Raw genomic sequence first — 115343 nt, forward strand, 5'->3', positions numbered from 1 at the left:
ATTTTTTGAAACGGTAGTTCACTTGCAAATCAATTAGTGAACGTGCAGTTACCATTCCATCAGCAAAAGTTGATTCCCATAGGAACGCATCATTCCATCTGTAATTGATATTGAATCCGAAGTTATCAAAAAGATCGTTGTTTCCAAAAGATGCTTTTACTTTATGCTCTGGCGTGTTGAAATTTGTTTCAAAATCTGGATCACTTGCTTGATCAAAATCAAGTTTCGCATACGTATAGTTGATTCCGAAGTCAAAATCGCCAAATACTTTCGTGTTGACTCCAATAGCCACACCATACGAGTTGATGTCTGCATTTGAGTTAGAGTATAACTGGAATGGTGTAAAGTCGCCATTTGCTGCTGCAATTACGGCTAATGGTGTCTCTTCTCCACCTACTGGCGTTAAATCGATTTGATCAGATAAATTTACATTACCATAGTTAGGTACAATTACGGTTCTGTTTGCAATGAAATCTTTGTAAGCATTGTAATACGCACTTACATCTACGGCAATATTGTCATATACAATTCCACGGTATCCTACTTCAAACGCAGATACTTGTTCTGGTTTTACAAATTCTACATTTGCACGCTCTAACACTGAAACATCACCTGTTGCTCCAAATCTTTGAAATGAAGCTAATGTAAAGGAGTTGTTGTATGCATCATTTCCTGAAAGCGTTACGGTTCTGTCTAAACCAAATGCTTCTAACGCTGCTGGGAAGTTGTTTGTGATTGGTCGTGTTGTGTAACGATCTAAGTTATCTGGAGCAGATCCTACCAAGATAGCATTTCCAACATCTAAACCAATGTACTGATCTTGTGTAGTTGGATTACGGAAACCTGTTTGGAAAGAAGCTCTAAAGTTGTGTTTTTTAGCTTCGTCTGGCGAAAATACTAAGGACAATCTTGGCGAGAAGTTTCCATCAAAGTTTTGTGCTTTGTCATAACGAATAGAACCTGTAAACTTCATTTTATCTTCCATGAATTTCTTTTGTACTTGTAAGTACGCTCCGTATTCATCGTAACGAATAGGACCATCAACATCTGTAAAGATAGTTCCTTGAGAATCTAGTACATATTCACGGAATGATCCACCAACTTGAATGTCAGCCACATCAATTAAGTGTGAGAAATTATAGTTTACATCAGCATGATATAGTTTTGTATTATCAATAAATCGAGAACCTGTTAGTAAGTCTCCATCTGCGGTTACAGAATTTAATGCATTTTTAAATCCTGGTGTTCCAGGCACTAAACGACCAGTATCTGCAACGCCTCTTGCAAATGCATGTGCAATTGTTGGATCACCTGGCGTTACTCCAGGAACACCTCCTGTAATAGCTCCTAAATATCCTGTAGCATATTCGGTAAACCATTGCTGATCTGATTTCCATCTTCTGTTTACGTTGATCGCTGTAAAACGTGTATCATACGAATCACCCGCTTTTTCAGCAGTTACATATCCTCTGATAAAGAAATTGTTGTTTCTAATTTCTAATTTATGCTGTTGCATGAAGAAGTTTTTGATAGAATATCTGTTGGCTCCTTGATAGATTGTATTTCCTCGACCAATTTTTGAATTCCAAATTACAGTAAAGTCGTTTGCCCAAGGCTTGTAATGTAAGGCTAAATCTGCTTTTACACTTTCTGCATCATAATCCATTAAGTCACGCTCTTCATATCCTGTTCTAGAGATTCTTTCAGAACCAAAAGTTCCTGTTGGCGTTCCTGCTATCGCATCAAAATCTAACGTAGTATCAACCTCATCTCCGTAGATATTTAATCCATTATATCCTGGATTTGATCTATCACCTGTAAGAGCGTCACCGGTGGCAGCATCATAATTTGTATAGTCGGTAGCAAACCACTCTGTACCGTTTAGGAAAGAGAAAGATGCTTTTACTGCTAATTTATCGCTAAATGCATGTGCCGCTCTAAACCCAAAGTCAACAAAAATATTGTCTCCTGCATTGCTAGAAGAAGTCATTCCTGATTTTGCATAAAATGTAATTCCTTGGTGTTCGTATGGATCTTTACTACGCATAAACATGATACCGTTGAAGGCATTTGCTCCATATAAAGCAGAAGATGCTCCTGGTAGTAATTCTACCGTATCTACATCTAATTCAGACATTCCTAATAAATTTCCAAGAGCGAAGTTTAGGGCTGGAGAAGAGTTATCCATTCCGTCTACCAATTGCATAAATCTAGTATTGGCAAATGTTGCAAAACCTCTAGTGTTTACCGATTTGAACGTTAAACTGTTTGTGTTAATATCGACACCTTTTAAGTTTTCTAAGGCATCGTAGTACGTTGGAGCAGACGAGTTTCTAATAGCTCTTGCATCCATACGTTCTATCGTTACAGGGGATTCTCTAATCCGTTCTGGCGTTCTAGAAGCTGAAATAACGATTTCGTCCAATTCTGATCCTTCATTCAGGACAATAGTAACGTCTTCGTTGTTTTTGGTAATTTCTACGGTGGCATCTTGAAAACCGATGCTACTCGCTGTAATTTTAAAAGGTGGCTCTTGATCGACTTTTAATTTAAATTTTCCGTCAAAATCAGTACTTGTTCCTGTAGAAGCTCCTACTACAACAATGTTTACACCGGGGATTGGCATGTTATTGCCGTCCACAACTTTTCCACTAACATTGGTTTGCGCAAATAACCCTGCACAAACCAACATAGCTAAAATTGATAGATATGCTCTCATAAGTCTTTTGGTTTAGTTATTATGAGAACAATATACGCTTTTTTACGATATTCATAAAAAAAGCGATCATATTTTAAAGTTATTCTACTGTGACGGATTTTGCTAGGTTTCGCGGCTGATCCACGTTGCAATCGCGCATAACCGCAATATAATATGACAGTAATTGTAAAGGAATTGTTGTTAAAAGCGGCGTAAGCAACTCTAAAGTTTCAGGAATTTCAATTACGTAATCTGCAATTTTCTTGATGCTTTTATCACCCTGCATTACAACTGCAATAATTTTTCCTTTTCTTGATTTTATTTCTTGAATGTTACTAACCACTTTTTCGTAGTGTCCTTTTCGAGTAGCAATGACAACTACTGGCATTTGCTCATCAATTAATGCAATAGGTCCGTGCTTCATTTCTGCTGCTGGATAACCTTCTGCATGAATATAGGATATTTCTTTAAGTTTTAACGCGCCTTCTAACGCTACTGGGAAGTTATACCCACGACCTAAATATAAGAAGTTGGTAGCATCTTTGTAGATGTTAGAGATGGTTTTTACATGATTATCAGATTTAAGTGTTTTTTCCACTTTGGCAGGAATAGCGTCCATTTCTGATAAGTAGGTATGAAACTCTGATGTTGAGATGGTTCCTTTTTTCTGCGCTAATTTTAATGCAATCAACGTCAATACCGTAATTTGTGTGGTAAATGCTTTGGTAGAAGCGACTCCAATTTCTGGGCCTGCGTGTGTGTACGCACCTGCATGTGTTTCTCTTGAAATTGAGGAACCTACCACATTACAAACTCCAAATACAAAAGCACCTTTACTTTTTGCCAATTTGATAGCTGCCATAGTATCTGCCGTTTCTCCAGATTGAGAAATTGCAATAACCACATCATTTTCAGTAATCACAGGATTTCTGTATCTAAACTCTGAAGCATATTCTACTTCAACAGGAATTCTTGTTAGGTTTTCAAACACATATTCTGCTACTAAACCTGCGTGCCATGATGTTCCGCAAGCAACAATGATAATTCTGTTTGCATTTAAAAACTTTTCAATGTTATCATCAACTCCAGCCATTCTAATAATGCCTTCATTTGCCAACATTCTTCCTCTGAAGGTATCCAAAATTGCTCTTGGTTGTTCGTATATTTCTTTGAGCATGAAGTGGTCGTATCCACCTTTTTCAATTTGCTCTAAGTTGAGTTGTAATTCTTGAACGTACGGATCTACTAAAGAATCGTCTTTTATTTTACGAACTTTTACTTTTTTACCTCTACGCACAATTGCCATTTCTTCATCTTCCAAATAAATCGCATTGTTGGTATATTCAATAAAAGGAGTGGCATCAGAAGCAATGAAAAATTCTTCGTCTCCAATTCCAATGACTAACGGACTTCCCAAGCGTGCTACTACTATTTCGTCTGGTTTTTTTTGATCAAACACCGCAATTGCATACGCTCCAACGACTTGATTTAATGCGATTTGCACTGCTTTTCCAAGCTTTACATCTTCATTTTTCTTTACATCTTCAATCAAATTTACCAATACTTCTGTATCCGTATCTGAATGAAATGTATAGCCCCTATTGATTAATTCTTGCTTTAATGGCTCGTAATTTTCAATGATTCCGTTGTGAATGATTACCAATTCACCCGAATTTGAATAATGAGGATGTGAATTTATATCGTTTGGTTCTCCATGAGTTGCCCAACGCGTATGTCCGATAGCTAACGATCCATCTATTGAAATTTCTTCTTTGACACGATTTTCTAAATCAACTACTTTTCCTTTGGTTTTGGATAGCTTGATGTTTTTACCATCGTATATTGCGACACCTGCACTGTCATAGCCTCTGTACTCCAGTCTTTTTAATCCTTTCAGCACCACAGGATATGCTTCTCTGTGACCTATATAACCTACGATTCCGCACATAGTTTCTTCTTAATTATTGATATTAATTGCTTTCTGGTATTGTGTAAAAAATTTCCAGCCTTAATCTTTTGTCTTCTGGTACCGCTGGCGTGCTTCCATACAATACGGTTCCAAACGGATGCATGACAGAGATAATTGGGACAAATTCCTCTTCTGTTGTACTTGTTTTTATTTCAGCCGGACCTATAAAGTTTAAGTCTATATGGGATGATACCACCAATCCGAGTTTCACATTGGATGAATCTTTTCGAATAAGGTTGTTCATATGTTCTGTAACCCTAATTTTGTATTGTGTTGCTTCTCCTTCATCATCACGTTCCAAGATACCACCGTATATTCCTTTTGATAATGATGGAGATGCAGCATTTACAGTTTCATCTTCAAAATAATCAAACAACGGGAAATTGTCAGTCATATTGTATAAATAAATACGTTGTGGATCTTCCGCACCTTCAACCTGTTCGTTATTATTTACATAAAACACTAAATTAGCATCGTTGATCAACCAACCGTTTTCTCTAATTTCTTCCAACTGATCAGCAACACCATTGTTATCATTATCAGGGCCGAAAAGCTCAATGACTGCCATAGAACCTTCGCCACCTTTTAAATACAAGTTATCTTCCGTTGCTGTTACATCCTGTGTAAATGTAGGCGTGCTAAATGAATTTATGATATTTGCGGATGATAAGCTTAGGTTAAATTTCGCTTTTTCAGTTTCAACCGTATCGTCAGAATCGTCTGTATTTCCTTGCGTATCAACTTTCTGATAGGTATAGTTAACTTCAATAGTAGCATTTTGAAGATCTAATAATTGTAATGCTTCCGTGTTTTCAGTAGTAATATGAATACCTCTAAATAAGTCTTCTGCCCTAAATACATTATTATTGGATAGCTTTATGCTTCCTTCATTGTCCACAATTCTCTCCTGAAAGAAAGCTGCGTCTAACGGCACACGAATTCGTGGCGATAATGTTTCTTCTATCACTGGATCGCCATTTTCGTCTAAAACTGCTGCTCCGTTAACATCGGTTTCTTCTATCTCTATTTGATTAAGATTTATTTGGAAAGCCGTATTTTCATAAAGTGTTTGTCCAACACGGTTTGAAAAATCTTCATCCGAATAATAAATTTGTGGCAAACCATCTTCATCAATGGCTCTTAAAAAATACGTGAGTTCTTGAACGCGTAATGTAAAAGTCTGTTCTAGATTTCCGTAAAGAGAATCTACCTCAACTTCCGTTTCTCCGTCGTCATTAATGGTGCTTGTACTGAAGTATGGAATGTTCAACCAAACTTCCGTCACCGTTTCCATTTCCTCTGTATCTGTTAAATCTTCGTCCTCTTCTGCTTGACTAAAATCACCAAACTCAGGATCGCCTGCAAATAAACTTGCTTGTATCGTTAAGCTTGAAAACGTAGTTCCATATACAGGATCTACATTTTTACCCAATTGATACACGGGTAATGCGTTTGCTTGCACTGCTCCAATACGTTTGTTGTATGCACGTACTTCGGAATCTGCAAACAAATCTGTTGTAAAATTATTATTTTCAATAATTTCGTCTCCAACAGTTCTAAACTCATCATCACAAGCTACAAAGCCTAGTACCAATAAAAGTACAACTAAGCCACCTGTAAGTGTCTTTTTAAATTTGTTCATAAGTGTAATTTGTTAACCTTAATTTAAAACTTTTGTGTTGTAAAAATCTGTGTAGGCATCTGCAAATTCTTCTCTGTTTTTATATTCAAGAACTGGCTTTTCAAGACCGGTGAGATATTCTTGAACATCCGCAGGAATTTCCTCAGATGCAATTACTACGGCATCCGAATGATCCACAGCAACTTTTAGAAGGTTAGAGTAGTTTGGTTCAGCAAGTATTTCTACAGCGCCATCTCCAATATTATCAAATTTGATTTTATTGAGCATTTCTGCATCTAAAGTTCCGTCAAATTCTTGTTTGTAAACAGAAGTAACAATTTTACTATCTGTAAACAATGGTTCGTCTTTGTAATATTTACGTAAGTATAAAGGCAATAAAGAAGCCATCCAACCGTGAACGTGAATGATGTCTGGTGCCCAATTTAATTTCTTTACAGTTTCAATCACACCTTTTGCAAAGAAAATAGCGCGTTCGTCATTGTCTGGAAAAAGATTTCCTTCTTCATCTGTAAACGTAGCTTTGCGTTTAAAGTATTCTTCATTGTCAATAAAATATACTTGTATTCTTTCTTTAGGTATAGAAGCTACCTTGATAATCAATGGCATATCCATATCATTGATTACTAAATTCATTCCCGATAAACGAATTACTTCATGCAATTGATGTCTTCTCTCATTAATATTTCCAAAACGTGGCATAAATATCCTAATTTGCCCACCTTTGCTATTAACCATTTTTGGTGCTTCAAACGACATGGAGGAGATTTCAGTCTCTGGCAAATATGGTACTACTTCAGATGAAACGTATAAGACTCTTTTATTATTCATAAAAATACTTTTCCTTTAATAATTCAGCGTAAAACATGCAAAATTACAAAAATTATGCAGATTAACAGTAATATATTAAGTTTGCAAGCTGTTAATTTTTTCAAAATGACTACATTCTACACCCAAAATACACTAAAAAATTATGTCCAAACAGAGAAATCTGCTGGAAAAACTATTGGATTTGTTCCCACAATGGGCGCATTGCACAAAGGACATTTATCCTTGGTAAGGAACGCTATGACTGATAATGATATTGTATGTGTAAGTGTTTTTGTGAATCCTACGCAGTTTGACAACGCCACCGATTTAGAAAAATATCCACGTACCTTAGAAGCCGATGTAGAATTATTAAAAACTTTAGGAAAAAACATTTTTATATACGCTCCTAGCATAAAAGACATCTACGAAACGGACGTTGAAGCAGAAAAATTTAGTTTTGACGGTTTGGAGTTTGAAATGGAAGGAAAATTCAGAACAGGACATTTTGACGGTGTTGGCACCATTGTAAAAAGACTGCTTGAAATTGTGACGCCACACAAAGCGTATTTCGGCGAAAAAGATTTTCAACAATTAATGATCATCAAAAAACTCGTTTCCAAATACAAGATTCCTGTAGAAATTATTGGTTGCAGCATATTCCGTGAAGCTTCTGGCTTGGCAATGAGTTCTCGAAATGAACGTCTTTCTGACGAAGCAAGAAAAGAAAGCGCTTTCATCTACAAAACGCTTTTAGAAGCCCAAAAAAAGTTTGGCACAAAAAGTGCTATGAAAGTAAAGGAATGGGTTCAGAAACAGTTCAATAAGCATCCGTTACTTACACTGGAGTATGTTGAAATTGCCAACATCAAAAACTTGAAAACTGTCAAACGCAAATCTAAAAACGAAACGTATCGCATCTTCATTGCTGCTTTTATTGAAGACATTCGACTAATAGACAATGTAGCATTGAATTAAAAACTTTAAAATCATTAACTTTGCCCCATGCAAATACACGTAGTAAAATCAAAAATACATAGAGTAAAAGTCACAGGAGCTGATTTAAACTATATTGGAAGCATCACTATTGATGAAGACCTTATGGACGCTGCAAATATTATTCAAGGAGAAAAAGTTCAAATTGTAAATAATAACAATGGCGAACGCCTTGAAACCTATGCAATTCCAGGTCCTAGAGGAAGTGGAGAAATTACCCTAAATGGCGCAGCAGCACGAAAAGTAGCCAAAGGAGATGTCCTTATTTTAATTACCTATGCCATGATGGACATTGAAAAGGCGAAAAAATTTAAACCTGCATTAGTATTCCCAAACGAAGCTGACAACACACTTACCTAATTGAAAATAAAAACATCTAAAATATTAAAAATACTACTCCCATTACTATTGGGAGTTTTTTTAGTTTGGTATTCTTTGTCCAAAACACCACTAGAAGAACTGATAGAACATTTTAAAAAAGCAGATTATACGTGGGTGTTTTTGGGTGTTTTCTGTGGAATATTAAGTCACCTTTCTCGAGCCTATCGCTGGCGATTTATGCTAGAACCTTTAGGCTACAAACCGAAATATGGAAACAGCATCATGGCAGTTTTTGTGGCGTATTTGGCAAACTTAGGCATTCCACGATCAGGAGAAGCTTTGCGCGCATTAACACTGACAAACTATGAGGACATTCCGTTTGAAAAAGGATTTGGAACCATTGTCGCCGAACGTGTTGCCGACTTAATTGTATTGCTGTTCGTCATTGGAATTACACTTTTTATGCAGTTTGATTTTATCTGGGATTTACTCATGAAAAAACTCGATCCCACAAAAATCACATTACTGCTCATTGCTGCAATTGTTGGCGGAATAACTTTGATCATTTTTATCAGAAGAGCCAAAAAAGGCATCGCACTCAAAATAAAAAACTTTATCATTGGCGTGTTTGAAGGTGCTACAAGCATTCTAAAAATGAAACGCAAATGGGCATTTATATTCCACACGCTCTTTATTTGGGCAATGTACATCCTAATGTTTTATATCACCATGCTTTCGGTAGAAGATTTACACGGCAACGTTCCTTTAGGTGCTGTTTTAATAGCGTTCATCGCAGGAAGTTTCAGTATTGCTGTCACCAATGGCGGAACAGGTGCATATCCGTTGGCAATTGCAGCAGCTTTTTCACTATTTTACATAGAACGAACTCCTAGTGAAGCATTCGGTTGGATCATGTGGGCTTCGCAAACCTTGATGATTATAATTTTAGGCGGATTATCTTTTCTGTATTTGCCTATTTTTAATCGCAAAAAAAATCTTTAACTTGTGAACCCAAACCAACCTATCCACAACATGAAAAAGTATCTCATGCTATGTTTTGCGTTTGTATGTTTTTCCACCATCCATGCGCAAACTACTCTTGAAAAAATAAAATCCAAAAAACTAAATGAAACCCGCGATGTACAATTGTATGTTCCAGAAGATTATTCTGACGACAAAGTATATCCAATTATTGTAGTGTTAGATGCACATTATCTGTTTGAAAGTGTCGTTGCCAACTCAAAATATTACAGCTATTGGGACGAAATGCCAGAATGTATTGTGGTTGGTATCAATCAAAACAAAACAGAAGATCGAGCAAATGAATGCGCCTACAATGATGCTAGTGGCTTGCCAGAAAAAAAAGCATCTCAATTTTTTGAATTTATCGGAATGGAATTAATTCCGTTCATCGAAAAAAATTACAATACTGCTAATTTTAAAATGGTGGTGGGACATGATCTCACAGCAAATTTTATAAATTATTACTTGTTCAAAGAAGTGCCATTGTTTGATGCGTATATCAATCTCAGTCCCTATTTTGCTCCAAAAATGGAAGATCGAATCGTGAAACGCTTGGAAGAATTTGAAACGAAAAAATTCTACTACTTAGCCACTTCTGATGAAGACACTAAAAAAGAAGCCAAACGAATCAGAGGTTTCAACGAATCGCTCAAAACGCTCAAAACGCTCAAAAACGAAAACATTTTTTACTATTACGATGACTTTACAGAAGCCAATCACAACTCGTTAGCGGTTCAGGCAATTCCAAGAGCAATGAGTAAAATATTTACAATCTATCGTCCGATAAGCGTTAAAGAATACAAAGAAAAAATCGTCACGCTAAAAACATCTCCATACTTGTATTTAATGGACAAATACAAAACAATTAAAGACCTTTTCGGATTTGAAAAGCGCGTGACTGTAAACGATTTTATGGCAATTTATGCGGCTGTTCGAAAAGCAAAAAACAATGAAGATTTAGAACTTTTAGCCAAACTAGGCAAAAAAGAATATCCTGATACTGCACTATTTCATTTTTTTATGGGCGAATATTATGAAAAAATTGGAAAGCCAAAAAAAGCATTACGCATGTATCAAAATGGTTTTAGTATGAGTCCAATAGATTTCATCACGAAAGATTTAATGCTCGACAAAGCAGACAAACTTAAACAAGACTTCGGTTGGTAATATGGCAAAAGTAAAAACGACCTTTTTCTGTCAAAACTGTGGCACACAATTTTCAAAATGGCAAGGACAATGTTCTTCCTGCAAACAATGGAATACGATTGTGGAAGAAGTCATTCAAAAAGAAGTAAAAGCCAATTGGCAACAACAAGAAAAAGGGCGTACTACACGTGTTGCAAAACCAACATTGGTTCACGAAATAAGTTCGGCTACTGAAAAACGCTTACCAACGACCGATCAAGAACTGGACAGAGTTCTTGGTGGCGGCATTGTACCTGGATCGTTAATTTTGCTCGGTGGCGAACCTGGCATTGGAAAAAGCACCTTGTTGCTTCAAATTTCCTTAAAATTGCCCTATAAAACCTTGTATGTTTCTGGTGAGGAAAGTCAGAAACAAATAAAAATGCGTGCCGAACGCATCAGTCAAAAAAGCTCCAATTGTTTTGTGTTGACCGAAACCAAAACACAAAATATCTTCAAGCAAATTGCAGAAGTCAAACCTGATATTGTCGTCATTGATTCCATTCAAACCTTACATTCAGACTATATTGAATCGTCTGCGGGAAGCATTTCACAAATCCGAGAATGTACTACGGAATTGATCAAATTTGCCAAAGAAAGTGGCATTCCTGTATTTTTGATCGGACACATTACAAAAGATGGAAATATTGCGGGACCTAAAATTTTGGAACACATGGTCGATACGGTTTTACAGTTTGAAGGCGATCGAAATCATGTCTATCGAATTTTACGTTCACTAAAAAATCGTTTCGGTTCTACCTCCGAATTGGGAATTTACGAAATGCTCTCCGATGGTTTGCGCGAAGTCAGCAATCCGTCCGAAATCCTCATTTCACAAAATGCTGATGAACTCAGCGGAACCGCCATTGCAGCTACTTTGGAAGGTGCACGACCGTTAATGATCGAAATTCAAGCGTTGGTGAGTACAGCTGTATACGGAACGCCGCAAAGAAGCACCACAGGCTACAATGCCAAACGTTTGAATATGTTGTTGGCCGTGTTGGAAAAACGCGCAGGTTTTAAATTGGCCGCAAAAGATGTTTTTCTAAATATTACAGGCGGAATCAGTATTGATGACACTGCGATTGATTTAGCCGTGATTGCTGCCATTCTTTCTAGCAATGAAGATGAAGAAATTTCGAAAACCAATTGTTTTGCTGCGGAAATCGGATTGGCAGGGGAAATTCGTCCCGTCAATCGAATTGATCAACGTATTTTAGAAGCTGAAAAACTAGGGTTTACCACATTTTTTGCTTCCAAACACAATAAAATCTCCTTGAAAAACACCAAAATAAACATCGTACTCATCTCAAGAATTGAAGATTTGGTAGCAAACTTATTTTAGAAAAATACTGCATTAAAGCTATTGCGAGTCTGAGACTCGCAATAACGTTTGAAATTTTAATTATACTTTGGAATTCTAAGCAGCAGGATTTGGAATTTCATTATGAATTTCGTTGATCGCATCCAAAATTTCTTGTGACAATACTACATCAATACTGGCAATATTTTCTTTAAGTTGCTCCATTTTACTGGCTCCAATAATATTTCCTGTCACAAATGGTTGTTGGTTGATAAACGCTAAGGACATTTGCGCCAAACTCAAACCGTGTTTTTGTGCTAAATCGTAATATTTTTGCGTAGCTTTTGTTGCTTCTTCGCCGCTGTAACGTGCAAATCTTGGAAATAACGTTAAACGTGCATCTTTGGGCAATTTTCCACCCAAGTATTTTCCTGAAAGTACACCAAAAGCCATCGGAGAATACGCCAACAAGCCAACGCCTTCTTGCATCGCGATCTCGGACAAGCCAGAATCAAAACTTCTGCATAATAACGAATATGCATTTTGAATCGTGACCATACGTGGCAATCCTTTTTTGGATTCTTCCAAATAGCGCATGGTTCCCCACGGTGTTTCATTGGAGATTCCTACTTGACGAATTTTCCCTTCTTTGATCAATTCGTCCAAAGTAGCTAAACTTTCATGAAAATTGTATTCCCACGGATCATTTGGATTGTGATTGTAAATTCGTTCTCCAAATGTGTTTGTAGTTCGCTCCGGCCAATGCAATTGGTATAAATCTATATAATCGGTTTGTAAGCGTTGCAAACTTTTTTCTACCGCATCTTTAATAGCTGCTGGTTTGAAACCTGTTGTACGAATGTGCGCTGTATAATCACCTGGACCAGCAATTTTTGTTGCCAACACCACTTTATCACGATTTCCTGATTTTTTAAACCAAGTTCCGATAATGCGTTCTGTTTCTGCGTAGGTTTCTGCGGTTGCGGGCACAGGATACAATTCGGCAGTGTCAAAAAAGTTCACACCTTGTGCAAAAGCGTAATCCATTTGTTCATGACCTTCGGCTTCGGTGTTTTGATTTCCCCAAGTCATGGTTCCTAAGCAGATTTTGCTGACTTCAATATCCGTATGTGGAATTTTTGAGTATTTCATTTTCTTTTTTTTGTTTTTTGTTTCACAGCGCTTCTCGATACAAAATTTCTTTGAAATTTCACTCGAAGTGACGTTTGGTTGTTATTTTTCTTTTTCGGTTTTTTTAATTTTCTTTTTTTGTTTGATGTGCATTAAGGATTGAGCTATTGTTGGAGCTCTTTTGTAAAGTGGATTCCTGCCTACGCAGGAATGACAGTTTACAAAAAGCGACTAGCGAAAGCCTGACCTCCATTTTTCTTGGAGGAAATGCCCAAATTATTATTTTCATTTTACCATATTGACTTCCGATAGATTTCCGCCTTCATCTCGACTGCGCTCGATGTGACACGCGAAATGCAAAATTAAGCTTCTATTTCGACCAAAATTGGACAGTGATCAGAGTGTTTTGCTTCGGGTAAAATGGTAGCTCTTGTAATATTGTCTTTTAACGGTTCGCTCACCATGTTGTAATCAATACGCCAGCCTTTGTTGTTGTTTCGAGCGTTTGCGCGATAACTCCACCAACTATAGTGATGCGGTTCTTTGTTTAAGTGACGAAACGAATCAATGAATCCGCTGTCGATAAAACTTCCAATCCACGCGCGTTCTTCGGGTAAAAACCCTGAAACACCTTTCATTTTTGGGTTGTGAATGTCTATTTCTTCATGGCAAATATTGTAATCGCCACACACGACTAAGTTTGGAATTTCGTTGCGCAAATTCGTCAAATATTCTTTGATTTCGTCCATGTATTGAAATTTGAAGCTGAGTCGCGCATCGTTAGTTCCCGATGGCAAATACATGCTCATGATGGAAATGTTATCATAATCGACACGCAAGTTGCGTCCTTCAAAATCCATCGTTTCAATGCCCGTTCCGTATTCCACATGATTGGGTTCTTCTTTACACAAAATTGCCACGCCGCTGTAGCCTTTTTTTTGTGCGCTAAACCAATAATGATAGTTGTAACCAGCTTCTTCAAAAGCTTCCAAATCGAGTTGTTCTTTTTGTGCTTTTGTTTCTTGAATACAAACTACATCAGGATTGGCTTGTTGCAGCCATTCGAGGAATCCTTTTTTGATAGCAGCACGAATTCCGTTTACGTTGTAAGAGATAATTTTCACACTTGTATTTCTTTATTTTATGAAGTTGAAAATTCGTCAAATCGCATCAAGTTCGGTTTCTCTTAACAGTAAACAATCACTTGTGTGAGATTCTGGATCAAGTCCAAAATGACGCCTCTTCAGACTTTTTATTGTATTTGTACTATTCTTTGTGATAAGAAGCAAGGAAAAAACTATTCCTCTTCGTTATCAGTGAGTCTTCGTTCTAGTTCGGCTTGAAATTCTTCCATGACAGGTTTTACCGTACTTTCTGGAAGATCCGCAATGCGAATGTACATTAAACCATCAACCGCATTATTGAACAACGGATCTACGTTGAACGCAATGACTTTTGCATTTTGCTTTACATATTTTTTGATCAGTACTGGCATACGCAAACTTCCTGGTTCTATTTCGTCAATGATTTTATCGAACTTGTTTAAATCAGCTTCCGTTTCATCGAAAATAAAGTCTTTGTCAGCATCTTTCAGTTTGACTTTGAATTCTTTTTTAGGGTGAATGTATTGCGCAATGTATGGATCGTAGTAATGCGATTTCATAAACTCAATCATCAATGATTTGGAGAAGTTTGAAAACTTGTTACTGATACTTACGCCACCAATAAGATATTTGTGTTCTGGATGACGCAAGGTTGTGTGTACAATTCCTTTCCACAATAAAAATAATGGCATTGGTTTTTGCTGATATTCTTTGATGATGAATGCGCGTCCCATTTCAATGGATTGACTCATCATTTTGTGTAATTCTGGTTCAAAACGGAATAAGTCTTGCAGATAAAAACCATCAATACCGTAGTTTGCATAAATCTGACTTCCTAAGCCCATTCGGTATGCACCTGCAAGTTTTTTTGCTACGCTATCCCACAAAAACATGTGATGATAGTAGTAGTCAAATTTATCTAAATCAATCGCTTTGTTGGTTCCTTCCCCAATTTCACGAAACGTAATTTCACGAAGTCTTCCCATTTCGCGTAATACATTCGGTATTTCGGAAGCTTCTGCTAAAAATACTTGATAGTTTTTACTCGTGAGCAAATGGTGTTTTTTAGATAGACTTTCAACTTCTTTTTGAATGACTTCCGCAGAAACTGGCGTAATAATTTGCTTTGGTGATTTTGGAATTTTTAAAGATGTTGGTACTTTACTCAACAAGTTTTGCTTTTCATACGTGTTGGATAACATGTATGTTTTTTTGCGAAGAAACTCTGTAAAATCTGCCAAGCTCTCATGTTCATTTTGTGCTTTTACGGAAATTGGCTTTCCAATTCGCACTTTAATGACTCTATTTTTTTGAGTTAATAGTTCTGATGGCAATTTTGCTGTTCTGAACGTGTCACTAATTCTTGCAAGTCTGTAAAAGAAGCGACTATTTTTTGCGTGAAAGTAGATTGGTACGACAGGAACTTTGGCTTTTTGCACCAATTTCATGGCAGCTTCTTCCCAAGGTTTGTCTACAATTAATTTCCCGTCTTTATAGGTTGAAACTTCTCCTGCTGGAAAAATACCTAATGGTTTTCCTTCGCGCAAGTGCATGATAGATTGTTTGAAACCTGCCAAACTTGATTTGACGCCTTTGTGATCTTCAAAAGGATTCACAGGCATTACGTAGGGTTTTAATGGATCTACGCGATGTAATAGGAAATTTGCAATGATTTTGTAGTCTGGCCGTTGCTCTACCATAAGTTTTAGCAACAAAATTCCGTCAATTCCACCAAGTGGATGATTGGAAATGGTTACATACGCACCATCTTTGGGAAGACGTTTCAAATCTTCCTCTGGAATTTCAAATTTAATCTTATACTCATCTAATAGCGCATTTAGAAATTCTAAATCATCAAGATGTTTATGTTTGTCATAAATTTTGTTCACATCAGATATGCGCAATACTTTCATCAAAACCCAACCTACGAAGGTTCCGATAAAGCCATATTTATCTAATTTGACAGCTTTTGCAACTTCTTTAGCAGTTACCAATCCCATATATTTACTTTAAGGCGAATTACAAATATAGGAAAACAACCTTAATTAAAGTCATTTATTTCACAACTAGCTGAATCGTTTGATCGGCGCGCTGTTCTAACAGAATTTCTTTGTCTTTCTGTAAACCCTCAATCGCTGATTCTGTAAAGTGTCGGATGGTATACAACGACACATTTTCATGATGTGTAACTTTGAATTTTGAACGCAGCGTTTTGAGCAATTTTTCTAATTTATTAAACTTATTATCCACACATACCGAAAAACTAATGGCAGAGTTTTGAATTACGTCTACTTTCATCTTGCAATCGTGTAGTAATTTGAAGATTTCACTGATGTTATTTTCTACAATAAAAGAGAAATCTAACGACGAAAGTGATATCAATACTTGATTCTTTTTCACGATAAAACACGGAACATTTGGGTTAATTCCCGAACCTTTTGCCACCGCAGTTCCATCTACTTTTGGGTTTAGGAACGACTTTACAAACAACGGGATTTCCTTGCGTTGTAAAGGTTGTAATGTTTTTGGATGAATGACCGATGCGCCGTAAAATGCCAACTCAATTGCTTCCCGATAAGAAATATTGTGTAACAATTGCGCATTTTCAAAATAACGCGGATCGGCATTTAACACACCAGGAACATCTTTCCAAATGGTAACACTTTCTGCATTTAAACAATACGCAAAAATGGCCGCTGTGTAATCGGAACCTTCACGACCGAGCGTTGTGGTAAAGTTATTGGGATCGCTTCCTATAAATCCTTGTGTAATGTTGAGCTTATTGCGATTTACTTTCTGCTTGATGTTTTCCTGCGTCGCTTCCCAATTGACTTTCGCATCACGGTAATTTGTATCGGTTTTGATCATTTCGCGCGTATCAAGCCAAGTATTTTCAATGGAAATACTGTTTAAATACGCACTCACGATGGTGGTGGAAATTAATTCTCCAAACGACACCAATTGATCGTACACATAGTTGTAATCTGGCGATTTGTTTCGTCCTAAAAAGCCTTGCATTTCTTCAAAAAACCGGGTTACTTTTCCAAAAATCGGATGCTGTTCGTTTGGAAATAAATCCAACAGAATTTCATTGTGATATTTGGCAATTTCTTGAATAGACGCTTGTAATTCTTTGCTTTCTTCAATGTAGTTTTTGATGACCACTTCAATAGCGTTTGTAGTTTTTCCCATTGCAGAAACTACGATAAGTGTATTGTCATAACCAACTTGTTGCAAGACATTGACCAAGTTTTTAACACCATTCGCATCTTTTACAGACGCTCCACCAAATTTGAATATTTTCATAACAAAATTTTATTTTGTTGTTCCCGCGCAGGCGGGAATCAGTTTTATTTTTTAGATCAATTATATTTTCAAAGTACTTCTCGATACAAAATTTTATACTAAAATTTCACTAGAAGTGACGAGTTGTATTCATAATTACTGAATTTTCAAATTAAACAGCACACTACAAAAGAAACAGATTGCTTCGGCTATCGCCTCGCAAAGACGTTTCAAACATCTCAATACTCAATACTAACATCTCACATCTTACTTTCCAAATACTTTCCAATACCGCGTTCATCCAATTGTACCACATGCCAATCGCGCATAACGTTTGCTCCGATGTGTTCGTAAAAATCAATCGCTGGCGTGTTCCAATCTAGCACTTCCCAACTAATGCGTTTAACGCCCAATTCGTTGCCAAATTTAATGACTTCCCGTAACAAATTGCCACCAATTCCTTTGCCGCGCGCTTTTTCGCTTACAATTAAATCTTCTAAATGCAATACTTCGCCTTTCCAAGTAGAATAGCGCATGTACACCAGCGCAATTCCTAGTACTTCTTCAGCGGTTTCTGCTACAAAACAATGAAATTTAGGATGTGCTTCAAAACCATCTTTTCGTAAATCGTCGGGCGTAATGATGACAGCATCAGCTTCTTTTTCAAAGATTGCCAACTCATTAATCAGTCGGAAAATAGCAGCTACATCTGTAGCAACGGCTTTTCGGATGGAATAGTTCATATATTTTAAAATTTACACAAAGGTAACAAGGGAAATATTATAATTTTTACGAAAACGTTATAGTTTTACAAAATTACCGATATTTGTGATCTAAGAAACAAAGTATACAACATGGCGAAAAAAAATCAAACTTTAGGAGAGTTTATTATTGAAAATCAAGCTGAATTCAAATATTCTTCTGGAGAGCTTTCCCGATTGATCAATTCCATACGACTTGCGGCAAAAGTGGTGAATCATGAAGTGAATAAGGCTGGATTGGTAGATATTATCGGCGCGGCTGGTGACACCAATATTCAAGGTGAAGACCAGCAAAAGCTAGATGTATACGCCAATGAAAAGTTTATTCAAACCATGAGCAACCGAAATATTGTTTGTGGAATTGGCTCGGAAGAGAACGATGATTTTATCGCAATTAATAGTTTGGACGAGAACAATCAAAATAAATATGTCGTACTGATTGATCCCCTAGATGGTTCTTCTAATATAGATGTAAATGTTTCTGTGGGAACTATTTTTTCGGTATACCGAAGAGTGACTCCTGTGGGAACACCTGTTACGATTGATGATTTTCTACAAGAAGGAAATAAGCAAGTGGCGGCAGGGTATGTCATCTACGGAACGTCTACCATGTTGGTATACACCACGGGGCACGGTGTCAATGGTTTTACCTTAAATCCTGCGATTGGAACGTTTTATTTATCGCATCCAAACATGCAATTTCCAGAAACGGGACGCATTTATTCTATCAATGAAGGGAATTATGCACATTTCCCGCAAGGTGTGAAAGATTATATTAAATATTGTCAAAAGGAAGAAGAAGATCGTCCGTATACGTCGCGTTACATTGGTTCGCTGGTCTCAGATTTTCATAGAAACTTGATCAAAGGCGGTATTTATATATATCCACAAACTTCGAAAGCACCTGACGGAAAACTACGATTGTTGTACGAGTGCAATCCGATGGCTTTTTTAGCGGAACAAGCGAACGGCCTAGCTTCCGATGGTTTTCAGCGCATCATGGATGTTAAACCTACAGAGTTGCATCAACGTGTTCCAATTTTTTGTGGCAGTCGTAAAATGGTAGAAAAAGCCAAGCAGTTTATGAAGAACTCGTAGGAAAGTTACTCGCTTTCACAAAATTTGTTACTTTTGTTAAACCTGAGAACACTAAAACACTTCTACATACATGGCTACAAAAGGAGAAAATACCAACGATGCTGATCAAGCAAATCCGAGCATTACAGATCCTTCTACAAAGATTGAAGCAATTAAGAATTTAATTTTTGGAGAAAATATTCAAGAATATAATTCTGAGTTTGACAATATCAAAAATGATATTCTTTCCAAAAAGAAAGCACTTGAAAACTTGATTGAGGAAGTGCGTTCTGAATTGATTCAAAATATTGACAATTTAAGTACAGACTTGAATATTCGTATTACGGAATTGGAAGCGAATATCGAAAATAAGTTAGACGATTTAGACGAGAAAAAAGTAGATCGCAGGCAATTAGGTCAATTACTTATCAATCTTGGAGAAAAGATAGGAAAAGAGTAAACCACCTCATATCTTTTATGTGTATTTATGACGGAAGCTGATAAATTATCGTTATTGAAAGATTTATTACTCACGGATGATCGTGCGTATGCGGAGTCTATACATAAAAAAATTAAAGCGCTCGAAGACATTATTAACGAGCAAAAGAAACTTTCCGACAAGGTTGATCCAATTATTGACGAACGCTTAGAGGAGTTTATTGACGAAATTCCTGAAACACTCGGACCTACCATTACAGAAGCTTTAGCCGAACAGATAAAAAACTCCAAAGATCAAGTGGTGGAAGCGTTGTATCCGATTATGGGTAAAATGATTAAGAAGTATATTTCACAAGAAATTAGCTTACTTACAGAACGCATCAACCAACAATTGGAAGATAGTTTTTCGGCAAATAGTTGGAAGCGAAAATTTAGATCATGGTTTGGCGGCGTGCGTGAAGAAGAATTATTGTTGAGCGAATTGAACAAAATTTCGAAAGTAGAGCAAGTATTGGTCATTGAAAAAAATTCGGGCATGCTCATCGGGCAATATGCAAAAGAAGAAACCATTGACAAAGATATGGTGTCGGGCATGCTGACGGCGATTAAAAGTTTTGTGGAAGATGCTTTTCAGGGAAAAAGTCAAAATCTTGAACTGATTGAGTACGAATTGTATCATATTCATATTCAAAGTTTTGTATCTTTTTACGTGGCAGTTGCTATTTCTGGAGAATATAATCTTATCTTTAAGAACAAAATACAAGATATAATCTTTAATTTTACGGACAACTTCTTAAATTTATTTGATGATTTAAATCAAATTAAAGAAGAAGATATTACTAACGAATTAGAATTCTACTTTAGTACGAATGAAGAAAGCTTCTAAAAAAATAATTCTATTAGGTCACTTTGGTGTCGGAAAATCTTCGTTGATTCGACAATTTGTTGAAAATACATTTTCCACCGATTATAAAGTAACGATTGGAGTTCACATCTTGAAGAAAGAAGTGGAAATTTCACCTGATGAAATGGTTTCACTAATTATTTGGGATTTGGAAGGATACGACGATATTAAAAAAACTAGAGCTTCCTATTTGTTAGGAACACATGGTTTTATTTACGTATTTGATGTAACACGACCTGCGACCTTTGAGAATTTAAAGAACGACATTACCTACCTAACCAACCAATATGCTAATACGCCACTAAAAGTTGTGGGAAATAAAGTAGATTTGGTAACAAAAACATATTTAAAAGAGAACAAAGACATGTTTGGTGTGACGCCTGACTTTTTTACAAGTGCAAAAACAGGTGATAAAGTAAACGACATGTTCATTACACTGGCTAAAGAACTTGTGAAATAATTATGATGTTAGAAACGTACAGAGGAACTTATTTTCATCCTAGAACACAGTTTATAACTATTGACAAATCCGGAAATGTATTGGAAAGCGACAATGTTCTTTTTTCGTTAAAGAAAGGAGATTCACTGAGTTCTGTGAGTGCATTTTTTGAAGGACTTTCCGCGTATTTTGATACAGAGGAAGACAATGATATTAAATTTACATGTATCCATTTAGAAAGAAAAGATCAAAAAGAATATACCTGCGATATTGAGTTTAAAACCTTTGCTGCCGATCAACCTTCGTTAGTGATAATTCACGATTTTTCCGATCATTACAACTACTATCAAGAAGTAGCGCAGAGCCGTAATGAATCGGTGATCAATTCGCAAATTTTAGAGCTACAGAATAAATATCTCAAAGAAAAAGAAGACTTTAAAAATACGTTTATTGCTAATTTTAGTCACGAATTGCGCAATCCGTTAACGGGAATTACTGCCTTTTGTTCGGTGTTGGAAAAAACAGACATGACATTAGCGCAGCAAGATTTTGTAGAGGTCATTAAATCTTCTGGAGATCATTTAAAAAATATGATTGGCGATATTTTAGAAGTTTCTAAAATTGAAGTTGGAAAATTGGCGTTGAATGAAGAATTGTTCAACTTTCACGAACTTATTGAAATGTTGGAGTTTACCTACACCGTAAAAGCCAAGCAAAAAAATATAGCGTTTGAAGTTGATTTTGACGAGAAAATTCCAAAATATATTGAAGCTGATAAAACACGCCTCAAACAAGTTTTTGAAAATTTGATTGAAAATGCATTGAAGTTTACCACTTCTGGCAACGTAATGTTTGCCATCAAAGCCAATCAAAAAAGAGCACGTAAAGTGAATATCAACCTAAGCGTACAAGATACAGGAATTGGAATCCCAGCTGAAAAAATAGATTTAATTTTCAACAGTTTCACACAACTCAACGATTCACAAAAATTCAAAGGAACAGGTTTGGGTTTATCTATTGTTAAAGGTTTGGTGGAATTGATGGAAGGAAAAATGACCGTAGAAAGTGAAGAAGGTGTCGGTTCTACTTTTAAAATTAACATGAATTTAAAATATCCGATCAATCAAGAACAGACCTCTTTAGATAAGAAATCGGAAATTGAAAAGAAAAACTTTTTATCCAAAGAAAAATACAATATACTACTTGCAGAAGATTCAGAATTAGCGCAAATGGCGGTCTTAAAAATTCTAGCGCAAGAAGGGAATTTCTTTTTAGATATTATCACGAATGGCGAAGATGTAATTGAAAGTGTAATTCACAATGAATACGACTTAATTTTGATGGACATTCGCATGCCAGGAACACACGGAGACGAACTCACAAAAATGATTCGTTCACTTCCTGTGCAAAACTGCAAAACCATTCCAATTTTAGCGTTGACAGCTAATTTATACGATACCGACAAAAAACGTTACAAAAAAATGGGCATGACCGACATCATTGAAAAACCATTTGACGAAAGTACGCTGTTAAAGAAGATATATAAGTATTTGAAATAGACCTAAGTTGTCATTCCGCACTTGATGCCGAATCTACTCTTTTATGCTATTTAATAAATTTTTGCCTTTACTGAATTAAGTTCAGCAAAAGCTGCAGGAACGACACATAAAAAAGCCGAACTCATATCAAGTTCGGCTCTCTAATTTATAGTTCGTTTATTAACGATTCATATTTTTGATTTCATCTTTAAAATCGTCTAAATCGACACCTTTGCTAACAAGTAATAACGCTTTGTGTACAATATAGGGTACGTTTTCAGGAGAAAAACCTAACCCAATTCCCAAACGTTCTAAAAGTACCGTTTGTTTTGGTCCTAATTCTTGATCTGCAAATACCATACGCGCCAAATCGAACAAACGACTCAAACGTTCGCTATACATAATTGGTGGATTTATAGGATGCGATCTGTAATCTTTTAAAATCTCTTTATAATCACTCTCAGAGATATCTAAATGATGCGCCATTCTATCTAAAAAAGCTCTTTCTTCATCTGTAATAACACCATCACTCATCGCTACGCGAACAATCGCAGCAAAATGACTTTGATTTCTTTTGCGAAATCCACTTGAATATAAATTTGATATAGACATTTCTTAATATTTTGTCCTGCAAATATAATTATTCTATCGTCTTTTTTACAGTCTGATGCTTTATAATTTTCAACTTCCCAAATCCAAAATAAAATACGGTTGCTCTCCTTCTTTTACAGAAGTTACACCTTCAAAAAAAGTAGCGTCTTGTTCCATCATCTGTCCACAAATTTGATTGTGCACTTGAAAAAGAAATTCTTTCACGGAAAAACCGCTTTTGTTGTGGGTTTGTATGGTAAAATCTTCCTCAAACTGATCTTCGTCACCATTTTCATCTTCTCCCCAAAATTCGTATTGCACAGTGATTTTGGTAGCTTTGCTAAAAATACGATCAACATCAATTTGATGTTCTGGATTCACATCGTCGTTATAGGTAATTAATGCGTTTGAAAAAGTGGCAACATCGTTGTATTTTTCACCCGAAAAATTCCAATAAATATCATCGAGTGCATGTATAGATGTTTCAGCATCCACAGTATCTTTAGGTTGATTTCTTTCTTTATTAAAAGTACCAAAAAGACGTTTAAAAAAGCTCATAACATATTCCGTTTTAAAAATCAAATATAAGAAAATTTCCTACAAATATTTTTCGAATATCATTTCGAATCAAAAAAAGTGATAAGTGAAGTTTTATTCACATGCATAAAATAGTGATAAGTGCTTAAAATATTGGCTTCACTTTCTACCGATTCTTAGGAGTTCTGTATATTTGCATCTAAAATTTTTATTTACGTGAGTAAATCCAAAATCTCGCAGCATTTTTCACAATCTCCCGAACTTGGGAAATTGAGGCAAGCCATTGCCAAAAATCAAGAAAAAATACATGTAAAAGGATTGACAGGTTCCGCTGTTTCGTTTGTGGTTTCTGAAACATTCAAACAAAGCGAGCTGCCTTTTCTTTTTATATTAAATGACAAGGAAGAAGCTGCCTATTACCTGAACGACTTGGAGCAGTTGCTCAACGATAAAGATGTGCTTTTTTATCCCGGAAGCTACCGCAGACCGTATCAAATTGAAGAAACGGACAATGCCAATGTATTGCTTCGCGCGGAGGTGTTAAACCGAATTAATTCACGCAGAAAACCTTCGTTAATTGTAACCTATCCCGATGCGCTGTTTGAAAAAGTAGTCACACGAAAAGAACTGGAAAAAAATACGCTTAAAATTTCGTTGAACGATAAATTATCTATTGATTTTGTCAACGAAACCTTGTTTGAATACAACTTCAATCGCGTTGATTTTGTCACAGAACCTGGCGAATTTTCAGTGCGTGGTGGAATTGTGGATGTATATTCGTTTTCAAATGACGAACCGTACCGAATTGAGTTTTTTGGCGATGATGTAGACAGTTTGCGTACGTTTGATGTGGAAACGCAACTCTCTACCGAGAAGGTGAAAAAGATCAGCATCATTCCGAATGTAGAAAATAAAGCCCTGCAAGAATCACGTGAAAGTTTTTTAAAGTACATTCCAGGAAAAACTATTGTCTTCGCTAAAAATACAGAGTTATTGTTAAGCAGAATGGACAAATTATTTAGCAAAGCTACGGTCGCTTTCGCGGAATTGTCCGAAGACATTAAGCATAACACACCTAAAGAATTATTCTGTACAAAAGAGCTACTACAGCGTCAATTTTTGGACTATACGATGGTGGAATTGACCACAAATCCGATCTTAAAAGCAGACACATTCATCAATTTTAATACGACGCCACAACCATCTTTCAATCGCCAATTTGACTTACTGATTGAAAATTTAGACGAAAACAACGAAAAAGGATATACCAATTATATTACCTGCACGAGTGAACAGCAAGCAAAACGCTTTGACGATATTTTTAAAGATGTATCGCAAAAAGTACATTACCAAACGGTGGTGCTTCCTCTCTATCAAGGTTTTGCTGACCATCAGCAGAAAATTCTTTGTTATGCTGATCATCAAATATTTGAGCGTTATCACAAGTTTCACTTGAAAAATGGCTATGCCAAAAAGCAAGCAATTACACTAAAAGAATTGACCAATTTGGAAGTGGGCGATTATGTCACACATATTGATCACGGAATTGGGAAGTTTGGCGGCTTGAAAAAGATTGATGTTGAAGGAAAAAAGCAAGAAGCGATCAAGTTGATTTATGGCGAACGTGATATTCTGTATTTGAGCATTCACTCTTTACATAAAATTTCAAAGTACAACGGAAAAGACGGAAAACCGCCAAAAATGTACAAATTAGGTTCTGGCGCTTGGAAAAAACTCAAGCAAAAAACCAAAGCACGCGTAAAGCATATTGCGTACAATTTAATTGAATTATATGCAAAACGACGCATGCAAAAAGGAATTCAGTACGGACCAGACACCTATTTGCAACATGAGTTGGAAGCTTCGTTTATTTATGAAGATACACCCGATCAATCGAAAGCGACACAAGATGTAAAAGCAGACATGGAAAGCGAACGTCCGATGGACAGACTCGTTTGTGGTGATGTTGGTTTTGGAAAAACAGAAGTTGCCATTCGTGCAGCGTTTAAAGCAGTGGACAACGGAAAACAAGTCGCTATTTTAGTACCAACGACCATTTTGGCATTTCAACATTTTAAAACCTTTAGCGAACGTTTGGAAGATATGCCAATTACTGTTGATTATTTGAATCGTTTCCGATCCACCAAACAACGAAATACAGTGCTTTCAGGACTTGAAAATGGGAATGTGGATATTGTTATTGGAACGCATCAACTCGTCAATAAAGCAGTTAAATTTAAAGATTTAGGTTTGCTGATTGTGGACGAAGAGCAAAAGTTTGGCGTTGCCGTAAAAGATAAACTCAAAACCATCAAAGAAAATGTGGATACATTGACGTTGACTGCGACACCAATTCCGCGAACTTTACAATTTAGTTTGATGGCTGCGCGCGATTTATCCGTCATTACGACACCGCCGCCAAATCGTTATCCGATTGAATCGCACGTAATTCGTTTTCAAGAAGAAACCATTCGTGATGCAGTGAGTTATGAGATTCAGCGTGGCGGACAGGTATTTTTTATTCACAACCGCATTGAAAATATTAAAGAAGTTGCCGGAATGATTCAGCGTTTGGTACCCGATGCAAAGATTGGTATTGGGCACGGACAAATGGAAGGAAAGAAACTGGAAAAACTCATGCTTGCCTTTATGAACGGTGAGTTTGATGTGTTGGTTTCTACCACGATTGTTGAAAGTGGTTTGGATGTACCAAATGCGAATACGATTTTTATTAATAACGCCAATAATTTTGGATTGAGCGATTTGCATCAGATGCGTGGTCGTGTCGGTCGAAGCAATAAGAAAGCGTTTTGTTATTTCATTACGCCACCAGATTCTGTGATGACGCAAGATGCGCGGAAACGAATTAACGCCTTGGTACAATTTTCTACCTTGGGAAGCGGATTTAATATTGCGATGAAAGATTTGGAAATTCGCGGTGCTGGTGATTTGTTAGGTGGTGAGCAAAGCGGATTTATCAACGAAATTGGTTTTGATACCTATCAAAAAATCTTGAATGAAACCATTGAAGAATTGAAGGAAAACGAGTTTAAAGACTTGTATGAAACGCAGGAAAATAAAAAAGATAAGGTATTCCTCAAAGAAACGCAGATTGATAGTGATTTTGAATTGCTGTTCCCTGATGCTTATATAAATACCGTTTCGGAACGTTTGGTATTGTACAACAAATTGAGCGAACTGAAAACGGAAGCGGAATTGCAAACCTATGAAAAAGAATTGATTGACAGATTTGGTCCGTTGCCTGAACCTGCGGTGGCGTTGTTAAATTCGGTTCGTATCAAATGGATTGCCACACAATTTGGCTTGGAGAAAATCATTATGAAAAAAGGGAAAATGATTGGGTATTTTATTGCTGATCAACAATCGGAATTTTACCAAAGTCCAAATTTTACTAAAATTTTACAATTTGTACAGCAACATCCAAAACTTTGTAAGATGAAAGAAAAACAAACACGTAATGGTTTGCGTTTATTGCTTACTTTTGAACAGATTACCTCAGCGAAGAAAGCGTTGCATGTGTTAGAAAAAATCGTGTAAGGGTTTTGGCGCAGTTATTGAATATAGGGAACTTGTTCATCTTTTTGATTACAGAGAAGATTTGAATGACTTAAAAAAAAGAACATTATGATAAAAAAAATACTTTGTATTCTCTTCTTGATTCCTTTGTGTATGCAAGCACAAAAAGTGATGTCGGGCACATTTTCACCTGCTGAAGATTATAAATGGTTTATTATTTATAAACTAGAAACCACGCATCAAAAATATGTAGGTAATGGAAAAGTTGTGGACGGAAAGATGAGTTATACCTTTGCGTCTTCTGCTGAAAAAGGCATGTATCGTTTGGTGTATGGATTGCCGCAAGACGAGAAGAATTTCGATTTTATCTACAGCGACACAGAAGATATTGCGTTTACTTTGACAGATGAAACGCTGAATTTTACCGCTTCCGAAGAGAATCAATCCTATACTTCTTATTTTTCCAATATGAAAGAGGCGAAGCAATTGATAAATTCTTTTTACATGAATGGGAATACTGACGAAGAAGCATTTTTGAATATTTTCAACACCATTGATACGCTTCAAAAAGAATATGAAAAAGCTACCGAAGGCATGTTGGCGTATCACTTTATAAAAGCGAGTCGCACGTACATTCCAACAAGTTATGAAACCCCAGAAACTATGGTGGCTCATATGAAAACGTATTATTTTGATCCCGTTGATTTTTCCAATTCAGTGTTGCAGAACTCAGATTTTATTGCGGATAAAATGTCCAATTATGTATTTACCGCATTACCATTGAAAGAGTTAACCAAATCAGAGTTAATTACAGAATACAAAAAGAATATTGCGACTATTGCAGAAAAAATAAAAGTTGTTCCGGTGGAATTTCAGAAAACATTACTTTCTGTATTGTGGGAACAAATGGTGTTGGTAGAAAATCAGGAAATTGCCATTTATGTAGGTGACGAATATCTTTTGCCACTTGCCAAACAATTGAATGACACTGCATTGGTTGAAAAATTGGCCATTTATAAACGTTTGGCTTTTGGACAAGTTGCGCCTGAATTTTCATGGGTTAAAGACAACAAAACACACAAATTAAGTGAGTTAGATACCGCAGAAAATTATATTGTGGTATTTTGGAGCAGTATGTGTTCACATTGTTTGACAGAAATGCCAAAACTCAAAACCTTTGTCAATTCGAAGGAAAAAGGAACATTTACTGTTATTGCTATTGGTTTGGAAGACGAACGCGAAAGTTGGGCAAATGAAAGTTCGTTTTATCCAGATTTCATTCATGTGTTGGGCTTACAAAAGTGGGATAATGAAATTGGAAATTTATATGATGTAAGTGCTACGCCTACTTTTTTCATACTCGATAAAGACAAGCGTATCATTGGAAAGCCGTATGATGTAAAGGAATTGAAAGAGTTTTATATGGAAGAATAGATTCTTTTAAAAAAGACATAAAAAAAGCAGAAAAGTGAAGTTACTTTTCTGCTTTTTTATTCAACTAACTATTTACTTTAACAACCTGTTGTTGGTGGTGGATTTCCAATACAACCAACTCGATTATCAGATAACATTTGCCCCAATGAACATGTTGAGTTATCTTGAGAACAACAGTCATCAGTTTCATAAGGTTGGTGCTGAGAAGTTTCCCCCGTATTTGCTTGACAAGGGTTTGATTCTCCTCCATAAACCCTACCTAAATGTAGGTTTGCAATTTTAAATTTTCTTAGTTTTAGTGATTTTTTCTTTTCTCTCATCTTTACTAATTTTTAAATTTTTGAATGTGATCAAATGTAAGCATTCAAGTATAATATCCACTCAAAATCAGTTGCTTGAAAACTACAATTCCGTGAATTATTGTTTTTTTGCATTGTTTTCCCTTACTTTTTTGATGAAATACGAAGGTTTTAATCCTGTCTTTTTTTGAAAAGCTCTGGAAAATCCTTCTGGATTAGAGAACCCAATTTCTTCGGCAATTGCTCTAATTGTATATTTCTGATATTTTGTGTCGGTTTGAATATTTCCAACAAAATATTCAATTCGTAAATCATTAATATAGGTTGTAAAGTTTTTTCTTTTATAGGTATTAATAATTTTGGACAAATACTTAGAGTTTGTATTTGCTATTTTAGCTACATCTTTAAGTGAAATTTGATTGGTGAGATATGCATCACCTTTTTCAAATTTTTCTAATGTTTGCAAAGTTTCTTTTATAATTCCTTTATCTATATCCAAGCTTGGTGTTGGCTGCAAGTTCGCATCTTCAACTCTAATTTCTTCTATTACGGGTTCTTTTAACGTTTCTATAATGGACTGATATCTTTTCTCGTATACACGCTTTAGACGGTAATAATATAAAATCAGTCCAATAGCTAAAAAGCAAATAGCAATACTGATTCTAAGAATCCATTTTTTTTCTTCAGAGACTTCTTTATTTTTTTCTTCTAATTCATCTATAATATCATCTCGCTCAGACATCAATCTAGGCACATCATATTCTTTGGTTATGGTTTTTGATAAGGATCTGTAATTCTTATTAATAATAGTATCAACTTTTAGCAATTGATTTGTGTAGTACAATTGTGACCCTTTATTATTTTTCTCTTTACTATCATTTATTAAGTACACATACGCTGGTGATATTGATGGAAACAAATCATTCGTAGCTGTAAAAACAGTGTCTATTTTTTTAAAAAAATCAAGCCCTTTTTTTTTATTTCCTAATTCATAATAGCTTTTTCCTAAATAGAAGTTTGCTATATTTTTATCTGCTTCATTCAAATTTGGATATGCTTTTTCCAAGCTATCTATAGAAGCTTTATACTTACCTTCCGCATTCAAATTCATTCCTTCATTAGACACAAAAGAGTAGTAATAATATACATTTAAGTCACTGTTTTTGGTCAACTTAATTGCTTGAGAATTTACCTTTTTTGATTCTTCTATTTTTCCTAATTCAAAGGAAACGGACGATAATTGAAATAAAATATTAACATATGTTTCCAAATGCATTTTTTTTCTATTTTCCTCATATGCTTTACATTCTAAAAATAATATTTCGGCTTCTTCATAGAGTCCTAAAATTCGCTTTAACAAACCTATATTATATTTTATACTACGCAGAAATTTAATATGATTCTCACTTTCAGCAGCGTGTTTTGCTTCAATTTGAGCATTTAAAGATTTTACATAATCTTTCTGATAAAAAAACAGACGTCCTTTATGAGTATGTGCTTGCATTGGAAAGAGATTATCTCCTTTAACGTCCTTGGTGTAGAAAATAACAGAGTCTAAATATTGGAGTTTCTCATTGATATCTTTAGCTACTAATGTTTTTAAATAATACGCTCTTCCTGTATTTATATTTAGATTAGACTTTTTTGCTTTTGTCCAGTATTGATTAGAAAGTTCTTCTTTTTGAACTAAACTAATACTCTTATCTCTCATTTTCAATCGTATTGCTTCGAATTCGTCTAAAAGAGTATCTTTTTCTTGTGCCAATGCAATCATACTAATTAGAAAAAAGCATGTGTATATTATTTTTTTCATATAAAGGGAAAGTTTTCTAACAAATATACTAGAAAAGCCCATTGAACAACGTGGTTTACACATTAAGTTTTCCCATAATTCACGGAATTACAGGTACAATTCAAGGAATTGTCATTTGCTTTAATTGACTGATAATCAAATTAAACATTGTTTTGTAGTGTATTCAACAAATAGGTCTTGGATACGTATTTATAAAGATACATTATTAAAACTGAACTATATGAAAAAACAAAAACAGCAAAGCTTATTATTACATAAGCAAGCAATTTCAAAACTAGATCGCTTTGTTATTGGAGGAAGAGCTAATGGATCTGACGTCTGTACTCAAAATCCGCAAACACCTTCACAACAACTTACAGCGTGTAGAAATAATTGTCCTGGCACTTCACAAACTGCTGAACCTACAAATAAAGGATGTTAATTAATACCAATTAAACTATAACATTATGAAAAAAAGAATCTATTTCAAAGTTAAACCTTGAGACAATCATGGGAACAGCAGCAACTGGAGGTTGTACAGATGGTTATGGAATTTTTGGAGCATCCTAAAATTGTACCAAAACTGGATGTACATGCGATTGTTTCAATGCACATGAAGGCGCTTCTTGTAACTTTATCACAAAAGTAGGGCCTGATTGTGAACCTGTTTCTGGTTAGAATGCCTTTTGTTAGAAGGTTGAATTTAAAATATGTGGATTTCAATTCACATATTTTTTCTTGTATGATAATAAAAGTTAGTAATACACAATATAAAGAGAAATTTATGTATTGCATCACGAGTTTCTCTCTATGTATGGGCAAACCGAAATAACTTTTTTGAATGGGTTATTTCACTAAATACCAACCTATGCATATTTAAAATCCCGCTCTGTTAAAGGAGCGGGATTTCTCGTAAAACTAAAATTACGTAAAGAGTGTTAATTTCAAATCTGATAAATCTTTCTTTCTTCAAGAAAGTGCCCTAAGACTTATCTACCTACTAAACAGAAATTGTCAATTCTTCCACGCAAACTTGTAAATATCTTTGTACTGCTTCTGTAAAAGCAGTGAACTTTATATCATAATAGTGTACATAGCACAAAAGCACTTGTACAGATATGTACTCTGAAACGAATGTATCTTCTATGACGATTCTTTAAAAGAATCTATGTATAAGGTAGACGTTAGGGGTAACGAGGGTAGTAATGTATAATTTTTTAAATTGCCTTCAATAATGGCTGACTATTGAAAACATGACTAAATTTACAAAAATATAATACTACATCACAAATTTCTGAATTAAAATTGAGGCGAAACAGCGTATAAATACCTGTTTTTCTATCAATTATCAGCGCATGTAGGATTTTAAATTGTATCTACTAAAGTGATTTCAAGTTTTTAATTACGGTAAAAGCCTTATCTACTTGTTCATCGTTCACTAAAATGGTGAATTCGTTTGTGGTAGAAATAACTTCGTAAATATTAACACCTTCCCAAGAAAGTCTCTGGAAAATGAAATAATAAATACCTGGCACATTTACATTGTCTTTTGGAAGTTTTACCGTGATGGATGATAAATTCTCTTGTTTTTCGAGTAAAATTTCATTCTTAAAGAAGGTTTTTACCAAATCGGCAACTTCGTTACTTACGACAATATTCGATTCGTTCACACCACGCGAAGATGTGTAAAAAACAGTGTTTAAACTTTCTATTTCAGACATAAAGTTTGCTTGACTCTTCAGTAAAGTTTCTGAAACTTTAAACGTATAATCGTTCAAGGAAGAACGCACAGTAATTTCACCAATATTGCGAACAAATTTCAACACACGATGCGTTACACGAAATTCCAATTCCGATGACAATCGCTTTAACGCCATTACAATGGCACCATTTTTTACTTCTTTTCCTAATTGATGCTCTATTTCAGGTTTGATCAATCGTGACAAAGAAGTTAAATTGATAATTCCCTGCGATAAAGCACTTGATAAAAATGGCTTGGTTTTAATATATTCTTCTACAATGGATGAAATCGTCTTCATTTAGTCGATATTTTTAATAAAGTGCAAAAATACGAACCGAAAAACTATTTTCAAAACAATTTGTTATAATTATAACATGTATTTTTAAAAATGATAAAATGCATCTTCTATGTGATTTATTGTGACGTCTTTTTTTTGGAATAAAATTGCGATGATATCAAAGCGAACTTCCACATCCAAGTCGTTTTCATTAATATACTGATCTACCGCTTTGACCAATAACTTTATTTTCTTTTTACTGACAAATTCTTCAGGATTTCCAAAATCGGCAGAAGTTCTCGTTTTTACTTCCACCACTGCAAGTGTGTCCCCTTTTTGTGCGATAATATCCACTTCTGCTTTTTGAAAACGGTAATTGGTTTCTAATATTTTGTAGTGATGTTTTTGCAGATGAGAAACGGCTAATTTTTCACCTTCAATTCCTAATTCGTTATGTTCTGCCATGAGCGTACACTTACTTTTTTCACATAAAATACGTATCTTATTCAGCATAATCAACCATTGCCACATATTTCAATTGAAATTACAACCTAAAAATTACTTGAAATATGCTATCAAACCAAAAAAACCTCCACCAATGAAAGCCAAATATGATCTTATTGGAAAAGGATACAATACTACCCGAAAAGCAGATCCTTTCTTGTTAGACCGATTGCAGTACCATCTCAATCCAATCCACAAAGGTTGGTATTTAGATATTGGCTGCGGCACAGGGAATTATACTTCAAAATTGCATACGAAAGAAACGAAATTTATCGGTGTAGATCCTTCTGAAAAGATGTTGACCGAAGCGCAAAAAAATCATCCAAACATTATATGGAAAAAAGGAACCGCAGAAGATATTCCTATTGAAGATCGCAGCGTGGAAGGAGTTGTAGGCACTTTAACATTGCACCATTGGAATGATTTGGAAAAAGGCTTTGCTGAACTTTTTCGCGTAATGAAAAACTACACCAATATGGTTTTCTTCACCGCAACTCCTCTGCAAATGAAAGGCTATTGGCTGCATCATTATTTTCCAAAAATGATGGAAGCTTCCATGCAACAAATGCCGTCGCTAGAAAAAATTACCAACGCCATGAATGCAGCTGGTTTTACAGATATTTTTACGGAACGCTATTTTGTTCAGCCCGATTTAAAAGATCATTTTTTATACATAGGAAAACACAAACCAACGATGTATTTGGATGCTGCGGTTAGAAATGGAATTTCCTCTTTTTCACATTTGGCGCATCAAGATGAAGTGCAACAAGGATTGGCACAACTGGAAAACGATGTTGCTTCTGGAGAGATTCAAAACGTCATCAAAAAATACGAAAATCGCAATGGTGATTATTTATTTTTACTGAGTCAAAAGGAACGTTAAACAAACAAGAATATTATTTTTTCTTTATTTTTGAAACAAAAAACTTCGCGATGACAGCTACGGAATTTGAACACTTTTTGGGTGATTTAGGACACGGATCTTTATGTGTGTTAGATCGAAACATTGCAAAGTCTGACTATGTTCCGTTAGATTTATCCGTGACGAACAATCAATTGAAAACCGTTGATGTGTCTTCTGCGGAAACATTAGGAACTTATATTAATCGTCATATTGCAATAAAAAAAGGAAAAATAGCATTTGGAGGTTATTTAGAAAAACGCGGTATTTACAACAGAAGCGACTATTTTAACGATCAAAATCCTGAAACCGAACGTACTATTCATCTTGGATTGGATGTATGGATTGAAGCAGAAACACCTATTTATGCTCCGTTAGCAGGTGAAGTACACAGTTTTCAAAACAATACCAATTTTGGTGATTACGGTCCAACGATTATTTTAAAGCACCACATTCAAAACGTTACTTTTTACACATTGTACGGACATTTGAGTGTGGCTTCTATTGAAAATTTACAGATTGGACAACCGTTTCAAAAAGGCGAGAAACTTGCAACTTTGGGCGATGCTGCTGTCAATGGAGATTATGCGCCACATTTACATTTTCAAATTATAAAAGACCTGCAAAATTTTTCAGGAGATTATCCTGGTGTTTCTTCAAAGAAAGACTTGGAATTTTACAAACAAAATTGTCCTGATCCGAATTTGTTATTGCAGTTGTAAAACTGTATTGTGAATCTGATAGAGACTCTGAAAATCATTCCAACGGATTGCCATCAGCGTCCAATTCCAAAAACGGATTGTATGCGATTTCCCAAAGATTTTCATCCAAATCGGCAACATAACCACTGTATCCACCCCAAAAAACTTCTTCGGGTTGCTTTACTATTTTTACGCCTTTGCTGGTTAAATCGGCAAAAACTTCGTCTACTTCTTCTTTCGTGCGTGTGTTGTATGCTAAAGTAAATCCTTTAAATCCGGAACCTTCTGGACTAACGGTTGCATCTTCTGCCAATTTCTCTCTTGGATAGAGTGAAAGTAACACACCATTTAACTGAAAAAACGAAATGTTATCGTTACTCGCATTTGTCAATTTCCACCCAAATTTTTCTTGGTAAAAAGCAGTGGCAGTTTCTAAATTTTCTACGCCTAATCCTATAATCGTTACTCGTGGTTGCATGTTTTTTTATTTAAAAAGTGTGGCTAAATATACAATTCCAAATAACCAACCTACATATAAAATGGTATAACTTAACGCAAATACGATAGATAATAGAAAGTTATGTTCCGTCAGAATACCTTTGGAAAACACCAAGCGTACTGCTCTAAAAAACACCCAGTAGAGCATTGCCAAAATCAGTACTATTGAAAACCATACAACGGTTTCTAAGAGGATTAAAAGTAGTATTAACAACACTGAAACCAACAACCAAATTAACAAAGAATTAAGGATTTGGACAATACCTTCTCCAACTTCAAAAGTAGACATATTGCCTACTTGAAGCTGTTTTCCTAAACTATTCTTGAATTCGAAACCTTTTAACTTTGGAAAATCATCTTTGAGGTCAATGCCTTTGTACAATCCGTAACTGAGAAATAGAAACAATGTAGCCGCAATAATTCCTAAGGACATGTAAAAATTAGTTGTAATGCTACGGTTGTAGTGAATTCCCGAAAAATACACCGTTAATGCGGTTACGACAACTACTATCAATGACACGATAAAAACAGATTTTCCTTTGAGGTATGTTTGGTTAGGTTTCATAAGAGAAATGAAAACTAAAACTTAATTATTTCTACCCTATAATCATCTAATTTATATTCCAATTCGTAGTCCAGAAGTTCTTTTTGTTTTACGAGTGCATCCGTGACTTCTTCTCCAGAAACCACAAATAATAAAGAAGTAAGGTTTGGCAAAGTGAAGAAGCTTTTCGGAAATACGTCAAATGCATTTAAATTCATCATTTGAATCCTTTTCAAGTTTGTGAGATTTCCCATTTCTTCAGGAAACCCTTTCAAACCACAACCAAAACAACCAAAGTATTCTAGCTTTTTAAGCTTAAAGAACGACGAAGGAAGGTATCCAATTCCTTTTTCTGCATACCCAAAACTAATTGATCTCAGGTTGGACAATTCGCCTATGGAAGTTGGAATTTTAGTAATTGGAGTCGCACCACAACCACCACCGTCAAACGATAAAAGTTCTAAATTTTTTAATTTGGAAATCTCACTAGGAATCTCTTCAAAGAGGTTACAAGCTAACTTGAGTCTTTTTAAATTTTCCAACGTCAAAACTGCCATCGGAAACGTTTCTAGTTTTGTACCGTATAAAGACAATTCTTTTAAGTTTTGTAATTTTTTTATCTGCGTAGAAATATCGCCAATAAGTTTAGATTCGAAAATGAGAAATTCAAGATTTTCAAGCTTAAATAAAAAGGTAGGCAAGCTTGTTATGGGCGCATCTGTTGAGCGAAACCAAGAATACCGAAAGTATGTGATTTTTTGATACTTGGAAACCTTCTTAGGAATCGCAGTATAATTACAATTATCTATCACCAAACCTACCAATTTATCTTTGGGAATCTTAAAAAAAGCTTTGGGGAATTTCTCAGAAGTATCATCTAATAAAGAGAGCGAAACGGTATTTCCCTTGTTGGTTTCTTCAATAGCACGATCAATAGATTTTACTGCAATTGGTTTTTGAGAAAACACGGTAAAGGAGAAGCAAAAAAATAAAAAAGCGAAGGTAAATTTTTTCATGTATATTTATGAATTAGGAATGGAATATACAATAAAATGAGGTGAAAAAAGATACGATGAAGTTATTTTTTCTATAACACATACGCATACACCGAAACAAAATGGCAAGCACTTCCCGCCAACACAAAGACATGAAAAATGGCATGATTAAAAGGAAGCTGTCGGATGCTATATAAAATAGCGCCAACAGTATAAAAAATGCCACCTGCAAACAACCAAAATAAACCTTCACTCGAAAGATTCGCAATCAAAGGATTGATGGCAAAAATGATAATCCAACCCATAAACACATACATTAAGGTGGAAAGCTTATCAAATTTTCCTGTAAAGAACAGTTTCATGGTAATTCCGACAATGGCAAATCCCCAAGCGAGTCCAAAAATAGTCCAGCCAATTGTTCCTTCCAAAGTAACAAGTGCATACGGCGTGTATGTTCCTGCAATTAATACGTAAATGGCTGCATGATCAAAGATGCGGAGACGATTTCGAAGTATGGGACTAGTTGCTTTGTGATACAGCGTAGAAGCAAGATACAAGATAATAATACTTGCGCCGTAAATAGTAAAACTCACAACATGAACTGCTGTACCATTTTGAACGCCGTGAATCACTAAAAAGATCAACGCAACAATACCTAACAAAACACCAATAGCATGCGAAATGATATTAAGTTTTTCTTCTAACGGAGAATAATAAACTGCTTCTTTTTTAGGTTTCAAAAGGATTTCTTTTTAGACGTCATAATGAGAAGTGAAATAACGGAGCTAGTTGTATGTTAAAACAACCAATTGCTGCAAATTTTTTCAAAACTTTTGTTATGACATACAATTAATTAAAGTGAGAAATGATAATTTCATACAAAGATACGCCACTTGATACATATCACTATGCATAAATGACATTTTTGATAGAAAGAATTCACAGAACTCAACTTGTCTCAACTCAAAAAACAGCATCTAAAAACAGCTAGATGCTAAAAGCAAAGCAATCCTAAATCCAAATGCTAGTATAGTACTCGAAACTTAATCGTATGTGTTATGTTTTTCAACGCAGAAGTCACTTTTTTGTTGTATTCTTTGTCTACATCCACAATTACATACCCTACTTTACTATCAGTTGATAAATATTGTCCTGTTACGTTTAATTCATACGTTGCCAACACTTCGTTGACTTTTGCCATCACACCAGGCACGTTTTTGTGAATGTGCAAGAAACGATGTGCATTGGTTTGTCGCGGCAAGCGAATATTTGGGAAATTGACAGCATCTACCGTATTTCCAGAGTTGACATATGCCATAATTTTATTTGGAACAAAATCCGCAATATCGCGTTGTGCTTCTTCGGTACTTCCACCAACATGTGGTGTTAAAATTACATTTTCTAATCCTTTCAATGCCGTATCAAACGCTCCGTTCGCTCTTGGTTCTACAGGATATACATCCACAGCGGCACCTGCAATTTTTTTACTTTCCAAAGCTTCTTTTAAGGCATCAATATCTACAACAAAACCTCTTGCCAAGTTGATCAATAACGCGCCATCTTTCATTTGTGCAAATTGTTCCGCACCAAAAAAGTTTTTATTCGCAGCATTGTCATCTACATGAAGTGAAACCACATCAGAAATGGCTAATAATTCTTCTAAAGAACGACACTTTTGCGCATTTCCAAGCGCGAGACGATCTTCAATATCATGATAAAAAACCTTCATTCCCATCGCTTCGGCTAATACAGATAATTGCTTTCCAATATTTCCATACCCAACAATTCCCAAGTTTTTTCCACGAACTTCTCGTGATCCTTTTGCCGTTTTTTGCCATTGTCCATTATGCAATTCGGTACTTCTTGGAAACACACTTCGCATCAACATGATAATTTCGCCAATTGCCAATTCAACCACCGAACGCGTGTTGCTGTACGGCGCATTAAACACGACAATTCCGTGTTCTTTGCAGGTTTCTAAGTCAATTTGCTTGGTTCCGATACAGAACGCGCCAATTGCCAGTAATTTTTTTGCAGCGGCAATGACTTTGGGTGTGACTTGTGTTTTGGAACGAATTCCCAACACATGAATGTCTTTTACTTTTTCGATTAGGTCTTCTTCTGAAAGACTGTGCGATAGAATTTCAACGCTAAAACCATCATCAGCCAAACGGTCAAACGCGTCGGAGTGAATGTTTTCTAGCAATAATATTTTAATTCTATTTTTCGGATAGGATAAGTTTCTAGGCAATTTATTTACAAATAAAAATTCATCTAAATTTGGAGTAATATGATCGGCATTGTCCACCGCTTTTTCACGAGCTACGTTTTCAGTAAACGCAAAGAATTTATCGGCAACACCAGCTTCACGCGTTACGTAATCGCTGTAACCATCGCCAATGACTTGGATTTCTCCGTTTAAATCCATGTTTCGCAAGCACTGAATTTTCCCGTTGTGTTGTGAAAGTACATTATCTGCATCAAATCCTGTAATATAGCCTTCCACATCAAACACAAACGTATTGGCATACACACGATCGGCAGGAATATTGTAGTCTTTCACAATCGGATCAATAAATTCTTTAAATCCGCAGGAAACCACATAAATAGCTTCTGAAAATTTTTCAAAAAACTCTTTATTACTTTCGATGGAAGATGACAATTGCAGTCGTAATCTTGCAATCAATTCGTCTAAGTTCGATTTGTGTGCGTTCAACAATTTGATGCGTCGTTCTAACGATTCTGTAAACGAAATTTCACCATCAATTCCCAAATTGGTAATCTCTTGAATTTCGTCAATAATCGCGTCTTTTTTAGGATTATTAGCCAAGGTAATTTCAGCCAATACATCCAACGCTTCTACACTGGTTAGTGTACTATCAAAGTCAAAAATATAATTTTTTTGGACTGTTTCCATGTCGTCATTAAATAAGTGATAAAAATATTAAAATCATTCGATTGAAACGATATCAAAGTCAATATTAAATTAACAATTCTAATACTTTTGTTGATAAACTAAGGTCTTGCTTTCAGATTGTAAGTTTTGCGAGTGATATGTAGTTTTTTGTTAGTAATTATTTATTAAATCATAATTCCATTTTGATTCTAAAAACAAGAGATGATCTGCTTTGTTCTTATAAGGTTCAATATTGATTTTATATGAGCTAAACTCACTTTCAGATATTTTTTTAGAAAACGCAATCGTATAATTTCGTTTTACCAAATCAGCAGCTGTTCGTATTTGTTTTAAAGTGTCTTCTTTTGTATATAGAAATATACTAATATCTATATGTGGTAAGAAAGATGAATGCATAGAATGTAATCCGTCAAAAATCAATATTTCGGCTGGATTCAATTTTATAGAATCATGTCCCTTTTTACCTTCTTTATGTAGATACGGTTTAAAATCAATAGACTGTCCATTTTTTAAGGCTGTTAAGTTGTGTAACGCTTCATTTAAATCATAAGCTTGAATATGATAACCACTTATACCTTTTGCATTTCTAGTTTTTCTATCTATTAGGTATGAATCTAAAGTTAAATGGTTTGCCTTTAAATTTTGGGTAGCTAACGATTCAATAATCTTTTTTGATAGATATGATTTTCCCAAATCCGCAGCTCCACAAATAGCAACAATGGTTAACCCGCCAACTTTTTTATTAGCTATAATCTTTGCGGAAAGTGTATCTTGTATCAATAAATTTACGTCTTAAAAATAAGTAGCAAAAAGGTATTGTATTTTTATGAGATGAACAAGAATGCATAAACATTCCCTTTCCAGCATGAAGAAAGGGAATGTAGTACTCTAAAAACACTAAATAATAGTAGATTGTCCAACTCGGATATTGCCCGAATTGATATGCAAGGCATCTACATTTTCAATAAATTCTTCAATAAATGTTCCTACGTTTTGAGTAGAATATCCTCCATTTGCGTTTAAATCTGGTGTGCAAATTTGAAGATCAATAGCGCGTTCCACTGCTTCGCGAACGGTTTCTGCTTCTTCTGCTAATCCAAAATGATCTAGCAACATCGCTGCCGAAAGGATAGAAGCAATCGGATTGGCAATGCCTTTTCCTGTCGCTTGTGGATACGAACCATGAATTGGCTCAAACAACGCAAATTTTTCCCCAACCGAAGCAGAAGCCAACAATCCAATAGAACCACCAATAACGCTGGCTTCGTCCGAAATAATGTCGCCAAACATATTTTCAGTCAAAATCACATCAAATTGACTTGGCTTTAACACCATTTGCATGGCTGCATTGTCCACAAATAAGAAATCTAATGCCACCTCTGGATATTGCGAAGCCATCGCTGTCACAACTCTTCTCCACAAACGTGAAGTTTCCAACACATTGGCTTTGTCTACCAACGTTAATTTGTTATTTCGGGTTTGTGCCGCTTTGAATGCTAAATGTGCCACGCGCTCAATTTCTTCCTTGCTGTACGCACACAAATCGGAAGCACTTGTGCCATCTTCGCTCAGCGTTTTCTCCCCAAAATAAATTCCGCCCGTCAATTCGCGATAAATAGCGATATCTGTGTTTTGAATGATGTGTTTTTTGAGTGGCGATTTGTCCAACAACGTATCATACGCTTTTACAGGACGAATGTTGGCAAACAAACCTAAGGATTTGCGCAGCGCCAACAATCCTTGTTCGGGACGTACTTTAGCATCTGGATTGTTATCGTATTTCGGATCGCCAATCGCACCAAATAAAACGGCATCTGCGTCTAAACATAGATCAAGCGTTTTTTGTGGTAAAGGATTTCCTGTTTCATCAATTGCGATCGCGCCAACCAAGGCGTTTTCAAAGGTGAATTTGTGTTTGTATTTTTCTGCAATCGCAGTTAATATTTTTATGGATTGTTCCGTAACTTCTGGACCAATGCCATCGCCGGAAAGGACTGCAATGTGTAAGTTCATAACTAATTTTTAGTATATATGTTTTTGTTCAAATGCTTCTATTTTAGATAAGTTACTGACTAAAAAGTCAATGTCGTCGTATCCTTTTTGCAAGCACATTTTTTTATATGGATTGATGTCAAACGAAGCCTTTTCATCTTCAAAAGCAATGGTTTGTGCTTCTAAATTCACTTCAATTTCGGTGTTTGGATTTTCTTGAATCGCTTGTAAAAGCTTCGCTAGAAACTCAGGTGTCACAGGAATCGGCAATACATGATTGTTCAAAGCATTTCCTTTAAAAATATCTGCAAAGAAACTAGAAACGATCACGTTGAAACCAAAATCTTTCAGTGCCCAAGCGGCATGTTCTCTACTCGATCCGCAACCAAAATTATGTCCTGCAACTAAGATAGAACCTGTATATTTTTCTTTGTTTAAAACGAAATCAGCGTTGATGCTTCCATCTTTGTGATAGCGCCAATCTCTAAATAAATTTTCGCCAAATCCTGCTCTGCTTGTTGCTTTTAAAAAACGTGCAGGGATGATTTGATCCGTATCTACATTTTCTTCTGGTAACGGATAGGCTGTTGAACTGAACGTGTTGAATGTACTCATAATTAAACTTCTTCTAAGATTGGAACGTTTACATCTACTATTTTTCCTGCAATGGCCGTTGCTGCTGCTACTAATGGACTTGCCAATAAAGTACGTGAACCTTGTCCTTGGCGACCTTCAAAGTTTCTATTGGAGGTAGAAACGCAGTATTCGCCATCAGGAATTTTATCATCGTTCATTGCCAAACACGCCGAACAACCTGGTTGACGCAGTTGGAAACCTGCTGCTTCAAAGATTTTATCCAAACCTTCTTCTTGTATTTGTTGTACCACCAATTGCGAACCTGGCACTAACCAAGCATTGATATTTGGTGCTTTTTGTTTTCCTTTTACGTAATTCGCGGCAACTCTAAAGTCTTCAATGCGCGAATTGGTACAGCTTCCTATAAAGACATAGTTTACTTGTTGTCCAATCAGTGACGCACCTTTTTTAAAGTTCATGTATTGCAATGATTTTTCAAGATTGGCATCATTTTTCGATGGAATGTGTTCGTTTAGTGAAATTCCCATGCCTGGATTTGTTCCAAAAGTGATCATTGGTGAAATGTCTGATGCATCAAAAAAGTACTCTTTGTCAAATTCTGCGGAAGCGTCCGACTTCAACGTTTTCCAATAGGCAACTTTTTGATCAAAAGCTTCTCCTTGCGGTGCAAATTTCTTTCCTTTTATATATTCAAAAGTGGTTTCGTCTGGCGCAATCATTCCGCCACGTGCGCCCATTTCAATACTCATGTTGCAAACCGTCATACGTCCTTCCATAGACATATTTTCAAAGACTTCACCAGCAAATTCTATAAAATGCTCCGTTCCGCTATCGGTTCCTAATTGCGAAATGATATACAAGATGACATCTTTTGGCAATACGTTTTTTTGCAACTTTCCGTTCACGGTAATGCGCATCTTTTTTGGTTTCGTTAGTAATAACGATTGACTTGCAAAGACTTGTGCTACTTGACTCGTTCCGATACCAAACGCAATAGCACCAAAAGCACCATGTGTTGAGGTATGACTGTCTCCACAAACTAGTGTCATACCTGGTTGCGTGATGCCCAATTCTGGCGCCATTACGTGTACAATTCCGTTATATTGATGTCCTAATGCATAGAGTTCAATATTGTGTTCGTCGCAGTTTTGTTGGAGTTGTTGTAGTTGGTTTCGCGACAATTCGTCTTTTACAGGCAAATGCTGATCTACCGTTGGTGTGTTATGATCGGCAGTAGCCACAATTTGTTGTGGTCTAAATACAGGAATGTTTCTTCTTTTTAATTCATTGAACGCTTGCGGACTCGTTACTTCATGAATTAAATGTTTGTCTATATATAATATTTGTGGTCCGTTTGGAATGCTGTCTACCACATGCGTATCCCACACTTTATCAAATAAGGTCTTTTTCATTTGCTTTCAATTTTCTGCTTTTAAGCGTACATGCGCTTCGCAGTTGTGCTCATTTTTACAATATGATGAATATCGGTATCGGTTACTTCTTTGTGCTTGTCTGCAAAATTTAAAAAATCACAGTACACAGAATCCAATTCGCGTTTGGTAAGATTGTACCCAACATTTTTGGCTCTGTACGCCAATGCTGCACGTCCGCTTCTTGCCGTTAAGACAATCGACGACGTTTCTGCGCCTACATCTTTTGGATCCATGATTTCGTAAGTTTCTCTGTTTTTAATAACACCATCTTGATGAATTCCTGAGCTGTGCGCAAACGCGTTCGTTCCTACAATGGCTTTGTTCGGTTGCACAGGCATGCCCATAGTTTCAGAAACTAATTGACTCATTTCGGTCAACATTTTCGAGTTGATGTTGGTGTTTAAGTCTAAATACGGATGTTGTTTTAAGATCATCGTTACTTCTTCTAACGACGTATTTCCTGCACGTTCGCCAATTCCATTGATGGTACATTCTATTTGTCGCGCACCATTCATTACACCTGCAATAGAGTTTGCGGTTGCCAATCCCAAATCGTTATGACAATGGCAAGAAAGTATAGCTTTGTGAATTCCGGTAACGTTTTCTTTTAAGTATTTTATTTTCTGCCCGTATTCTTCTGGCAAACAGTAGCCAGTTGTATCTGGAATGTTTAAAACTGTGGCTCCTGCTTTGATAACCGCTTCGCACACGCGCGCCAAAAATTCATTGTCGCTTCGTCCTGCATCTTCTGCATAAAATTCTACATCTTCCACAAAAGATTTTGCATATTTTACGGCAGCTACCGCGCGTTCAATAATTTGTTCTGGCGTAGCTTTGAATTTGTATTTCATGTGCGATTCAGACGTTCCAATTCCTGTGTGGATTCTTGGACGTTTTGCATATGTTAGTGCTTCTGCCGCAACTTTTATATCATTTTCTACAGCACGGGTTAATCCGCAAACTGTAGCATTTTTTACTAGTTTCGAAATTGCTTCTACCGATTGGAAATCGCCTGGACTTGATACAGGGAAACCTGCTTCAATTACATCTACTCCTAAAATGTCTAATTTAGCAGCAATCATCAGCTTTTCTTCCGTGTTGAGTTTGCACCCTGGAACTTGCTCTCCATCGCGTAAAGTTGTATCAAAAATATAGACTCGATTTGAACTCATACATTAAAAATTTGAGTGTTTATTTCGTTTTAATCATACGAATGTATACTTTGTATTTCCTAAAACGAATGATGAAGCCTTCTTTTTTACAGTGCTAATTGCATTTGTTTTTGATTTAAATTACTGATAATAAATTGTTTACAGGATAATTTTTTACAATGCCAAACTCACAAAAGGAATCTTTATTTGTATTGATTAAATCGTTGTCAAAATCTGAAAAACGACAGTTTAAGTTGTATGTTGGACGGTTTGAAGGCAATGTGGATTCAAAATTTTTAGCCTTGTTTACTTTTTTAGAGAAAAGTCAAACCTATGACGAGGAAGCAATTTTGAAGAAGAAAATTGTGACAAAGCGACAATTATCTAACTTAAAAGCCAATTTATACAAGCAAATTTTAAAGAGTTTGCGCTTAAATCCTGCACAACATAATATTCGAATTTCCATTAGAGAACAACTCGATTATGCCACTATTTTGTATAATAAAGGATTGTATCGACAAAGTTTGAAATTGCTTGATAAAGCTAAAATTCTCGCTTTGGAACACGAAGAAAAAAATGTGGCGTATGAAATTGTGGAGTTGGAAAAGATTATTGAAACGCAATATATTACCCGAAGCATGTCGAGTCGCGCAGATGAACTTTCTGCGGAAGCGAAAAAACTCAGTATCCAAAATGCCTTGGCGAGTAAGTTGTCTAATTTATCATTGGAATTGTACGGTTTGTTGTTGAAAGTTGGCTATGTAAAGAACGAGAAAGATTATGAAGAAGTGACAGCGTATTTCCACGATCGTTTGCCCGAAGTAACTATGTCCGAATTGGGATTTAGAGAAAAGTTATGGTTGTACAAAGCGCATTTGTGGTTTAGTTTTTTGACGCAAGATTTTCTATCGAGTTATAAGTTTTCGTTGAAATGGGTAGAATTGTTCAATAAAACGCCAAAAATGAAGGAGATTCATCCTGTGTTTTATTTGAAAGGAAATCACTATTTGTTGGAATCGCTTTTTTATATTAAACACGAAGTAAAATTTAAAGAAGTGTTGTTGCAGTTGGAACAAGATATTGAAAATGAAGTTGTTCCGCAGAATGATAATACACGTGTATTGAGCTTTTTGTATTTGTACATGAATAAGATCAATTATCATTTTTTAACAGGAACTTTTGCGGATGGTTTGTATTTGATTGATGAAGTGAACGAGCGCATTAAACAGTTTGAAAATAGAATTGACGAACATCACGTGATGATTTTTTATTATAAAATCGCATCTCTATATTTTGGCGCAGGCGATCATAAAAATTGCATTGAATATCTACAGAAAATTATTCGAAATAAATCCTTGAAAGTACGAGAAGATTTGTTGTGCTTTTCGCGAATTTTAAATTTGGTAGCGCATTACGAATTAGGGTTGGATTACCATTTGGAAACCCAACTCAAAAGTACGTATAAGTATTTGTTGAAGATGGACGATTTGCACGAAGTTCAAAAGGAGTTTATCAAGTTTTTAAGAGGTTTGGGCAATATTTATCCGCATCAAGTAAAGAAAGCGTTTGAAGCTTTACACGCCAAGTTGAAACCTTTTGAAGACGATCCGTACGAACGCAGAGCCTTTTTGTATTTGGACATTTTGTCGTGGCTGGAAAGTAAAATTGAAAACAAACCAGTTGCCGAGATTATTCATGCAAAGGCGAAGTTGTTGTTGAGGTAACTTAGACTTTGTTAGATTTTTAGACGCTTCAGCCTTAGACTTCTTAGATTGGAAACGTCTTTGCGAGAAGCTTGCGACGTGGCAATCTGTTGCTATAATATTAAAAAGTTTTTTTGAAAAATTCTCAGTACTCATAGCTCAATACCCGTATCTTTTTTACCACGAATACACGAATTTAGACACGCGTGTTCTTAGACTTGCTTCGCGCTTAGACAGCTTTGTTTAGACTTCTTAGATTCGTCTTTGCGAGGAGTTTACGACGTGGCAATCTGTTGCTTTAAGATTCCTGCCTCCGCAGGAATGACAAAAAACGTACATATAAAAAAAAGCGACTAGAATTTCTTCCAATCGCTTTCACAGTTTGAGTTAGTGTTATTATTACTGTGTGATATCCGTTGAAGATTGTACCGTGATTGCTTGTACATCTCTGTCAAACAAGTACAATCCGCCTTTATCGTCTCCGATAAGGTTAATTTTGTCTAAGATATTTCTTGCTAGTGCTTCTTCTTCAATTTGTTCCGCAACATACCATTGTAAAAAGTTGTGTGTTGCATAATCTTGTTCTTGCAAACTGATGTGTACCAAATCGTTGATACTCTTTGAAACTTTTACTTCGTGTTCAAAGAGTTTTTGAAACATTTCTTTAAAAGATCCGTATTCTTTTGGTGGTTCTGAAAGTTGTGAAACCAAAGCGTGTCCGCCACGTTCGTTTACATATTTTACTAATTTTAGCATGTGCATGCGTTCTTCGTCAGAATGCTCGTACATGAACGAGGCAACTCCTTCAAAACCTTGCGTTTCTGCAAAACTTGCCATCGCTAAGTATACTTGCGAAGATTCAGCTTCTATTCGTATTTGCGCGTTGAGTGCGCTCTCCATATTTTGTGATAACATAGCGTTTCTCTTTTTGTTTATGTAAAAATACGCATAAGATGTGAGTTTTACTTACGGGAAGGGTAATTTTAATTTATTCTAACTAAAGGAATGTGAATTGATTGCTCTGATATTTTCAAGACTCCTTAGTCCTTATAATATTCATATTCTCTTTCCTCTGTGTACACAATTTTACCGTTTTCAGTTTTGTGATTGCGATAGGTGAAGTTGCCACGATCATCAACTTTTCGATCACTGATTTTGATGACACCTTTATTGCCATTATTGTTGCTGATAATTTCCTTCACGAGATTATCTTCATACACAAACTCATACGAATATTCAAATTCTATTGCGTCTGAATTGGCTTCAAAGATTTTTACATCTATTTTTTTCAATCTTTGTAAAGTATCCAACTTTTGTATAGTTTCAGTTATATACCTGTCATCCTGAACTTGTTTTTCATCAATTTTGATCGTATAGGAATCTACCAACTTCATTTTTCTAATTTTAATCGTGTCCGTACTGTTTTTTTCCATTGTAATTCCTACTCTCTCTACATCACTTAGTTGTTTGAAAGTCGTCACTTGATCAACAGATTGACCATCATCATTTTGAAATTGTGTTCCTTGTTCTATTTTTTCTATGTTCCCGTTTCTGTTAAAAAAGAAGGTTTCTTTGAGTTGAAAAAAGGCACCTTCTTTGCTTGTAGAAACTTGTTTTATTACTTTCACCTTTCCCTTTACTACCATAGGAAGTATATCTTTAGGAAATTGATTTTGTGATTCACATCCTAAAAAAAGTAAGCAAGAAAATATGAGCAGTATAGCTTTCATAGATCAGATTTAATATCAAAAGTTAATTAATTGTTTCTCCATTCATGACATCGTCTTCATCAGGATTTACAAACACCAATTTGCCTGTTGGCGTTTCGGTCATTAAAATCATTCCTTGACTTTCTACTTTGGCAATGGTTCTCGGTGCTAAGTTGGCTAACACCGTTACTTTTTTACCAATGATTTCTTCTGGCGTAAAGCTTTCGGCAATTCCAGAAACAATCGTGCGTTTGTCCAAACCTGTATCCACAACAAGTTTTAAGAGTTTTTTTGTTTTGCGAACTTTCTCAGCTTCTATGATGGTTCCGACACGTAAATCTAACTTGGTAAAATCGTCAAAAGTTGCCGTTTCTTTTTGTGGCTCTGGTTCTTTGTTGGCAGCTTCGTTGGCTTTTTTAGTCGCTTCCAACTTATCTAATTGTGCTTGAATTTCTTTGTCGTCAATCTTTGCGAACAGTAATTCTTGTTTGTTAATTTGATGTCCTGTCGGGATCAATACTTCTTTGGTAGAAACATCACTCCAAGTCACGTCTGCATCAAAAGCTAAAATGTTTTTTAGTTTTTTGGATGTGAACGGTAAAAACGGTTCTGACAATACCGCAATGGCAGAAGCAATCTGCAACGCCACATACATAATGCCTTTTACCATTTCTGGATCTTCTTTGATCTTTTTCCAGGGTTCATTGGCTTGTAGGAACTGATTTCCCAATCGAGCCAAATTCATTAATTCTTGACTTGCCTCACGGAAACGATATCTTTCTATAGAACTCGCAATGATCGCTGGAAAATGCTTTACTTGTGTTAATTCTTCATATTCTCCTGTATATTCTGGAATAATTCCATCATAATATTTATGCGTCAACACAACTACACGATTGATAAAGTTTCCTAAAATCGCCACTAATTCACTATTGTTACGCGTTTGGAAATCTTTCCACGTAAAATCGTTGTCTTTAGTTTCGGGCGCATTCGCGGTTAACGCATAACGCAATACATCTTCTTTCCCTGGGAAATCTTCTAAGTATTCATGCAACCAAACTGCCCAATTTTTTGAAGTGGAAAGTTTGTTACCTTCTAAATTTAAAAATTCATTCGCAGGTACATTGTCTGGCAAAATATAATCGCCATGTGCTTTTAACATCGACGGGAAAATGATGCAGTGAAATACAATATTATCTTTTCCGATAAAATGCACCAATTTGGTGTTTGCATCTTTCCAATAGGGTTCCCAATCTTTTCCTTCTCTTTCTGCCCATTCTTTTGTTGCCGAAATGTATCCGATAGGCGCATCAAACCACACATAGAGTACTTTTCCTTCTGCGCCTTCTACAGGAACAGGAATTCCCCAATCCAAATCGCGCGTTACGGCACGTGGACGCAAACCATCGTCTACCCACGATTTTACTTGTCCGTACACATTGGGTTTCCAATCTTTTTTATGTCCTTCAACAATCCATTCGTTTAAAAAGTCGCTGTATTTGTCTAATGGTAAAAACCAGTGTTTTGTCTTTTTTAAGGTAGGAACATTTCCTGTAATGGTCGATTTTGGATTGATCAATTCCGTAGCACTTAACGCGCTTCCACAATTTTCACATTGATCGCCATACGCTTCTTCATGACCGCATTTTGGACAGGTTCCTATTACATAACGATCCGCCAAAAACTGATCGGCTTCCGCATCGTATAATTGTTCTGTTACCTCTTCTGTAAACTCGCCAGCTTTGTATAATTTTTTAAAGAAATCAGACGCCGTTTTATGGTGAATTTCCGCAGACGTTCTTGAATAGTTATCAAATGAGATTCCAAAATCTTGAAACGATTGTTTGATGATTCCGTGGTATTTATCAATGATATCTTGCGGCGACACTCCTTCTTTTTTTGCACGCATCGGAATGGCAAAACCATGTTCGTCACTTCCGCACATAAAAGCAACGTCGTTGCCTGTTAAACGCAAGTAACGCGCATAAATATCGGCAGGCACATACACACCAGCCAAATGCCCAATATGAATGGGACCGTTGGTATATGGCAAAGCCGCCGTAATTGTATATCGTTGTGGATGTTGACTCATTTCGTTTGTTTTCAATTCTATTTGATTCGGTTTTCAAGGTTTTTTGTGTTGAAAACCTCGTAATTAACGTGCAAAAATATGAATTTACTTGTCTAAATCATTAATTTAGGAACGTAATAATTCAACATACATTCATTAAAACGATGATTTTTGCAACTCGTCTAAAAATGAATTTTGTTTTTGAAGAAAATGAAAGACTGTAATTTTTCTGCTACTTTTAGTATATGAAGCCACCAAAACCACTACAAAAAGGCGCGACTGTTGGTATTTTGTCGACAGCGCGAAAAATCTCCATTGCAGAAATTGAAGCTGCAGTTACATTGCTACACAGTTGGGATTTGAAAGTTGTCCTCGGAACAACAATTGAACTCGAAATGAACCAATTTGCAGGCGACGACATGACACGCATGCTCAATTTTCAACAGTTTATGGACGACGACGCTATTGACGCCATTTGGTGTGCACGTGGCGGCTATGGAACGATTCGCATTATAGATCAGCTAGATTTTTCAAGATTTGTACAACAACCTAAATGGATTATTGGCTATTCGGATGTTACTGTTTTGCATTCTAAAGGACCGCAATTGGAAGTTGAAACGCTGCATGCTACGATGCCGATAAACATTCCCAAGAATAGCAAAGCGACTTTGGAAAGTTTACGTAAAGTACTGTTTGGTGAACACTTGCAGTATACGATTCCCGCGAAAGCGAACAACAAAATAGGAAGCGCGACAGGCGAATTGATTGGTGGAAATTTGAGTATGTTGTACAGCATGTTAGGCTCCGATTTGAGCTTAAATACAGACGGAAAGATTCTGTTTTTAGAAGATTTGGACGAATATTTGTATCATGTGGATCGTATGTTGATGAACTTGAAACGCAACGGATATTTTGAAAATCTGGCAGGAATGATCGTTGGTGGCATGACCGATATGCACGACAATACGATTCCTTTTGGCAAGAACGCAAACGAAATTATTTTGGATGTGACTTCCGAATACAATTTCCCAATTTGTTTTGACTTTCCCGCTGGACATTTGGATGACAATCGCGCGTTGATTTTTGGGAGAAATGTAGCGTTGGAAGTTGCCTCAGAAGTTACATTAGTTTTTTAGTTTTTTGTGTGATGCTGCATCCAATTCAGCATAACGTTACGAGTTCATTTTTACAATTTCCTTGTAGGTTTTCTGTTGAGAATAAATCGCTTTGGCATCTTGTGGAACATATTCGTTTTTTTGCTTCACATCAATGATTCTGGCTTTTACAGAATCGTCTAATTGCCATTGTACATAACTACGCAATTGTTGGTGAATGTCTGCGTCTAAAATTGGCGTGAGCACTTCAATACGATGATCTAAGTTTCGCGTCATCCAATCGGCAGAACCGATGTACATTTTTTCTTCGCCACCATTGGCAAACATGTATACGCGTGCATGTTCTAAATATTGCCCAACCACACTTTTGACACGAATGTTTTCGCTTTGTCCCACAATTCCTGGTACTAAACAGCAAATTCCACGGACTACCAAATCAATTTGTACGCCTGCATTGCTGGCTTCGTACAAAGCTTCAATCATACGTGTGTCTTGCAGACTGTTGAGTTTTAGAATGATGTATGCTTCTTTTCCAGCTTGCGCATTTTTGATTTCTTGATCTATTAATTCTAGGAATGTACTTCGTGTTGTAAATGGAGAGATTAATAGTTTTTTGGCTTTTGGAATGATGATTTCACGCTCTAATATTTGAAAGACTTGTGCCAATTCCGACGTGATTTTTTCGCGTTTGGTCATCAAGCAGAAATCTGTGTATAATGTTGCTGTTTTTTCATTGAAATTTCCTGTGCCAATGTAGCCGTACCAACTTGGAACGTCATTTTCCAAACGTTCAATGAAGAGTATTTTGGAGTGCACTTTGATTCCAGGATAACTGTAAATGACTTTCGCGCCGTTTTCCTCTAGAATTTTTCCCCATTTGATATTGTTTTGCTCGTCAAAACGCGCTTTGGTTTCTACAAAAACCGTGACTTCTTTTCCGTTTTGTAACGCATCAATCAGCGCTGTGTTGATGCGTGATTCTTTCGCAACTCGGTATAAGGTAATTTTTATTTTGGTCACGTTTTCGTCTGTGGCAGCTTCTTCCAACAATTCCGATACATGATCAAAGGATTCATACGGAAAGTACAACAAGCGATCTTTTTCTGAAATTGCGGTAAATATACTGTCGTATGCGCTTAATTCTTTGTTTCTAACAGGTGGAAATGTTGGTAATGAAAGTTCTTTTTGTGTTGGATTTGGGAAACCAAAAAAGTCTTTAAAATTGTGATGCGTTCCACCAAAAATGATGTCGGTATCATTCACGTTTAATTCCACTTTTAGTGCGTTTAGTAAATCTGTAGAAAACGTTTTATCGACTAGCATACGCGTTACTTGTCCGGTATTTCTATTACTTAAAGAGTCTTTTATTTTTTGCAGTAAATTGCCCGAATATTCATTGTTGATATACAACTCGGCATCACGGGAAACTTTGATGGAATGGAAGGTGTTTTTTGGATACACTTCCGTGAGATGAAACTTTAGGATATCATCTACAAAAGTGATGTACTGTGTATTATTTTCTGCGGGAAATACTAGGAGTCGCGGTGAATTTTCAGGAACTTTAAAGATGAGCAATTCTTCATTGTAAACAGACGTTACGTATAATTTTTCATTCTCAATAAAAAGTTCATTGCCGTCTGAAACGTTCGTGTTCGATTCTAGTTTTGTTGCTAAATTTTCTTGGTAATACACTTTCGCGAATTGTTGCTGCGTTGTTGAAAATTGTGTGTAATCAATCAGTTCTATGCCTTCTTTTTTCAATTCGGGAATGATTTGCTCTCTATAGATTTTACCAAATTCTTCTTGTTGCAGGTTGACTTCTTTTTTGATCTTTTTCAACAACTTATTTGGTTTCGTAATTAGCTTTTTACGCAAGCCTTTGTCTAAGGTTTTTATTTGACGAATGGCAGACACGCGCACTTTAAAAAATTCGTCCAAATTAGAAGAAAATATTGCCAAAAACTTGATGCGTTCATACAATGGATTTCGGGGATCAGCAGCTTCTTGCAATACACGGTGATTGAAGCGCAACCATGAGAGATCTCTGTTGTAAAATTCGGTAGAAGTCAGTGCCATTTTTAGGTTTTAAATACCAAAAGTATATAATATTTAGGCATTACTTGTATTTTTACTTGGTTTTACTTTTCCATCACCAATATTAGTTGATCAGAAGCAAACATGGCGGCAGGAGAAATTACTTTTTCATTGATTGGAATGTTGCTTCCGTAGCGTTCTTGCATTTTAGATTGTACAATTTTATGACTCAAGTCAAAATCTGAAAGCTTCTCAAGTTGTCCAATTTCTATATTTGTTGCCTCTTTGTATATTTTCCAAACAAGTTCTGAGCAATATATTTTATCATCGGACCATTCAAAATAAATATCATACGATTTTCCTTGATATTTTTCGCCGATTTTTTTCATTTTAGAAAGCATCGAACTTGTTAGAACTTGGTTGGCATTTGCCAGTCGTTTAATTACATAATGTCCGTTTTTACCTCGATCTATCCATTCTTGCAAAGGTGTTACTGTTACAGGTTGAATGGCTTCATACACAAAATAGTCACCATCCATTTCATAAATAATTCCCATGTGACTATATGTTGAATTTGTAGCTAGTTGAATGGCTTTGCTTTGATTTGATGTGGACGTCTGAAAGATGATATCGCCACTTTGAAGGTTACCATTGCGTGTATGTTGTGCTGTTTTTTGAGTATCTTTTTGTACTCCATAAGCAAATTGATACATTTCAGTGACCCAATATACTAAGAAACTTAAAATTCCAATAATAATCAGTGTTAGTAGTGTTTTTTTCATTCGTATTTATAGTGAACATTCCTATTATTTTTAAAAGCTACAATAATCTTATGTTGAGTCAAAACTAAACAAAGAGTTTATCCTATTTTTAACACTTATTTTTATTTCTTTTTCGAATCGAATTCAAAAATTAGATAAACTTCTCAAACATGATATAAATCATATATTGCCTGCAACACGATGCCTAATTTTGGCTTATAACAAATTAGGTATGTGCAATTTAGTAAATAAGTATAATGTAGCGGGGCCGCGCTACACGAGTTATCCAACCGTTCCGTATTGGAATATGGAAACGTTTTCGGTTGATCGCTGGAAAGCTTCCGTTCAAAAATCATTCAACGAAAGTAATGCCGCAGAAGGTATTAGTTTGTACATCCATTTACCATTTTGCGAAAGTTTGTGTACATTTTGCGGCTGCAATAAACGCATTACGAAGCGTCATGAAGTGGAACAACCGTATATAAAAACATTGCTCAAAGAATGGGCGTTGTATTGCGAATTGTTTGAAACCAAACCCAATATTAAAGAGATTCATTTAGGCGGCGGAACACCCACATTTTTTTCACCAGAAAATTTACAGAGATTGATAGAAGGCTTGTTGTCTTATGCTAATGTAGCAGCAGGACATGAGTTTAGCTTTGAAGGACATCCCAACAATACCACAGCAGCACATTTGCAAACGTTGTACGATCTTGGATTTAGACGTGTGTGTTTTGGTGTGCAAGATTATAATGAAACGGTTCAAAAAGCCATTCACAGAGTACAACCTTTTGAAAATGTACAACGCGTAACCGAATTGGCACGAAAAATTGGCTATACATCTGTAGGACATGATCTTATTTTCGGATTGCCTTTTCAAACCTCCGAACATGTACAGGAAACGATTGAAAAGACAAAATTGTTAAAACCTGATCGCATTGCGTTTTATAGTTATGCGCATGTGCCATGGATAAAAGGAAACGGACAACGCGGTTTTCGCGATGAAGATTTGCCAACCGCAGACGAAAAAACAGCACAGTATAATTTAGGCAAACAACTATTGCAAGAAGCGGATTATACAGACATCGGAATGGATCATTTTGCCTTACCAACCGATTCGTTATATACTTCTATGATTGAGAAGCGTTTGCACCGGAATTTTATGGGATACACGGCGCAAAAAACACAATTAATGATTGGTTTGGGCGTGTCTTCTATTGCTGATAGTTGGTACGGATTTGCACAAAATGTGAAGAATATTGAAACCTATCATCATTTGGTGAATGAAGGCATGATTCCTTTAGCAAAAGGACATATTTTAAGTGCGGAAGATTTGCTGATTCGCACACATATTTTAAATTTAATGTGTCACTTTAAAACGTCTTGGACAACAGAAACGACACAGGTTCCAGAGTTGGCAAACATCACTGAAAAATTAGCAGAATTTGAACGTGATCAACTGATTCAGATACAAAACAACACCATTAGTATTACTAAAAAAGGAAAACCATTTGTACGCAATATTTGCATGGCATTCGATGTATTATTACAACGCAAAAAGCCCAACACACAATTGTTTTCCATGACTGTTTAACATTAAAACTTCCAATATTATGATACAAAAAATTATTGTCCCGATAGATTTTTCAAAGCATTCTGAATACGCTTTAGAAGCAGCAGCTGCTTTGGCACAAAAACACAATGGAGAAATTTTAGCATTGCACATGTTAGAATTGTCGAATGCACTTATTTCTGATGATGACAACTCCAAACAAGCAGAAGCTGTTTTTTACTTGAAGTTGGCAGAACAGAAGTTCGCAGATTTTTTAGACAAACCATTTTTAAAAGACGTCAAAGTCACGCCAATTGTAAAGCATTTTAAAGTGTTTAGTGAAGTGAACGATGTAGCCAAAGAACACAATGCGGATATGATTGTGATGGGTTCTCACGGAACCAGCGGATTGAAAGAAATTTTTATCGGCTCTAACACCGAAAAAGTAGTGCGTCATGCGGATATTCCTGTGTTAGTGATTAAACATCATCCTATTTTGACCGATTTTGAAAAAGTAGCTTTTGCGTGCGATTTCTCTAAGAAAGCTATCAAACCGTATATCAACGCTTCGCATTTATTTAAATCGCTCGGTATTCAGTTGCACTTGGTATATATCAATTTACCAGGTACAGGATTTAATAGTACTACTGAAATGGAAGAAAAAGTGACTGACTTTTTAAAGGTTGCGGATGGAAATTTAGACAATTTAGACAATGTACATTATATAAACGATTATTCGATTGAGCAAGGTATTTTAAATTTTGCAAGTGCCAAAGGTGCCGATTTGATTGCCGTGGCAACGCACGGTCGCAAAGGGTTGGCACATTTTTTTGAAGGAAGTATTTCGGAAGACATTGCCAATCATTCTGCATTGCCAGTCATGACTTTCAGAATTTAAATGTTGTGTGAAGTCTTGAAACTTCACACAACATTTTTAATCTTTATTTTTATTGCATCATCGTAAAGTTGCAATATTTTTTAAAAGGCAGGAAATTTCGGGATTTCCTGCCTTTTTTTGTTTGTTATTACATTTTGATACCAATTTACACGTAAAATGGTATGATCTTAAAGTAAATTTGTTGTTTTAAGCTAAGGATGCACCACCAATAAAGGTCGCTTTAACGTCTTACTAATTGTGGTTGTGGAAGAATGCTTGAATAAACGATCAAAAACAGATTCTTTTTGAACGATTAATCCAATGGTGTCGATGTCGTGCATTTGTACGTAGCACGATTTTGCATAATCTAACGGTACATTTTCAATAACGTTGTAGGTGTAGTTGATGTCTTTGCAATTTTTCAGTAAGAACGATTCGTCATACCGATTGCCCGTAAATCCTTTTTCATATACGCGCAATACATGTGCGTGAATGTTTTGTTGCCTTACAACGGTTAGAATTTTATCAAACGCTTCACTCTGTATATCATCTTTCACGTCTAATGGCACTAACATGGTTTTTGGTGGATGAAATTTTACATCTTCCGGAACCACCAATGTATTGCAATTGATTCTTCTAATAATGCTTAACGTGTGACTTCCAAAGAGAATTTCGGCAGCGTTAGAAACACCGTTAAAACCTGCAACAAGCAAGTCAATATTTTTTTCTTGAATAGTCCTATGTATAGCGTCAATAAAGCTGTTGTAATCTATTATAGCATGAAATTCATGTTGTTCTTCGGCAGCTTCATCAAGTTCAACTTTGAGTTTGTGTAAGCGTGCTTTTTCCGCTTTCAACACACTATCATACACATTTGCAGTAGCGGAAGACATTAAATCATCTAGTGTAAAACTTCCTGATTTATGAACATACATCACATAAAAACAACAGGTTTCATTTTTTAGGAAATTTATAGCGTATTGTATAGCATTACGCGAACACGTTGAAAAATCAGTAAGTACTAAGATGTTTTTCATAAGATTAAACTTTTAAATGACGCTGTGTAAAGTCGCTGTGTAAAGTCTGAGACTTTACACAGCGTTTTATTAAAATTGATCTAAAAGATAATTAATTAAATCGGTGGTAGTTAAAATTCCAACTAATTTTCCATCATCTACCACTGGCAATGCATGAAATTCTTTTTGAGCTAAAATTTCTGCAGCTTCTTTGATGGTAGTCTCCGATGTAACACTGACTAAGTTTTTAGCCATGACTTGCTCTATCGTAAACATATTGTATACGATCGTTTCTACAGATTCCTCTTCTTCAAAAGCAGCATCGGCAAAACTGATACGCAATAAATCTGTATAACTTAACATTCCCGTAATTTCATCGCCGCTTACCACAGGAATATGGCGGATATTGTTTGCTTTGAATAAACGTTCTGCTGTATCTAATTTATCTGTATGATTTAACGTAATGACATTTGCTGTCATAATTGTTGAAACCGGTGTTCTTTTCTTCATCTTGTTTTGAGTTTTAAATTCTATATCAAATGTAACGACAATGTTAAAAAACAGCTATGATATTTATCATGTCACAACATAAAATATAGTAGTAATTTTAGCATACCAATATTTTACACATTATGGGATCACAACTAGTAAAACCAATAGATTCAGACGAATTACAAAAAGAATTTATACAACAATTATTGTACGATATAGAAGCCTTGGCGACAATGATTGAAACGAACGATTTTGAACAAGGAATTCAACGTATTGGCGCAGAACAAGAAGTATGCATTGTCGATTCGTTTTACAGACCTTCGTTTAATGCATTGGAAATTTTAGACGAAATCAACGATCCGCATTTCACAACAGAATTGGGTTTATTCAACATAGAAGCCAATTTAGATCCTATTGTGTTGAAAGATAATTGCTTCTCACAACTAGAAAAAGATTTAACGTATTTGTTAGAAAAAGCCCAAAAAGCAGCGAAAACTATTAAAGATAACAAAATCATACTCGCAGGAATTCTACCAACCTTCAAACGTAGTGATTTGGTTTTCGAAAATATGACACCTCACAAACGTTACAAAACCTTAAACGATATTTTAAAAGACATCAAAGGAAACGATTTTAAACTGCAAATTAGAGGTGTAGATGAACTTATTTTACGTCATGAATCTATCCTTTTTGAAGCCTGCAACACAAGTTTTCAAGTACATTTACAAATTGGTTTGGACGAAATTATTGATAAATACAACTGGTCACAAGCCATTGCAGGACCTGTATTAGCTACCATGACCAATGCACCAATGTTGCTAGGAAAAGAATTGTGGAGCGAAACACGCATTGCCCTTTTTCAACAAAGTATTGACTTGCGAAATACATCACACTTACTAAGAGAACAAAAACCGAGAGTTTCTTTTGGAACCGATTGGATAAAAAACTCTATTCTGGATGTGTTTACCGATGATATTACACGCTATAAAGCCTTGGTAACCACCGATTTTGAAGGAAATTCCGTAGACGATTTAGCCAAAGGTATCAAACCAAAATTAAAAGCGTTAAATCTGCACAATGGAACCTTATATAAGTGGAATAGAGTCTGCTACGGAGTCGCTAAAAATGTAGCACATTTGCGCATTGAAAACCGATACATTCCTGCAGGACCGAGCATAAAAGACGAAATTGCCAATGCGCTATTTTGGGTGGGCGTAATGCAGGGAATGCCTGATGATTGTAAAAATATCTGGGAAAGAATGCATTTCAAAGATGCGCGTGGCAACTTTATCAAAGCGGCGCGTACAGGATTGGATTCGTATTTTAATTGGTTTGGCGAAGGAATTTCTGCCAAAAAATTAGTGTTGGAAGTGTTGATTCCGATGGCAAAAGAAGGATTAAAAAAATCGAACGTAAGTGATACCGACAGCGATTATTATTTAGGTATTATTGAAGATCGCGTTCACAAAAACACTAACGGGAGCAAATGGCAAGTCCGCAGTGCACGAAAACTAAACAAAATAGTTTCTGCGGAAGAAACCAATATCTTATTGACGCATCATTTATATCAAAATCAATTGGAAAATCGCCCTGTTCATGAATGGGAATTGGCAACAGTTTCGAGTGATGCGCAAAAACATTCACAAAACAAAATGTACAAAGTAATGACGAAAGAAGTGTATGTAGTGAATGAAAATGATTTGGTCGGTTTGATTGAAAAAATAATGCAATGGAAAAACATTCATCATATTCCAGTGGTGGATGAAGACAATAAAATTGTGGGCATCATTTCGGCTACAAATTTAAACGCCAACTCGCATAAAGATATGTTTGTCAAAGAAATAATGAGCACCAATATTATTGTGGGAACTCCTGAAATGACCATAGAAAAAGCTGAAAAACTTATGTTGGATCACGAAGTTGCCTGTTTGCCTATTTTAGATAATGATTATTTAGTTGGTATCTTTACTAAGAATGATCTTAAAAAAATTAAAAGCAACTATTAATTCAACGCAGAATTCTGTATATGCAACCTCATCTCCTTTTAGACGTAAAGCGCACTATTTACAGTCACACCAATCCTAAAGCTACCAAAACGTTGGTTTTTATTGGTGGAATTCATGGCAATGAACCTGCGGGAATTTATGGACTGCAACATGTCATTGCCGCAATTTGCAAGCACAAACTTGAATTGCAATGTAATTTATATGCCTTGGCGGGAAATTTAAACGCGATTCAAAAAAATATTCGATATGAAACCACAGATCTCAATCGATTGTGGACACACGAAAACATTCAAAAAATTACGTCACAAACTACTTTCAATTCACAAGAAGAAAAAGAACAAGCAGAATTGCATGAGTGTATACAAGATATTTTAAACACGCATTCGGGAACGTTTATTTTTATCGATCTGCATACAACTTCCTCCGAAACGATTCCATTTATCACCATTAGCGATTCGTTAAAAAACAGAGCATTTGTATCTAATTTTCAGCTTCCGATCATTTTGGGAATTGAAGAATACCTAGATGGTCCATTACTAACGTACATTAACGAATTTGGATATATCGCCTTGGGTTTTGAAGCGGGACAACACGAAGATCCAGAAGCGGTCAAAAATTGTGAAACGTTTATTTGGCAAGCATTAATGGCTGCCGAAGCACTTACGAAACATACTATTGAACCGTTGAATGTTTTACCAAAGAACTTTTTAAAAGTTAAAAATTTAGGCACTTTTTATGAAATCAGTGATCGGTATCATCTGAAAAAAGAGGAAAATTTTACGATGAAACCTGGATTTAAAAATTTTGATACGATTCAAAAATCACAAGAAATCGCTACTAGCAATTCAACAACTATCAACGCAAACGTAAGTGGAAAAATATTTATGCCGTTGTATCAAAAACAAGGAGACGATGGATTTTTTATCATTACTGAAATTTCTACATTTTGGCTGAAACTTTCGAGCATGTTCAGAACCTTGAATTTACATCATGTATTGCGAATTTTACCTGGCGTACAACAAGACAAATCGAATGCAAATGCGCTTATCGTTAATCCGAAAATAGCTGCATTTTTAGCGACTAAAATATTTCACTTGTTTGGCTACCGGAAAAAAGTGTTGAAATCTGAGAAGTGGTATTTTATAAAAAGGGATTAGCGCAAAGTGTAACACAAAGTCGAGAGACTTTACTATGCTACGACTTTGCTTGACGCGCCTTTACAAAATCAAAAGATTGGCAAAGCCTACCAACTTTGCCAACTATTTTTATAATTTTTTATCTGCCTTTTTTGCAATTTTCTTTAGTTTTTTGTCTAAATGTTTCATGAGTTTATCCATGGCGCTTTCACACATTGGGAGTATTTTTTTAGGAGACAACACAGGGATTCCTTTTACCATTACTGTTGTTTTTTTAGATCTGGCAGCTTCATTGATAGCAAACACTTTCTTTCCTTCTTTATTATACAATGCCATTCTGTAATTTGCTCGCATTTTTATAGTCGCTGTTTTTCCAATTCCAAAACCTTTTACAAGACTAAAGTGAATTTCAATAAAAAGAACGCCATCAGCTTCACTAAATAATTTAGCTGCACCTTCTTCATTCGCTTTCCCTAAAATACCTTCATAAATATATTTATAACCATCATACACAATGTATCTTGATAGTTCTGCTTCAGTTCCTTCCAACTTAGGTACAAAATTCTTGTAAGCTTCATCATTTAAAACTTCGGCTTCTGGAAGCAATTGAAATGGTAACTTCTTTGAATATTCATCAAAAAATGTTTTGTGAAATTTCTCTAATATGGGCGTTAAATTGAAATCAGGATTGTTTCTTAAATTGGCAACTCTTGTAATGAGTTCTTCGCTTCCAATACCTAAGTCTGAAAAACCAATAGTTTTGTCAGTATAAAATGATACAACAGCGACTTTCTTGTCCTGTGAGAAGGATAACGTTGTAAAAAAAATGAGTGCTAGTAAAATAAAATTTTTCGTCATATAATCGTTTTAAGTTCGCCCTAAAACTATGACAATCTAAGATAGCATCAAAGTAATTGAGAAGGATTAGCCCGAAGTTGGGAGACTTTGCTTCACAATTGGTAAAGTCTCACATCTTTACTAATGACAATTCATCGTACTCGTGACCAAACCTGCATTTGGCGCTGGAGAAATATAGGGAATGCCCAAGCCTAAACCGCGTAAAATAAATAACATCCCAATAATAACTACAAACACAGGAATTGCTTTTTGAATTCGACGTTTGATAGAAGTATTTAAAAATTTTCCAATATAAATTGCCGTCGTCATGAGTGGAATCGTTCCTAAACCAAAAAACAGCATGTACACACTTCCTTCTAGCATGCTTCCCATAGCAACAGCACCAAAAACTGCCATATAGACCAATCCGCACGGAAGAAATCCGTTTAAAAAACCAATGGTAAAAAAAGTATCTAAGGTTTTCTTTTTGAATTGTTTTCCTAAACTCGATTTCACTTTCGAAATCACTTTAAAAATAGGTTTTGAAAAGTTGTATTTATTAAAGGTTGTGTAAGGAATCAGAATCACAACAATCATCAAAATACCTATTGCAATTGACAAACGTTGTTGAATTCCGAAAATGTACAAGCTTTTTCCAAGCAAGCCAAAAACGAATCCGATAGTTGCATACGAGAGCAATCGCCCAACGTGATACAATATAATTTGTCCTGCTTTTTTATATGTATTGGAACGATCTACTGGCAACATAAAGGCGATTGGTCCGCACATGCCTACACAGTGAAAACTTCCTAACAATCCTACTATAAAACCTGCTGCAATCATCAATATATACTTTTTACATTCCTGCGAAGGCAGGAATCTCATTACTTTTTTTGTCATTCCTGCGAAGGCAGAAATCTACATCATATTCCTTTTTGAGGCTATCTAAAAAGTAGAAAACTCGTCAAACCCAACTCGATTCGGTTTCCCATAACAGCTAATAATTTGAGTATTATGGGATTCTGGGTCAAGCCCAGAATGACGTTTTTCAAAACTTTTACAGTTCATTTTTCTGTATCTAATATTGAATCTCTTCTTTAAACAAATACTCGGTGTCGCCATCGCTCCAATCGACTTTTATGTTCCAACGACCATCCAACAAACGATTGTCAGGTATGAGCAATGTGTGATGAGATAATGAAATCGGAATTTCAAAATCAAATTGTTTGTTTGATGGTCGATATAGGAACACTTTTCCTTTTATTTTTTTACTATCTATGGTTTTCGGAAATTGAATTTCAACGCCTGATTTACTTTGTTTTAGCTGTAAATTGGTGGTTAATTGTAGCGCATTACGTTCTTTATCAATATTCGATTGGTATTTCAATTCTTCTTCGTAATATGTATCGGTTACCAAATCATGATCGTACTTTGATTGTACATTCATATTGATTACGAAATACATAATGAAACTGATAAATGCTATAAACGCTAATACAATTCCTGTTCCCCAATTTATTTTCATGACTTTAGTTTTTTAGTTTTTTTATGGCTTGCTTCGAGTGCCTCAGCAAGCTTTGTTTTGTACATATTATCTTCTTCAAGCGCAATCGAAATACAATTTTTCTTCAGCCAAAAGCAAAGCGACCTAATTATAACTCGACGGTCCCATAAAGTTAATTTTTGTGGTTTCTATCAGTTTTTCATCACTATACACGTCTATAACGAGCTTCTTTTTACCATTATCAATTTGATGTTCAGGTATTTCAATAAACATGGTTCCTTCTGCTATTCCTTGTTTTGGTACGATAAATTCTTCGCTGATAGATACCAATCGAATGGTTCCAGGCACTTTTCTAATTTTGAATTGTACATGCGGAATGGCTTCTGTGGTTTTGTTAATCACTTTGTAGGTAAACACATTGCTAATCATGTTGTTTGCCTTTTTCTCATACAATTGTCCACGCAAACGTACAATATTTGCTTCTACATCATTTCGGATCAATAACATTCCGATCAATACACCAATTAAGATCACTAAAACTGCTGAATACGCTTTTAATCGTGGTGTAAATTTGAACTTTTCTTTCTTTTCAATACCTGCTTCACTGTCGTAACGAATCAATCCTTTTGGTAAGTTTATCTTTTCCATAATGGTATCACATTCGTCAATACACGCGGTGCAATTTACACATTCGAGTTGTGTTCCATTTCGAATGTCAATTCCAGTAGGACATACATGTACACACTGAAAACAGTCAATACAATCGCCAAAACCAAGTTCGGCTCTGTCTTCATTTTTTCGAAATTTTTTACGTCCATTTTCGCTTTCGCCACGTTTATGATCGTATGCCACTACAATAGACTTTTCATCCAATAGTACACCTTGCAATCTTCCGTAAGGGCAGGCAATAATACATACTTGCTCGCGAAACCATGCAAAGACAAAGTAAAATACGCCTGTAAATATTAAGAGCGGAAATAAGGTTCCTAAGTGTTTAAAAGGACCGTCTAAAATATCTTGAATGAGCTGATCGCTTCCAATTAAATACGCTAAAAACACATTGGCTATTGCAAAAGAAATTAGTAAAAATATAGACCATTTTAGCAGTCGTTTTTTAATTTTTTCAGCATTCCATTTTTGCTTATCGAGACGAATTTGTTTTCCTCTGTCACCTTCAATCCAATATTCAATACGTCGAAAGACCATTTCCATGAAAATGGTTTGCGGACACATCCATCCACAAAAGATACGACCAAACGCTACCGTAAATAGTGTAATAAAAATAACGCCAATAATCATGGAGATGACCACCATGTGAAAGTCTTGTGGCCAAAACGGAAATCCGAAGATGTTGAAACGGCGTTCCAACACATTGAATAGTAAAAATTGGTTTCCGTTAATTTTTATAAAAGGAGCAGCAAATAGAAAGAGTAGCAAGATATAACTAACAATTTTACGCCACTCATAATATTTGCCGCTTGGTTTTTTTGGATACACCCAAGCACGCTTTCCTTCTTCATTGATCGTTCCGATGGAATCTCTGAATCGTTCATTTTCTGGTGTTTCCACAACTTGTTTTTTAGTTGATTAGTTGATTGCTGACGTTTCTACTTTTATAGAATCATTGGCTTTTTCGTCCATGACTTCTTCCTTAACATCAGGATCTACCCAAATTTCTCCTTCTGCTGGTTTTGCGCCTTCTCCAGGAGTTGTTCCTTGAAATGTAAGCACATAACTTGCTACTTGCTGAATTTGTTCAGCTTTGAGTCCTTGTTTCGTCCACGCATTCATTCCTTTTCCTGGGCGTCCACCTAACGAAATGGTTTTGAAAACGTTTTTAATACCTCCACCTAAAATCCAGTTTTTATCAGTGAGGTTTGCACCAATTCCTCCACCTCCATCAATTCTGTGACAAGAGACGCAGTTTTTTACATAAATTTGTTTTCCCGCGCTGATGTCTGAAGCTTCTGTGAGTAAGGTAACCGCATCATAGTCTATCACATTATTAGTATTCTTTGCATTGTATAGGTCTATTTCAATTTGCGCTAACTTTTCTTCTTGTTGATATTCTAGGTATTGATTTTCTCCATCAAACACATGATATTTTAGCATATAAATAACTCCAAAGATGATCGTTGCGTAGAATCCGTACAACCACCATGGCGGTAAGTTATTGTCTAACTCTTTGATGCCATCATAATTGTGGTCGAGAATAATTTCTGCTTCTGCTTCCACAGGTTTCGAGTCTACTAATTTGTTGTAGATTTTTTTAAGCTTCGTAAACCTTGGCTTGCGTTCTTTATTTTCTTCATATCGTTTTTTCGCTTCTTCATCTAAACTATTGTATAGAATTCTTTCAAAAGCTGCCACGATGCCTTCAATGGCAATTAAGATGAGTAACACCAGTAGTAAGAACAGCATGATCATAGGATTCTCCATAAATGCTGGTCTATCGCCAGATTCAACAAAGTATTCGATTCCTATCATGATTAGGAAAAAAACGACGAGTACACGTACCCAAGATGGAATTAAATTTCTCATGGCGTTTGGTTATTTTTTGAATTGTCTAATGGTATATTACTCACTTTTGTGATGTATTCTTTTTTGGCAGTGAATACCCACCAAAATAACACCACAAAAAAGGTAAAGAAGATGACTAAGGAAATCAGCGGATAAATTTCAATACCCGTAATAGTTTCCATATGATTTTTTACAAATTTCAACATGATATATTATTTATTTTGTGATGCTACTTCTTTTGAATCTTTTACTTGTATGTCTGTTCCTAATCGTTGTAAGTATGCAATTAAGGCAACGATTTCACGGTCTTTTATTTCTATAAATTCGGTTCCTTCTGTAGCTGCTTTTTCTCTTCCAGTTTTGAATGATTTTAATAAATCAGGATCCTGCTTTAAGTTTTCTACAATTCCGATGGCTTGTTCGTCCATAAATTGTAAAGCATCTGCAATTTCTTGCTCTGTGTATGGAACACCCAATGTTACCATGGCACGCATTTTATCTTGTGTGCTAGATGTATCAAGCCTGTCTCTAATCAGCCAAGGATAGGATGGCATGATGGAAGTTTCTTCAATTCCTCTTGGATTGTACATGTGTTTGTAATGCCACGCATCATTCTTTTTTAACTTGTCTGTTCCTTCACGTTGCAAGTCGGGTCCTGTACGTTTACTTCCCCAAAGGAATGGATGATCGTACACAAATTCGCCTGCTTTTGAATATTCTCCATACCGTTCTACTTCACTTCTAAACGGACGAATCATTTGCGAGTGACAACCGACACAACCTTCACGGATGTAAATATCTCTACCTTCTAGTTCTAATGGTGTGTATGGTTTCACTTCCGTAATGGTCGGAATATTAGAATCAATCATTATTGTAGGAACGATTTGTACAATTCCACCAATTAAGATCGCAATCGTAGCATAGATGGTTAATTTGATTGGCTTACGCTCTAACCAAGTGTGCCATCCTTCACCTTTTACACGTTTTTTAGATACACGCTGTAATGCAGGTGCTTCCGCCAATTCGTCTGTAACTTTATTTCTTGATTTAGAAATGGTAAGTACAATGTTATACACTAAGATCAACATCCCTATGATGTATAGAGTACCTCCAATAGCACGCATCCAATACATTGGAATGATTTCCGTAACCGTTTCTATAAAGTTTGGATATACTAAGTTTCCTTCTGGATTAAATTGTTTCCACATGAACGCTTGTGTAAATCCTGCTACATACATTGGCAATGCATAGATGATGATTCCTAAAGTTCCTATCCAGAAATGTGCATTTGCCAAACCTCTGGAGAACAACTTTGTTTTAAATAATCTTGGTACCAACCAATAGATCATACCAAAGGCTAAGAAACCGTTCCAAGCTAAAGCGCCAACGTGAACGTGTGCAATAATCCAATCGGTAAAGTGAGCAATAGCATTTACATTTTTTAAGGAAAGCATTGGTCCTTCAAAGGTTGCCATACCGTATCCAGTAATTGCCACTACCATAAACTTCAACACAGGATCGGTTCGAACTTTATCCCAAGCACCACGAAGTGTCAATAATCCGTTGATCATTCCTCCCCAAGAAGGCATAATTAACATTACGGAAAAGGCAACTCCTAAGTTTTGTGCCCATTCTGGCAATGCTGTATATAATAAATGGTGTGGTCCTGCCCAGATGTAAATAAAGATGAGCGACCAAAAGTGTACAATAGAAAGTCGATACGAGTAAATAGGTCGGTTTGCCGCTTTTGGCACAAAGTAATACATCAATCCTAAAAATGGTGTGGTTAGGAAGAAGGCTACCGCATTGTGTCCGTACCACCATTGCACCAAGGCATCTTGTACACCTGCGTATACAGAGTAACTTTTTAAGGCGCTTACTGGCAATTCTAAACTGTTAAAAATGTGTAATACTGCAACTGTTACAAACGTAGCTAAATAGAACCATATTGCCACATATAAGTGACGTTGTCTTCTTTTTAAGATCGTCCAAATCATGTTGACACCGAATGCAACCCAAATTAAGGCAATTGCAATGTCAAATGGCCATTCTAGTTCTGCATATTCTTTAGAAGTTGTGTATCCTAAAGGCAATGTTAATGCGGCTCCTACAATGATTAATTGCCATCCCCAAAAGTTGACTTTACTTAAAAAATCGCTTGCCATTCTGGCTTTTAGTAATCGCTGTAGTGAGTAATATACTCCTGCAAAAATGGCGTTTCCTACAAAGGCAAAAATTACTGCATTGGTGTGTAATGGACGTAAACGACCAAAACTTAGCCAAGAAATACCTTCACCAAAATCTGGAAACAAAAATAAGAATGCTAATAACAATCCTACTAACATTCCTACAACTCCCCATACTATAGTTGCATAGATGAAGTTTTTAACGATTTTATTATCGTAATAAAACTGTTGGATTTCCATAATATTATATATTAATTTTTATAGTTAGTTCTATTTTTTTGGTTCTTCTTTTACTAATTCATCTTCAAATAGCATGCGCACCGATGGCGTATAACTATCGTCAAATTGTCCGTTTTTTACCGCCATGATAAAGGCGACAAAGAAGAGTATTGCGACCACAATACTGATGGTTAGTAAAACATATATAACACTCATACCTATTGAAGTTATGGCTCAAAAGTACAGTGGTGTAGGTTCCTAAAAAATGACTTTTGTCATGTTTAGTGCTTATTTTTTGTTTAGAATGATTCTTTCCAAAAAAGCTACTTTATCTGTTTAACTTTTTACCTAAAACAGTTGTACAAAGCGTTGTAAACACTACAATACTGATGGAACTCAGCGGCATTAAAATTGCAGCGATTACGGGCGCTAATTGTCCCGTTATGGCAAAATATAAACCAATAGAATTGTAGATAAACGACAGTACAAAACTCCATTTGATGATTTTAATTGCCGCTTGGGAAGCATTGATAAAAGCATCTAATTGATTGAATTTGGAAGCGTCTAAAATGGCATCGCAGGCTGGAGAAAATACGTTTACATTTTCCGAGAGCGCAATTCCCACATTACTTTGCGCCAATGCACCTGCATCATTCAATCCATCGCCAACCATTAATACTTTGGCACCTTCTTTTTGGTGATAGTGAATGTATTCGAGTTTGTCATTTGGTTTTTGATTGAAGATCAATTTGGTTTTGGCAGGAAGCAACTTTTTTAAGTTTTCACGTTCGCCTTCATTATCTCCCGAAAGGATTGCCAAATCAAAGTTTTTCTTCAAATTATTGAAGAGTTTTGACACCCCTTTTCGGTATTTATTGTAAAAGGTATATTTTCCTTTATAGGAATTGTTTGCACTGATATGAACCGTAGTATTGAGTACTTTTTTATCTTCTTGATGTCCTACAAATGTTGCCGCGCCTACTTTTATATTGTTATTATCATATCGTGCGGTCATTCCTTTTCCAACATGTTCTTCAAAATGATCGAGTGTAACGATGTTTTGTGCGTCTAAAATGTTGTACAACGTTCTGCTTAACGGATGATTGGAACCGCGCAAGGTACTTTTTAGCAACACCAATTCTTCCGTTGTTAATTGTTCGCCTTCGTAATTTGCCGTGCTTTTTTTGTTGGAAGTAATCGTTCCTGTTTTGTCAAAAATAATGGTATTGATACTGGCTAATTGTTCTAAAACACTGGCATTTTTTACGTAGAATTTCAACTTTCCAAAGATGCGCAATAAGTTTCCAAAGGTAAATGGTGCTGCCAATGCAATTGCGCATGGACAGGCAATGATTAATACAGCCGTAAAGACATTCATCGCTTTGGAAGCATCAAAAAATAACCAAAAAGTAGTTGCAATTATCGCAATGGATAATACTGTGATGGTAAAATGTTTACTAATTGCATTTGTTAAGGTGGTGAAGCCTTCTTCTTTGTTTTTTTCGAAGACGTCATTGCTCCACAATTGTGTGAGATAACTTTGTTCAACCGATTTGATCGCTTCTATTTCAATGATGCCTGAGGTTTGCTTTCCGCCGGCAAATAGGTTGTCGCCCGATTGTTTTTGAACCGTTTCTGATTCGCCTGTGACAAAACTATAATCTATAGCAGCATTTCCATTCATCAAGATGCCATCAACCGGAATCAATTCTTCATTTCGAATGAGCAAACGATCACCTTTTTTGATATCGTACACTTGAATGGGTGTTTCTTTTCCTTTCAAAATTTTGGTAACGGCAATTGGAAAGTAGGATTTATAATCGCGTTCAAACGAAAGAAACGTATAGGTTTTTTGCTGGAAAAATTTCCCAAGTAATAGAAAAAAGACCAATCCCGTAAGGCTATCAAAAAAACCTGAACCCAAATCAAAAATGATTTCCACAGAGCTTCTCAAAAATAACACCAAGATTCCCAATGCAATGGGCACATCAATGTTTAAGAGTTTGGCACGTAGTCCTTTGTATGCCGAAATGAAATAATCTTGCGCGGCATAGAAAACCACAGGAAGTGAGAAGGCAAACATTAGCCAACGAAAGACAACTTTGTATTGTTCAATCCAAAAGCCACTGACTTGAAAATATTCGGGAAACGATAGAAACATGACGTTCCCAAAGGCAAATCCTGCAATTCCAAGTTTGTAAATGAGCGTACGATTGATGTTGGTTTTTCCCGTACTGTAATCTTCCAAACTGATGTACGGTTCATAGCCAATTTTGCTCAACAACAATACGGCTTCTTTTAGTGAAAAGTTGGTTGAATTGTACGTAACACGAACTGTTTTCTTGCCAAAATTAACTTGCGATGCTGTGATTTCAGCATTGAGCTTGTGCAAGTTTTCTAAAATCCAAATACAGGAACTACAGTGAATGTGTGGAATGTACAAGGTAACTATTTGTTTGCCATCATCGTTAAATTCCAATAATTTATCAATGATGTTTTGCTGCGTTAAAAAATCGTACTTTCCTTGTATTTCTTTTGGAATGGCACCTGGTGAATTTTGTAAATCGTAGTAACATGATAAGTCGTTTTCTGCAAACAGTTCATAGACGGTTTTACAGCCAAAACAACAAAAAGATTTTTCTTCTATTTGAATGATTTCTTCACATACATCACCACAATGAAAACATGTAGTTTCGCTCATAATATTGCTCATTTATACCTGTAACAAAGGTTACAAATGAATTACTGATAAAATATGATATTTGTCATAGTTTGAATACCTTTATAGGTATGAACTTGTTTCAACTTTTTGATTTGTGAAAAGGTTCCGTAAGTTCCATCTAAATTTTCTATTATGAGCAATTGTGAACAGTGTATTGTCCGACAGTTTAATTCGTTAAAATCATTGACGAGAGAAGAGTTAGTTCGGATTTCTAATTGCAAAGTTTCCAAAACGATTAAAAAAGGGGAATTGATTTTTGATGAAGGTGAAAATGTAAATGGAATTTATTGTATTAAAGAAGGTGTTTGCAAATTGACCAAGTTGAGTGCCAACGGAAAAGATCAGATTGTAAAGTTGGTGGTGAAAGGCGATTTGGTGGGACAACGTTCGTTGGTGAGTGAAGAGGTAACAAATTTGAGTGCTACTGCTTTGAGCGAAATGGAAGTTTGTTTTATTCCGAAGCATGAAATTATGACTGATTTACATGAAAATTCCAACTTTTCTATGGACGTGTTGCAACACATGGCAAAAGATTTGCGTGAAGCTGATAATGTAATAGTAAATATGGCGCAAAAGTCAGTACGACAACGCTTAGCAGAAGCGTTAATATACGTTCATTCGGCATTTGGAACCAACGAAGACGGCATGCTCACCATTGTACTTTCTCGTGAAGATTATGCCAATATTGTGGGAACCGCGACGGAATCTGTAATTCGAATTTTATCACAGTTTAAAAAAGACAGTTTTATTTCTACAAAAGGCAAGCAAATTAAGATTGAAGATTTGGGTGCGTTGAGGCGTGTGGAGTGACTTCGACAAGCTCAGTCACCTCCTTTTTCGACAAGCTCTGTCACCTCCTTTTTTAAAGCTTAGCAGCCTCCTTTTTCGACAAGCTCAGTCATCTCCTTTTTTTAAAAGCTTAGCAGCCTCCTTTTTTGACAAGTTTGCTATCTGTTTTAGTACGTATTTATTGTCGTGTTTTGTTCAAATTCCTTATTTTCTACTATTTCAATCTTTTCGTTATCTTTAATCCTCCAAAAATAACAACCCATCATTATGAACGTTGCATACAAAAAGAAACTCACGGAAACGATTATCACTATTTTAGTTATTGTTATTTTAACGGCTGTTGGAATTTTCTTTTTAAGAAAACACGCTGATAAAGAAGGTAAAGAATTAATGAGTGCCATGGATGCTGTGAGTCAGCTACATTCAGAACAAGGGATTCGAAATTGTATTACTACGAATGATTCCGAAGAGAAACGCATGATTATTTTAAACAGTGCATTGCAAAACTATAAGGAACAACACGAAGTTACTTTTTTAAAGTTATACACCTATCATTTTACTTCGATGACATTATTTTTGCTGTTCTCTATTCTTTCTGCGTTAACGGTTTTTATTATTACTCAAGAAGGTTGGAAAGGAACATCACATACTGTCAAAGTGCTATTCTTAGTATTTACCTCACTGACTTCTTTTTTCGGTTTGTCGGCAAGTACCTTTGATCAAGAAAAAAGTATTCATCGAAACGGGAAAGCATTTATCAATTACGATAATTTGCAGAAAAGACTATTTAATTATTGTGCTACAGGCATTGATATTGACGGAGATTCTATTTCGTTTACTGAGATGCATACTGAAGTTATGAAAGAAGCTTCAGATTTGCATGATTTTTATTTGGAGTTTGACGAACAAAATTTGGAAACTAAAAACATATTCAATTTTACGAAAGAAGAAAAAGAAGAAGCTGTACAAGAATAAAAAGAGACTGATTTCCCAACAATCAGCCTCTTTACAGATAAGCAATAGATTTCCCAAATCTACCTTCCTAACATTAATATTTCGTTGACTATAATCTCAGTTACATATTTTTTTTCACCTTCGTCGGTTTCATAAGAACGATTGGTCAATTTTCCTTCGACGGCAATTTCTTTTCCTTTGAGTAAATATTTTTCAACGAGTTCTGCTGTTTTGTTCCATGCGATTAGGGAATGCCAGTAGGTGTTTTCAATCTTATCGCCCTGAGCATTTTTATACGTTTCATTGGTTGCGATAGAAAATTTTGCGATTTTTTTTCCATCGTCTAAATTGATAATTTCTGGATCGTTTCCTAAGTTTCCGATTAACTGTACTCTGTTGCGTAATGTGTTCATAATGTTTATGTTTTAAAAGTTAGTATTTTGATTTTGTGTTCGAATCGTTCTTGTGATTCAACAGTGCAAATATGAAACGACTTGCAAATTTTATTCGGTTACGACACGCTTACTTTCGTTTACAAATATTTGTAGTCGTTTGTAATTGGATAATTTTACGTATATTAGGCAACTATACTAAATACATGAAGATACATTTAGAAACCGAACGACTTTGTATTCGAGACCTTACAGAACAAGACCTTGATAGTATGTTTGCTTTGGATTCCGATCCAGAAGTACACAAATATTTAGGCAATAAACCAATCAAACATAAAGACGAAGCATTAAAATATATTAAAGATGTGCAAAAGCAATATGTAGCACACGGTTTCGGACGTTGGGCAGTTGAACTAAAAGAAACTGGCGAATTTATAGGTTGGTGCGGCATGCGATTATATAACGATTATACCTTTAACAACCAAACAAATTTTCACGATATCGGCTACCGATTGCGACGTGAATTTTGGGGAAAAGGATTTGCCACAGAAGCTTCAATTGCTTGTTTACAATATGCTTGGAACGTGTTAAAACTTGATACCGTTTACGGAATTACCGAAATAGGAAATGAAGCTTCGCACAAGATTTTACTAAAGATTGGACTCAACTATGTAGAAGATTTTTATTATGAACCTGAAAATATGATGCTGCGTTGGTATAAAATTGAACAAAAAAATTAATCATGGAAAAGAAATGCTTAGAATGTGGCGAGCCGTTCAAAGGTCGCGTCGATAAAAAGTTTTGCAGCGATTATTGTCGAAATTCGTACAACAATCGACTAAATAAAGATGGTAAAAATTTGATCCGAAATATCAACAATCGCTTGCGCAAAAACTGGCGTATTTTAGAAGATTTAAATGTAAGTGGTAAAACAAAAATGCCCAAAACCAAACTGCTAGAAAAAGGATTCGATTTTAACTATTTCACGTCAATATATGTAACAAAATCCAATTCTACCTACTATTATGTATATGACCAAGGATATTTGCCGTTGGAAAATGACTATTATTTGTTGGTGAAAAAAAATGCTTGACACCGTTTTCAAAATAACAATCAGTTGAACAATTAAAAATATGGTACAATACATCATTATAGGAGTTATTATCGTTAGCGGAATTATGCTTATTACCCTAAGTACTTTCTTTAGTAAAAAAAACAGAATACTTCGAGAATTAAAGAAAGTACGTAGAAAAGCGATTCACAGCGTACGCAACCGTGAATATGTGAAAATTGTTGGAAAAGCCAAACATGCGGGCAACCCTTTAATTGCGCCGTTGAGCAAACGCAAATGTGTATATTATGATATCATCGTAAAAGAAAAACGCGGAAAACACTGGAAAAATATCATAAACGATGTTCAATTTCAAGATTTCTTCATTCAAGCTGGAACAGAAAGTGCCGTGATTCATTTAAGCGATAGACGTACCGAAGAAAAAAGAATTCACTTGGTAGCCGATCATAAATTTCGCTCAGGTTTCTTAAAAAATGCAAATGAAGATGTAGAACATTATTTGAATGAATATGGTAAAAATAGTACGGGCTTATTCGGCTTGAATCGTACCATACATTATACAGAACGTGTCATTGAAATTGACGAAGAAATCGCCGTAATGGGCATTGGCAAATGGACAACCATTGACACACCAATTGATGGCTATTCTGATTCAAGAGTGTTGGCGTTGACTGGAACGAAAGAACAAAAGTTGCTCATTACAGACGAACCCAAAGCCATGGAACGCATACAAAGAAAGTTGTAATTGTCAACTTAGCAAAGACATCATAAGTATGGATTACAACCCAATATACATCATGTATGCTACAATAATCGTCATCATTATTGTACTTATAGATCACCTTTTTTTCAGAAAAGAAGCGATCATTACACGAAAATTAAAGAATAAAAAAGGATTAAAAGTTTCGGAAGTACAAAACGGTAATTATATTACTTTTAAAGGAAAGGTTGTAGCAGGCACTTCATTATTAAAAGCAAAACTAAGCAATCGATCTTGTGTTTGTTATAGCGTACAACTTCAAGAATATTCCACAGAAAACTCATATTGGAGTACTGCATCTGAACAAAACATATATCAGCAATTTTTTTTGGATGTCGATGGCGCATATATTATGATTGTTCCCAATCTTATGTTGTATGACGCCAATGAGAGCTATTTTTCTATGGAAAATCAAAAATCACCTGAAAAATTAGACGGATTACCTTTCAGTTTTAAGTATACGTTAAAAGAATATGAAGAAGATGGATACGATTGGAAAGCCAATAAAAAGAAATACCTGCGATTTAGAGAAGGAATTATTGAAGTAGGAGAAATAGTGGTGGTAAAAGGCATTGCACAGTGGAAAACCATCAACGAAGAAATTGAAGGTTATTCTGGTTCAAAAATACTCACATTAACTGGCACTAAAAAGCATAAACTTATCATTACAGGTATTACTAAGGTTGTCAATAAAACAAACTAATACCAATTTGATTATAAAATGCGACTTTAGAGACGAAGTTGCTTTGGTATCATAGAACGCAGTAAAAACTTTACATAGCCATATTCGCAAGGAACTAGAATGGCGAATGAACCAAATTATAGATTGCATTTTATAGTTAAATTGGTATTATTTCCAATTCTGTCCTTTTAAATTCATCGCCGCTTTTAGAATATCTTTTTGACTAATTTGACCCACGAGTTTTCCATTTTCTACAATAGGAAATCGTCTTCTTTTAGATTCAATAAATTTATTGGCTGCATCAAAAATGTTTAAATCACCATCAATGGTTTCTACATTTTTTGCCATGTGTGCTTCAATTTTATTATGCTCAAAGGGCATATTATAATACCGACTATCCGAAATTTGCTTGATGCAATCGCCTTCCGAAATAATACCGATCAACTCGTTTTTATCATTGACAACGGGACCGCCTGATATTTTATGTTGAATGAGTTTTTGAATAACTTCTTCTACAGTTTGTTCCGGTTTAAACGTGATTAAATTTCGCGTCATATAATCACTTACTTTAAATGCTTCTACTTTACTTGAATTGCCCGATTGCGACTTACGCGCACCTTGAAAACTTTTTATTGCCATGACTTAGGTGTTTTTAGATTCTTTTAAAGTTACTCATTTTTAATTAGTTAACCTAAAACCCATGTTTCTTAACATTTCCTGTACTCTTTTTTAGTATTTTTAAGCAACCATTCCATCAATCAACATGACTACACCGAATCCACGTTATACGTTTCTATCATTTTTACTGATTGCTTTTGCAGTTTACTATAGTTTTCATAGTGATATGCCACAAGAGCTCACCGAAGAAAAAATTCCTGTTGAAGAATTCTCCACCGTACGCGCCTTTACACATGTGAATAAAATAGGGCAAAAACCACATTATGTAGGTTCAAAAGCACATGCAGAAGTCCGTAAGTATATCCTTTCTGAATTGAAACAATTAGGACTCGATCCTATTATACAAGAAGGATTTACACTCGATAATTCAGGAAATATTTCCAAACCTAAAAACATACTAGCGCGGATTAAAGGAAAAAATTCGACAAAAGCTTTATTATTATTGTCACATTACGATAGTGATCCGCATTCTGCAATCGGCGCAAGTGATGCTGCAAGTGGTGTTGCTACAATTTTAGAAGGAACACGTGCCTTTTTAGCGAAAGGCGAACAACCTGAAAACGATATTATTTTAGTATTATCTGATGGAGAAGAATTAGGCTTAAATGGTGCCGAACTATTCGTTAACAAACATCCGTGGGCAAAAGATGTTGGATTGGTATTAAATTTTGAAGCGCGCGGAAGTGGCGGACCAAGCATTATGTTGTTGGAAACGAATGCTGGAAATGCCAAACTCATCAAAGCGTTTCAAAATGCTAACTTGCAATATCCTGTAGGGAATTCGCTCGCGTATAGTATTTACAAAAAGCTGCCAAATGATACCGATTTGACCGTTTTTCGGGAAGATGGAAACATTCAAGGATTTAACTTTGCGTTTATTGACGATCATTACGATTACCATACCGCAAATGACACACCTGAAAATTTAGATTTTAACACCTTAACGCATCAAGGAGCGTACTTAATGCCATTGCTTGATTATTTTTCCAAGCAAGATTTAACGCAAATTACCACCGATGAAGATTTAATTTATTTCAACTCACCATTAGGTTTTCACACCTATCCAATTAGCTGGATTGTTCCGATGTTGATACTTATTGTGTTGTTATTTATTGGGGTTCTTTTTTATGGTTTTAAAGAAAATATGCTTTCTCAAAAAGGCGTTTTACAAGGGTTTGTATCGTTCTTCATCGCGTTGATTGCAAGTTGCGGATTGACTTTTATAGGTTGGTTGTTTATTTCTTGGTTGTATCCGCAGTACGCAGAAATTCAACACGGATTTCCGTATAATGGTCATACATATATTACACTTTTTGCCCTTTTTGCGTTGGGAATTACGTTTTATTCCTATTATAAATTCGGAAAAAAGACAACAGCTGCCAACTTATCCATTGCGCCATTATTCTTGTGGGTTGTTATTAGTATTTTGGCTGCTCTGTATTTAGATGGTGCTAGTTTTATAACGATTCCAGTATTGTTTATGTTGCTCTCATTGTTCATTCTGATCAAACAAAAAAATACACCTACTACCTTATTGTATACCATTTTGGCTTTGCCAGCTATTTTTATTTTAAGTCCATTTATTAAATTATTTCCAGTAGGATTGGGCTTAAAAATCATCATCGTAGTTCCGTTATTGGTGGTGTTAATTATAGGATTGTTAATGCCCGTTTTCGGATTGTACAAACGCCCAAAATGGACAGCACGTATGTTTTTCTTATTGACAATTATTGCCTTTTTTGTAGCACATTCGAGATCAGATTTTACAGAAGAACGTCAAAAGCCAAATAGTTTGGTGTACGTTTTAGATGCCGATGCACAAAAAGCCAGTTGGAACACGTATGATGGCATTTTGGATGATTGGACAAGGAATTACATTAAAGAAGGCGAAGTTTCCACTGCAAAAAACGTGATGGACAGCAAGTACAAAGCAAAATTTACATATACGCAAGCAGCGCCTGTAAAGCAAGTTTCCATGCCGTTAATAGAAACTATAAAAGATACTACATATAATAATTTGCGACATGTAGACGTAAAAATTACGTCGCAGCGAGCTGTAAATCGTATGGAAGTATTTAGTAACGAAACCAAGTTTACTAGCGCAAAAGTGAACGGAATGTCTTTAAAATATCCAAATAATACATGGAATCGTTTGACGAGTTATTATGTGTCTGACAACGAACCGTTAGTATTGTCGTTTACCGTACAACCCAATGCAAAACCTGAATTGATTTTGTATGAAGCTTCTTTTGACTTGATGGAAAATCCGTTGTTTTCTATTCCTGCGCGCGCTAAAAACATGATGCCACGACCTTTTGTATTGAATGATGCCATTATTGTGAAGAAGACGATTGGGTTTTAGATTACAATAAAAAATACTATGCGAAGTTTGAGGCTTTGCATAGCATTTTTTGTTGTTGTGTTAACGTTATGTGTGAAGTCTGAGACTTCAACACAATGTTACCAAATACGAACTCTATCTTCTGGAGCAATGTACATTTTGTCTCCTTCTTTGATATTGAATGCTTCGTAGAAAGCGTCAATATTTTGCAAAGGAACATAGGCTCTGTATTGTCCTGGCGAGTGTGTATCTGTTTTGATACGCGTACGCAAGGCTTCTTCTCTAATTTTGGTTCTCCAAACGGTTGCCCAAGAAAGGAAGAAACGCTGTTCTGCTGTATATCCGTCAATTTTATCTGGACGTCCATTTTCTTTGATGTGACGCTGCAATCCGTCATACGCACCTAAAACACCGCCTAAATCTCCGATATTTTCTCCTAAAGTGTATTTACCATTGATAAATACGCCTGGCAATACTTCAATAGCACTGTATTGATCGGCCAATTTGTTTCCTCTTTCTGTAAATTGCTTTAAATCTTCTGGTGTCCACCAGTTTACCAAGTTTCCATCCGCATCAAAGCGTGATCCTGAATCATCAAATGCGTGTGAGATTTCGTGTCCGATAACAGCACCAATTCCACCATAATTTACCGCATCATCCGCTTGATAATTGTAGAAAGGTGGCTGTAATATAGCGGCTGGGAATACAATTTCGTTGTTTAATGGATTGAAATATGCATTGACCGTTTGTGGCGACATTCCCCATTCTGTTTTGTCAACTGGTTGGTCGATTTCATCTAAATTTTTTCTTAAAGACCATTCGCCAACAGCCATCATATTGTCGTAGTATGAATTTCCTTCTTTCACTTCTAGTGTTGAATAATCTTCCCATGTGTCTGGATATCCAATTTTCACCGTGAATTTGTCTAATTTTTCAACTGCTTTTTTCTTCGTTTCTGGACTCATCCATTTTAGCACCATGATTCTATCTTTGTATGCAGCAATTACGTTTGCAATCATTTTTTCTGCTTTTGCTTTCGCTTCTGGCGGAAATTTTGCATCTACATATAATTGTCCTATTGCTTCTCCAACCGAACCATTTACAGTAGCTAATGCTCTTTCTTTAGCATCGCGTTGTTTTTTTGCTCCGTTTAATTCTTTTGAGTAAAATTCCCAGTTTGCTTTGTTCAACTCAGTAGTCAACATTCCTGCTGCACCATCTAATGTAGACCAACGCATTAAGGTTTTGATATCGTCAATACTTTCTGTTTTAAGAATTTCTTGCAACGCTGTCATGTAGTTTGGTTGCATTACAATTACAGTGTCTAATTTTCTAGCACCTAAATCGGTGATCATTTTATTCCAGTCAATTATAGGCGTCATTTCTCCCAATTCTGCAATTGTTCTTGGATTGTTAAAGTTACGCATGTCTCTGCTTTGCACTTTGTCTAAACGTGGCTTTGCCAATTTCGTTTCTAATGCCAATACAGTTTCCGCATCTTTTTTAGCTTTTGCTTCATCATCACCTAAAAACTGTAACATACGTGTAATATGCGCTACATATTTTGCTCTGATTTCTTTTGCTTTATCATCTTCGTCTAAGTAGTAATCTCTTTCAGGCAATCCCAAACCGCCTGGCGTTATGTATGCAGCATTCATACTACTGTCGCTTAGGTTCGGAAAACCTGCTAATCCCATAAATGGCCCAGAAACCGTTGTTGGATTTTTTGCCAATACGGTTTGCATATCTTCAATAGATTGGATACTTTCAATAGCTTCTAATGCTGGAAGTAATGGTTTGATGCCTGCTTTATTTCTAGCAACTGTATCTAGTATAGAGTTGTAAATGAACAATGCTTTCGCTTGATCAGTTGTTGCAGCATATTTTCCGCTTTCGTTGGCTTTTTCTATAATTTCAATAACATCATTATCGGTATCTTTACGCAATACTCCGAATCCTCCCCAAGAAGTTCTATCGGCAGGAATTTCGGCTGTTTCCATCCATTTTCCATTTACATACGTGTAAAAGTCGTCATTTGGCTTTACAGAAGTGTCCATATATTCCAAGTTGATCCCTGGAACTTGTGCAACTTCCTTTTCTTTTTCTTCCTTTTTCTCACCTGCACATGAAAAAATAAGTGCACTTGCCGTAAAGCAGAATGCAAATTTTAGAGTGTTAGTCTTCATTGTTTAGTTCTTGTTTTAGTTCTACGTTCTTTAGTGTATTTAGGAGTGTTAATGTTACAGATACTGAGTACATTAACATTTATTTAAGATATTTTTATAGTTTTGATTTGATGATGGAATCATATTGTTTCTTTAGCGCCACAACTTCTTTTACGTTGTCATTAGGAATCGCAATGGAAAGTACATAATGTTGAATTTTCCATGTATCGCCTACTTTTTTAACCACACCTGAGCCTCTACACAATTCCATTTGCGTGTTCAATAATTCATCAAACCAAGCAATATCGCCATATTCTGAGAGGAATACATTGCGTTCTAACGCGGTAAAACTCCATGCTTTTCCTTTGTCGAAATACGGTTTTGAAAAGTTTTTAAATGCAGCATTTTTCCAATTTTCCGATGCATCAGTTCCAATAAAAATAGCATCGTCTGTCATTTTTGAGAAGTAATCGTCAAATTTTGCATCTGCAGCAGCTTTATGCCACGCATCTAACACTGTATTGATTTCAGTTTTATGTTGCGCTAAACGAAACTCATCTACTTTTTGACGTGCTTTTTCAGTATTACACGAAATGCATAGCATGAGAGCAATGATTGGGATGATTTTTTTCAAAATTTAGTTATTTTCTGTTTTTGTTTTTTTGAAACGTTTGGTAGATCGCTTCGTTGGCACCATATTTCGTTTGGGAATTGGTGCTGTTTTACGATCTATTTTTTCTACTTCTGTACTATCCGATTTGAATAAATCGCCCAATATTTCTTCGGGTTCCATATTGAGTAACGTAGCTTGTTCTACTTGATAACACACCGAATGAAATACGTTGTTCATTTCCACGATTTCTTGTTCTATAAAATCGTTAGAAATACTTTCATCTGTAGCATCATCTTGCAGTTTTAGCGCTTTTGTTTTTAGGACTAGAAATCGACTTCGAATTTGCATTACGTCCAATTCTTTAGGAAATTTTTTCTTATCAACTTCCTCAATGTTAGCTGCTAATTGCCCTAAATCTTCTGTAATTGAAAAACGCGTTGTATTGTTGATAAGCTTCATGCTTTCATGCACCGTTTTGAATTCTAACCAATCTTGTACAAGTTTTTTTTGCGTTGCTGTCAAGCTTTTTAACGCGCCCTTTTTAGGAACATTTAGCTTGTTTTTTTCAAAATATTCAGCTTGGTTTTCCTTTTTTGGGATACGCTTTCCTTGCTCTTCATCCTTACAAGCAAAGAAAGTAATTCCAACAAGGATACATACTATAATTCTTTTCATTGGTTTTGGACTAATTTTATTAAATAAAAAGTCAAAACAAATATAGGTAGTTTTTTAAGTTAGCATGTGTTTTTAACAAAGTTTACCATGTTAAGGTGTTGTATTTTATGAATTTATCAAAATTTTGACGTTTTTTATCAATTTTTCGCATTTACTCGAATTAGAATTCTGTATCTTTGTAAATCTTTTTTACCGATTTTTTGATGAGTACAAGGGTTTTGATTATTGGTGCCTGTGGGCAGATAGGAACAGAATTGACAACTGCTTTAAGAAATACGTATGGTGTTTCAAATGTGGTTGCATCTGATATTCGCAAAAGTGAGAATGATATTTTTAATCATGGCGCTTTTGAAGTTTTGGATGCTCGTGATAAAAATGCCATCAGTGCTTGTGTAGAAAAGTATGAGATTACCGATGTGTATTTAATGGCGGCTTTATTGTCTGCCACTGCCGAAGAACGACCAGATTTTGCATGGGATTTGAATATGAATTCCTTGTTTCACGTATTGAATTTAGCAAAAGACAAAGTGATTCAAAAAGTGTTTTGGCCAAGTTCTATTGCAGTTTTTGGAGAAAATTCTCCTAAGAAAAATACACCTCAACATACCATCATGGAACCTTCTACCGTGTATGGAATTAGTAAATTGTCTGGTGAACGTTGGTGCGAATATTATCATAAGAATCACAATGTAGATGTTCGCAGCATTCGCTACCCTGGATTGATCAGCTGGAAAGCAAATCCTGGTGGCGGTACTACAGATTATGCTGTTGAAATTTTTCATGAAGCCATTGAAAAAGGTTCGTATACGTGTTTTTTGAAAGAAGACACTGCGCTTCCAATGATGTTTATGGAAGATGCTGTCCGTGCCACAATTACCATTATGAATGCCGCATCTGAAACCGTTAAAATTCGTTCATCGTATAATATTTCCTCTTTAAGTTTTACACCGAAACAATTGGCAACAGCAATTCAAGGATTTATTCCTGAATTTACTATTGATTATAAGCCTGATTCAAGACAGAAAATTGCAGATTCATGGCCCGAAAGTATTGATGACACAGCAGCTTTAAACGATTGGAATTGGTCGCCAAAGTTTGATATGAAGAGGATGGTTTCTGAGATGATTTCGAATTTGCGACAGTATGAATTTGAGTAGGGAGACTTTCACTAACTTGCCTTTGTAGTGGTTTGTTTTCTTCTGAGGAAAATTACAATTCCAAACAAGCCTATTCCGCCCAAAATATAATAGAGATTTGAGTTTTGACTGACGCTTATCGGATTGGCGTCGCCTGTTAAAGTTAACGCGCTCCAATAATACGGAGATACTTCACTCGTGTTTTTATTTTTTTGAATGTAGCTAAGTTTTGCTTTTTGCAACGCTGCCGATTTTGTATCGCCAGCCACAATGTTTTTGTAAAATTCTTGAATGATCTCATTGCTCGCTTTTTCATTGATATCCCACAAAGAAGAAACCACACTTTTGGCACCTGCGTTGAAAAATCCTCTTGCCAAACTCATTACGCCTTCCCCTTTTTTTAATTCGCCATCTGAGGTTTTACAAGCACTTAACACAACTAAATCCGATTGGTTTTTGGTGAAATACAATTCGTCAAGCGTTATTTTTTCGTCATAGAATGCCATCCAAGGAACTGTGTTATCAATACCGCCGTGCGTTGATAAATGTACGATTTTGTAGTTTCCATACGCCGTAGTGAATCGTTCTTTAGTAGCGTTTTCATATTGAAAATGATCCGCATCAAAGATATTTGTCAATTTTTGCAGTTCTGTTGAACTTGTTGTCAATGTAGCAAACTGATTATTTTTAAATTTTGTTGGAGCAATGGCAATAAATGTTTCCGAAATGGGCGTTTTGTTTTGTTTTGATTGCGCCGCAGAAGACAGTGAATAGTTGTAGTGAATTTCGGCATTTTGTATTAAATATTCATTGTTTGGCATCCGTAACGCTTCAAACGGAATGTATTGCAACATGCCATCGGCAATGATGGTAATTCGTTTTTGTGAAAAATGTGCTGCGTTTTCAAATGGAAGTAACTGTTTGTATAGCTTAGTGGCAACTTCTTGATAAGTTTGCTTGTCATTTTTGTTGACAAACGGTTTGGAGACTGCATTTTTATAGGTTGTCACTGTTTTGGATAGTATTTCGGTTGGTGGCAATTCTTGTAGCTGAACTTCGTCAGATGAAATTAAAGCTACAAACCCTTTTTCTGTTCCCACAATGTATTGCAATACTAGTGCATCTTTTTGCAAGCTTTTTTGAACTTTTTTTAGTGTAACAATTTGAATGTTTGTTTTGTAATTGTAATATTTTGGATAGCTTGTTTCTAGCGAATCTATGAATGCGTTGTAGGCTGTTTTGTAAATGAATATGGTGTTTTTTAAGGAATCTGTTCGTTTCGTTTTTACGGTTGCATTGCCTTGTATTTCAGATTCTAATGTTTTGATTTGTTTGATGAGGTTTTGTTCACGATTCAGGATGTTTTCGGGAAGCTTAGACAAGCGTTTTGCGGTGGCATTCGTCATATTTTCTAGCAACAACATGGCTTTGTTTTTTTCCATGAAGAAGAATGCTTTTTCAGGTTGTTGCAAACGATAGCAAACCTCTACTGCTTTTGGATAAAATGTAGCTCCTTTTTTTCGCCAAAATAATTTTGACAAGTCTTCTCTACTTTCAACATAAATAATGTCAATAAGCCGATCGGCTAGTGTAAAAGTTTCTAGTGCATATTGAAGATATTCGTTGTAATTTTCGGCTTCATAATACGCCAACCAACCATTTGCTTTGTCAATTAGGTATCCTAACACATCTAGTTTATTGGGTGAAAGTTCAATGTCTTGAAAATTTGGTAATGTTTGAGGATTTAGCGTTTCTATTTGCAATGCTTGTGTGATGGCATTTTGGTAGTAAATGAGTGCTTTTTTGTGGTTAGTTTCTATTTGGCAAATATCGCCTAGGTTGTTGAAAACCATGGCTTCTTTATTCTTATCCTCATATGTATATTCCAAAGCTTTTTGGAAATACTGTAACGCTTTTTGCAAGTCATTTTCCTTTTTGGATAGTACTCCAAGATTCAAATACATAAAAAAAGTGTTTTCAAAATCTTCTTCCTGTATTGAAATATTCAACGCTTCAAAATAATAGTTTTTAGCTTTTGAATAATCTCCTAAAAAATCGAAAAAATAACCCAAACTATTCACATAAGATTTCTCTATTTTAGGAGTAAAATCATAGTCTTTTTTTAGTGCTTCCATTTCTTCAATAAGTGCTCTTATTTTTAAATTATATGCACTATCCTCCAAATTTACATACGTTGCTAGTTTATCTTTTAAGGAAGTTGCTAATCCTTTGTTATCTTGCACTTCTTTATAGATGTAGATAGATTTATCAAAATTGTCAATTGCTTTTTGTAAATCTCCTAATTCACCGTAGATATTTCCCAATTGACGGTATACTTTACCCAATGAACTATTGGTTTCTGGATACCTTTTCAAATAGTCAAGCGCACTTTTTAAACCTTTATAATATTCTTGATTTCGACCTAAATAATAGATCCTGTTGCGATGATTTTTCTTAAAGTTATCTGTATCAAATACATTTAACTGTACAGCTAATTCCTCTATTTTTTCAGTATATAAAAGTCTTCTTTTTATATTAGTTCCATCTGTTTCTGTAAAGAATTCCCTGTATATCTTAACTAATTCTAAAGTATCTATTTCAATATTATTTAAGTGTAAAAGACTATCCAATAATTGTTCTTTTTCATTGAATGATAATTCTTTTTCCTCAGTCAGTTGGTTGTAATATTCAGACAATTCTACTTGCTGTGCTTTTGCAATACCAAAAGAAATGAAGAAAAGAGATAACAGATAAAATTTACAAACTTTTACACGAATCACGATCATACATTAAAAAATTTCAATTTTTTAGAATACTGATAAGTCAACACAATAAATCTTTCTTTTATCAAGTTATTTATATACAAAAACTTTATATTATGAAAAACCAACAAAACTTTACACAATGTAAGCAATTTCAAGTTTCCAGCAACCTTATCAATATGATTCTTGGTGGAGAAAAGAAAGTAATAATTAAAGATGACCCAGAAATTGAATAGGAAAAAGAGGAGTTGACGAGACTCCTCTTTTTGATAGTCTAAATGCAAGATTACCTAAACCTAATTTAAACTATGTACTTAATCAGGAATGTGTTTTGAATATTGTATTTCTGACAAATTAGGATCATAAATAGCATTTTCTATCACTGTATTTTTTAGTAGTATTCCTGACATTCCCGATTGATATAGAGCTCCACTGTATCCTGAGGTTAATGCCGCAGAGTAGGAAGTTCCGCTAACGTAGAGTGTTTCATTGTTATATACAAACGGAATATATTCTCCCGAAGCTGCAATATCTACAGAATAGATACCTCGGTTTGAAAAACTTGCCAAACTGGAATTGCTAGATGTTCCTTGCGGATTTGTATACACGCCTTCAATATGTGCGTTGGAGTTACCGTTTACTCCCGCCATGGCTGCTACAGCTAAGATGTTATTAGATTCATACGAAGATGGATAATGTGGTATAACATCATTATCAAGTCCCTTGTTTCCTGCGGAAGTAACTACTAAAACATCGTTTGCATTTTCTATGAATCTTCCTAACAATTCACGATTTTCATGATTCCAACCAAAACTCATATTGATTACGTTAACATCTGGTTTACTAGCAGCGTATTGAAAACCACATAAAGCATCAAAATATTCAATATTTCCTGCTCGATCTGCGACTTTTACAGGTAATATTTGATAATTTACATTGGCAGCTTTTAATTGAGACGCAATGAAATTTGTAACAATGGTTCCGTGTCTACCACTGTGATTGTCGTACGGATTGTTATCTTGATCTACAAAATTCCAACCAAACAGTTCATTGTACCCATTATCTGTGCAAGCGTTTTGACTACTATTGTATAAAAATGATCCCGTAAATCCTGGATAATCATACATGATACCTGTATCTAATACTGCTACTGTAACGCCTTGATTGGCACTTACTCTTTTGAGTAATCCGTCATCTGTGATGCCAACACCTCCGAAATCAACAAATACATCCTCATAAATCTTGATATTTGGATTATACTCTGTGCCTTCAATCTCTTCATCTCCTTTTATGACTCCTTTTTTTTCTTCTAATCCGCCGCCGCCACTTGGATTTTTATCTTCTTCAAAAATCCAAAGTTCCAAATTTGGATCTGCGCATTTACAGGTTTTATAATCTAGCACATTATATTCAGCTCTTTTTAATATTTTTTCGGCTTCTGTGGTTCCATCTGGATATAGAATAACAAGCTCATTTCCTATTTCTCCAGCCGCATTTCCTCCTTTTTGAAAGTTTTCCGTCTCTTTTGCAATATTAGTTTCTTCTTGATCTAGTGTTTCTTTTTGACAGCTTACTATCATCGTCAATAGTAAAGCAATACAGTATATTACTACTTTTTTCATATTGTTCTAAGTTTAAATTAATGATGTGATTTTTTAATAATAGCGGTTTAGGTATTAAAAATTCTTGCTAGGTGTGAAGCGTTAGAATCTTCTTGCATTATTATTTTTTTGTGCATGCTTGTTTAGTGATGCTTACAGCATTATTTTTACTAAGTCTGATCTGTTCAACTCGTTTGGCAATACACGTTTTGTACTACTAAATGTTTGTTTTATTGATTATTCCTACTCTGTTTTAAGGTGACAGGTTTTTCGGATTCGCCCTGTAACATGAACGCATTCATAGAATAGTTCGGAAGCTGAAGTTTTGTTACCCAACTTATGCTGTAAAAGTTTAAAAAAATTGTTTTAAAGGTTAAATGACAGGTAGGAATTGTTAGAAAATTAGTTCTTTTTTTTAACTTAAACGATTGATTTTATATGAATTATACCAATTTACACATAAAATAATGTTTATAAACTCGTTCATTTGGCAGTTTAGTTCTTTGCGAATACTTTCCGTAGCTAAGGCTATGCAAACCATACACAGCATCCTATACAGCCAAAGCAACTTCGTATCCAAAACACCATTTTAAATGTAAATTGGTATTATCAAAATATACATGAGATGTGTGGTACTAAGTTTCCCTAAAAAACAAAAAATCCCAGTCACTTAAATTGACTGGGATTTTAAAACTTAGTGTGTTTTTATTTTATTTAATAACGACTTTTTTAGTGATGGTTTCTGTATCTGTAGTAATCACAAAGAAGTACATTCCTGGTGTTAATACTGATCTACCATTCCAAGTGATCGTCGTTGCGGTATTTTCTATACGATTATTATCGAACGATTTGATTAAGACGCCGTCAAAACGATATACTTTAAGCATAAAATTTGTTTTGTCTTTACCTGATATTTCGATATTCATATTACCGTCATTCGGATTTGGCGAAATTTTTGCCTCCGTTTTTACATCTGTTGGTTCATGAGGCACTTCGTCATCTGTTGGTTTCACAACTCCGTAACAGTATACACATTGTGAATCTGACCATATAATTTCATCTTTACACTTTACTCCTACTTTCCAACTGAGGCAGTTAGAGTTTTTAATAAATGGTAATTGTGTAGATGTTCCTGTAACTTCCCAACGAGTCGCAGTTGGTGGATATTTAGGTTCACAACAGCTAGGATCATCCCAAGTAACTTCTATTACGTAGTTTAATGATGGATCGCCTGTCCAACTCATACCAGCACTTCTACAGTCAAATCGTAAGTCTGTAGGTACTGGACAAGGCTCTTCACATTCATAGAAGAAACAGTCTTGATACACACATTCTTTACCATATTCAATGTTGGTAGCTGTAAAACAAACTGGACCACTCATTGGTAATGGGAAGGCACGCATAGCTCCAAATCCTCCATCAGACCAGCTAAATGTTAGATAATCGTTCGGGTCAATCACGTTTCCAGCAGCATCGACTAATTCAATAAATACAATTCCTAAATCACACGGATCACAATCTTCCCCATTGCTATTGGCTATTGCATCCATATAAGCTCTTACTAAATCAAGTTCTGCTTGAACTTGCGCTTGTTGTGCATTTACAGCATCCGCTGCTTTTGCTAAAGAAGTTGTTTTTGCTAGTTCTTTTTCTAATGAAACTGCATATTCTTGCACTTGACCTTGAGTTGGGCATTCCAATACTCTGATAAAGATATCTTCATCACAACAATCTTCAAAATACGTAATTATATATTCGCATCCATTCGGATAGGTAATGGTTGCTTGCCAGTTTTCTAATGGAGAAGCATAGATAAAGTCTCCTAGAATATTTTCATCGACAGGTGTATCTAAATTATCCCATGAAATCATAATTCCACCTGCTGAAGTTATTGGAGTTCCGTCACTACTTAGCACATGAATTGGCCACTGATCTGCGGTACATACTACTTCTGGACAAGCTGGATGTTGCCAGTATGGAGAAATGTACGGCTCATCATTACAACAGTTTGGTACTTCAATGAAGATGTCTTCCAAACAATCAAAATAATCTGTAAGACCAATCCACAATGTCCAATTTCCATCACTTACATCTATGGATCCTAGCGAATAGTTGGTGACATCACCTGTTACATTGTCGAGAACGATTTCATTACCGTTGCTTACCAATTTTTGTTTCGCCATCCAAGGCAATCCATTGGTTCCAGTTACAGTTACACTTACATTATAGAAATCATCTGAATAATCTGATGGAGTTCCGTTATCATCACACTCGCCTATTACCACCTCAACGTCTAACTCACATGGAGGCGAACATGGTTCTGGTACGGCTACTGCAAGATTAACTGAACAACTCGGATCTGCATCATCGGAAACTTGGAATCCATATAAATTATTATATCCAGAAATAAGTCCCATATAAATGGTAGAAGTACCTCCATATCCACCAGAATTGCTATTTGGTGTGGTAGCGTTCCAAAAAGTTCCAGCAGAGTTTGTAACTGTTAAGTCAAAAGACCATGTATCATCACTAGGATCGGTAGTTCCTTGATCATAACATACAACATTGGTTACACTAGCAGCAATATCACAACAATCTGGATTGTTGAAAATGTAGTCATTATTTTGTCCTGGAGTTGTTTGTGTATCACTCGCATCTTGTGTACCACTCCCAATATTAAATGTAACATTTACTCGGAAATCATAACCCCCAGTTTGGGAAGGAAAATCATTTGCGTTTACAGTAAAACAAACTTGATTTCCTGTAATTACTCCGTTGGTTAGTGTTTGTTGTACTTGTCCATTTTGCAAAATATCCAAAGATGTACTATTAATTGTTCCTGTTTGTCCATTTAATTGCGGTAAGGTAAACGCTGCACATACATCAAATGGCAATGTAACTTCACAAGGATCAAAAGGATCTAACTCAATACTTCCTTGGAAATTTGGTCCTCCTTCACACGATTCTGCACAAATATCATCTACATACGCATAACCAAAATGCCCACCACGAGCACAATCGGCAGCTATAAATTCAAGATTGATAATGTCACCTGCATTTCCAGAGATATTTAAAATACCACATGTCCAATCTTGCCACAAAATAGTTGTATAATTACAATTATTCCCGTTGGGACTGACTGGGTTGTTGATTTGATTGAAAAAAGGATTGTTTGCAGGGTTTGAGATCACACAAAGACGATCTAATTCAACGCCATTTGCATCTAATGCTCTTGCAATAAAAAATGGATTTTCATTAGGGTGACTAGGAAATTCTGCCACTAACGCATAACTAAAACGCACTTGTTGGTCACCTGATTCTTGAAGTGTAATTGGCTTTACCAATCGATCAATTCCGTGGTCTGGTGTACAAGGTGTTGAAGCATTGATACGTGCTGCAAAGTTTCCATTATTAACTCTGTTCAATGTACCGCCGTTAGCTGCAATAAGTGGATCAGTCCCAGCTGTTACCATTCCAAAGTTTGCGGTTCCGCTAAAAATATTTACTGGATTCCAAGCAAAGTTTCCTACACCAGTTGTTGGTACGGCGCCACACTCTCCAAATGTATGCCCTCCTGGATCGTCAATTGCAGAAAACCCTTGGAAATTATTAAAATTTCCATCTTCAAAATCACCGTTTAAACAAACAGGAGCCATTTCTAGCGTATAACTGTCTGCATCATTAGGAAAGGTTCTAAAATATTCATTTCTCAGATATCGTACTTTATAAGCATCTAAAGCTTCTCGCTTTTCTTGGTCTGATAAATTGTTAAATAAAAATCCGTGCTCTCCGAGCTCAAACGAATTTTTATACTTTGTTAGTTGTTCCTCTGGAACATTTTGTATGTTTTTTTGTGTGAATGCTCTAATTTTTTGCTCTACTTTTTCAATACGTTGCTGTTGTAACGAAATTTCTTGAGCAAATAGTCCGGTGTAAGAACATAGCAAGAATACACAAAACATACTTAAAATAACTTTTTTCATAAGTAATATGTTGTTAAATTGGTTAGTTCCTACTCTTTTTTTAGGTTAAGGCTTTTCGGAATCCGCCTCGTGAATGAATTAATTCATAAAATAGTTCCATGTAAGAAGTTTTGTTACCCGATTTATTTCATTATTTTTAGTACAGCTTTTTTAGTGATCCCTTTTTTTATGTCAAATGATACTTATTTTATTGAAGGCTTACGCACAGGAGATAAAACCGTGTTGCAAGAAGTTTATAATCGATTTTTTTCAAAAGTTAAAACATTCGTGTTGCGAAATAATGGCGCTATCACCGATGCCGAAGATGTTTTTCACAATGCATTGATTCAATTGTATATTCGACTCAAAAACAGAGAATTGGTTATTAAATCTTCTTTTGAAGCCTATCTTTTTACTACGTGTAAAAATCTTTGGCGACGAGAATTAAATAAAAAACGGGTAACAAAATCTAAGGTTGTTGAACTTGAAGATAAAGAAACAGAAAATGCGTTTGCATTGCTTGAACAAGAACAGTGGGAATTGTACATAGAAAAATTTCAATTGCTCTCTGAAAATTGCAGAAAAGTATTAACACTGTTGTTCAACGGCATTTCGTATGATGAAATTGTAAACACATTTTCATACGCATCCAAAGTAGTGGCAAGACAACGCGTTTTTAAATGCAAAACCAAATTAACTAAGCTAATTCAGGAAGATGATAAGTTTTCCAAAATAAAGAAATTATGAATTTTGATGAAACAACATACGAGCAAATAGCGGCGTATTTAAACAATCAAATGGACGAAGCCGAAAAAATTGCCTTTGAAGCTTCTTTAGAAAATGATACAGAACTCGCATCATTTGTAGCAACGTGTGCTTCTCTGGAAAGTGTATACGACGAACATACCTGGAACATACAAAGCAATGCTTCTACCGAAGAAGTAAAAGCACTTGCCAATCAATTTCGAACCGACGATGTTGCCAATTTATCAAAGAAAATTCGAGATATTCAACAACAAAATACAACGACCAAGAGCAAAAAATCATATTTCTATGTCATCTCTTCTGCCGTTGCAGTGGCGGCGGTAATTACGTTGTTTTATTTTTCGTTTATGCAGTCAATTACAGCCAATGAAGCCTTTGAGCAATACCACAATTGGAATGCATTGCCATCGTTTGTAGAAAAAGGAGATACAGAAGATACACGTGCCACAGCACAAGCATTATTTGAAGCAGAAAAGTATCAAGAAGCATTGACAATTTTCAAAGAATATGCACAAAAAAGTACTACGTACGATCCAAAAATTCAGTTGTACATTGGAGTTTCTTATTTAGAGCTAGAAAACTATCACGAAGCCATTCAAACGTTTGATGCCTTACAAAATAGCAATACTATTGATCATCACAAAGCGTATTGGTATTTGGCACTTACCTATTTAAAACAAAACAATGCCGAAACAGCTAAGAAGATTCTCAATACTTTAGTTAAAAATCCTACTAACTATAATTACGAAAAAGCTAAAGAATTGCTAAAAAAATTAAAATAATGCAGCATTGTCCTTCTTTTTTATAAATTTCGATAACATATTTATCATTTTAGGGGCGAATTACTATTGCTTATTCTTGTAATAGATTAAAAAAAGCCTTTAATTTGATGTAGACCAAAACTTGAATCACTTGAAAAATTATGAATAAGGAGCTATTAGAAAAAAAGTTAAAAGAAATTGACCAAATTATTAAATCGAAATACGAAGAAGAAACTCAAATTGGAGTCTTAGCTGGACTTGGCGGAATCTCACTATTTGAGTTTTACTATTCTAAATATCTTGATATTGACGATCATGCTGATATTGGCGTAGAAATGTTGACCAATTGTATTGACAAAATCAATGAAGGTTACAGTTATCCTACATTCTGTACCGGAATTGCAGGCGCAGGTTGGGTATTAGATCATTTGGAGCAAGAAGAATTTATGGATGCCGATAATGACGATTTATTGCCTGAATTAGACCAATACATTTACACATTTATGGTCACCGATATGAAGAACGGAAATTACGATTTTCTTCACGGAGCTATCGGATATGCATTTTACTTCTTAAATCGGTACCGAAACACAAAATCGGACGAATTAAAAGAAAAATACAGAGGTTTTATCAATGAATTTATCGACCTCTTAGAAGGCTTGTCGGAAGATGCTGGCGATGGAAAATTACGTTGGGAATCTGAACTAAGTATTGAAACCAAAGAAAGAGGCTATAACCTCAGCTTGTCACACGGAATGTCTAGTATCGTAGGAATCTTAACCAAATTTCACGAACAAGACGATTTCAAAGAAAAGTCTGAACCATTATTGAAAGGTGCTGTAAAATACATCCTAAACTTTAAAACAACCAAAGAAGATCCATTCTCTATTTTCCCAAGTTGGGTAACTGGCAAAGAGGAAGACGAAAACGCACAAAGTCGTTTGGCTTGGTGTTATGGCGATTTAGGTGTTGCCATGCGTTTTTGGTACGCATCCAAAACCTTGAATGATGAAGCCTTAGGAAAAACAGCTTTGGAAGTACTAAAACATGCTGCCAAAAGAACGGCTGTAGAAGACAGTTTGGTGCGTGACGCAGGTATTTGTCATGGATCGTATGGAAATGCACAAATGTTCCTAAGAATGTACAAAGAAACGGGCGATCAAGATTTTAAAGACGCATTCGAATTTTGGATTCAAGACGGAATTAACAGAGGAACTTTTGAAGACGGATATGCAGGATACAAACAATGGAAAGGTGTAGACAAGAGTTGGGCGGCAGAAGTATCTTTACTCGAAGGAATTGCTGGAATTGGCCTATCAATTTTAGATTACTTAGCAGATTACGATACCAATTGGGATGAATGTTTAATGATAAGCTAACAACAAATGAGTAAAAATCCATATAAGAATTTTTCGAAATACATATTACGAACACCACTTTTCTCATTCACTTCCTATAAAGATTTGACAAAAAACAAAGAAATCGCTGATGAAGATTTCAAAACCGTTTGTCAAAATCCTATCGTGAGAGAAGCCTTATTTTTAGCCTCACCATCATTGTTTGAAGAAATGAACCGTTGGCTTGCTGGCGAAATGGACGATGCTAAAAAAGAAGAAAAACTACGCTATTCCATCTTAAAATATATCTCTAGAATGTCTTCCAGATGTACGCCTTTTGGACTCTTTGCAGGATGTTCGGTAGGTGAATTTGGAGAAGAAACCGATATCAAACTCAAAGGTTCTGCGCAAAACAAACGGCATACGCGTTTGGACATGAACTATTTGGTGGCGCTTTCGCAAGATTTGGTCACCAATAAAAAAATTAGAGAACAACTACTTTTCTATCCAAACTCAAGTATCTATAAAGCAGGACCGCAATTACGCTACATTGAATACAAATATTTTAACAGTAGAAGACATCACCATATTGTAGCGGTGGACGATACGGAATATTTAGCGGTTGTGTTAGAAAAAGCTTCGCACGGAGCCTCTTTATCAGATTTGGCAAAACTATTAGTAGATGATGAAATTACAATTGAAGAATCTACCGAGTTTATTGAAGAATTAGTATCGAGCCAGTTACTAATCAGCGAATTGGAACCATCGGTTTCTGGACCTGAATTCTTAGAGCAAATCTGTTCCGTTTTAGAACGTTTGAAAGGTGTTGAAGGCATTTTGGCAGCACTAAAAGAAGCAGATAGTAAAATCAATAAAATTGACCAATCTATTGGAAACAATCCAAAAGTATACTTGGAACTCAGTGAGTTTTTACAACAATTAGAAACGGACTTTGAACTAAAGTTCATGTTCCAAACAGATATGGTATTACAAAATGCCAAAAATACACTGAGTACACAGGTTGTAGAAGACATTCAAAAAGGTTTTGCCTTACTAAATAGAATCACTTTTCCACAAAACACCACCACACTTACGAAATTTAGAGATGCCTTCCACGAACGTTTCGAAGAACGTGAAGTGCCACTTTCTACAGCCTTAGACGTTGAAATTGGGATTGGTTACAAGCAAGATCAAGGTGCTGGAGACGTGAATCCGCTCGTAGATAATATTGTCATTCCTGGACGTCAAGCAAAAAATCCTGTGATGGAAGTGCGTTGGTCAGGCATCAATAGTTACTTTCAAAACAAACTGATTGAAGCCTTTAAAAATGACGATTATGTCATTCACATTAACGACAAAGATTTTGAAAAGTACGATCTCAACTGGCACGATATGCCAGATACACTTTCGTGCATGATTGAAATCTTAGAAGGTGAAAACGGCGAACACAAAATAAAATTTAGCGGCGGTGGCGGATCGAGTGCAGCAAACTTACTCGGACGTTTTTGTCATGGTGATGATGAACTTTTCGCGTATACGCAAGAAATGGTGGATTTGGAAGCCGAAATGAACAAAGACAAAATCCTAGCCGAAATTGTGCATCTTCCAGAATCGAGAGTTGGAAACATTTTAATGCGTCCTGATTTGCGCAAACACGAAATTCCGTATTTAGCAAAATCGATCAAAGACGAAGAAGATCAATTGCCAATTGATGACTTAATGGTGTCTGTAAAAGGAATGAGCAAAGTATTGCTTCGTTCCAAAAAGAATGACAAAGAAATAGTGCCACACTTAACCAATGCGCACAACTATTCACATAATTCCTTACCCATCTATCACTTTCTAGCCGATATGCAAACGCAAGGCATTCGTAGTGGCGTTGGTTTTGGATTAGGTCCTTTTGCCAACGAATTTGACTTTTTGCCACGTGTAGAATACAATAACTTAATTCTTCACGATGCTACATGGAATATGAAGAAAAGTCACATTGAACCGTTGCTAAAAAGCAAAAACGACAATGACAAACTTACGGAAGCAATTCAAACGTTGCGCGATAGTCTAAAAATTCCGCAATACGTCATGCTTGCCGATGGAGATAATGAATTGCTTGTAAACTTTGGAAACCTTACTTCCGTACGCATGTTACTGGATACCGTGAGCAAACGAGGTTCATTCAAACTTACCGAATTCCTGTTCAGCGAACGCGGAGTCGTAAAAGAAGGAAATGAATATTACACCAACCAAGTCGTAGTTTCATTTTATAACGAACAAAAATTAACACAAAGCAAGCAGAGCAATGAGTAACGAAATACAAAGAAATTTTATCCTAGGAGACAGTTGGTTGTATTATAAAATTTATACTGGACCAAAAACCTGCGATGCTGTGTTAACGGAAATCATCAAACCTGTGGCAGAGCAGTTAATGGAGCACGGAATTATTGACAAATGGTTTTTTATTCGCTATGCCGATCCAAAACACCATATTCGTGTTCGTTTTCACTACACACGACCTGAAAATGTAGGCTTCATCATCAACGGATTGTATCCAAAATTTAAAGAATTTATCGATCAAGATTTAATTTATAAAATTCAAATTGACACCTATCAGCGTGAAATAGAACGTTATGGCGCGAATACGATGGAGTTGGCCGAAGCGATGTTTTATCACGATAGTAAAATGATTGTGGATTTTGTAGACATGATTGAAGGTGACGAAGGCGAAGAATTGCGCTGGTTATTTTCGCTCAGAGCAATGGATTCACATTTAGGAAGTTATGGCTACAATGACGATGAAAAACTCGAAATGATGGATCGTTTAAAAACAGGATTCGGAAACGAATTTGGTATGGCGCGACCGTTAAAAAAACAATTGGACGACAAATTTAGAGCCGAGCGCAAAAAAATTGAAGAATTTATGGTATTTACTGCCGATGAAAATCCTGATTACGAACCTATTTTGGATGTATTAAAGGAAAAAGAAGAAGGCATTAAAGACATTGCAGCAGCCATTATAAAGCACAAAGAAGACGAAACGCTCATCATGCCAATTAATGACCTTATGGGAAGTTATTTGCACATGTTGATGAATCGTTTGTTTAAATCGAAAAACCGTATTCATGAAATGGTGTGTTACGATTTCTTATATCGCTACTACAAATCGATGATTGCGCGTAAAAAGCACATGAATAAAAACAAAAACAAGAAGTAAAATTCGTTTGTTTTATAGTACACAAAAGACGGTTTGACGCGCGTTTGACTTTTCAAACCGTCTTTTTCATACGCTGTTTTTAATACCTACCGAAAGGTGTTTTGGCGTACTTATTTTTTTTCTCTCTCTAAAACTGTTATACTTGTATAGATTGATTTCAACGCCAACTACATGTATACCAAATGCAAATTCATATCAATAGTTTCCTTTTTACTTAGTACGCTTCTTTTGTTGTCGTCGCTTTCGCTGAATGCACAAACCGATTCGTTACAGGGGAAATCGTACAATGAACTTGAACAATTATACAAAATAGAGCGGCACAACAATCCTAAACTTGCAAAAGTATATGCAGAAATCATTTACCAACGATCAAAACAGGAAAACAATCCTAAAAGAATTGCACAATCTTTATATAAAAAAGCAACGCTTTCCTATAATTTAGGCATCTATGACAGTGCTACTTATTATTCCAATACTTCCTTAAAAATTGGAAAACAACTCGCTAACGACTCCTTAATTTTACAAAACTATTGCCTAAAAGGAAATATTGCGTCCATAGGTGGCGATTATAAAACGGCTATTGACAATTACCTAATCGCCAAAAATGTAGCCGATGAAATGGGGAATATAAATGATGTGTTACAAATTTCACACAATATTGGTTTCCTTAAAAAGCAAACCAAAGATTTGACCGAAGCTGCTGCTATTTTCAAGAAAAACTTACGTACCATTCGGGAACATAATTTAAATGAGCTTTCAAGGTTAGAAGTCGCCAGCTTGGCATTTTTATCCGAAACATATCTTCGCATGAAAGATTACAATACTGCAAAAACCTATACCGAAGAAGGACTACTACTCGCAACCAAAAATAAATACAAAGAATTGTATCTGTATTTAAACGCAAATAAAACCATCATACAATTTCAACAGCAACAGTATCAAAAAAGTATTGCTTCGTCCAAAGCTTCCATTACATCCATCCTAGATTTTGGCAACGAGCAATCGCTTACAACGCCCTATTTATATATTGGAAAAAGTTATCTAAAACTAAAAAAATACGACAGTGCCATTTTCTACTTTAAAAAATTTGAGAATATTGTGCAAACCAAAGAAATAGACACCCCAGAATTGGAGGAAGTATATGAATTTCTTGCGCTATGCTACGCCAGCACTGGAGACAAACAAAACAGCATTCTCTATTTTAAAAAATTTGCAGAGTTAGACAAGCAAAATGACAGTATCAATACAAATATGAACAATGATCTTCATGAAAAATACGACATTCTGCCGCTCAAACAAGAAATTAATTCGTTAGACACCACCAATCAAAAACAGAAAAAACGCGAGACCTACTTATATATTTCGCTAATTATTTTAGTGATTTCATTACTCGCATTTTTCATTTGGTTTAAACGAAAACAACGTCAAAACAAACTTCGTTTTCAAAAACTATTGGTCAAAATTGAAACACTAGAAAAACCCAAGGAAAAAATAATTTCTAAAAAAATCATAAGTAAAGAAACGCACAATCCTATCACAGATGAAAACGTATTACAAATCTTAAAAGCTTTGGAAGCATTTGAAGAAAAAGAACTCTATTTACGATTGGATTGTACACTTGGATATGTAGCAAAAAAATTAAAAACCAATACGTCATACCTTTCCAATGTGATCAATACTTACAAAGAAAAACCATTTAGAACGTATCTTTCTGAATTGCGAATCAATGCTGCATTGATCAAACTTAAAAATGACGAAAAATTACGTTCGTATACTATCAAAGCTATTGCCGCAGAGTTTGGGTATAAGCGTTCTGAAACCTTCTCCAGAGTGTTTAAAGCACATACAGAAATGTATCCATCTGCGTACATAAAAAGCCTTGAAAATCAAAAGAATAAGTAGTGAGTTTTTATAAAAACTCACTTGTAATTGCTGGTTTTACAAGGAAATTTTCAGATATTGTTAAAGTTAATTAAACACAAACTATTATGAGATCGTTAAAACTTAAGAAAATAAAAATTTCTAGAGTCGGTAATCCACACATGGTTGTTGGTGGCGCACAAAATGCTGAAAATGCAAACAAGCCAGACCATCCTGTTACCTATACATTAGACACAAAATATGATGATTCATGCAGACCAGGCACAAATGGCACTACAACAACACTTGGAAATGCAACAGGACTAAATATTAACAGAGATTAGGAATTTAAAATAAAACATCACCAACTAAATACACTTGAAAAGAAGCTACCTCTACTTAGGAGATAGCTTTTTTTTATGTCACATCCTTTTATACGAAATGAATCACCTTACAGCTTATACCAATTAAACTATAAAATGTAACATATAAACTCGTTCATTTGTCATCCTAGTTCCTTGCGAATACTTTCATGCAAATCATTCACGGCGTCCTAAACTGCCAAAGCAACTTCGTATCCAAAACACCATTTTAAATGTAAATTGGTATTATTTTTTTTCTCCGCATAAAACCGTTATACTTGTATAGACCGATTCACCCTAATACTTAAAGAATGTATCTTACAAAACTTTCTTCTTCCACACTTCTGTTTACAGGTATTGCAATTCTTTTTTTCTGTTCGCTTTCGCTAAATGCACAAACCGATTCGTTACAAGGAAAATCGTATGAGGAATTGATTGGGTTGTATGATACAACTTTCTATGAAGATCCTGCCAAAGCCAATATGTATGCTGCAGCAGCTTATGAATTAGCAAAAAAAAATGGTGATCAAGAGAAATTAGTAATTGCAAAATATTATGTTGCGCGTTCTAAATACTATCTAACCAAATATTCCGAATCTACTAAAGATTTGGAAGAAGTAATTCGTATTGCAACTGAAATTAGTGATAATGTATTACTATATAAAAGTCATAGCCTAAAGGGTAATAATTTATTTGAACAAAACAAACATCATGAAAGTTTAGATTTATATCTTAAAGCAAAAAAATACGCAAAGCTTACCGATAATCCATTATTTATTGCAAGAATAAATATTAGCATCGCCTTTATAAAAAAGTTCCATAAAGATTATGAGGAGGCTATTAATGTTTTATTAGAAAACTTAAAACTTCTAGAGCAGTATGATGGCGATGAAAAAAAGAAAAAAAATAATCAACGTACTGTTTTAATGCAATTGGCAGATACCTATCTCAGAATCAAAAAACCTAAAGAAGCTGAACATTATAATGATTTGGCCTTAAAACTATCTCCCAAAGAAGAATTTCACGATGCTTATTACTGGGGCTTCATGAATAAGGCTATTATAGAGTATCAAAATAAAAATTTTGAAAAAAGTATTGAATACTCTAGACAAGTTGAAACATATTATAAAAACACAAATAAACTTTCCAATTTAGCAACACCCTATTTTTACATTGGAAAAAGTTTTTATGAATTGGGAAATAATTCCCAAGCAGTAGAATATTTAGAAAAAGCAATCGCGATTTCTGACGAGTTCAAATTAGATTTTCAAGAAAAAAAAGAAGTCTACAGATACTTAGATTTGGCGCATTCCCTATTAGGAAATTCGAAAAAAGCAAATGAATATTCTATAATGTTCTATGAATTAGATAAAAAAAATGACAGCCTCGATATTGCTTTAAATAATAGAATCAATAAAGAACATGACATTATTCCACTCCAAGAGGAAATTGAATCGTTAGATAAAAACACCAAATACTTATATGTTTTTTCTGGGATTCTTTTAACCATATTAGTTAGTTTCTTTATTTGGTTTAAACAAAGACAAAAACGTAATAAAAAACGCTTCCAAGAGTTGTTAATCACCATTGAAAAATTAGAACAACCTAAAAAAAAGAATTCACAAAAAATCATTCCCAAAGAAACTTCAAATACAGTAACTGATAAAAACGCATTACAAATTCTAAAGGATTTAGAAAAATTTGAGGAAAAAGAATTTTACTTACGAAAGGATTGTACACTAAGCTATGTCGCCAAAAAACTAAAAACAAATACAACATATTTATCGAACGTAATCAACACCCATAAAGAAAAATCATTCAAATCGTACCTGTCTGAATTACGCATCAATGCTGCCTTGATCCAACTGAAGAACAATCCTAAATTACGCTCATATACCGTCAAAGCCATCGCTGAAGAATTTGGTTTTAAACGTCCAGAAACCTTTTCAAGAGCTTTTAAAACACAAACCAATATGTACCCATCAAATTACATAAAAAACCTTGAAAATCAACAAATTACATAAGTGACGCTTTATAAAACATCACTCATACTTTTTACATATCTCCATTTTTTTTTAGACATTTAACATATTAAACAAAAACAAAGATTATTATGAAATCACTAAAACTGAAAAAAGTAAAAATCTCTCGCATAGGAAATCCCCATATCCTATTAGGAGGAGCAACCAATGGTGTTTGCACAACATTACCACCGCCACCGCCACCTGTAACATTGGATGAAGAATGCATGAATTCAATACGTAACCCTGAAGAATGTCCCACAAACACGAATACAACTGGAACTCGTACAATTGATCCAGGAGGAATAGAAACAGTAGGTTGTGGGATTGGCGGTTAATCCTTAAAACAAAGTATACAAAGTAAAAAGTCTTCAGTATGTTACTGAAGGCTTTTTTTGTTAATTAACAATTCGCACATACAATTTCCGTCGTTTCTTCGTTACCTTTATGATTGTTCCCCAAATACCTAAGAATGTATTTTTTATGAACCACAAAAAATTTAAATCATGAAAAAACAAAAATTAGGATTGAACAAATTAAGTTTGACAAAATCAAGAATTGCAGAATTAAACCAATTAAGTGTTAAAGGAGGAAATCGAGAATCTACAGCACCAGGTTGTATTCTTACAGGTGTCATTGATGGCTGCGAAATCACATCAAATTGTCCAGGAGGAGGAACTGGTGGTAATGGTGGCTCAAATGATCCAACATGCAATACACAAGCTATTTTATCTTGCTTGTTTGCCTGCTAAATAAAAAAGGAAAGCCTCAAAATATGACATTTGAGGCTTTCCATTTATATAAATAATCATGAAAAAATGTAACTCTTATTTTCGGCTAAACACTTCGCGCAATTGGTAGAAAATTCGCTGCATTACGGTCAATTCTTCCACAACAATTTCTGCCGTTCCTTCCATTTCTTGCTTAAAATCAATCGGTTTTTCAAACGAACTTTCTAAAGAATCTACTTTTAAATATGCCACATACATCGGCGGCCCACCTTGCACATCTAATTGTGGAACTCCTGAAATATTGATAATTTCACCCGATAAACTTCCCCATTCTTGGTACGGATAACTGTCTAATTTGATAATAACACGTTGTCCAACTTCAATTTTCCCTGAATTCGCTACTGGAAAAGAAACACGTCCTATAATACCTTCAATTTGATCAGGAATTACGGTAAACAAATCTTGTCCCACATTTACATTTTGATATTTTGACCAAATGTCAAAAACCGTTACTTCTCCTTTGATGGGCGATTTTAAGACAAATTGCTGTTCCCATTGTAAAATTTGGTTCTCCAAATCTTGCTTGGCTTGCTCCAAATTTTGATCGGTCGAAATCTCTGAACTCTTATCGCCAACCGAAGCTTGACGCAGATTTCCTTCTAAGGTTAGGATGGAATTTTGATCGTTTTCAATGCTCGATAGCGTTCCTTCGTACGCGCGTTTTGCACCATAATATATATTTTCTTGATCTTTAAATTCACGCTCAGAAACACTTCTACTCGCATACAAACGCTTAAACTTTTCATACCGCTTTTTGGTATTGGCAACTTCTAATTTTTGATATTCTAATTGATTTTGACTGTTGCGCAATCGGTTTCGAACTCTATTCAGTTGCAAACGTATATTGGACGCTTGATTCTTTTCGTTATTGAAAATAATATAATTCAAATACGTTAAATACTGCGCTCTAAACTGATTGTACACGGCTTGAATCGGTCCTAATTTTAACTTTGATGGAAATGTATAATTCAACGAATCAAAATCGCGCTCACTTGGTATAAAATCTTCTAATTTCTTTTTTAAAAACTGTACATCCTCAAAATCTGCGGTATTTTCAATCACAGCCAATACTTCATCCACTTGTACTTTTTGCCCAGCTTCTACAAAAATACTTGTGAGTTTTCCTGAAGCTTTCGCCGTTAAATGTGCGGGCGGATTTTCTGAAGTAATCGTTACTCGTGCCGGAATGATATCGTTGTAACTCAACAAAGAAGATCCTACAATAAACATAATAATTATGATAAACACGACCGAAATTCCCCATTGGATTACCCAATTCGGTGCTTGACCAAGGATTTCCTTGACCTGATCGGAACGTTCATCAAGATCATTAATTTTCTTGCGTCTCTCTTCCTTCTTTTCTTCTGGTTTATCTTTCTTCTTAGCCATATTAATTTCCTAGCTCTAATTGATTTTTTACTAATGTGTAATATGCTCCGCGTTTAGCGGTTAACTCTTCGTGATTTCCTAATTCGATAATTTTTCCTTTATCCAACACGATAATCTGATCTGCATTTTTTACCGTACTCAAACGGTGCGCCACCACCACTACGGTTTTTCCTTTGTAGAATTCTTGTAAATTCTCCATAATGACTTTCTCGTTATTCGCATCCAACGCACTGGTAGCTTCGTCAAAGAAAATATACTTCGGATCTTTGTACACAGATCGCGCAATTAAAATACGCTGCTTCTGTCCTCCCGAAACATTCACACCACTGGAACCAATTTTGGTATTGTATCCCGATGGCAATTCTTCAATAAAATCTTCAATATTTGCCACTTTTACAGCGTGAATCAAACGTTGTTTGTCAATAATTCCTTCGGAATCTGATTCGGTAATGTTTCGTGCAATCGTATCGCCAAACAAGAAACCATCTTGCATTACCGATCCGCACGCTCTTCGCCACGTTTTGGTACTAATATCACCCAACTTGTGTGGTCCAATGTGCAGTGAACCTTCGTTAAATTCGTAGAATTTCAACAATAACTTAATCAGCGTTGTTTTTCCACTACCACTCGCACCAACGATTGCCGTTACTTTTCCTTCTGGAATTTCTACGGTAAGATCATCCAAAATCAATGGCGAACTTTTTCCACCGTAACGGAAACTCGCATTGGTCATTTTAATGGTTTTATCTTCTGGTAATTCTTTGATATTTTCTTCAAAACGATCTTCTTCATCGTCTTTATTGTGAATCTCCGACAAACGCTCCAAACTGATCTTAGCATCCTGTCCAGATTGAATGAACGTAATAAAATTGTTGATAGGTAAGTTTAACTGTCCAATGATATACTGAACCGAAAGCATCATACCCAAGGTAAACAACGGATCGTCAATTACAGAAGTCGCTGCGATATACGTAATAATGATATTTTTTAACTCGTTGATAAATCGTCCACCTGTATTTTGTGTCTGCGAAAGCGCCAATCCTTTGATCGAAATTTTAAACAAACGCACTTGAATTGCTTCCCATTCCCAACGTCTTCTACGTTCAGAACCGTTCAATTTAATTTCTTGCATTCCCGAAATCAACTGATACAAACTACTTTGGTTGTCGGAAGATTGATCGAAACGTTTGTAATCGAGTTCGGCTCTTTTCTTCATAAACAATAATGTCCATCCAATATATAACGCCGATCCTACAAAGAATACAATAAAGATTTGCATGTTGTAATACGCCAAAACGCCACCAAAAATAAACATATTAAAGGCAGAAAACAGCGTGTTTAAGGTTGTAGACGATAAGAAACTCTGAATTCGGTTGTGATCGTAAATACGTTGTATAATATCTCCTGTATTTTTAGAATCGAAAAAGGCAATCGGCAAACGCATCAACTTGATTAAGAAATCGGAAATCAGGTTGATGTTGATCCGACTCGTCATGTGTAGCAGAATCCAACCCCGAATCAGTTCGACCGTGGTTTGCGAAATAAATAACGTTAACTGCGCAATTAAGATCAGAAAGACAAAGTTTTTATTCTGATAATTAATACCGTAATCCACTACGGACTGCGTTAAGAACGGAAATATCAATTGCAGCAAACTCCCGACCAGCAATCCTAAAATTAACTGAAGTATGTATTTTTTATACGGTTTAAAATACCAAAAAAGAAACTTAAAACCGTACTCTTTCTTTTCTTCCTTCTCCAATTCGTAAAACTCTGGAGTTGGCTCTAACAGCAACAAATAACCTTCGGCAGCATCTGGATCGGCTGAAGAACCTATCCAACCTTTTATAAAATCTTCTTTAGAATACTTTACCAAACCGTGTGCAGGATCGGCAACGTACACTTTATTTCTCTTTATCTTATAAACTACCACAAAATGACGCTGTCTCCAATGTGCAATACACGGATACGGAACATCATCTACCAACGTTTTATAATCAACACTTACGGCAAGTGTGTGTAATCCAATTTCTTCGGCAGCTTCAGCAATTCCGCCAAGGGAAACACCTTCACGGGTAATATTGGCTTTCTTTCGTAGAAAATCAATAGTGTAGGCACGTCCAAAATGTTTTGCCACCATCCGCAAGCACGTTGGTCCGCAATCCATTTGATCTAACTGTCGGTAAAAAGGAAATTCTCTCTTTATCATGAACGTTCTTTCTAGTGTAATTTATAATTTGGTTTGCATTTTCATGGAAAATTTTCAGCGACCATCCTCATTTTTAACAATCTATACGACATTTGCGATTTTTCCGTGAATTCTTGTAGTTTTCTTTTAAAAAAATTGTCTTTTATGAGAAAAACACGCACAAATATATACTTTTATTTCTACTGACCAAAACAAAAAATGCATTTTTATACGATATTTTCGTATAAATTGATATATTTGTACAGAATAAACCTAAAAAATTACCTCAATGCTCGTAAAATTCACAGTAGAAAACTATTTATCATTCAAAAATAGAATGACTATTGATTTTACTGCGACGTCACTTACCGAATTGCGCGATGCAAACTTGCATCAAACTTCCTTGAAAAATGTGACATTGTTGAAGAGTATGATTATTTACGGCGCCAATTCGAATGGAAAAAGTAATTTATTTAAAGCCATTAAATTTGCACGAAAGTTTATTTTAAATTCTTCCAAAGATTCACAATCGGACGAACCGATAGAAGTACAACCGTTTTGCTTATCGACAGAAACAATTGAAAAACCGAGCTTTTTTGAATTGGTATTTGTGTATGAAGCGGCTAAATATCGCTATGGTTTTGAAGTGGACGACACGGAAGTTCACAAAGAATGGTTGTATATGACAACCAAAAATAAAGAACAACTCCTGTTTGAACGCGATTTTCAAAATATTACCGTCACTAAAAAATACGATGCCGCAAGTAGCAATTTAACGTCTATCACGCGAAAAAACGCCTTATTTCTTTCAGTTTGCGCACAATTTAATATTCCCACCGGAATGGCCATCTTAAAAGCGTTGAGCAATGTGCAGTACATTTCGGGAATGCAAGATCGGTATACGGTGAACTTTACCATTGATATGATGGACGATCCTGAAAAGAAAAAATATATTGACAATTTTATTGCGAGTGCCGATTTAGGATTTACCGAAACTAAAGTAGAACGTTTCAAACTTACAGAAGAAATTTTGGAGAAAGGAAATGTTCCTAAAGAAATTCGGAAGATGATTTTAGAATCCGATGAAGAAAATGTAGTGGTAAGTACCAAACACATCATCTATGACGAAAACAACGAAGAAGTAGACAATATTTACTTCAACTTATTTGTCAGCGAATCGTTGGGAACAGGAAAATATGTCGCACTTGCAGGACCCATCATTGATGCACTCATGCATGGAAAAACCTTGATTATTGATGAGTTTGACGCGCAATTGCATCCACATTTAAGCAAAGCCATTGTAGAACTCTTCAACTCCAAAGAAAACAATCCGAATGGCGCACAGTTGATTTTCGCATCGCACAATCCGTCGTTGATCAACCCGAAACGCAAACTTTTCCGCCGCGATCAAATCATTATCACGGAAAAAGATCAATTTGGTGTAACTACGATGGAATCACTCTACGACAAAAAAATCCGCAAAGATGCTTCTTTCGAAAAAGATTACCTAGAAGGCAAATACGACGGAATTCCCGATGTACAAATTGACAAAGATTTTCGATTATTTGATGCGTAATCACAACTGATTGTAAACAAATAAAGCGAACCGAAGCTCGCTTTATATCAATTATGTTATTTTTTATTTAGAAACAGCCTGTTCCGTCGAAAGTTTCACAAGCACGCTCAGCTGCATCTGTAAACCATTCGTGTGGCTCATCACCTGGTCCAGCTGGATCAGCACCACAATTGTAAGATGCTGGAGGTTTTCCTCCAAATACGTGTAATTTCGCTACAGACTTCTTGTTTAATCTTAAAGAATTTAAATTTCTCTTTTTCATAATAAAAATTTAAGTTAATACTATTTATGTTTTGATTATCTCAAAGTTACGACAAACGATATTCATTTTTTTTGATTTATGATTCTTTTAAGAAACTTTAACTATACTGTTAAAAAAAGATTTTTCCGCTTCCGCAGAAACATTCAAAGACCATTTTTATACTTCTTACCACACTTTTATCCTGTTGATAAAAGTTCTCTGTAGCACATCGTATTTCAACTAGAGCTACCTTTTTTGGAAATTATCCAGTTTAACTATAAAATACAATATATAGACTCGTTCATTTGGCATCCTAGTTCCTTACGAATACGTTCCTATGCAAAGCATTTGTGGCGTTCTATAATCCCAAAGCAACTTCCCCTCTATAGTCGCTTTTTAGAATCAAATTGGCATTAGATGTATTCACCTGCCAAAATTCAAGTTTATAACCTTATCATGATAGTGTTCTATTTTTTTCTCTAAAAATAGAATAGAAAAAGTACAATACGAGTTCATTATGTTAAATTCCTAAAACCGTAACGTATCTTTTTTAATTTCTTTTATTTTTAGAAAATCAACCACTTCGACGAAAGCGTCGGAGTATTCAAATCTCGATGATCAATCAAAAAACAACCAAAATGATTAAATTATTCAAGCTAAAAAAGATGACAAGAGTACTAAATGTAACTTTTGCTTTTCTCATGTTAGTTGCTACTAGTTATGCACAAAAAAACGATGAGGGAAAAGACAAGAAAAAAGATATCAGTTCCATGTATAATGGTCTAAAATTTAGAAGTATTGGTCCAGCATTCATGTCTGGTAGAATTGCCGATATTGTGATCCATCCAGATAACGAAAATGTGTGGTACGTAGCAGTGGCTTCTGGTGGTGTTTGGAAAACTGAAAACTCAGGAACTACTTGGAAATCTATCTTTGACGGTCAAGTAAGTTATTCCATAGGTTGTATTACGCTCGATCCGCAAAATCCAGAAATCGTCTGGGTAGGAACTGGAGAAAATGTAGGTGGAAGACATATTGGCTATGGCGACGGTATCTACAAAAGTGAAGATGGCGGGAAATCATGGAAAAACATGGGACTTAAAAAATCTGAACACGTATCTAAAATTATCATTCATCCAACAGATTCTAAAGTAATGTGGGTAGCTTCACAAGGACCGCTTTGGAGTAGTGGTGGCGAGCGAGGTGTGTATAAATCAATAGATGGCGGTAACACTTGGAAGCGCACACTTGGTGATGCAGAATGGGTTGGTGCTACAGACATGTTGATTGATCCAAGAAACCCAGACGTGCTATATGCTGCTACTTGGCAACGTCACCGTACGGTTGCAGGCTACTTGGGCGGCGGTCCTGGAACCGCGATTCACAAATCAATAGATGGTGGTGAAACATGGACAAAGTTGAGCACTGGTTTACCTAGTAGCAATATGGGTAAAATTGGTTTGGCAATCTCTCCACAAAAACCCGATATCATTTATGCCGCAATCGAATTGGATAGAAGAAAAGGTGGTGTATACAAAAGTGAAAATAAAGGTACATCCTGGAAAAAAATGAGCGATGCGGTTTCGGGTGGTACGGGACCTCACTATTATCAGGAATTATATGCATCGCCACATCAATTTGACCATCTGTATTTAGCAAATAACTATATGCTAGAATCATTTGATGGCGGAAAGACGTTTACGCAAATGAATGAATCAGAAAAACATGTAGACAACCACGCTGTAGCTTTCAAAAAAAATGATCCTAACTATATTTTAGTAGGTTGTGATGGTGGTTTGTATGAAAGTTTCGACAAAACTAAAAACTGGAAATTTATTGACAATTTGCCAGTAACACAGTTTTATAAAATTGCCGTGGATGATGCTAAACCGTTCTATTACGTTTATGGTGGAACACAAGACAACAATACACAAGGCGGTCCTTCTAGAACAGATAATAACAATGGCATTCGTAATTCAGATTGGTTTGTTGTATTAGGCGGAGATGGGCATCAGCCAGCCACAGAACCTGGAAATCCTAATATCGTCTATGCGCAGTGGCAACAAGGGAATCTCAATCGTCATGACCGAATTACGGGGGAAAACGTATATATCAAACCACAACCAGATGTTGGCGAGAAAACAGAACGCTATAACTGGGATGCTCCTATTTTAGTCAGTCCACACAATCCGAAGCGAATTTATCATGCTTCACAGCGCGTGTGGAAATCTGACGACCGAGGAGATTCTTGGCAAGTAATTTCAGGTGACTTAACCAATAATATTGAGCGTATTCAAACACCTTTTTATGGAAAAAAGCAAAAATGGGATAATGCTTGGGACATTTATGCCATGTCCAATTATAGCACAATTACATCACTATCAGAATCACCAAAGCAAGAAGGATTACTCTATGCTGGAACGGATGATGGAATCATTCAAGTAACCGAAAACGGAGGTGCTACCTGGAGAAAAGTAGATTTTTCAAAAATCAGCGGATTACCAAACACAGCTTTTGTCAATGACATCAAAGCGGATTTATATGATGAAAATGTAGTGTATGCTGTATTTGACAATCATAAATATGGAGATTACCAACCCTATCTATTTAAAAGTTCTGATAAAGGAAAAACTTGGAAAAACATCGCAAGCAACCTTCCAGATCGCACCTTATTATGGCGCCTTGTTCAAGATCATGAAAATAGTCAATTAATGTTCTTAGGAACTGAATACGGTGTATATTTCACGCTTGACGGAGCTAAAACATGGATGCAACTAAAAGGAGGATTCCCAACTATTTCTGTGCGCGATTTAGCCATTCAAAAAAGAGAAAACGACTTGATTGCTGGAACATTCGGAAGAGGTATTTATATCTTAGACGATTATGCAGCATTACGTACCATGAATGCTGACAATGAAGCGCAATTATTCAAACCAAGAAACGGCAAGTGGTATATGCAACGCAGAGTATTAGGAAGAGCCAAAAAAGCTACACAAGGTGATAATTTCTTTATTGCTGACAATCCACCGTATGGTGTTGCGTTTACCTATTATCTCAAGGACAGTTACAAATCGAAAGTAGCCCAACGTAAAAAGAAAGAAAGTGAAATTGAGAAAAACAAAGGAACGGTTGGTGTACCAGAATGGTCTGTTTTGGAAGCAGAACAAAAGGAGCTAAAACCTAAGTTATGGTTATTCATCTCCGATACAAAAGGTAATATCCTTAGAAGAATTCCGGCAAAAAACACCAAAGGAATTAGCCGAATCAGTTGGGATCTTTCTACAGAACCGACCTATACTATTTCTTCTGGAAACATGAACAGAAACGGTAGTGGATATATGGCAGCTCCAGGAAACTACGATGCACAACTTTATAAACAAATTGAAGGAAAATATACACGTATTGGCGACAAAGTTTCGTTTGCTGTAGAAGCATTTGGTAAAAGTGCATTAGCCGGAAGTTCACCCGATACAATAGTGGAACACTGGAAAACGATGGCTTCCTTATCAACGAAAGTCAGTGATTTAGGAACAGATGTTAGAGATACCAAAAACACTATTAACATCATGCTTAAAGCGTACGACCGAGCTCCAAAGAGTAATGAAAATCTGCACAACGAGCTGCTTGCATTACGAGATCAAATGTTAGATTTAGAGCAACAATTTAGCGGAAGTAAAGCGCGTGGAGAAGTTGGTGAAAAAGATGAATATCCGACCATCAGCGATTATATGTGGGCTGCGAGTGCCAATACAACGTATGGTCCTACGAAGTCACATCTAAAGTATTTGAACAATGCCAATATGCTCTTCAATGAAATGACCACAAAACTAAAGCAAATCAAAGATGCTATAACTCCTTTAGAAGGAAAATTGAAACAAATAGGCGCCCCTAAAATCAAGAAATAAACACACATTACAATATATAGCAAATAGGGCAGTGCAAACTTGGAAGTATATCACTTTCCACTGCCCTATTTGCTACATACTAAATATTGACATGCATTAAAAAATAAAACACACCATCGATCCCATTCACAAAACTAAAATTTCGATTTGACAAGTATGGATCTTAGTAAGGTTTTCTTGTATCAAACTGACATCATATATACACTCTTTTTCCGCTTTCGCGAGAACATTCAAAGTACAATGCTTTTCTCCTTCCACACTTTTACTAAATTGGTAAAAGTGACCATTGCTATAACATCCTTTCAAGTAGAAATACCTGTTTTTTAAAATTAGACGTATGTACGTGCTAAAATAAAGGTTAATTATCTCATATTTATAGGAGTACTATTTATTTCAAATTCATACTAACCTAACCCTTTAATAGCATGAAAAAATCGAATAATGATGGAGCGTTTATGCCCGTAACGAATCGCATGGGAAATTGGCTTCCAACCAAACAAGATGCCGCAGCTTGGCTAGAGAAAACAAAGAAAGAAGCCAAAAAGAAAAAGCGCAAACTCGATCCAACCATTAGAAGTTTTAAAAGGCTGATCGAAACCGATCCAATCATCAATATGTATTTTACGCAGATGTTTCAGCAGCAGCCAAAATTTGCGCCACCAGCAGGAAGTGGTGATGTGAAAATTAAAAATTACCAAGAAATGTTGCTCATTATGAACCATGTGTTAAAAACCGCTCCAGAATACAACACCACTGGAATGGTTGGCTTTCCTATCAACGCCATTCTCGATTTTCCAATGATTACGCCAGCAGGTTTGGCAGCTTTTGCAGATGCTAAAGTAAACCGAGCCTTGATGAGAATCTTAAAAAAATGGCAAAAATATTTAGACACTCCCGATTCATTATATGTCCTAAACACATCTCCAACAGGTTGGATGAGCAAAAGCGCTTACAAAGCATTGAGCATGCAAGATTTTATTCATGATCCTAAAAAACCTTTTTGGGGATTCAAATCATGGAATGATTTCTTTATTCGTCAATTCAAAAAAGGAAAAAGACCAGTAGCGTCACCAAAAGATAAAAAAGTGATTGTAAGTGCCTGTGAAGCCGCTCCGTTGCGCATTAGCGATAATGTACAACGTACAAGTGAGTTTTGGATTAAAGGACAACCGTATTCGCTAGAACACATGCTCGACGGACACAACGTAGATTATTATGAAGGTGGAACAGTGTATCAAGCGTATTTAAGTGCGGAAAATTACCATCGTTGGCATGCACCAATTGACGGAAAAATTGTAGAAGTACGACATGTAGAAGGAACGTATTATTCAGAAGCTGCTTCAGAAGGTTTTGATCCTGCCGGACCGAACAACTCGCAAGCATATTTAGCACAAGTTGCTGCAAGAGCCTTAATTTTCATTGATAGTGGCGATAAAAAACTTGGAATTGTTTGCGTCATACCAATTGGAATGGCAGAAGTATCTTCCTGTTTGGTTTCTGTAAAAGTAGGTGACAAAGTGAAAAAAGGAGAACAAATCGGCTATTTCCAGTTTGGCGGTTCTACACATTGTGTAGTATTCCAAAAAGGCGCGATTGCCAATTTTACGCTGCCAGCCATTCCGCAAGGAGCACAAGGTGAAGATTCTAAAATTGTCCCTATAAACTCAGCTATTGCTGTTGCAAATTAAACCAACCATAACGAACCATTAAATAACCGAAATAATGAAAAGAGTACTTACAATTGTGCTACTATTAGCCGTTTTTGGTTTGCTTTTGATGAACATGTCAACATCACAAACAAGCACTCCTAGTTTTGTATTTGATACACCAGCATATCAAGGCAATAAAGATTTTAAAGATGCTGAAAAACGCGCTGCTTTTGCAGATGCTTGGGATAAATATGTTCATCGCTACACCGTAACTTCTGCCAACTATAATTTGAGTGGTGGTTACGATTATACCGTTCCCGGGAAAACCTATGTAGATCCGAAAGAATATCCAGATTTTTTTGAAGACGCCGCACAAATTCCTGTACGTTGGGAAGCATTTCCTGGGCGTGTTTTATACTATTTGAAACAGAAATTTATAGATACCTACGGATTTGTAAAAGGCACCAACAGAATGTATGAAATGGTTGATATTGGTCCAGAAGCCTATCAAGCTACATATAAAGATAGTATTGTGTACATTCCTCAAAACCCTTGCAATCCGAATCCGAATGAGGTAAAATTGTTTGATCCGCTTGGGCCCAGAGGTTGGCTAGATGAATATTGCGAAATGGGTATCAAGCGAAATACTGCTAAAAAAATCACACGGTTGCATTTTACTTGTGAAAACCCGGAGTATTATTGGACGATGTGGAAAATAGACCCGAACAAAGTATTGGAAATTTATCAAACCACATTAAACAATACCAACATTCAACTAGAAGATTTATACTTAACAGACGCACAAGGAAATGCTGTGATTGATAGAACGACACAGTTACCTGCGTATAATCCTATTAACAAATGGAATAGCGGTACAGAAATGTTAGCAAACAGTGGTGGTGCCATGCATTTAACAAGTCCGCCAAATGAATTGAGTGCAGAAATTGTCTTGGCTGGCGGCGGCGCTGTATTGCGAAGTTATAATGTGGAAGAAAACGCAGATGCCAACACCTTGATTTGCTGTAGTAAATACGGAAGACGCTTTCGTCATAGCGATCCGCATATTGGGCAAAACGTGTATCAAGCGGTGCAAGAAGGTTTGGAAGTAACCTTGTTGAATCCTGTGGGATTGTATTTGCAAGAACCTTTGTACCAATATTTTGAATTGCCTGCAAACGCTCCAAAAGATG

The 115343-nt window shown here is 35.6% G+C and carries 95 protein-coding genes (2 of these 95 cut by a window edge); 43 read left to right on the forward strand and 52 right to left on the reverse strand.

Features of this window, described 5'->3' with window-relative positions; all coding sequences use genetic code 11:
• From KORDIASMS9_RS03520 to KORDIASMS9_RS03535, 4 genes are all read right to left on the reverse strand, one after another.
• Positions 1-2719 carry the 5' portion of a TonB-dependent receptor domain-containing protein gene (locus tag KORDIASMS9_RS03520; RefSeq protein WP_114901511.1) on the reverse strand. 107 nt of this gene lie to the left of the window's left edge, so only the first 2719 of its 2826 coding nucleotides appear in the window; it begins with the start codon at positions 2717-2719; its stop codon lies off the left edge, out of view.
• A 79-nt stretch (positions 2720-2798) separates the two neighbouring features.
• Positions 2799-4646, reverse strand: coding sequence for a glutamine--fructose-6-phosphate transaminase (isomerizing) (gene glmS, locus KORDIASMS9_RS03525; RefSeq protein WP_114901512.1), 1848 nt, complete (start codon positions 4644-4646; stop codon positions 2799-2801).
• Positions 4647-4668: 22 nt separating this feature from the next.
• Positions 4669-6309 carry a DUF4270 domain-containing protein gene (locus tag KORDIASMS9_RS03530; protein WP_114901513.1) on the reverse strand — a complete coding sequence of 547 codons (1641 nt, stop codon included), beginning with the start codon at positions 6307-6309 and terminating at the stop codon, positions 4669-4671.
• An 18-nt stretch (positions 6310-6327) separates the two neighbouring features.
• Positions 6328-7137 carry a glycogen/starch synthase gene (locus tag KORDIASMS9_RS03535; protein ID WP_114901514.1) on the reverse strand — a complete coding sequence of 270 codons (810 nt, stop codon included), beginning with the start codon at positions 7135-7137 and terminating at the stop codon, positions 6328-6330.
• A gap of 105 nt (positions 7138-7242) precedes the next feature.
• Between KORDIASMS9_RS03535 and panC the strand changes: the two genes are divergently transcribed.
• The 5 genes from panC to radA are packed head-to-tail and all read left to right on the forward strand — an operon-like array spanning position 7243 to position 11983.
• Positions 7243-8091, forward strand: a complete 849-nt coding sequence (gene panC / locus KORDIASMS9_RS03540; protein ID WP_114901515.1) for a pantoate--beta-alanine ligase — start codon at positions 7243-7245, stop codon at positions 8089-8091.
• Between the two features lie 27 nt (positions 8092-8118).
• Positions 8119-8469, forward strand: coding sequence for an aspartate 1-decarboxylase (panD, locus tag KORDIASMS9_RS03545; protein WP_114901516.1), 351 nt, complete (start codon positions 8119-8121; stop codon positions 8467-8469).
• Positions 8470-9432, forward strand: a complete 963-nt coding sequence (locus tag KORDIASMS9_RS03550) for a YbhN family protein (protein ID WP_371412753.1) — start codon at positions 8470-8472, stop codon at positions 9430-9432.
• A gap of 30 nt (positions 9433-9462) precedes the next feature.
• Positions 9463-10620 carry an alpha/beta hydrolase gene (locus KORDIASMS9_RS03555; protein ID WP_240321118.1) on the forward strand — a complete coding sequence of 386 codons (1158 nt, stop codon included), beginning with the start codon at positions 9463-9465 and terminating at the stop codon, positions 10618-10620.
• A gap of 1 nt (position 10621) precedes the next feature.
• Positions 10622-11983 (forward strand): DNA repair protein RadA, encoded by a 1362-nt coding sequence (radA, locus tag KORDIASMS9_RS03560; protein ID WP_114901517.1) that lies wholly within the window; start codon positions 10622-10624, stop codon positions 11981-11983.
• Positions 11984-12058: 75 nt separating this feature from the next.
• On the opposite strand, the gene KORDIASMS9_RS03565 is transcribed toward radA, so the two are convergent.
• The 5 genes from KORDIASMS9_RS03565 to KORDIASMS9_RS03585 all read right to left on the reverse strand — a co-directional run bounded on the left by KORDIASMS9_RS03565 (position 12059) and on the right by KORDIASMS9_RS03585 (position 18203).
• Positions 12059-13093, reverse strand: a complete 1035-nt coding sequence (locus KORDIASMS9_RS03565; protein WP_114901518.1) for an NADP(H)-dependent aldo-keto reductase — start codon at positions 13091-13093, stop codon at positions 12059-12061.
• A gap of 341 nt (positions 13094-13434) precedes the next feature.
• Positions 13435-14196 carry an exodeoxyribonuclease III gene (locus tag KORDIASMS9_RS03570; protein WP_114901519.1) on the reverse strand — a complete coding sequence of 254 codons (762 nt, stop codon included), beginning with the start codon at positions 14194-14196 and terminating at the stop codon, positions 13435-13437.
• Positions 14197-14369: 173 nt separating this feature from the next.
• Positions 14370-16175: a GNAT family N-acyltransferase gene (locus tag KORDIASMS9_RS03575; protein ID WP_114901520.1), complete on the reverse strand. Its 1806-nt coding sequence runs from the start codon at positions 16173-16175 to the stop codon at positions 14370-14372.
• A gap of 55 nt (positions 16176-16230) precedes the next feature.
• Positions 16231-17481, reverse strand: a complete 1251-nt coding sequence (locus tag KORDIASMS9_RS03580; RefSeq protein ID WP_114901521.1) for an aspartate kinase — start codon at positions 17479-17481, stop codon at positions 16231-16233.
• A 239-nt stretch (positions 17482-17720) separates the two neighbouring features.
• The gene (locus KORDIASMS9_RS03585; RefSeq protein WP_114901522.1) at positions 17721-18203 is read right to left on the reverse strand and encodes a GNAT family N-acetyltransferase; all 483 of its coding nucleotides are present in this window, start codon (positions 18201-18203) and stop codon (positions 17721-17723) included.
• Positions 18204-18314: 111 nt separating this feature from the next.
• Here KORDIASMS9_RS03585 and fbp point away from each other — a divergent pair, with 111 nt between their 5' ends.
• From fbp to KORDIASMS9_RS03610, 5 genes are all read left to right on the forward strand, one after another.
• Positions 18315-19319: a class 1 fructose-bisphosphatase gene (gene fbp / locus KORDIASMS9_RS03590; RefSeq protein WP_114901523.1), complete on the forward strand. Its 1005-nt coding sequence runs from the start codon at positions 18315-18317 to the stop codon at positions 19317-19319.
• A 70-nt stretch (positions 19320-19389) separates the two neighbouring features.
• The gene (locus tag KORDIASMS9_RS03595; RefSeq protein WP_205318029.1) at positions 19390-19758 is read left to right on the forward strand and encodes a fructose 1,6-bisphosphatase; all 369 of its coding nucleotides are present in this window, start codon (positions 19390-19392) and stop codon (positions 19756-19758) included.
• Positions 19759-19785: 27 nt separating this feature from the next.
• Entirely contained in the window at positions 19786-20622 is an 837-nt protein-coding gene (locus tag KORDIASMS9_RS03600) for a cell envelope biogenesis protein OmpA (protein WP_114901524.1), read from the forward strand.
• On the forward strand, positions 20606-21100 hold the full coding sequence (locus KORDIASMS9_RS03605; RefSeq protein ID WP_114901525.1) for a Rab family GTPase: 495 nt from the start codon (positions 20606-20608) through the stop codon (positions 21098-21100). The genes KORDIASMS9_RS03600 and KORDIASMS9_RS03605 overlap by 17 nt, the downstream gene beginning before the upstream one ends.
• Before the next feature lie 2 nt (positions 21101-21102).
• Positions 21103-22638 carry an ATP-binding protein gene (locus KORDIASMS9_RS03610; RefSeq protein ID WP_114901526.1) on the forward strand — a complete coding sequence of 512 codons (1536 nt, stop codon included), beginning with the start codon at positions 21103-21105 and terminating at the stop codon, positions 22636-22638.
• Between the two features lie 159 nt (positions 22639-22797).
• On the opposite strand, the gene KORDIASMS9_RS03615 is transcribed toward KORDIASMS9_RS03610, so the two are convergent.
• Together KORDIASMS9_RS03615 and KORDIASMS9_RS03620 are read right to left on the reverse strand one after the other, a co-directional pair.
• Positions 22798-23229: a TerB family tellurite resistance protein gene (locus KORDIASMS9_RS03615; protein WP_114901527.1), complete on the reverse strand. Its 432-nt coding sequence runs from the start codon at positions 23227-23229 to the stop codon at positions 22798-22800.
• 69 nt (positions 23230-23298) lie between these two features.
• Positions 23299-23766 carry a hypothetical protein gene (locus KORDIASMS9_RS03620; RefSeq protein WP_114901528.1) on the reverse strand — a complete coding sequence of 156 codons (468 nt, stop codon included), beginning with the start codon at positions 23764-23766 and terminating at the stop codon, positions 23299-23301.
• 195 nt (positions 23767-23961) lie between these two features.
• Between KORDIASMS9_RS03620 and mfd the strand changes: the two genes are divergently transcribed.
• Positions 23962-27303 (forward strand): transcription-repair coupling factor, encoded by a 3342-nt coding sequence (gene mfd / locus KORDIASMS9_RS03625; protein ID WP_114901529.1) that lies wholly within the window; start codon positions 23962-23964, stop codon positions 27301-27303.
• Positions 27304-27390: 87 nt separating this feature from the next.
• Entirely contained in the window at positions 27391-28716 is a 1326-nt protein-coding gene (locus tag KORDIASMS9_RS03630; protein WP_114901530.1) for a thioredoxin family protein, read from the forward strand.
• A 77-nt stretch (positions 28717-28793) separates the two neighbouring features.
• Here the strand turns inward: KORDIASMS9_RS03630 and KORDIASMS9_RS03635 are convergent, their stop codons facing one another.
• A complete protein-coding gene (locus KORDIASMS9_RS03635; protein ID WP_162819747.1) occupies positions 28794-29036 on the reverse strand; it encodes a hypothetical protein in 243 nt (80 codons plus the stop codon).
• 97 nt (positions 29037-29133) lie between these two features.
• Positions 29134-30828 (reverse strand): helix-turn-helix domain-containing protein, encoded by a 1695-nt coding sequence (locus tag KORDIASMS9_RS03640; RefSeq protein WP_162819748.1) that lies wholly within the window; start codon positions 30826-30828, stop codon positions 29134-29136.
• A 220-nt stretch (positions 30829-31048) separates the two neighbouring features.
• Between KORDIASMS9_RS03640 and KORDIASMS9_RS03645 the strand changes: the two genes are divergently transcribed.
• On the forward strand, positions 31049-31249 hold the full coding sequence (locus KORDIASMS9_RS03645; RefSeq protein ID WP_114901533.1) for a hypothetical protein: 201 nt from the start codon (positions 31049-31051) through the stop codon (positions 31247-31249).
• Positions 31250-32186: 937 nt separating this feature from the next.
• Here KORDIASMS9_RS03645 and KORDIASMS9_RS03650 read toward each other — a convergent pair.
• Positions 32187-32846, reverse strand: coding sequence for an aspartate kinase (locus KORDIASMS9_RS03650; protein ID WP_114901534.1), 660 nt, complete (start codon positions 32844-32846; stop codon positions 32187-32189).
• An 84-nt stretch (positions 32847-32930) separates the two neighbouring features.
• Positions 32931-33290, reverse strand: coding sequence for a YraN family protein (locus KORDIASMS9_RS03655; protein WP_114901535.1), 360 nt, complete (start codon positions 33288-33290; stop codon positions 32931-32933).
• Here KORDIASMS9_RS03655 and KORDIASMS9_RS03660 point away from each other — a divergent pair.
• Positions 33289-34212, forward strand: a complete 924-nt coding sequence (locus tag KORDIASMS9_RS03660) for a class I SAM-dependent methyltransferase (protein ID WP_114901536.1) — start codon at positions 33289-33291, stop codon at positions 34210-34212. The genes KORDIASMS9_RS03655 and KORDIASMS9_RS03660 overlap by 2 nt on opposite strands.
• A 50-nt stretch (positions 34213-34262) precedes the next feature.
• Positions 34263-34952 carry a peptidoglycan DD-metalloendopeptidase family protein gene (locus KORDIASMS9_RS03665; RefSeq protein WP_114901537.1) on the forward strand — a complete coding sequence of 230 codons (690 nt, stop codon included), beginning with the start codon at positions 34263-34265 and terminating at the stop codon, positions 34950-34952.
• Positions 34953-34986: 34 nt separating this feature from the next.
• On the opposite strand, the gene KORDIASMS9_RS03670 is transcribed toward KORDIASMS9_RS03665, so the two are convergent.
• The 10 genes from KORDIASMS9_RS03670 to KORDIASMS9_RS03715 all read right to left on the reverse strand — a co-directional run bounded on the left by KORDIASMS9_RS03670 (position 34987) and on the right by KORDIASMS9_RS03715 (position 45079).
• Positions 34987-35409 (reverse strand): VOC family protein, encoded by a 423-nt coding sequence (locus KORDIASMS9_RS03670; RefSeq protein WP_114901538.1) that lies wholly within the window; start codon positions 35407-35409, stop codon positions 34987-34989.
• Between the two features lie 6 nt (positions 35410-35415).
• Positions 35416-35994 (reverse strand): hypothetical protein, encoded by a 579-nt coding sequence (locus KORDIASMS9_RS03675; protein ID WP_114901539.1) that lies wholly within the window; start codon positions 35992-35994, stop codon positions 35416-35418.
• A 14-nt stretch (positions 35995-36008) separates the two neighbouring features.
• A complete protein-coding gene (locus KORDIASMS9_RS03680; RefSeq protein ID WP_114901540.1) occupies positions 36009-36989 on the reverse strand; it encodes a leucine-rich repeat domain-containing protein in 981 nt (326 codons plus the stop codon).
• A 71-nt stretch (positions 36990-37060) separates the two neighbouring features.
• On the reverse strand, positions 37061-37708 hold the full coding sequence (locus tag KORDIASMS9_RS03685) for a hemolysin III family protein (RefSeq protein ID WP_114901541.1): 648 nt from the start codon (positions 37706-37708) through the stop codon (positions 37061-37063).
• A 284-nt stretch (positions 37709-37992) separates the two neighbouring features.
• Positions 37993-39885, reverse strand: coding sequence for a phosphoglycerate dehydrogenase (gene serA / locus KORDIASMS9_RS03690; protein WP_114901542.1), 1893 nt, complete (start codon positions 39883-39885; stop codon positions 37993-37995).
• Between the two features lie 150 nt (positions 39886-40035).
• Complete coding sequence (locus tag KORDIASMS9_RS03695; RefSeq protein ID WP_114901543.1) at positions 40036-40665, reverse strand: uridine kinase; 630 nt, start codon at positions 40663-40665, stop codon at positions 40036-40038.
• A gap of 117 nt (positions 40666-40782) precedes the next feature.
• Entirely contained in the window at positions 40783-41898 is a 1116-nt protein-coding gene (gene leuB, locus KORDIASMS9_RS03700; RefSeq protein WP_114901544.1) for a 3-isopropylmalate dehydrogenase, read from the reverse strand.
• Between the two features lie 9 nt (positions 41899-41907).
• Positions 41908-42492, reverse strand: coding sequence for a 3-isopropylmalate dehydratase small subunit (gene leuD, locus KORDIASMS9_RS03705; RefSeq protein ID WP_114901545.1), 585 nt, complete (start codon positions 42490-42492; stop codon positions 41908-41910).
• A 2-nt stretch (positions 42493-42494) separates the two neighbouring features.
• Positions 42495-43886, reverse strand: a complete 1392-nt coding sequence (gene leuC, locus KORDIASMS9_RS03710) for a 3-isopropylmalate dehydratase large subunit (RefSeq protein ID WP_114901546.1) — start codon at positions 43884-43886, stop codon at positions 42495-42497.
• Positions 43887-43906: 20 nt separating this feature from the next.
• Positions 43907-45079 carry a 2-isopropylmalate synthase gene (locus tag KORDIASMS9_RS03715; RefSeq protein WP_114901547.1) on the reverse strand — a complete coding sequence of 391 codons (1173 nt, stop codon included), beginning with the start codon at positions 45077-45079 and terminating at the stop codon, positions 43907-43909.
• Between the two features lie 158 nt (positions 45080-45237).
• Between KORDIASMS9_RS03715 and KORDIASMS9_RS03720 the strand changes: the two genes are divergently transcribed.
• On the forward strand, positions 45238-46782 hold the full coding sequence (locus KORDIASMS9_RS03720) for a hypothetical protein (protein ID WP_114901548.1): 1545 nt from the start codon (positions 45238-45240) through the stop codon (positions 46780-46782).
• A 378-nt stretch (positions 46783-47160) separates the two neighbouring features.
• Here the strand turns inward: KORDIASMS9_RS03720 and KORDIASMS9_RS03725 are convergent, their stop codons facing one another.
• From KORDIASMS9_RS03725 to metG, 3 genes are all read right to left on the reverse strand, one after another.
• Positions 47161-47676, reverse strand: coding sequence for a ferritin (locus KORDIASMS9_RS03725; RefSeq protein ID WP_114901549.1), 516 nt, complete (start codon positions 47674-47676; stop codon positions 47161-47163).
• 125 nt (positions 47677-47801) lie between these two features.
• The gene (locus KORDIASMS9_RS03730; protein WP_162819749.1) at positions 47802-48407 is read right to left on the reverse strand and encodes a hypothetical protein; all 606 of its coding nucleotides are present in this window, start codon (positions 48405-48407) and stop codon (positions 47802-47804) included.
• Positions 48408-48513: 106 nt separating this feature from the next.
• Positions 48514-50562: a methionine--tRNA ligase gene (metG, locus tag KORDIASMS9_RS03735; RefSeq protein ID WP_114905136.1), complete on the reverse strand. Its 2049-nt coding sequence runs from the start codon at positions 50560-50562 to the stop codon at positions 48514-48516.
• Between the two features lie 224 nt (positions 50563-50786).
• On the opposite strand from metG, the gene KORDIASMS9_RS03740 reads away from it, so the two are divergent.
• The gene (locus KORDIASMS9_RS03740) at positions 50787-51677 is read left to right on the forward strand and encodes an LD-carboxypeptidase (RefSeq protein ID WP_114901551.1); all 891 of its coding nucleotides are present in this window, start codon (positions 50787-50789) and stop codon (positions 51675-51677) included.
• 36 nt (positions 51678-51713) lie between these two features.
• Here KORDIASMS9_RS03740 and ppk1 read toward each other — a convergent pair whose 3' ends face one another.
• Both ppk1 and KORDIASMS9_RS03750 read right to left on the reverse strand, forming a co-directional pair.
• Positions 51714-53732 (reverse strand): polyphosphate kinase 1, encoded by a 2019-nt coding sequence (ppk1, locus tag KORDIASMS9_RS03745; RefSeq protein ID WP_114901552.1) that lies wholly within the window; start codon positions 53730-53732, stop codon positions 51714-51716.
• A gap of 62 nt (positions 53733-53794) precedes the next feature.
• Positions 53795-54472, reverse strand: coding sequence for a YiiX family permuted papain-like enzyme (locus tag KORDIASMS9_RS03750; RefSeq protein ID WP_114901553.1), 678 nt, complete (start codon positions 54470-54472; stop codon positions 53795-53797).
• A 211-nt stretch (positions 54473-54683) separates the two neighbouring features.
• Here KORDIASMS9_RS03750 and hemN point away from each other — a divergent pair, with 211 nt between their 5' ends.
• Together hemN and KORDIASMS9_RS03760 are read left to right on the forward strand one after the other, a co-directional pair.
• Positions 54684-56045 carry an oxygen-independent coproporphyrinogen III oxidase gene (gene hemN, locus KORDIASMS9_RS03755; RefSeq protein WP_114901554.1) on the forward strand — a complete coding sequence of 454 codons (1362 nt, stop codon included), beginning with the start codon at positions 54684-54686 and terminating at the stop codon, positions 56043-56045.
• Positions 56046-56067: 22 nt separating this feature from the next.
• Positions 56068-56901: a universal stress protein gene (locus KORDIASMS9_RS03760; protein WP_114905137.1), complete on the forward strand. Its 834-nt coding sequence runs from the start codon at positions 56068-56070 to the stop codon at positions 56899-56901.
• 191 nt (positions 56902-57092) lie between these two features.
• Here the strand turns inward: KORDIASMS9_RS03760 and KORDIASMS9_RS03765 are convergent, their stop codons facing one another.
• Positions 57093-57917, reverse strand: a complete 825-nt coding sequence (locus KORDIASMS9_RS03765) for a universal stress protein (RefSeq protein ID WP_114901555.1) — start codon at positions 57915-57917, stop codon at positions 57093-57095.
• Between the two features lie 69 nt (positions 57918-57986).
• Entirely contained in the window at positions 57987-58406 is a 420-nt protein-coding gene (locus KORDIASMS9_RS03770; protein WP_114901556.1) for a CBS domain-containing protein, read from the reverse strand.
• Positions 58407-58528: 122 nt separating this feature from the next.
• Between KORDIASMS9_RS03770 and KORDIASMS9_RS03775 the strand changes: the two genes are divergently transcribed.
• Positions 58529-60394, forward strand: a complete 1866-nt coding sequence (locus KORDIASMS9_RS03775) for a CBS domain-containing protein (RefSeq protein WP_114901557.1) — start codon at positions 58529-58531, stop codon at positions 60392-60394.
• A gap of 20 nt (positions 60395-60414) precedes the next feature.
• Entirely contained in the window at positions 60415-61551 is a 1137-nt protein-coding gene (locus KORDIASMS9_RS03780; protein ID WP_114901558.1) for a succinylglutamate desuccinylase/aspartoacylase family protein, read from the forward strand.
• Between the two features lie 108 nt (positions 61552-61659).
• Here the strand turns inward: KORDIASMS9_RS03780 and KORDIASMS9_RS03785 are convergent, their stop codons facing one another.
• The 9 genes from KORDIASMS9_RS03785 to KORDIASMS9_RS03825 form a co-directional block, all read right to left on the reverse strand.
• Positions 61660-62388, reverse strand: coding sequence for a hypothetical protein (locus KORDIASMS9_RS03785; protein WP_114901559.1), 729 nt, complete (start codon positions 62386-62388; stop codon positions 61660-61662).
• A 120-nt stretch (positions 62389-62508) separates the two neighbouring features.
• Positions 62509-63210 (reverse strand): sulfite exporter TauE/SafE family protein, encoded by a 702-nt coding sequence (locus KORDIASMS9_RS03790; protein WP_114901560.1) that lies wholly within the window; start codon positions 63208-63210, stop codon positions 62509-62511.
• A gap of 235 nt (positions 63211-63445) precedes the next feature.
• The gene (locus KORDIASMS9_RS03795) at positions 63446-63892 is read right to left on the reverse strand and encodes a FixH family protein (RefSeq protein WP_114901561.1); all 447 of its coding nucleotides are present in this window, start codon (positions 63890-63892) and stop codon (positions 63446-63448) included.
• 123 nt (positions 63893-64015) lie between these two features.
• Positions 64016-65440 carry a cytochrome c oxidase accessory protein CcoG gene (ccoG, locus tag KORDIASMS9_RS03800; RefSeq protein WP_114901562.1) on the reverse strand — a complete coding sequence of 475 codons (1425 nt, stop codon included), beginning with the start codon at positions 65438-65440 and terminating at the stop codon, positions 64016-64018.
• A gap of 18 nt (positions 65441-65458) precedes the next feature.
• The gene (locus KORDIASMS9_RS03805) at positions 65459-66412 is read right to left on the reverse strand and encodes a cbb3-type cytochrome c oxidase N-terminal domain-containing protein (RefSeq protein WP_114901563.1); all 954 of its coding nucleotides are present in this window, start codon (positions 66410-66412) and stop codon (positions 65459-65461) included.
• Entirely contained in the window at positions 66409-66597 is a 189-nt protein-coding gene (locus tag KORDIASMS9_RS03810) for a CcoQ/FixQ family Cbb3-type cytochrome c oxidase assembly chaperone (protein WP_114901564.1), read from the reverse strand. Before KORDIASMS9_RS03810 ends, KORDIASMS9_RS03805 begins: the two co-directional genes overlap by 4 nt.
• Positions 66598-66603: 6 nt before the next feature.
• On the reverse strand, positions 66604-68817 hold the full coding sequence (gene ccoN / locus KORDIASMS9_RS03815) for a cytochrome-c oxidase, cbb3-type subunit I (protein ID WP_114901565.1): 2214 nt from the start codon (positions 68815-68817) through the stop codon (positions 66604-66606).
• A 30-nt stretch (positions 68818-68847) separates the two neighbouring features.
• Positions 68848-69012: a cbb3-type cytochrome oxidase assembly protein CcoS gene (gene ccoS, locus KORDIASMS9_RS03820; RefSeq protein ID WP_114901566.1), complete on the reverse strand. Its 165-nt coding sequence runs from the start codon at positions 69010-69012 to the stop codon at positions 68848-68850.
• Between the two features lie 112 nt (positions 69013-69124).
• Positions 69125-71497 carry a heavy metal translocating P-type ATPase metal-binding domain-containing protein gene (locus KORDIASMS9_RS03825; RefSeq protein ID WP_114901567.1) on the reverse strand — a complete coding sequence of 791 codons (2373 nt, stop codon included), beginning with the start codon at positions 71495-71497 and terminating at the stop codon, positions 69125-69127.
• A gap of 153 nt (positions 71498-71650) precedes the next feature.
• On the opposite strand from KORDIASMS9_RS03825, the gene KORDIASMS9_RS03830 reads away from it, so the two are divergent.
• Both KORDIASMS9_RS03830 and KORDIASMS9_RS03835 read left to right on the forward strand, forming a co-directional pair.
• Complete coding sequence (locus tag KORDIASMS9_RS03830) at positions 71651-72328, forward strand: Crp/Fnr family transcriptional regulator (RefSeq protein ID WP_114901568.1); 678 nt, start codon at positions 71651-71653, stop codon at positions 72326-72328.
• Positions 72329-72574: 246 nt separating this feature from the next.
• Positions 72575-73282, forward strand: coding sequence for a hypothetical protein (locus KORDIASMS9_RS03835; RefSeq protein WP_114901569.1), 708 nt, complete (start codon positions 72575-72577; stop codon positions 73280-73282).
• Between the two features lie 59 nt (positions 73283-73341).
• Here the strand turns inward: KORDIASMS9_RS03835 and KORDIASMS9_RS03840 are convergent, their stop codons facing one another.
• The gene (locus tag KORDIASMS9_RS03840) at positions 73342-73674 is read right to left on the reverse strand and encodes a single-stranded DNA-binding protein (RefSeq protein WP_114901570.1); all 333 of its coding nucleotides are present in this window, start codon (positions 73672-73674) and stop codon (positions 73342-73344) included.
• Between the two features lie 185 nt (positions 73675-73859).
• Here KORDIASMS9_RS03840 and KORDIASMS9_RS03845 point away from each other — a divergent pair, with 185 nt between their 5' ends.
• From KORDIASMS9_RS03845 to KORDIASMS9_RS03860, 4 genes are read left to right on the forward strand one after another with little or no spacing between them, the layout of a single operon-like run.
• Positions 73860-74393: a GNAT family N-acetyltransferase gene (locus KORDIASMS9_RS03845; RefSeq protein ID WP_114901571.1), complete on the forward strand. Its 534-nt coding sequence runs from the start codon at positions 73860-73862 to the stop codon at positions 74391-74393.
• A 2-nt stretch (positions 74394-74395) separates the two neighbouring features.
• The gene (locus KORDIASMS9_RS03850; RefSeq protein WP_114901572.1) at positions 74396-74746 is read left to right on the forward strand and encodes a hypothetical protein; all 351 of its coding nucleotides are present in this window, start codon (positions 74396-74398) and stop codon (positions 74744-74746) included.
• Between the two features lie 40 nt (positions 74747-74786).
• Positions 74787-75470, forward strand: a complete 684-nt coding sequence (locus KORDIASMS9_RS03855) for a hypothetical protein (protein ID WP_114901573.1) — start codon at positions 74787-74789, stop codon at positions 75468-75470.
• A 28-nt stretch (positions 75471-75498) separates the two neighbouring features.
• Positions 75499-76188 (forward strand): hypothetical protein, encoded by a 690-nt coding sequence (locus KORDIASMS9_RS03860; RefSeq protein WP_114901574.1) that lies wholly within the window; start codon positions 75499-75501, stop codon positions 76186-76188.
• A gap of 147 nt (positions 76189-76335) precedes the next feature.
• Here KORDIASMS9_RS03860 and KORDIASMS9_RS03865 read toward each other — a convergent pair whose 3' ends face one another.
• A complete protein-coding gene (locus tag KORDIASMS9_RS03865; protein ID WP_114901575.1) occupies positions 76336-76806 on the reverse strand; it encodes a CBS domain-containing protein in 471 nt (156 codons plus the stop codon).
• A 124-nt stretch (positions 76807-76930) separates the two neighbouring features.
• Between KORDIASMS9_RS03865 and KORDIASMS9_RS03870 the strand changes: the two genes are divergently transcribed.
• Positions 76931-79207, forward strand: coding sequence for a M28 family peptidase (locus KORDIASMS9_RS03870; RefSeq protein ID WP_114901576.1), 2277 nt, complete (start codon positions 76931-76933; stop codon positions 79205-79207).
• A 98-nt stretch (positions 79208-79305) separates the two neighbouring features.
• On the opposite strand, the gene KORDIASMS9_RS03875 is transcribed toward KORDIASMS9_RS03870, so the two are convergent.
• From KORDIASMS9_RS03875 to KORDIASMS9_RS03885, 3 genes are all read right to left on the reverse strand, one after another.
• Positions 79306-81372, reverse strand: coding sequence for a M13 family metallopeptidase (locus KORDIASMS9_RS03875; RefSeq protein ID WP_114901577.1), 2067 nt, complete (start codon positions 81370-81372; stop codon positions 79306-79308).
• A 94-nt stretch (positions 81373-81466) separates the two neighbouring features.
• Positions 81467-81985, reverse strand: a complete 519-nt coding sequence (locus tag KORDIASMS9_RS03880) for a nuclear transport factor 2 family protein (RefSeq protein WP_114901578.1) — start codon at positions 81983-81985, stop codon at positions 81467-81469.
• A 3-nt stretch (positions 81986-81988) separates the two neighbouring features.
• A complete protein-coding gene (locus tag KORDIASMS9_RS03885; RefSeq protein WP_114901579.1) occupies positions 81989-82639 on the reverse strand; it encodes a hypothetical protein in 651 nt (216 codons plus the stop codon).
• A gap of 203 nt (positions 82640-82842) precedes the next feature.
• Between KORDIASMS9_RS03885 and KORDIASMS9_RS03890 the strand changes: the two genes are divergently transcribed.
• The gene (locus tag KORDIASMS9_RS03890; protein WP_114901580.1) at positions 82843-83796 is read left to right on the forward strand and encodes an NAD-dependent epimerase/dehydratase family protein; all 954 of its coding nucleotides are present in this window, start codon (positions 82843-82845) and stop codon (positions 83794-83796) included.
• Between the two features lie 11 nt (positions 83797-83807).
• Here the strand turns inward: KORDIASMS9_RS03890 and KORDIASMS9_RS03895 are convergent, their stop codons facing one another.
• The 3 genes from KORDIASMS9_RS03895 to KORDIASMS9_RS03905 all read right to left on the reverse strand — a co-directional run bounded on the left by KORDIASMS9_RS03895 (position 83808) and on the right by KORDIASMS9_RS03905 (position 92121).
• Entirely contained in the window at positions 83808-86561 is a 2754-nt protein-coding gene (locus KORDIASMS9_RS03895; RefSeq protein WP_114901581.1) for a CHAT domain-containing protein, read from the reverse strand.
• Positions 86562-86851: 290 nt separating this feature from the next.
• Positions 86852-88159, reverse strand: coding sequence for a S8 family serine peptidase (locus KORDIASMS9_RS03900; RefSeq protein WP_114901582.1), 1308 nt, complete (start codon positions 88157-88159; stop codon positions 86852-86854).
• 689 nt (positions 88160-88848) lie between these two features.
• Positions 88849-92121 (reverse strand): T9SS type A sorting domain-containing protein, encoded by a 3273-nt coding sequence (locus tag KORDIASMS9_RS03905; protein WP_114901583.1) that lies wholly within the window; start codon positions 92119-92121, stop codon positions 88849-88851.
• 168 nt (positions 92122-92289) lie between these two features.
• Here KORDIASMS9_RS03905 and KORDIASMS9_RS03910 point away from each other — a divergent pair, with 168 nt between their 5' ends.
• The 10 genes from KORDIASMS9_RS03910 (at position 92290) to KORDIASMS9_RS03955 (ending at position 103166) form a co-directional block, all read left to right on the forward strand.
• Entirely contained in the window at positions 92290-92847 is a 558-nt protein-coding gene (locus tag KORDIASMS9_RS03910; RefSeq protein WP_114901584.1) for an RNA polymerase sigma factor, read from the forward strand.
• On the forward strand, positions 92844-93647 hold the full coding sequence (locus KORDIASMS9_RS03915) for a tetratricopeptide repeat protein (RefSeq protein WP_114901585.1): 804 nt from the start codon (positions 92844-92846) through the stop codon (positions 93645-93647). Before KORDIASMS9_RS03910 ends, KORDIASMS9_RS03915 begins: the two co-directional genes overlap by 4 nt.
• 140 nt (positions 93648-93787) lie before the next feature.
• The gene (locus KORDIASMS9_RS03920; RefSeq protein WP_114901586.1) at positions 93788-95005 is read left to right on the forward strand and encodes a lanthionine synthetase C family protein; all 1218 of its coding nucleotides are present in this window, start codon (positions 93788-93790) and stop codon (positions 95003-95005) included.
• A 6-nt stretch (positions 95006-95011) separates the two neighbouring features.
• A complete protein-coding gene (locus tag KORDIASMS9_RS03925) occupies positions 95012-97267 on the forward strand; it encodes a lantibiotic dehydratase family protein (RefSeq protein ID WP_114901587.1) in 2256 nt (751 codons plus the stop codon).
• A complete protein-coding gene (locus KORDIASMS9_RS03930; protein ID WP_114901588.1) occupies positions 97260-98171 on the forward strand; it encodes a thiopeptide-type bacteriocin biosynthesis protein in 912 nt (303 codons plus the stop codon). The genes KORDIASMS9_RS03925 and KORDIASMS9_RS03930 overlap by 8 nt, the downstream gene beginning before the upstream one ends.
• 171 nt (positions 98172-98342) lie before the next feature.
• On the forward strand, positions 98343-100073 hold the full coding sequence (locus KORDIASMS9_RS03935) for a helix-turn-helix domain-containing protein (RefSeq protein ID WP_114901589.1): 1731 nt from the start codon (positions 98343-98345) through the stop codon (positions 100071-100073).
• An 86-nt stretch (positions 100074-100159) separates the two neighbouring features.
• Entirely contained in the window at positions 100160-100375 is a 216-nt protein-coding gene (locus tag KORDIASMS9_RS03940; protein ID WP_114901590.1) for a hypothetical protein, read from the forward strand.
• A gap of 458 nt (positions 100376-100833) precedes the next feature.
• A complete protein-coding gene (locus tag KORDIASMS9_RS03945) occupies positions 100834-102417 on the forward strand; it encodes an AraC family transcriptional regulator (RefSeq protein WP_162819750.1) in 1584 nt (527 codons plus the stop codon).
• A gap of 89 nt (positions 102418-102506) precedes the next feature.
• Entirely contained in the window at positions 102507-102752 is a 246-nt protein-coding gene (locus tag KORDIASMS9_RS03950; protein ID WP_114901592.1) for a hypothetical protein, read from the forward strand.
• A gap of 168 nt (positions 102753-102920) precedes the next feature.
• Positions 102921-103166, forward strand: a complete 246-nt coding sequence (locus KORDIASMS9_RS03955; protein ID WP_114901593.1) for a hypothetical protein — start codon at positions 102921-102923, stop codon at positions 103164-103166.
• A gap of 75 nt (positions 103167-103241) precedes the next feature.
• Here KORDIASMS9_RS03955 and KORDIASMS9_RS03960 read toward each other — a convergent pair whose 3' ends face one another.
• Positions 103242-104594, reverse strand: a complete 1353-nt coding sequence (locus KORDIASMS9_RS03960; RefSeq protein WP_114901594.1) for an HlyD family secretion protein — start codon at positions 104592-104594, stop codon at positions 103242-103244.
• 1 nt (position 104595) lies between these two features.
• Entirely contained in the window at positions 104596-106803 is a 2208-nt protein-coding gene (locus KORDIASMS9_RS03965) for a peptidase domain-containing ABC transporter (RefSeq protein WP_114901595.1), read from the reverse strand.
• A gap of 268 nt (positions 106804-107071) precedes the next feature.
• Between KORDIASMS9_RS03965 and KORDIASMS9_RS03970 the strand changes: the two genes are divergently transcribed.
• Entirely contained in the window at positions 107072-108358 is a 1287-nt protein-coding gene (locus KORDIASMS9_RS03970) for an ATP/GTP-binding protein (protein ID WP_114901596.1), read from the forward strand.
• 67 nt (positions 108359-108425) lie between these two features.
• On the opposite strand, the gene KORDIASMS9_RS03975 is transcribed toward KORDIASMS9_RS03970, so the two are convergent.
• The gene (locus KORDIASMS9_RS03975; protein ID WP_114901597.1) at positions 108426-108620 is read right to left on the reverse strand and encodes a hypothetical protein; all 195 of its coding nucleotides are present in this window, start codon (positions 108618-108620) and stop codon (positions 108426-108428) included.
• Positions 108621-109264: 644 nt separating this feature from the next.
• Here KORDIASMS9_RS03975 and KORDIASMS9_RS03980 point away from each other — a divergent pair.
• The 3 genes from KORDIASMS9_RS03980 to KORDIASMS9_RS03990 form a co-directional block, all read left to right on the forward strand.
• Positions 109265-112504, forward strand: a complete 3240-nt coding sequence (locus KORDIASMS9_RS03980) for a glycosyl hydrolase (protein WP_114905138.1) — start codon at positions 109265-109267, stop codon at positions 112502-112504.
• Between the two features lie 425 nt (positions 112505-112929).
• Positions 112930-114192: a phosphatidylserine decarboxylase family protein gene (locus KORDIASMS9_RS03985; RefSeq protein ID WP_114901598.1), complete on the forward strand. Its 1263-nt coding sequence runs from the start codon at positions 112930-112932 to the stop codon at positions 114190-114192.
• A gap of 34 nt (positions 114193-114226) precedes the next feature.
• Positions 114227-115343 carry the 5' portion of a hypothetical protein gene (locus tag KORDIASMS9_RS03990; protein ID WP_162819751.1) on the forward strand. 713 nt of this gene lie beyond the right edge of the window, so only the first 1117 of its 1830 coding nucleotides appear in the window; it begins with the start codon at positions 114227-114229; its stop codon lies beyond the right edge, outside the window.

Origin of the sequence: Kordia sp. SMS9, from assembly GCF_003352465.1 — a bacterium.
Classification (GTDB): Bacteria; Bacteroidota; Bacteroidia; order Flavobacteriales; family Flavobacteriaceae; genus Kordia.

Excerpts from the sequence above, each read along its gene's own strand:
- KORDIASMS9_RS03535 (WP_114901514.1), bottom strand. The coding sequence starts at position 7,137 with ATGAATAATAAAAGAGTCTTATACGTTTCATCTGAAGTAGTACCATAT.
- KORDIASMS9_RS03825 (WP_114901567.1), bottom strand. The coding sequence starts at position 71,497 with ATGAGCGAAACTACATGTTTTCATTGTGGTGATGTATGTGAAGAAATC.
- KORDIASMS9_RS03640 (WP_162819748.1), bottom strand. The coding sequence starts at position 30,828 with ATGAAAAAAATAATATACACATGCTTTTTTCTAATTAGTATGATTGCA.
- KORDIASMS9_RS03785 (WP_114901559.1), bottom strand. The coding sequence starts at position 62,388 with ATGACGAAAAATTTTATTTTACTAGCACTCATTTTTTTTACAACGTTA.
- KORDIASMS9_RS03635 (WP_162819747.1), bottom strand. The coding sequence starts at position 29,036 with ATGAGAGAAAAGAAAAAATCACTAAAACTAAGAAAATTTAAAATTGCA.
- ccoS (WP_114901566.1), bottom strand. The coding sequence starts at position 69,012 with ATGAGTGTTATATATGTTTTACTAACCATCAGTATTGTGGTCGCAATA.
- KORDIASMS9_RS03905 (WP_114901583.1), bottom strand. The coding sequence starts at position 92,121 with ATGAAAAAAGTTATTTTAAGTATGTTTTGTGTATTCTTGCTATGTTCT.
- ppk1 (WP_114901552.1), bottom strand. The coding sequence starts at position 53,732 with ATGGCACTGACTTCTACCGAATTTTACAACAGAGATCTCTCATGGTTG.
- KORDIASMS9_RS03750 (WP_114901553.1), bottom strand. The coding sequence starts at position 54,472 with ATGAAAAAAACACTACTAACACTGATTATTATTGGAATTTTAAGTTTC.
- hemN (WP_114901554.1), top strand. The coding sequence starts at position 54,684 with ATGTGCAATTTAGTAAATAAGTATAATGTAGCGGGGCCGCGCTACACG.
- KORDIASMS9_RS03580 (WP_114901521.1), bottom strand. The coding sequence starts at position 17,481 with ATGAAAATATTCAAATTTGGTGGAGCGTCTGTAAAAGATGCGAATGGT.
- KORDIASMS9_RS03940 (WP_114901590.1), top strand. The coding sequence starts at position 100,160 with ATGAGATCGTTAAAACTTAAGAAAATAAAAATTTCTAGAGTCGGTAAT.
- KORDIASMS9_RS03970 (WP_114901596.1), top strand. The coding sequence starts at position 107,072 with ATGCTCGTAAAATTCACAGTAGAAAACTATTTATCATTCAAAAATAGA.
- KORDIASMS9_RS03715 (WP_114901547.1), bottom strand. The coding sequence starts at position 45,079 with ATGAGTTCAAATCGAGTCTATATTTTTGATACAACTTTACGCGATGGA.
- KORDIASMS9_RS03965 (WP_114901595.1), bottom strand. The coding sequence starts at position 106,803 with ATGATAAAGAGAGAATTTCCTTTTTACCGACAGTTAGATCAAATGGAT.
- KORDIASMS9_RS03895 (WP_114901581.1), bottom strand. The coding sequence starts at position 86,561 with ATGATCGTGATTCGTGTAAAAGTTTGTAAATTTTATCTGTTATCTCTT.
- KORDIASMS9_RS03795 (WP_114901561.1), bottom strand. The coding sequence starts at position 63,892 with ATGAAAATAAATTGGGGAACAGGAATTGTATTAGCGTTTATAGCATTT.
- KORDIASMS9_RS03730 (WP_162819749.1), bottom strand. The coding sequence starts at position 48,407 with ATGGTAGTAAAGGGAAAGGTGAAAGTAATAAAACAAGTTTCTACAAGC.
- KORDIASMS9_RS03805 (WP_114901563.1), bottom strand. The coding sequence starts at position 66,412 with ATGAGAAATTTAATTCCATCTTGGGTACGTGTACTCGTCGTTTTTTTC.
- KORDIASMS9_RS03660 (WP_114901536.1), top strand. The coding sequence starts at position 33,289 with ATGAGCGTACACTTACTTTTTTCACATAAAATACGTATCTTATTCAGC.
- glmS (WP_114901512.1), bottom strand. The coding sequence starts at position 4,646 with ATGTGCGGAATCGTAGGTTATATAGGTCACAGAGAAGCATATCCTGTG.
- KORDIASMS9_RS03720 (WP_114901548.1), top strand. The coding sequence starts at position 45,238 with ATGCCAAACTCACAAAAGGAATCTTTATTTGTATTGATTAAATCGTTG.
- KORDIASMS9_RS03875 (WP_114901577.1), bottom strand. The coding sequence starts at position 81,372 with ATGAAGACTAACACTCTAAAATTTGCATTCTGCTTTACGGCAAGTGCA.
- KORDIASMS9_RS03865 (WP_114901575.1), bottom strand. The coding sequence starts at position 76,806 with ATGGCAATAAAAAGTTTTCAAGGTGCGCGTAAGTCGCAATCGGGCAAT.
- KORDIASMS9_RS03855 (WP_114901573.1), top strand. The coding sequence starts at position 74,787 with ATGGTACAATACATCATTATAGGAGTTATTATCGTTAGCGGAATTATG.
- KORDIASMS9_RS03555 (WP_240321118.1), top strand. The coding sequence starts at position 9,463 with ATGAAAAAGTATCTCATGCTATGTTTTGCGTTTGTATGTTTTTCCACC.
- KORDIASMS9_RS03670 (WP_114901538.1), bottom strand. The coding sequence starts at position 35,409 with ATGCAACCACGAGTAACGATTATAGGATTAGGCGTAGAAAATTTAGAA.
- KORDIASMS9_RS03960 (WP_114901594.1), bottom strand. The coding sequence starts at position 104,594 with ATGGCTAAGAAGAAAGATAAACCAGAAGAAAAGAAGGAAGAGAGACGC.
- KORDIASMS9_RS03530 (WP_114901513.1), bottom strand. The coding sequence starts at position 6,309 with ATGAACAAATTTAAAAAGACACTTACAGGTGGCTTAGTTGTACTTTTA.
- KORDIASMS9_RS03890 (WP_114901580.1), top strand. The coding sequence starts at position 82,843 with ATGAGTACAAGGGTTTTGATTATTGGTGCCTGTGGGCAGATAGGAACA.
- radA (WP_114901517.1), top strand. The coding sequence starts at position 10,622 with ATGGCAAAAGTAAAAACGACCTTTTTCTGTCAAAACTGTGGCACACAA.
- KORDIASMS9_RS03950 (WP_114901592.1), top strand. The coding sequence starts at position 102,507 with ATGAAATCACTAAAACTGAAAAAAGTAAAAATCTCTCGCATAGGAAAT.
- KORDIASMS9_RS03910 (WP_114901584.1), top strand. The coding sequence starts at position 92,290 with ATGTCAAATGATACTTATTTTATTGAAGGCTTACGCACAGGAGATAAA.
- KORDIASMS9_RS03870 (WP_114901576.1), top strand. The coding sequence starts at position 76,931 with ATGACTACACCGAATCCACGTTATACGTTTCTATCATTTTTACTGATT.
- KORDIASMS9_RS03920 (WP_114901586.1), top strand. The coding sequence starts at position 93,788 with ATGAATAAGGAGCTATTAGAAAAAAAGTTAAAAGAAATTGACCAAATT.
- KORDIASMS9_RS03675 (WP_114901539.1), bottom strand. The coding sequence starts at position 35,994 with ATGAAACCTAACCAAACATACCTCAAAGGAAAATCTGTTTTTATCGTG.
- KORDIASMS9_RS03985 (WP_114901598.1), top strand. The coding sequence starts at position 112,930 with ATGAAAAAATCGAATAATGATGGAGCGTTTATGCCCGTAACGAATCGC.
- KORDIASMS9_RS03630 (WP_114901530.1), top strand. The coding sequence starts at position 27,391 with ATGATAAAAAAAATACTTTGTATTCTCTTCTTGATTCCTTTGTGTATG.
- KORDIASMS9_RS03830 (WP_114901568.1), top strand. The coding sequence starts at position 71,651 with ATGAGCAATTGTGAACAGTGTATTGTCCGACAGTTTAATTCGTTAAAA.
- KORDIASMS9_RS03585 (WP_114901522.1), bottom strand. The coding sequence starts at position 18,203 with ATGAACTATTCCATCCGAAAAGCCGTTGCTACAGATGTAGCTGCTATT.
- KORDIASMS9_RS03770 (WP_114901556.1), bottom strand. The coding sequence starts at position 58,406 with ATGAAGAAAAGAACACCGGTTTCAACAATTATGACAGCAAATGTCATT.
- KORDIASMS9_RS03775 (WP_114901557.1), top strand. The coding sequence starts at position 58,529 with ATGGGATCACAACTAGTAAAACCAATAGATTCAGACGAATTACAAAAA.
- KORDIASMS9_RS03845 (WP_114901571.1), top strand. The coding sequence starts at position 73,860 with ATGAAGATACATTTAGAAACCGAACGACTTTGTATTCGAGACCTTACA.
- leuB (WP_114901544.1), bottom strand. The coding sequence starts at position 41,898 with ATGAACTTACACATTGCAGTCCTTTCCGGCGATGGCATTGGTCCAGAA.
- KORDIASMS9_RS03595 (WP_205318029.1), top strand. The coding sequence starts at position 19,390 with ATGGCTACAAAAGGAGAAAATACCAACGATGCTGATCAAGCAAATCCG.
- KORDIASMS9_RS03680 (WP_114901540.1), bottom strand. The coding sequence starts at position 36,989 with ATGAAAAAATTTACCTTCGCTTTTTTATTTTTTTGCTTCTCCTTTACC.
- leuC (WP_114901546.1), bottom strand. The coding sequence starts at position 43,886 with ATGAAAAAGACCTTATTTGATAAAGTGTGGGATACGCATGTGGTAGAC.
- KORDIASMS9_RS03850 (WP_114901572.1), top strand. The coding sequence starts at position 74,396 with ATGGAAAAGAAATGCTTAGAATGTGGCGAGCCGTTCAAAGGTCGCGTC.
- KORDIASMS9_RS03665 (WP_114901537.1), top strand. The coding sequence starts at position 34,263 with ATGACAGCTACGGAATTTGAACACTTTTTGGGTGATTTAGGACACGGA.
- KORDIASMS9_RS03840 (WP_114901570.1), bottom strand. The coding sequence starts at position 73,674 with ATGAACACATTACGCAACAGAGTACAGTTAATCGGAAACTTAGGAAAC.
- KORDIASMS9_RS03620 (WP_114901528.1), bottom strand. The coding sequence starts at position 23,766 with ATGAGCTTTTTTAAACGTCTTTTTGGTACTTTTAATAAAGAAAGAAAT.
- KORDIASMS9_RS03645 (WP_114901533.1), top strand. The coding sequence starts at position 31,049 with ATGAAAAAACAAAAACAGCAAAGCTTATTATTACATAAGCAAGCAATT.
- KORDIASMS9_RS03790 (WP_114901560.1), bottom strand. The coding sequence starts at position 63,210 with ATGATTGCAGCAGGTTTTATAGTAGGATTGTTAGGAAGTTTTCACTGT.
- KORDIASMS9_RS03915 (WP_114901585.1), top strand. The coding sequence starts at position 92,844 with ATGAATTTTGATGAAACAACATACGAGCAAATAGCGGCGTATTTAAAC.
- KORDIASMS9_RS03765 (WP_114901555.1), bottom strand. The coding sequence starts at position 57,917 with ATGAAAAACATCTTAGTACTTACTGATTTTTCAACGTGTTCGCGTAAT.
- KORDIASMS9_RS03980 (WP_114905138.1), top strand. The coding sequence starts at position 109,265 with ATGACAAGAGTACTAAATGTAACTTTTGCTTTTCTCATGTTAGTTGCT.
- KORDIASMS9_RS03780 (WP_114901558.1), top strand. The coding sequence starts at position 60,415 with ATGCAACCTCATCTCCTTTTAGACGTAAAGCGCACTATTTACAGTCAC.
- fbp (WP_114901523.1), top strand. The coding sequence starts at position 18,315 with ATGGCGAAAAAAAATCAAACTTTAGGAGAGTTTATTATTGAAAATCAA.
- KORDIASMS9_RS03900 (WP_114901582.1), bottom strand. The coding sequence starts at position 88,159 with ATGAAAAAAGTAGTAATATACTGTATTGCTTTACTATTGACGATGATA.
- KORDIASMS9_RS03615 (WP_114901527.1), bottom strand. The coding sequence starts at position 23,229 with ATGTCTATATCAAATTTATATTCAAGTGGATTTCGCAAAAGAAATCAA.
- KORDIASMS9_RS03810 (WP_114901564.1), bottom strand. The coding sequence starts at position 66,597 with ATGTTGAAATTTGTAAAAAATCATATGGAAACTATTACGGGTATTGAA.
- KORDIASMS9_RS03975 (WP_114901597.1), bottom strand. The coding sequence starts at position 108,620 with ATGAAAAAGAGAAATTTAAATTCTTTAAGATTAAACAAGAAGTCTGTA.
- leuD (WP_114901545.1), bottom strand. The coding sequence starts at position 42,492 with ATGAGTACATTCAACACGTTCAGTTCAACAGCCTATCCGTTACCAGAA.
- KORDIASMS9_RS03930 (WP_114901588.1), top strand. The coding sequence starts at position 97,260 with ATGAGTAACGAAATACAAAGAAATTTTATCCTAGGAGACAGTTGGTTG.
- KORDIASMS9_RS03600 (WP_114901524.1), top strand. The coding sequence starts at position 19,786 with ATGACGGAAGCTGATAAATTATCGTTATTGAAAGATTTATTACTCACG.
- KORDIASMS9_RS03725 (WP_114901549.1), bottom strand. The coding sequence starts at position 47,676 with ATGTTATCACAAAATATGGAGAGCGCACTCAACGCGCAAATACGAATA.
- metG (WP_114905136.1), bottom strand. The coding sequence starts at position 50,562 with ATGAGTCAACATCCACAACGATATACAATTACGGCGGCTTTGCCATAT.
- KORDIASMS9_RS03885 (WP_114901579.1), bottom strand. The coding sequence starts at position 82,639 with ATGAAAAGAATTATAGTATGTATCCTTGTTGGAATTACTTTCTTTGCT.
- KORDIASMS9_RS03575 (WP_114901520.1), bottom strand. The coding sequence starts at position 16,175 with ATGGGATTGGTAACTGCTAAAGAAGTTGCAAAAGCTGTCAAATTAGAT.
- KORDIASMS9_RS03565 (WP_114901518.1), bottom strand. The coding sequence starts at position 13,093 with ATGAAATACTCAAAAATTCCACATACGGATATTGAAGTCAGCAAAATC.
- KORDIASMS9_RS03740 (WP_114901551.1), top strand. The coding sequence starts at position 50,787 with ATGAAGCCACCAAAACCACTACAAAAAGGCGCGACTGTTGGTATTTTG.
- KORDIASMS9_RS03655 (WP_114901535.1), bottom strand. The coding sequence starts at position 33,290 with ATGGCAGAACATAACGAATTAGGAATTGAAGGTGAAAAATTAGCCGTT.
- KORDIASMS9_RS03935 (WP_114901589.1), top strand. The coding sequence starts at position 98,343 with ATGTATACCAAATGCAAATTCATATCAATAGTTTCCTTTTTACTTAGT.
- KORDIASMS9_RS03610 (WP_114901526.1), top strand. The coding sequence starts at position 21,103 with ATGATGTTAGAAACGTACAGAGGAACTTATTTTCATCCTAGAACACAG.
- ccoN (WP_114901565.1), bottom strand. The coding sequence starts at position 68,817 with ATGGAAATCCAACAGTTTTATTACGATAATAAAATCGTTAAAAACTTC.
- KORDIASMS9_RS03955 (WP_114901593.1), top strand. The coding sequence starts at position 102,921 with ATGAAAAAACAAAAATTAGGATTGAACAAATTAAGTTTGACAAAATCA.
- panD (WP_114901516.1), top strand. The coding sequence starts at position 8,119 with ATGCAAATACACGTAGTAAAATCAAAAATACATAGAGTAAAAGTCACA.
- KORDIASMS9_RS03650 (WP_114901534.1), bottom strand. The coding sequence starts at position 32,846 with ATGAAGACGATTTCATCCATTGTAGAAGAATATATTAAAACCAAGCCA.
- panC (WP_114901515.1), top strand. The coding sequence starts at position 7,243 with ATGACTACATTCTACACCCAAAATACACTAAAAAATTATGTCCAAACA.
- KORDIASMS9_RS03860 (WP_114901574.1), top strand. The coding sequence starts at position 75,499 with ATGGATTACAACCCAATATACATCATGTATGCTACAATAATCGTCATC.
- KORDIASMS9_RS03925 (WP_114901587.1), top strand. The coding sequence starts at position 95,012 with ATGAGTAAAAATCCATATAAGAATTTTTCGAAATACATATTACGAACA.
- KORDIASMS9_RS03605 (WP_114901525.1), top strand. The coding sequence starts at position 20,606 with ATGAAGAAAGCTTCTAAAAAAATAATTCTATTAGGTCACTTTGGTGTC.
- serA (WP_114901542.1), bottom strand. The coding sequence starts at position 39,885 with ATGGAAACAGTCCAAAAAAATTATATTTTTGACTTTGATAGTACACTA.
- KORDIASMS9_RS03835 (WP_114901569.1), top strand. The coding sequence starts at position 72,575 with ATGAACGTTGCATACAAAAAGAAACTCACGGAAACGATTATCACTATT.